Origin of the sequence: Pseudoalteromonas sp. BSi20429 (genome assembly GCF_000238895.1) — a bacterium.
Classification (GTDB): domain Bacteria; phylum Pseudomonadota; class Gammaproteobacteria; order Enterobacterales; family Alteromonadaceae; genus Pseudoalteromonas; species Pseudoalteromonas arctica.
Window position 1 is genome coordinate 1 of sequence record NZ_BADV01000069.1, and the last position, 115,343, is coordinate 115,343.

Annotated in this window: 104 protein-coding genes and 1 rRNA gene (1 of these 105 running past the window's edge); 66 read left to right on the forward strand and 39 right to left on the reverse strand. The window is 38.9% G+C overall.

The genetic code is table 11. The features are described from left to right. Positions 1-55 precede the first annotated feature (55 nt). Both rrf and glsB read left to right on the forward strand, forming a co-directional pair. A 5S ribosomal RNA gene (gene rrf / locus P20429_RS19730) occupies positions 56-170 on the forward strand. 538 nt (positions 171-708) lie between these two features. Continuing rightward, complete coding sequence (gene glsB / locus P20429_RS06725) at positions 709-1,632, forward strand: glutaminase B (RefSeq protein WP_007584683.1); 924 nt, start codon at positions 709-711, stop codon at positions 1,630-1,632. Positions 1,633-1,669: 37 nt separating this feature from the next. On the opposite strand, the gene P20429_RS06720 is transcribed toward glsB, so the two are convergent. Then, entirely contained in the window at positions 1,670-2,974 is a 1,305-nt protein-coding gene (locus P20429_RS06720) for an inosine/guanosine kinase (protein WP_010554383.1), read from the reverse strand. Positions 2,975-3,152: 178 nt separating this feature from the next. On the opposite strand from P20429_RS06720, the gene tadA reads away from it, so the two are divergent. Further along, positions 3,153-3,668 carry a tRNA adenosine(34) deaminase TadA gene (gene tadA, locus P20429_RS06715; protein WP_033026952.1) on the forward strand — a complete coding sequence of 172 codons (516 nt, stop codon included), beginning with the start codon at positions 3,153-3,155 and terminating at the stop codon, positions 3,666-3,668. Positions 3,669-3,670: 2 nt separating this feature from the next. On the opposite strand, the gene P20429_RS20725 is transcribed toward tadA, so the two are convergent. Both P20429_RS20725 and mltF read right to left on the reverse strand, forming a co-directional pair. Continuing rightward, complete coding sequence (locus P20429_RS20725; protein WP_007584688.1) at positions 3,671-3,838, reverse strand: hypothetical protein; 168 nt, start codon at positions 3,836-3,838, stop codon at positions 3,671-3,673. Positions 3,839-4,001: 163 nt separating this feature from the next. Next, positions 4,002-5,510 (reverse strand): membrane-bound lytic murein transglycosylase MltF, encoded by a 1,509-nt coding sequence (mltF, locus tag P20429_RS06710; RefSeq protein WP_007584689.1) that lies wholly within the window; start codon positions 5,508-5,510, stop codon positions 4,002-4,004. 211 nt (positions 5,511-5,721) lie between these two features. Here mltF and purL point away from each other — a divergent pair, with 211 nt between their 5' ends. The 4 genes from purL to P20429_RS06690 all read left to right on the forward strand — a co-directional run bounded on the left by purL (position 5,722) and on the right by P20429_RS06690 (position 12,736). Beyond that, positions 5,722-9,612: a phosphoribosylformylglycinamidine synthase gene (purL, locus tag P20429_RS06705; RefSeq protein WP_007584691.1), complete on the forward strand. Its 3,891-nt coding sequence runs from the start codon at positions 5,722-5,724 to the stop codon at positions 9,610-9,612. Positions 9,613-9,726: 114 nt separating this feature from the next. Continuing rightward, positions 9,727-12,195: a YdbH domain-containing protein gene (locus P20429_RS06700; protein ID WP_007584697.1), complete on the forward strand. Its 2,469-nt coding sequence runs from the start codon at positions 9,727-9,729 to the stop codon at positions 12,193-12,195. A gap of 2 nt (positions 12,196-12,197) precedes the next feature. Then, positions 12,198-12,395 carry a YnbE family lipoprotein gene (locus P20429_RS06695; RefSeq protein ID WP_007584699.1) on the forward strand — a complete coding sequence of 66 codons (198 nt, stop codon included), beginning with the start codon at positions 12,198-12,200 and terminating at the stop codon, positions 12,393-12,395. An 11-nt stretch (positions 12,396-12,406) separates the two neighbouring features. Continuing rightward, positions 12,407-12,736, forward strand: a complete 330-nt coding sequence (locus P20429_RS06690) for a YdbL family protein (RefSeq protein ID WP_007584701.1) — start codon at positions 12,407-12,409, stop codon at positions 12,734-12,736. 72 nt (positions 12,737-12,808) lie between these two features. Here P20429_RS06690 and P20429_RS06685 read toward each other — a convergent pair whose 3' ends face one another. Then, positions 12,809-13,357, reverse strand: coding sequence for a DUF1415 domain-containing protein (locus tag P20429_RS06685; protein ID WP_007584703.1), 549 nt, complete (start codon positions 13,355-13,357; stop codon positions 12,809-12,811). After that, positions 13,354-14,682 (reverse strand): lipid IV(A) 3-deoxy-D-manno-octulosonic acid transferase, encoded by a 1,329-nt coding sequence (waaA, locus tag P20429_RS06680; protein WP_007584704.1) that lies wholly within the window; start codon positions 14,680-14,682, stop codon positions 13,354-13,356. The genes P20429_RS06685 and waaA overlap by 4 nt, the downstream gene beginning before the upstream one ends. A 182-nt stretch (positions 14,683-14,864) precedes the next feature. Between waaA and P20429_RS06675 the strand changes: the two genes are divergently transcribed. Together P20429_RS06675 and hldE are read left to right on the forward strand one after the other, a co-directional pair. Continuing rightward, complete coding sequence (locus P20429_RS06675; RefSeq protein ID WP_002961065.1) at positions 14,865-15,455, forward strand: SIS domain-containing protein; 591 nt, start codon at positions 14,865-14,867, stop codon at positions 15,453-15,455. After that, entirely contained in the window at positions 15,455-16,894 is a 1,440-nt protein-coding gene (gene hldE, locus P20429_RS06670; protein ID WP_007584706.1) for a bifunctional D-glycero-beta-D-manno-heptose-7-phosphate kinase/D-glycero-beta-D-manno-heptose 1-phosphate adenylyltransferase HldE, read from the forward strand. Before P20429_RS06675 ends, hldE begins: the two co-directional genes overlap by 1 nt. Positions 16,895-16,992: 98 nt before the next feature. Here hldE and P20429_RS06665 read toward each other — a convergent pair whose 3' ends face one another. After that, positions 16,993-18,510, reverse strand: a complete 1,518-nt coding sequence (locus P20429_RS06665) for a capsule assembly Wzi family protein (RefSeq protein ID WP_007584708.1) — start codon at positions 18,508-18,510, stop codon at positions 16,993-16,995. A 211-nt stretch (positions 18,511-18,721) separates the two neighbouring features. Between P20429_RS06665 and P20429_RS06660 the strand changes: the two genes are divergently transcribed. Further along, positions 18,722-19,792 (forward strand): hypothetical protein, encoded by a 1,071-nt coding sequence (locus P20429_RS06660; RefSeq protein WP_007584710.1) that lies wholly within the window; start codon positions 18,722-18,724, stop codon positions 19,790-19,792. Next, positions 19,792-20,877, forward strand: a complete 1,086-nt coding sequence (locus tag P20429_RS06655) for a glycosyltransferase (protein ID WP_007584711.1) — start codon at positions 19,792-19,794, stop codon at positions 20,875-20,877. Before P20429_RS06660 ends, P20429_RS06655 begins: the two co-directional genes overlap by 1 nt. A 16-nt stretch (positions 20,878-20,893) precedes the next feature. Here P20429_RS06655 and P20429_RS06650 read toward each other — a convergent pair whose 3' ends face one another. Continuing rightward, positions 20,894-21,622: a 3-deoxy-D-manno-octulosonic acid kinase gene (locus P20429_RS06650; RefSeq protein ID WP_007584712.1), complete on the reverse strand. Its 729-nt coding sequence runs from the start codon at positions 21,620-21,622 to the stop codon at positions 20,894-20,896. A 122-nt stretch (positions 21,623-21,744) separates the two neighbouring features. Here P20429_RS06650 and P20429_RS06645 point away from each other — a divergent pair, with 122 nt between their 5' ends. The 6 genes from P20429_RS06645 (at position 21,745) to glpG (ending at position 27,007) form a co-directional block, all read left to right on the forward strand. Beyond that, positions 21,745-22,803 (forward strand): glycosyltransferase family 9 protein, encoded by a 1,059-nt coding sequence (locus P20429_RS06645; RefSeq protein WP_007584713.1) that lies wholly within the window; start codon positions 21,745-21,747, stop codon positions 22,801-22,803. Further along, entirely contained in the window at positions 22,803-23,366 is a 564-nt protein-coding gene (gmhB, locus tag P20429_RS06640) for a D-glycero-beta-D-manno-heptose 1,7-bisphosphate 7-phosphatase (RefSeq protein WP_007584714.1), read from the forward strand. The genes P20429_RS06645 and gmhB overlap by 1 nt, the downstream gene beginning before the upstream one ends. A 169-nt stretch (positions 23,367-23,535) precedes the next feature. Then, a complete protein-coding gene (locus tag P20429_RS06635; protein ID WP_007584715.1) occupies positions 23,536-24,729 on the forward strand; it encodes a glycine C-acetyltransferase in 1,194 nt (397 codons plus the stop codon). A 51-nt stretch (positions 24,730-24,780) separates the two neighbouring features. Then, positions 24,781-25,806 (forward strand): L-threonine 3-dehydrogenase, encoded by a 1,026-nt coding sequence (tdh, locus tag P20429_RS06630; protein ID WP_007584716.1) that lies wholly within the window; start codon positions 24,781-24,783, stop codon positions 25,804-25,806. Positions 25,807-25,874: 68 nt separating this feature from the next. Next, a complete protein-coding gene (gene glpE / locus P20429_RS06625) occupies positions 25,875-26,192 on the forward strand; it encodes a thiosulfate sulfurtransferase GlpE (RefSeq protein ID WP_007584717.1) in 318 nt (105 codons plus the stop codon). Next, positions 26,189-27,007: a rhomboid family intramembrane serine protease GlpG gene (gene glpG, locus P20429_RS06620; RefSeq protein WP_007584718.1), complete on the forward strand. Its 819-nt coding sequence runs from the start codon at positions 26,189-26,191 to the stop codon at positions 27,005-27,007. The genes glpE and glpG overlap by 4 nt, the downstream gene beginning before the upstream one ends. A gap of 3 nt (positions 27,008-27,010) precedes the next feature. Here the strand turns inward: glpG and P20429_RS06615 are convergent, their stop codons facing one another. Beyond that, positions 27,011-27,409 carry a flagellar basal body-associated protein FliL gene (locus P20429_RS06615; protein WP_007584719.1) on the reverse strand — a complete coding sequence of 133 codons (399 nt, stop codon included), beginning with the start codon at positions 27,407-27,409 and terminating at the stop codon, positions 27,011-27,013. A 154-nt stretch (positions 27,410-27,563) separates the two neighbouring features. On the opposite strand from P20429_RS06615, the gene P20429_RS06610 reads away from it, so the two are divergent. Together P20429_RS06610 and ubiA are read left to right on the forward strand one after the other, a co-directional pair. Next, on the forward strand, positions 27,564-28,103 hold the full coding sequence (locus tag P20429_RS06610; protein ID WP_007584720.1) for a chorismate lyase: 540 nt from the start codon (positions 27,564-27,566) through the stop codon (positions 28,101-28,103). Further along, entirely contained in the window at positions 28,100-28,978 is an 879-nt protein-coding gene (gene ubiA, locus P20429_RS06605; protein WP_007584721.1) for a 4-hydroxybenzoate octaprenyltransferase, read from the forward strand. Before P20429_RS06610 ends, ubiA begins: the two co-directional genes overlap by 4 nt. A 37-nt stretch (positions 28,979-29,015) precedes the next feature. Here the strand turns inward: ubiA and P20429_RS06600 are convergent, their stop codons facing one another. The 3 genes from P20429_RS06600 to P20429_RS06590 form a co-directional block, all read right to left on the reverse strand. After that, the gene (locus tag P20429_RS06600) at positions 29,016-29,636 is read right to left on the reverse strand and encodes a 2OG-Fe(II) oxygenase (protein WP_007584723.1); all 621 of its coding nucleotides are present in this window, start codon (positions 29,634-29,636) and stop codon (positions 29,016-29,018) included. Positions 29,637-29,728: 92 nt separating this feature from the next. Beyond that, positions 29,729-30,613, reverse strand: coding sequence for a LysR substrate-binding domain-containing protein (locus P20429_RS06595; RefSeq protein WP_007584725.1), 885 nt, complete (start codon positions 30,611-30,613; stop codon positions 29,729-29,731). A 377-nt stretch (positions 30,614-30,990) separates the two neighbouring features. Beyond that, positions 30,991-31,413, reverse strand: coding sequence for a DUF2721 domain-containing protein (locus P20429_RS06590; protein ID WP_007584730.1), 423 nt, complete (start codon positions 31,411-31,413; stop codon positions 30,991-30,993). A gap of 75 nt (positions 31,414-31,488) precedes the next feature. Here P20429_RS06590 and P20429_RS06585 point away from each other — a divergent pair, with 75 nt between their 5' ends. From P20429_RS06585 to tsaD, 3 genes are read left to right on the forward strand one after another with little or no spacing between them, the layout of a single operon-like run. Continuing rightward, on the forward strand, positions 31,489-31,842 hold the full coding sequence (locus tag P20429_RS06585; protein ID WP_007584731.1) for a DUF2007 domain-containing protein: 354 nt from the start codon (positions 31,489-31,491) through the stop codon (positions 31,840-31,842). Further along, complete coding sequence (locus P20429_RS06580; RefSeq protein ID WP_007584732.1) at positions 31,835-32,425, forward strand: YjaG family protein; 591 nt, start codon at positions 31,835-31,837, stop codon at positions 32,423-32,425. The genes P20429_RS06585 and P20429_RS06580 overlap by 8 nt, the downstream gene beginning before the upstream one ends. Before the next feature lie 38 nt (positions 32,426-32,463). Beyond that, positions 32,464-33,477, forward strand: coding sequence for a tRNA (adenosine(37)-N6)-threonylcarbamoyltransferase complex transferase subunit TsaD (gene tsaD, locus P20429_RS06575; RefSeq protein ID WP_007584734.1), 1,014 nt, complete (start codon positions 32,464-32,466; stop codon positions 33,475-33,477). A gap of 11 nt (positions 33,478-33,488) precedes the next feature. On the opposite strand, the gene plsY is transcribed toward tsaD, so the two are convergent. Further along, positions 33,489-34,100 carry a glycerol-3-phosphate 1-O-acyltransferase PlsY gene (plsY, locus tag P20429_RS06570; protein WP_007584736.1) on the reverse strand — a complete coding sequence of 204 codons (612 nt, stop codon included), beginning with the start codon at positions 34,098-34,100 and terminating at the stop codon, positions 33,489-33,491. Positions 34,101-34,330: 230 nt separating this feature from the next. Here plsY and folB point away from each other — a divergent pair, with 230 nt between their 5' ends. Genes folB through P20429_RS06555 form a run of 3 tightly spaced genes read left to right on the forward strand, consistent with a single transcriptional unit; the run spans position 34,331 to position 35,976 of the window. Then, positions 34,331-34,690, forward strand: a complete 360-nt coding sequence (folB, locus tag P20429_RS06565) for a dihydroneopterin aldolase (RefSeq protein ID WP_007584738.1) — start codon at positions 34,331-34,333, stop codon at positions 34,688-34,690. Continuing rightward, positions 34,691-35,179 carry a 2-amino-4-hydroxy-6-hydroxymethyldihydropteridine diphosphokinase gene (folK, locus tag P20429_RS06560; RefSeq protein ID WP_007584740.1) on the forward strand — a complete coding sequence of 163 codons (489 nt, stop codon included), beginning with the start codon at positions 34,691-34,693 and terminating at the stop codon, positions 35,177-35,179. Then, complete coding sequence (locus tag P20429_RS06555) at positions 35,176-35,976, forward strand: undecaprenyl-diphosphate phosphatase (RefSeq protein ID WP_007584742.1); 801 nt, start codon at positions 35,176-35,178, stop codon at positions 35,974-35,976. Before folK ends, P20429_RS06555 begins: the two co-directional genes overlap by 4 nt. A gap of 65 nt (positions 35,977-36,041) precedes the next feature. Here the strand turns inward: P20429_RS06555 and P20429_RS06550 are convergent, their stop codons facing one another. Next, positions 36,042-36,830, reverse strand: coding sequence for a hypothetical protein (locus P20429_RS06550; RefSeq protein ID WP_007584744.1), 789 nt, complete (start codon positions 36,828-36,830; stop codon positions 36,042-36,044). Between the two features lie 251 nt (positions 36,831-37,081). Here P20429_RS06550 and mpl point away from each other — a divergent pair, with 251 nt between their 5' ends. Genes mpl through P20429_RS06525 form a run of 5 tightly spaced genes read left to right on the forward strand, consistent with a single transcriptional unit; the run spans position 37,082 to position 41,427 of the window. Then, positions 37,082-38,437, forward strand: coding sequence for a UDP-N-acetylmuramate:L-alanyl-gamma-D-glutamyl-meso-diaminopimelate ligase (gene mpl, locus P20429_RS06545; protein WP_007584745.1), 1,356 nt, complete (start codon positions 37,082-37,084; stop codon positions 38,435-38,437). A gap of 1 nt (position 38,438) precedes the next feature. Continuing rightward, on the forward strand, positions 38,439-39,059 hold the full coding sequence (locus P20429_RS06540; protein WP_007584746.1) for a flavin prenyltransferase UbiX: 621 nt from the start codon (positions 38,439-38,441) through the stop codon (positions 39,057-39,059). Continuing rightward, positions 39,059-39,988, forward strand: coding sequence for an ABC transporter ATP-binding protein (locus tag P20429_RS06535; protein ID WP_007584747.1), 930 nt, complete (start codon positions 39,059-39,061; stop codon positions 39,986-39,988). Before P20429_RS06540 ends, P20429_RS06535 begins: the two co-directional genes overlap by 1 nt. Further along, entirely contained in the window at positions 39,989-40,756 is a 768-nt protein-coding gene (locus tag P20429_RS06530; protein ID WP_007584748.1) for an ABC transporter permease, read from the forward strand. Further along, positions 40,756-41,427, forward strand: a complete 672-nt coding sequence (locus P20429_RS06525) for a tRNA (guanosine(46)-N(7))-methyltransferase TrmB (RefSeq protein ID WP_007584750.1) — start codon at positions 40,756-40,758, stop codon at positions 41,425-41,427. Before P20429_RS06530 ends, P20429_RS06525 begins: the two co-directional genes overlap by 1 nt. 6 nt (positions 41,428-41,433) lie before the next feature. Here P20429_RS06525 and P20429_RS06520 read toward each other — a convergent pair whose 3' ends face one another. Beyond that, positions 41,434-43,317: a GGDEF domain-containing protein gene (locus P20429_RS06520; RefSeq protein ID WP_007584752.1), complete on the reverse strand. Its 1,884-nt coding sequence runs from the start codon at positions 43,315-43,317 to the stop codon at positions 41,434-41,436. 264 nt (positions 43,318-43,581) lie between these two features. Between P20429_RS06520 and panP the strand changes: the two genes are divergently transcribed. Next, entirely contained in the window at positions 43,582-45,207 is a 1,626-nt protein-coding gene (gene panP / locus P20429_RS06515) for a pyridoxal-dependent aspartate 1-decarboxylase PanP (protein WP_007584754.1), read from the forward strand. Positions 45,208-45,260: 53 nt separating this feature from the next. Here the strand turns inward: panP and serA are convergent, their stop codons facing one another. The 5 genes from serA to metK all read right to left on the reverse strand — a co-directional run bounded on the left by serA (position 45,261) and on the right by metK (position 49,697). Next, complete coding sequence (gene serA / locus P20429_RS06510) at positions 45,261-46,490, reverse strand: phosphoglycerate dehydrogenase (protein ID WP_007584756.1); 1,230 nt, start codon at positions 46,488-46,490, stop codon at positions 45,261-45,263. Positions 46,491-46,499: 9 nt separating this feature from the next. Continuing rightward, the gene (gene rpiA / locus P20429_RS06505; RefSeq protein ID WP_007584757.1) at positions 46,500-47,153 is read right to left on the reverse strand and encodes a ribose-5-phosphate isomerase RpiA; all 654 of its coding nucleotides are present in this window, start codon (positions 47,151-47,153) and stop codon (positions 46,500-46,502) included. A gap of 53 nt (positions 47,154-47,206) precedes the next feature. Then, entirely contained in the window at positions 47,207-47,803 is a 597-nt protein-coding gene (locus tag P20429_RS06500; RefSeq protein ID WP_007584759.1) for a 5-formyltetrahydrofolate cyclo-ligase, read from the reverse strand. A gap of 18 nt (positions 47,804-47,821) precedes the next feature. Beyond that, complete coding sequence (locus tag P20429_RS06495) at positions 47,822-48,370, reverse strand: hypothetical protein (protein WP_007584760.1); 549 nt, start codon at positions 48,368-48,370, stop codon at positions 47,822-47,824. A 175-nt stretch (positions 48,371-48,545) separates the two neighbouring features. Further along, positions 48,546-49,697 carry a methionine adenosyltransferase gene (gene metK, locus P20429_RS06490; RefSeq protein ID WP_007584761.1) on the reverse strand — a complete coding sequence of 384 codons (1,152 nt, stop codon included), beginning with the start codon at positions 49,695-49,697 and terminating at the stop codon, positions 48,546-48,548. Positions 49,698-50,001: 304 nt separating this feature from the next. Here metK and tkt point away from each other — a divergent pair, with 304 nt between their 5' ends. The 6 genes from tkt to P20429_RS20155 all read left to right on the forward strand — a co-directional run bounded on the left by tkt (position 50,002) and on the right by P20429_RS20155 (position 55,418). Next, the gene (gene tkt / locus P20429_RS06485; protein WP_007584762.1) at positions 50,002-51,993 is read left to right on the forward strand and encodes a transketolase; all 1,992 of its coding nucleotides are present in this window, start codon (positions 50,002-50,004) and stop codon (positions 51,991-51,993) included. 184 nt (positions 51,994-52,177) lie between these two features. Beyond that, on the forward strand, positions 52,178-52,492 hold the full coding sequence (locus P20429_RS06480; RefSeq protein WP_002958974.1) for a pyrimidine/purine nucleoside phosphorylase: 315 nt from the start codon (positions 52,178-52,180) through the stop codon (positions 52,490-52,492). 177 nt (positions 52,493-52,669) lie between these two features. After that, complete coding sequence (hpf, locus tag P20429_RS06475; RefSeq protein ID WP_007584763.1) at positions 52,670-53,026, forward strand: ribosome hibernation-promoting factor, HPF/YfiA family; 357 nt, start codon at positions 52,670-52,672, stop codon at positions 53,024-53,026. A 202-nt stretch (positions 53,027-53,228) separates the two neighbouring features. Further along, positions 53,229-54,404 (forward strand): NRAMP family divalent metal transporter, encoded by a 1,176-nt coding sequence (locus P20429_RS06470; protein WP_085999477.1) that lies wholly within the window; start codon positions 53,229-53,231, stop codon positions 54,402-54,404. Between the two features lie 64 nt (positions 54,405-54,468). Beyond that, positions 54,469-54,924 (forward strand): GNAT family N-acetyltransferase, encoded by a 456-nt coding sequence (locus tag P20429_RS06465; RefSeq protein ID WP_007584765.1) that lies wholly within the window; start codon positions 54,469-54,471, stop codon positions 54,922-54,924. Positions 54,925-54,989: 65 nt separating this feature from the next. Continuing rightward, complete coding sequence (locus P20429_RS20155; protein WP_007584766.1) at positions 54,990-55,418, forward strand: DUF4160 domain-containing protein; 429 nt, start codon at positions 54,990-54,992, stop codon at positions 55,416-55,418. 364 nt (positions 55,419-55,782) lie between these two features. Here P20429_RS20155 and P20429_RS06460 read toward each other — a convergent pair whose 3' ends face one another. Genes P20429_RS06460 through P20429_RS06445 form a run of 4 tightly spaced genes read right to left on the reverse strand, consistent with a single transcriptional unit; the run spans position 55,783 to position 58,494 of the window. Further along, entirely contained in the window at positions 55,783-56,163 is a 381-nt protein-coding gene (locus P20429_RS06460) for a hypothetical protein (protein ID WP_007584767.1), read from the reverse strand. A 1-nt stretch (position 56,164) separates the two neighbouring features. Continuing rightward, positions 56,165-57,352, reverse strand: a complete 1,188-nt coding sequence (locus P20429_RS06455; protein ID WP_007584768.1) for a VWA domain-containing protein — start codon at positions 57,350-57,352, stop codon at positions 56,165-56,167. A 1-nt stretch (position 57,353) separates the two neighbouring features. Further along, positions 57,354-58,202, reverse strand: coding sequence for a MoxR family ATPase (locus P20429_RS06450; RefSeq protein ID WP_007584770.1), 849 nt, complete (start codon positions 58,200-58,202; stop codon positions 57,354-57,356). Positions 58,203-58,254: 52 nt separating this feature from the next. Beyond that, the gene (locus P20429_RS06445; RefSeq protein ID WP_007584771.1) at positions 58,255-58,494 is read right to left on the reverse strand and encodes a DUF1653 domain-containing protein; all 240 of its coding nucleotides are present in this window, start codon (positions 58,492-58,494) and stop codon (positions 58,255-58,257) included. Between the two features lie 60 nt (positions 58,495-58,554). Here P20429_RS06445 and P20429_RS06440 point away from each other — a divergent pair, with 60 nt between their 5' ends. The 11 genes from P20429_RS06440 (at position 58,555) to rpoS (ending at position 66,141) form a co-directional block, all read left to right on the forward strand. After that, a complete protein-coding gene (locus P20429_RS06440) occupies positions 58,555-59,034 on the forward strand; it encodes a DUF2947 domain-containing protein (protein ID WP_002958965.1) in 480 nt (159 codons plus the stop codon). 75 nt (positions 59,035-59,109) lie between these two features. Beyond that, the gene (locus P20429_RS06435) at positions 59,110-59,745 is read left to right on the forward strand and encodes a hypothetical protein (protein ID WP_002958964.1); all 636 of its coding nucleotides are present in this window, start codon (positions 59,110-59,112) and stop codon (positions 59,743-59,745) included. 37 nt (positions 59,746-59,782) lie between these two features. Continuing rightward, positions 59,783-60,070 (forward strand): cell division protein FtsB, encoded by a 288-nt coding sequence (gene ftsB, locus P20429_RS06430; RefSeq protein ID WP_007584772.1) that lies wholly within the window; start codon positions 59,783-59,785, stop codon positions 60,068-60,070. Then, a complete protein-coding gene (ispD, locus tag P20429_RS06425; protein ID WP_007584773.1) occupies positions 60,060-60,761 on the forward strand; it encodes a 2-C-methyl-D-erythritol 4-phosphate cytidylyltransferase in 702 nt (233 codons plus the stop codon). The genes ftsB and ispD overlap by 11 nt, the downstream gene beginning before the upstream one ends. After that, positions 60,758-61,255, forward strand: a complete 498-nt coding sequence (ispF, locus tag P20429_RS06420) for a 2-C-methyl-D-erythritol 2,4-cyclodiphosphate synthase (protein ID WP_007584774.1) — start codon at positions 60,758-60,760, stop codon at positions 61,253-61,255. The genes ispD and ispF overlap by 4 nt, the downstream gene beginning before the upstream one ends. After that, positions 61,252-62,304 carry a tRNA pseudouridine(13) synthase TruD gene (truD, locus tag P20429_RS06415; RefSeq protein ID WP_007584776.1) on the forward strand — a complete coding sequence of 351 codons (1,053 nt, stop codon included), beginning with the start codon at positions 61,252-61,254 and terminating at the stop codon, positions 62,302-62,304. The genes ispF and truD overlap by 4 nt, the downstream gene beginning before the upstream one ends. Continuing rightward, the gene (surE, locus tag P20429_RS06410; protein ID WP_007584778.1) at positions 62,285-63,049 is read left to right on the forward strand and encodes a 5'/3'-nucleotidase SurE; all 765 of its coding nucleotides are present in this window, start codon (positions 62,285-62,287) and stop codon (positions 63,047-63,049) included. Before truD ends, surE begins: the two co-directional genes overlap by 20 nt. Then, a complete protein-coding gene (locus P20429_RS06405) occupies positions 63,039-63,677 on the forward strand; it encodes a protein-L-isoaspartate(D-aspartate) O-methyltransferase (protein ID WP_007584780.1) in 639 nt (212 codons plus the stop codon). The genes surE and P20429_RS06405 overlap by 11 nt, the downstream gene beginning before the upstream one ends. Positions 63,678-63,686: 9 nt before the next feature. Continuing rightward, on the forward strand, positions 63,687-64,265 hold the full coding sequence (locus P20429_RS06400) for a YqaA family protein (RefSeq protein WP_007584782.1): 579 nt from the start codon (positions 63,687-63,689) through the stop codon (positions 64,263-64,265). 41 nt (positions 64,266-64,306) lie between these two features. Continuing rightward, on the forward strand, positions 64,307-65,131 hold the full coding sequence (locus P20429_RS06395; RefSeq protein WP_007584784.1) for a peptidoglycan DD-metalloendopeptidase family protein: 825 nt from the start codon (positions 64,307-64,309) through the stop codon (positions 65,129-65,131). 35 nt (positions 65,132-65,166) lie between these two features. Continuing rightward, positions 65,167-66,141 carry an RNA polymerase sigma factor RpoS gene (rpoS, locus tag P20429_RS06390; RefSeq protein ID WP_007584786.1) on the forward strand — a complete coding sequence of 325 codons (975 nt, stop codon included), beginning with the start codon at positions 65,167-65,169 and terminating at the stop codon, positions 66,139-66,141. Positions 66,142-66,232: 91 nt separating this feature from the next. Here rpoS and mutS read toward each other — a convergent pair whose 3' ends face one another. Next, positions 66,233-68,818, reverse strand: a complete 2,586-nt coding sequence (gene mutS / locus P20429_RS06385; RefSeq protein WP_007584788.1) for a DNA mismatch repair protein MutS — start codon at positions 68,816-68,818, stop codon at positions 66,233-66,235. Between the two features lie 21 nt (positions 68,819-68,839). Here mutS and P20429_RS06380 point away from each other — a divergent pair, with 21 nt between their 5' ends. Both P20429_RS06380 and recA read left to right on the forward strand, forming a co-directional pair. Further along, positions 68,840-69,328: a CinA family protein gene (locus P20429_RS06380; RefSeq protein WP_007584790.1), complete on the forward strand. Its 489-nt coding sequence runs from the start codon at positions 68,840-68,842 to the stop codon at positions 69,326-69,328. Between the two features lie 68 nt (positions 69,329-69,396). Further along, complete coding sequence (gene recA / locus P20429_RS06375; protein WP_007584792.1) at positions 69,397-70,440, forward strand: recombinase RecA; 1,044 nt, start codon at positions 69,397-69,399, stop codon at positions 70,438-70,440. A 287-nt stretch (positions 70,441-70,727) separates the two neighbouring features. Here recA and P20429_RS06370 read toward each other — a convergent pair whose 3' ends face one another. Both P20429_RS06370 and P20429_RS06365 read right to left on the reverse strand, forming a co-directional pair. After that, a complete protein-coding gene (locus tag P20429_RS06370) occupies positions 70,728-72,836 on the reverse strand; it encodes a TonB-dependent siderophore receptor (RefSeq protein ID WP_007584795.1) in 2,109 nt (702 codons plus the stop codon). A gap of 268 nt (positions 72,837-73,104) precedes the next feature. Beyond that, a complete protein-coding gene (locus tag P20429_RS06365) occupies positions 73,105-74,271 on the reverse strand; it encodes a DcaP family trimeric outer membrane transporter (RefSeq protein WP_007584797.1) in 1,167 nt (388 codons plus the stop codon). Positions 74,272-74,711: 440 nt separating this feature from the next. Between P20429_RS06365 and acs the strand changes: the two genes are divergently transcribed. After that, positions 74,712-76,652: an acetate--CoA ligase gene (acs, locus tag P20429_RS06360; protein WP_007584798.1), complete on the forward strand. Its 1,941-nt coding sequence runs from the start codon at positions 74,712-74,714 to the stop codon at positions 76,650-76,652. A gap of 104 nt (positions 76,653-76,756) precedes the next feature. Further along, positions 76,757-77,407, forward strand: a complete 651-nt coding sequence (locus P20429_RS06355; RefSeq protein WP_007584799.1) for a response regulator transcription factor — start codon at positions 76,757-76,759, stop codon at positions 77,405-77,407. Between the two features lie 181 nt (positions 77,408-77,588). Here P20429_RS06355 and purU read toward each other — a convergent pair whose 3' ends face one another. Next, entirely contained in the window at positions 77,589-78,419 is an 831-nt protein-coding gene (gene purU / locus P20429_RS06350; protein ID WP_007584800.1) for a formyltetrahydrofolate deformylase, read from the reverse strand. Positions 78,420-78,632: 213 nt separating this feature from the next. Beyond that, a complete protein-coding gene (locus P20429_RS06345; protein ID WP_007584801.1) occupies positions 78,633-80,519 on the reverse strand; it encodes a hypothetical protein in 1,887 nt (628 codons plus the stop codon). A gap of 217 nt (positions 80,520-80,736) precedes the next feature. Between P20429_RS06345 and P20429_RS06340 the strand changes: the two genes are divergently transcribed. Further along, positions 80,737-81,711, forward strand: a complete 975-nt coding sequence (locus tag P20429_RS06340; protein WP_007584802.1) for a DNA topoisomerase IB — start codon at positions 80,737-80,739, stop codon at positions 81,709-81,711. 48 nt (positions 81,712-81,759) lie between these two features. Here the strand turns inward: P20429_RS06340 and pelG are convergent, their stop codons facing one another. Genes pelG through P20429_RS06305 form a run of 7 tightly spaced genes read right to left on the reverse strand, consistent with a single transcriptional unit; the run spans position 81,760 to position 93,416 of the window. Beyond that, entirely contained in the window at positions 81,760-83,124 is a 1,365-nt protein-coding gene (pelG, locus tag P20429_RS06335) for an exopolysaccharide Pel transporter PelG (RefSeq protein ID WP_007584803.1), read from the reverse strand. After that, complete coding sequence (gene pelF, locus P20429_RS06330; RefSeq protein ID WP_007584804.1) at positions 83,112-84,629, reverse strand: GT4 family glycosyltransferase PelF; 1,518 nt, start codon at positions 84,627-84,629, stop codon at positions 83,112-83,114. The genes pelG and pelF overlap by 13 nt, the downstream gene beginning before the upstream one ends. Next, on the reverse strand, positions 84,622-85,605 hold the full coding sequence (locus P20429_RS06325; protein ID WP_007584805.1) for a HEAT repeat domain-containing protein: 984 nt from the start codon (positions 85,603-85,605) through the stop codon (positions 84,622-84,624). The genes pelF and P20429_RS06325 overlap by 8 nt, the downstream gene beginning before the upstream one ends. Continuing rightward, entirely contained in the window at positions 85,602-86,900 is a 1,299-nt protein-coding gene (locus P20429_RS06320) for a PelD GGDEF domain-containing protein (protein WP_007584806.1), read from the reverse strand. The genes P20429_RS06325 and P20429_RS06320 overlap by 4 nt, the downstream gene beginning before the upstream one ends. Further along, complete coding sequence (locus tag P20429_RS06315) at positions 86,897-87,412, reverse strand: hypothetical protein (protein ID WP_007584808.1); 516 nt, start codon at positions 87,410-87,412, stop codon at positions 86,897-86,899. Before P20429_RS06315 ends, P20429_RS06320 begins: the two co-directional genes overlap by 4 nt. Positions 87,413-87,426: 14 nt before the next feature. Continuing rightward, complete coding sequence (locus P20429_RS06310; protein ID WP_007584809.1) at positions 87,427-90,708, reverse strand: tetratricopeptide repeat protein; 3,282 nt, start codon at positions 90,706-90,708, stop codon at positions 87,427-87,429. Beyond that, positions 90,708-93,416 carry an endo alpha-1,4 polygalactosaminidase gene (locus P20429_RS06305; RefSeq protein WP_007584810.1) on the reverse strand — a complete coding sequence of 903 codons (2,709 nt, stop codon included), beginning with the start codon at positions 93,414-93,416 and terminating at the stop codon, positions 90,708-90,710. Before P20429_RS06305 ends, P20429_RS06310 begins: the two co-directional genes overlap by 1 nt. Before the next feature lie 486 nt (positions 93,417-93,902). Here P20429_RS06305 and P20429_RS06300 point away from each other — a divergent pair, with 486 nt between their 5' ends. From P20429_RS06300 to P20429_RS06280, 5 genes are all read left to right on the forward strand, one after another. Beyond that, positions 93,903-95,570 (forward strand): methyl-accepting chemotaxis protein, encoded by a 1,668-nt coding sequence (locus tag P20429_RS06300; RefSeq protein WP_007584818.1) that lies wholly within the window; start codon positions 93,903-93,905, stop codon positions 95,568-95,570. 106 nt (positions 95,571-95,676) lie between these two features. Continuing rightward, on the forward strand, positions 95,677-96,210 hold the full coding sequence (locus P20429_RS06295) for a MarR family winged helix-turn-helix transcriptional regulator (protein ID WP_007584825.1): 534 nt from the start codon (positions 95,677-95,679) through the stop codon (positions 96,208-96,210). Positions 96,211-96,327: 117 nt separating this feature from the next. After that, complete coding sequence (locus P20429_RS06290) at positions 96,328-97,077, forward strand: hypothetical protein (RefSeq protein WP_007584826.1); 750 nt, start codon at positions 96,328-96,330, stop codon at positions 97,075-97,077. Positions 97,078-97,391: 314 nt separating this feature from the next. Then, a complete protein-coding gene (locus tag P20429_RS06285; RefSeq protein WP_007584828.1) occupies positions 97,392-98,744 on the forward strand; it encodes a magnesium transporter in 1,353 nt (450 codons plus the stop codon). Between the two features lie 22 nt (positions 98,745-98,766). Next, entirely contained in the window at positions 98,767-99,828 is a 1,062-nt protein-coding gene (locus P20429_RS06280) for a DUF21 domain-containing protein (RefSeq protein WP_007584829.1), read from the forward strand. A gap of 32 nt (positions 99,829-99,860) precedes the next feature. Here P20429_RS06280 and P20429_RS06275 read toward each other — a convergent pair whose 3' ends face one another. Beyond that, the gene (locus tag P20429_RS06275) at positions 99,861-100,466 is read right to left on the reverse strand and encodes a TIGR04211 family SH3 domain-containing protein (protein ID WP_007584830.1); all 606 of its coding nucleotides are present in this window, start codon (positions 100,464-100,466) and stop codon (positions 99,861-99,863) included. A gap of 294 nt (positions 100,467-100,760) precedes the next feature. Here P20429_RS06275 and P20429_RS06270 point away from each other — a divergent pair, with 294 nt between their 5' ends. The 4 genes from P20429_RS06270 (at position 100,761) to P20429_RS06255 (ending at position 105,735) form a co-directional block, all read left to right on the forward strand. Next, positions 100,761-102,284, forward strand: coding sequence for a CYTH and CHAD domain-containing protein (locus P20429_RS06270; protein ID WP_007584831.1), 1,524 nt, complete (start codon positions 100,761-100,763; stop codon positions 102,282-102,284). Beyond that, positions 102,285-102,515 (forward strand): hypothetical protein, encoded by a 231-nt coding sequence (locus P20429_RS06265; RefSeq protein WP_007584834.1) that lies wholly within the window; start codon positions 102,285-102,287, stop codon positions 102,513-102,515. A gap of 192 nt (positions 102,516-102,707) precedes the next feature. Then, positions 102,708-103,517: a phosphate/phosphite/phosphonate ABC transporter substrate-binding protein gene (locus tag P20429_RS06260; protein ID WP_007584836.1), complete on the forward strand. Its 810-nt coding sequence runs from the start codon at positions 102,708-102,710 to the stop codon at positions 103,515-103,517. A 73-nt stretch (positions 103,518-103,590) separates the two neighbouring features. After that, positions 103,591-105,735, forward strand: a complete 2,145-nt coding sequence (locus tag P20429_RS06255) for an ATP-binding protein (protein WP_007584838.1) — start codon at positions 103,591-103,593, stop codon at positions 105,733-105,735. A 39-nt stretch (positions 105,736-105,774) separates the two neighbouring features. Here the strand turns inward: P20429_RS06255 and P20429_RS06250 are convergent, their stop codons facing one another. Continuing rightward, the gene (locus tag P20429_RS06250; RefSeq protein ID WP_007584840.1) at positions 105,775-107,292 is read right to left on the reverse strand and encodes a S10 family peptidase; all 1,518 of its coding nucleotides are present in this window, start codon (positions 107,290-107,292) and stop codon (positions 105,775-105,777) included. Positions 107,293-107,657: 365 nt separating this feature from the next. Here P20429_RS06250 and P20429_RS06245 point away from each other — a divergent pair, with 365 nt between their 5' ends. The 4 genes from P20429_RS06245 (at position 107,658) to mrcB (ending at position 113,172) form a co-directional block, all read left to right on the forward strand. Further along, a complete protein-coding gene (locus P20429_RS06245; protein ID WP_007584842.1) occupies positions 107,658-108,881 on the forward strand; it encodes a diguanylate cyclase domain-containing protein in 1,224 nt (407 codons plus the stop codon). A 220-nt stretch (positions 108,882-109,101) separates the two neighbouring features. Continuing rightward, positions 109,102-109,440 (forward strand): P-II family nitrogen regulator, encoded by a 339-nt coding sequence (locus P20429_RS06240; protein ID WP_004587162.1) that lies wholly within the window; start codon positions 109,102-109,104, stop codon positions 109,438-109,440. 9 nt (positions 109,441-109,449) lie between these two features. Further along, complete coding sequence (locus tag P20429_RS06235; protein ID WP_010555509.1) at positions 109,450-110,679, forward strand: ammonium transporter; 1,230 nt, start codon at positions 109,450-109,452, stop codon at positions 110,677-110,679. 150 nt (positions 110,680-110,829) lie between these two features. After that, on the forward strand, positions 110,830-113,172 hold the full coding sequence (gene mrcB / locus P20429_RS06230; RefSeq protein ID WP_010555510.1) for a penicillin-binding protein 1B: 2,343 nt from the start codon (positions 110,830-110,832) through the stop codon (positions 113,170-113,172). Positions 113,173-113,237: 65 nt separating this feature from the next. Here the strand turns inward: mrcB and P20429_RS06225 are convergent, their stop codons facing one another. Both P20429_RS06225 and hemL read right to left on the reverse strand, forming a co-directional pair. Then, positions 113,238-115,079: a methyl-accepting chemotaxis protein gene (locus tag P20429_RS06225; protein WP_007584858.1), complete on the reverse strand. Its 1,842-nt coding sequence runs from the start codon at positions 115,077-115,079 to the stop codon at positions 113,238-113,240. A gap of 178 nt (positions 115,080-115,257) precedes the next feature. Further along, on the reverse strand, positions 115,258-115,343 hold the 3' portion of the coding sequence (hemL, locus tag P20429_RS06220) for a glutamate-1-semialdehyde 2,1-aminomutase (protein WP_007584860.1). 1,195 nt of this gene lie beyond the right edge of the window; 86 of the gene's 1,281 nt are visible here — the last part of the coding sequence; its start codon lies beyond the right edge, outside the window — the gene reads right to left on this strand; it ends in the stop codon at positions 115,258-115,260.

Here is a 115,343-nt window from a genome sequence, read left to right on the forward strand (position 1 = left end):
CAGTCGAAGGACTTTAATCTTAATAATTAAAAATAAGAAAATTGAAAAGAATTTTCTTGGTGACAATAGCGTTTTGGACCCACCTGACTCCATGCCGAACTCAGTAGTGAAACGAAACAGCGCCGATGATAGTGTAGCATTTGCTATGTGAAAGTAGGACATTACCAGGATTTAATTAAGAGAAACCCGTTACAGCAATGTAACGGGTTTTTTGCTTTTTGAAATTAGTAAAACTCAGCATACTAAGAGATGATACGATTAATAATAGTGTAGTATTTCACTGTGACTCTCTACCGCTGTGGGCACTACGACATCCTACTGCGTAGCGCACCGACTTCACATTGTAGAGCGCTCGAATTTAAGATTCGGGCTTTTTTATGTCTGCATAAAAGTGAAGTACGCGCAATTAACACCCACTCACATCAACACCTATCACGTAGATCGGGCGAGCGTAGCGACTCCCGACGCTAAAATCATAAAAACCTCCGCTCGACAATGAGTTCGTAGCATTTGCACTGTGACTCTCCACCGCAGTGGGCATCATGACATTACCAGGATTTAATTAAGAGAAACCAGATACAGTAATGTGACGTTTTTTTCTATTTAAATTTAGTAAAATCTCACCGTTAAATTCGACAACAAAACTAGGTGCACTTAATCGCGCGTGTTAAAATCCAATTTTTATGAATGACGATATAGAGGTCTAGATTGCCTACAGCTGATTACCAAAAGGTGCTTGATGAAATAGCACATGAAGTACGCCCTTTATTATCACAAGGGAAAGTAGCTGATTATATACCGGCGCTTGCCGAGGTTGATCCAGAACAATTTTCTATCGCTATTTATACAACTGATGGTGAAACTGTATGTGCGGGGGATTGTTCTCAACGCTTCACTATTCAATCAGTTTCTAAAGTTATGACACTTACTATGGCACTACAGCGTTATGGTGATGAACTTTGGCACAGAGTCGGAAAGGAACCCTCAGGTACAGCCTTTAACTCGCTTACACAGCTTGAGTTTGAAAAGGGGATTCCTCGTAACCCATTCATCAATGCAGGCGCAATTGTAACGTGTGATGCATTATACAGCCGCTTATCTGCGCCAATGCATTCTATGCTCGAAACCTTCAGGTTATTAGCTGGTAATAGAGGCATAGTAATTGATAAAAAAGTCGCTAATTCAGAGTATGAGTTCAGGCACCGAAATGCTGCTATGGCACATTTAATGAAGTCGTTTGGTAATTTTGAAAACGAAGTTGATGATGTTTTGTGGGCTTACTTTAACTTTTGTTCTATTGAGCTCAACTGTATTGAATTAGCAAAAGCTTATAATTTTTTAGCTAATAAAGGTGTTGATAATCGATCGGGCAATCGTGTTTTAAGTAGTCGTCAGAATAAACAGCTTAATTCGCTTTTATTCACGAGTGGTTTATATGATGCTGCGGGTGATTTTGGTTACAGAGTGGGCATGCCAGGTAAGTCGGGAGTGTCAGGAACTATTTTAGCTGTGTTACCAAATAAGTTTACTGTAGCTGTTTATTCTCCGGGGCTTAATTCGTTTGGTAACTCCGTTGCAGGAATAGCAGCATTAGAACTGCTATCTAAAAAGCTCGATATTTCTATTTTTTAGGAAATCGATAGGGAGCAATAATTGCTCCCACCGTTATTTATTGTTCCCAATAAACTTGTTCTAAACAATCTTCACGTTCAGGTAAACCACGAGATAAACGCGGAGAGTGCTGAACTAATACTTCATAGCTCGCTCGGTTAGCATATTTACTAATTTGCGATAGTGACGAGTAAGTAATAGCTTGTTGCTGATGTTTAGCTGAGTTTGCCACATTAAGCTTATGGTAAACATTCGCTGACAAATCATGTAGTACAGCCGCAAGTGCGCAGTCACCTGCACCATTGGTGTTTTTTATTGAATCAGGTCCACCCATAAATGGGGCCGTATGACTATATGCTCTGATAGGTTCATCACACTCATCTTTACGCATAGCTCGTGAGAATTCGTAACGGTTAAAATCAGGTATGGCGCCTGGTAGTAACGGGTATTCGGTTTCACGCTTTAAGCTTTCGTCTACGTAGCCGGCCATAAATAAGCCTTTTTCGCCAGCGGTACAAATAACTAAGTCTACCCAATCAAGTGCTTTATCAGCAGCTAGAAGAGGATCTTCAAAACCTGTAATAGCTAAACCTTCTTCTTCGTTCATAGCAAGAATATCAACATGCTTTTCAACAAAGTTTGCCCACCAAGTAGGGTCTTGTTCAATTAAGAACTTAGTACCGAGTGTAAGCACAACTGGCACACCTGCGTCATTAGCGTATTTTACCGCTTGCATAGTGGCTTCAGTCATTGTTTCGCTACCTTGAGTACGCATAAGATAGGCACTAATCACTAACGCTGATGAATTCTCAATAAGGTCTTTATCGATAGATTCAGGACGTAAGTGATTCATTAGGCCTGCACTTATTGCAAATGTACGCTCACCGGTTTCATCAATTAATGTAAAACAACGGCCTACAGGCCCATCAACTGGTTGAAGGTAGTTTAAGTCTACACGGCTTGAGGTATTACATAAAAAACGGTAAGCGTAGCTACCTATTTTTATATTTTCGCTCATTACGCCTAATAAAACTGAGCGATCATCTGCAAGTACAGAGTAGTTGTGCATAGTGTTACCAATGGTTCCACCGGCAAACTCAAAATCAACCATATTGTTTAATTTTAAACGATCGTATAAGGCGTTTGTTGTATCGCTATCAATAACTTGCGACATCCCTCTACGTAGTTGAAATTCGTCAAGGAAAGCTTGATCAACTTTTGCCTCTATATCAACAACGATCTGATCGATACCCGTAATATAACTACGTTGTAATCGCTCTGTTGCGTTAAGTTGATTGGTAAGTGGATCTTTTGCTTCCACTGGAAAATAATGTTTATGCCTGCGGCGTCCAGGAAATTTCATTTGCTACCCGTGTTGTGAGCTAAATAAAAAAAGCGTGAGATTATAGCGTAAATCAGCACTAGTGAGCCATTACAAACGGGTAAATATTGTTTTATTTTTGCAATAAAGTAATGAATGGCGCACTTTAGAGTGCTAACTAGGTATAATTACAGCATAAAAGGTTATTTAAGTAGAAATAATGAACGAACCATTTGATGATTCCTACTGGATGGAACAAGCGCTTTTGTATGCAAAGCAAGCAGAGCTGCTTGATGAAATTCCGGTTGGAGCAATTGTAGTTAAAGATAACCAGCTAGTTTCAGTTGGGTATAACCGCTCAATAACGGATAATGACCCATCTGCCCATGCCGAAATGATTGCAGTGCGAGAAGCTGGAAAAGTCCTTAACAATTACCGCTTAATTGATTGCACCCTATACGTAACGTTAGAGCCTTGTTCTATGTGTGCGGGGTTGTTAGTGCATAGCAGAATAAAGCGTTTAGTATTTGGAGCAGTCGATGCTAAAACAGGGTCTGCGGGTTCAATTATGAATTTATTACAAGAGCCTAAGTTAAATCATCAAGTTGAGGTGTGTGGTGGTGTTTTGGCACAGCAGTGCGGTGATACTATTTCGAATTTTTTTAAACGTAGAAGAGCGCAAATTAAAGCAGCTAAGAAAGCTGCTCGTGATGAACAAATAAATAAGCCTAACTAAAGTTAACTAGCGATTGGCTCTATTTCTGATTCAGCCATTTGCTGCATAGCAAACATTCGGCGACGCCAGATGATTTTTTTGTGTAGTTTTCGCAACATAACACGACGACGTGTGGCCGTTGAATAAATGACATTGCGTTTTAATCTTTGTGTGCGTCTACGTTTTAGCATGTTTTCTCCTAATGCAAGAGTGAGAAAGGCACGGGTATATCTTATAAAATAATGATATACAATTAACACACATTAGTGATCATTTGGTGACAAGTAAACAGATATTTAATTTACTTAAATTTTGCTTACTGACATGCTCAATAAACGGGTACTTATCTTAATCTTAGTTATTGTTTTCACTCGACTGTTCGGGTTCGATTATAGGTTGTTGTTTTTCTGTTTGAGCTTCATCTGCCTTACTTTTTACTTCACTTTTTTCGTTTAGCTTTAGCTCAGTATCAGTGCTCAGCTCTGTAATTGGTTCTGGCTCAGATTCTGCAGCAATAGCATCATTTTCATCTAGCCAAACAAGTGCATCGTAATAGCGACGAATATTATCAACATATTTAACAGCTACATCGCCTCGGGCATAACCGTAACGAGTTTTACGGTAATAGCGCTTTTTAATTAATAGCGGTAGGCGTTTTTTTACATCAGCCCATTTGTCAGGGCTTGCGCCTTGCTGTTCGGTAATTATACGTGCGTCGTTAACGTGCCCCCAACCTACATTGTATCCGGCCAAAGCAAGCCATGTACGGTCGGGTTGCGGGATACGGTCAGGAATACGTTTAATAAGCTTGCTTAAGTATTTAGCGCCACCACGAATGTTTTGCTCTGGTTCTAACCGGTTAGTAACACCTACTTGTTTGGCTGTACTGCGAGTTAGCATCATGATGCCGCGCACACCTGTTGGTGATTTAGCGCGAGGATTCCACATAGATTCTTGATAGCTTAGTGCCGCTAATAATCGCCAGTCAAGGCTACCTGCATATTGTTCAAACCATGGCTGGTATGCTGGTAAGGTTTCTTTAATTGCTTCGATATAAGCAAGGGTATTTACATAGTTAAACTGGCGCACGTGACCAAAGTATTTTTCTTCAAGTACATAGAGCTGGTTACTTTGCTTAACGTCACCAAAAAATGGCACCAGCAACGCATATAAAGAGTCGTCTTTAGATTTATTAAGTATCCATGCAATCGGGTCGTTATGGCTAACTGAAAAACCAATGCTTAAATTTGGGTGATAACGGCGAAACAGCGATAGCGTATGCGTATCAGCGAGTGTGTAATCTATCTCGCCATCAATAACTGCTTGAAGTAGTTCTTCTTCATCAAACTCTTCGCTTTCTATCCAAGTTAGATCTGGATTGTTCTTCTTCATTTTTTGTAGAGTAAGCGAGTGGCTACTTTTAGCTATAACAGTAAAGTTGCCATCTAAATCGTCAAACTCTCGAGGGCGAACGCGCCCTTGTTTATAAACTAACTTTTGGCTGATTGTTCTGTAAGTTGGTCCGTAACGGTATTGCTCTGCACGGGTTTTATTATAGGTAAGTCCTGATGCTATCAAATCTAAATCACCGCTTTCAAGGCGTTCAAACATGTCAGATAAGTTAAAGAAAGGGACTATTTCAAGCTCTACACCTAAATATTCAGCGAAGGCTTGAGATAACTCATATTCAAAGCCTTGCTCACCTTGAACGGCTTGATAATAATTACTAGCACTGGCAAGGGTACCCACACGTATTTTATTGTGTTCTTTTATTTGGGCGAGTTGAGTTGGCTGCTCTTGCATATCGCATGCACATAACAGCATAACTAAAGTAATGATTATTATTAGTTTTTCTTTGAACATTGAGTGCCCCTTAAGCTCGCCAGCCACCGTTATAGCAAAACTAAGCCATCGCGTCACTTTACCTTTTATTTTATTAACCAAAAGAGGCTATAAATAAAGCTAAAAAGTTAATTTTATGAAAAGCGTAATTTTGAGTTAAATCTGAATGCTAATTGGACTATAATGCGTGCCTAAAATATCGTTCAATCCCTAACCCCGGATGAAATTACCTATGTTGATCCTTCGTGGTGCACCAGCACTGTCAGAGTTCAGAGTTAATAAAATTTTAGCGCGTTGCCAACAATCGCAACTTCCAGTCACTAACGTATACGCCGAGTATGCTCACTTTGCCGATTTAACATCTCCGTTGAGTAGCTCCGAGCAAACCAAGCTTGAAAAACTATTAACTTACGGTCCAACTATTGCTGAGCATACCCCAGCTGGCAAACTTGTACTTGTTACACCTCGCCCAGGTACCATTTCACCTTGGGCATCTAAAGCAACCGATATTGCCCATAACTGTGGTTTAAAACAGGTTCACCGTGTTGAACGCGGTATTGCTTATTATGTTGAAGGTGACTTAAACGCAGAACAACTTGCACAAGTAATTGCGTTATTGCACGACCGTATGACCGAAGCCACGCATAGTGAGCTTGAAGATGCTGCACAACTGTTTCGCAGTGATGCACCGCGCCAAATGTCGTCTGTTGATATTTTAGGTGGCGGACGCGAAGCATTAGCAATAGCTAATGTTGAGCAAGGTTTTGCCCTTGCTGATGACGAAATAGATTACTTGGTAGAAAACTTTATAAAGTTAGGACGTAACCCTAACGACATCGAATTGTTTATGTTTGCACAAGCAAACTCAGAGCATTGTCGCCATAAAATATTTAATGCTGACTGGACAATTGATGGAAAAGAGCAGCCAAAATCGCTGTTTAAAATGATTAAAAATACGTTTGAGTTAAACCCTGAAAATGTATTGTCGGCGTATAAAGATAACGCGGCAGTAATGAAAGGCTCAAAAGCGGGTCGCTTCTTCCCAAATGCGCAAGGTGAATATGCGTATCATCAAGAAGATATTGAAATACTAATGAAAGTTGAAACGCATAACCACCCAACAGCTATTGCGCCATTCTCTGGTGCGGCTACAGGCTCTGGTGGTGAAATTCGCGATGAAGGCGCAACTGGTCGTGGCTCTAAGCCAAAAGCAGGTTTAGTTGGCTTTACTGTATCAAACTTACGTATTCCAGGTTACGAGCAACCATGGGAAAGCGATTTTGGTAAGCCGAGTCGCATTGTTAACGCGCTTGATATAATGACAGAGGGTCCACTAGGTGGCGCTGCATTTAATAATGAGTTTGGTCGTCCTAACTTATTAGGCTACTTTCGTACTTACGAAGAAAAAGTAACAAGCCATAATGGCGAAGAAGTACGTGGTTACCATAAACCAATTATGCTTGCCGGTGGTTTAGGTAATATTCGCTCTGATCATGTTCAAAAAGGCGATATTCCTGTTGGCGCTAAATTAATTGCGCTAGGTGGACCTGCAATGAACATTGGTTTAGGCGGTGGTGCTGCATCAAGCATGGCTTCAGGTCAATCAAACGAAGATTTAGATTTTGCTTCAGTACAACGCGAAAACCCAGAAATGGAACGTCGTTGCCAAGAAGTTATCGATAAATGTTGGCAGCTAGGTGATGAAAACCCAATTGCATTCATCCACGATGTAGGTGCTGGCGGTTTATCAAATGCGTTTCCTGAGCTTGTTAATGATGGCGGACGTGGTGGTAAGTTCCAATTACGTAGCATTCCTAACGATGAGCCAGGCATGGCACCACACGAAATTTGGTGTAATGAATCACAAGAACGTTATGTACTTGCTGTTGGCGTAGAGGACTTTGACCGCTTTGAAGCTATTTGTAAGCGTGAACGTGCCCAGTACGCTGTTATTGGTGAAGCAACAGCTGAACCTCACTTAACAGTGTCAGACAGTCATTTTGAAAATAACCCTGTTGATTTACCGCTGGACGTATTATTAGGTAAAGCACCTAAAATGCACCGCGATGTAACGTCAAAGCACGTTGTTGGTAAAGCGCTTGATACTACATTAATAAATGCAGCAGATGCAGCGCAGCGCTTAATGCGTTTACCAGCCATTGCAGAAAAAACATTCCTAATAACAATCGGCGATCGCTCAGTTACGGGTTTAGTAGCGCGCGATCAAATGGTTGGTCCTTGGCAAGTACCTGTTGCTAACTGTGCAGTAACTGCGGCAACGTATGATACTTACCACGGTGAAGCTATGTCACTTGGTGAGCGTACTCCTGCAGCATTACTTAATTACGGTGCATCTGCTCGTTTAGCTGTAGCTGAGTCGTTAACTAATATTGCCTGTGCAAACATCGGTAGCCTTGAAAACATTAAGTTATCAGCAAACTGGATGGCAGCAGCGGGTCACCCAGGTGAAGATGCTGGTTTATACGAAGCGGTTAAAGCCGTAGGCGAAGAGCTTTGTCCTGCGCTTGGTTTAACGATTCCAGTGGGTAAAGATTCTATGTCAATGAAAACGACATGGAAAGATGAAGGTGACTCACAAGAGAAGTCAGTAACATCACCGCTTTCACTGGTTATAACTGCGTTTGGTCGTGTTGACGACGTACGTAAAACAGTCACTCCACAACTGCGCACAGATAAAGGCGACACATCGCTTATATTAGTTGATTTAGGTGCGGGTAAAAACCGCATGGGTGCATCAAGCCTTGCGCAAGTTTATAAGCAATTGGGTGATTTAACACCTGATGTTGATAGCCCAGAGTTATTAAAAGGCTTTTATAACGCAATGCAAGCGCTTGTGGCCGATAGTAAATTACTTGCTTATCATGACCGCTCAGACGGTGGTTTATTTACCACGGTTGCTGAAATGGCGTTTACGGGTCATACCGGTGTAACGGTTGATTTAGCAGCTTTAACAGGTTCAGACATTGAAGCGCTTTATAACGAAGAGCTAGGTGCGGTAATCCAAGTAGCAAATGCTGATTTAGATACAGTAAATGCGGTGTTTGAACAACATGGTATAGCAGCAATTAGCCACAACATTGGCACGCTTAACAGTGACGATACGATTATATTTAACCGTGGCGAAAATACGGTACTTAATCATACGCGTACTGAGCTTCGTACTATTTGGGCTGAAACAACGTATCAAATGCAAGCACGCCGTGATAACCCTGAATGTGCTAAGCAAGAGTTTGATGCTAAATTTGATGCAAAAGATCCAGGCTTAAACGTAAAACTAAACTTTGATTTAAACGAAGATATAGCTGCACCATACATTGCAACCGGTGCTAAACCGCAAATGGCTATTTTACGTGAGCAGGGTGTTAACTCTCATTTAGAAATGGCGGCAGCGTTTAATCGCGCAGGTTTTGCAGCTGTTGATGTACACATGAGCGACATTTTAGAAGGTCGTTTAACACTAGAGCAATTTAAAGGTTTAGTGGCTTGTGGTGGTTTCTCATACGGTGACGTACTTGGTGCGGGTGAAGGTTGGGCTAAGTCTATTTTGTTTAACGACATGGCACGCGATCAGTTCCAAAACTTCTTCCACCGTGAAGATACCTTTAGCTTAGGTGTATGTAACGGTTGCCAAATGTTATCAACGTTAAAAGAGTTGATCCCTGGTACTGAACATTGGCCGCGCTTTGTAACTAATAAATCAGAGCGTTTTGAAGCACGCTTTAGTTTAGTAGAAATACAAGAAAACCCGTCTGTGTTCTTTAACGGAATGGCTGGCTCGCGAATGCCTATAGCGGTTTCTCATGGTGAAGGTCATGCTGAGTTTGCAAACGATGCAGCCACTAAAGCGGCGCTTAATAGCGGCACTGTAGCGGTTAAGTTTGTAGATAACTACGGTAACCCTACAACGCAGTACCCAGCTAACCCTAATGGATCTCCAGAAGGTATTACAGGTATTACGTCAACTGATGGTCGCGCCACTGTAATGATGCCGCATCCAGAACGTGTATTCAGAAGCGTTGCCAACTCTTGGCATCCTGATGAGTGGGTCGAGGATAGCCCGTGGATGCGTATGTTCCGTAACGCACGTAAAAACGTAGGTTAATTACATTTGCGTTTATACAAGTTAGATTCATAATCTTACTGTAAAATAAAAAAGGCTGCATTGTGCAGCCTTTTTTGATTAGTATAGTTTTAGCTAAAAGCATTTAAGGATAGTATGTTTAAGCGAGTTGGTTTAATTGTTGGGGCTGTATTGCTAAGTACCTTACTGCTTGGTTATGTATTTCGCTTGCCTTTATTACAGTGGGCTATTGCGCCTGAGCTCAAAAAAGCAGGCATTACGTTAAGTTGTCTCGATTTTTCAATTACGTCTGAACTAAATATTCATGCTGATAAAGTGTGTGTAAATTATCAAAATCAACAGTTACAACTCACTGGTATTACTGCAAATACAAAGCGTGTAGATATTGAAAATGCAGTGCTAACTGTTAATTCACTCCCTAAAAGTGATAATGCTAATCAACTTGCTAAAAATCTCGATTTAGCGCTTCCCTTAAATCGCCCATTAATCAATATTAAACAGCTTGTAGTAAAAAGTAATGAGCTCAATAAGCCACTTAGAATAAGCATATTAGAACCCGAACTAAATAAATTTAATGTCTCAGGTGATATAAACGCAAGTGCAATTTTGACTGCTAATAAAGTAAGTGGTCAGTTTGAAATTAATGACACACTTTTAAAGCAGGTTATAAACACTAAAAATACATTAATCGCAGATTTTAACTTTAATACTCAGCAAGCGTTTAGCTTTGACGGTATAAAGTTTGAGTTAAATGGCGGTATTAGCTCCCAGTTTACTCACACGTATGAGTTTTCTCATACAAATCAGCAGTGCCAGATTAACGTATTAACTACGGGCAAATTGACGACTCATTTTAATTTAAATAGCCAAGCGTTAATGTTTAATACCGATTTGCTTAATAACAAAATTAATTTAACACCAAGCTGTACTGAGTTAATACCACCGAGTGAATATGCAGGCTTTATTAGCAAACAAGTTCCTTTAAATTGGCAACTTAAACTCCCTCAATCAATTCGCTTAGAGAGTAGTGAGTTGAGGGTACCTGTAATTAATTTGGTAAGCGTGGGCGATAAGCAATTTTATATTTTAATAACAGATACAACACTAAATATTAAATCTCCACTTGAAGACTTACAGACAACTTTGTCAGCTCAAATAAATACACCTGATATAAATAATATTAGCGTTAATGCTCAGTTGGCTGGCACTGCAATTAAAGGCAATTACGTCGTTATGCTTGATGGCTTGCCTGAGTTTGCACCTGCTACAGCGAATGGGCTTAGCCTTAGTGGTCACTTTAATATAAGTGAGTTTATAGACTCAAAACCAATTGGGCTTATAAATGCTAAATTAACGCTTAATAGTGTAGATGCGTTTGATATAAGAGCAGTGCAATACCAAGGTGATTTAACAGCAAAAATGGATAAACAGTTAAACGCAGAAGTAGCGTTAACTCAGCAATTAAAAAGCGCAGAATATAAAGAATTTAAAGTCACAGATATAAGTAACACATTAACAGCAAATGCTAATTTAGGCGTAGGTGAGTTATTTGCTGATCTAACAGCAAAAACCAATATAAAGGCTGTTAATAGCCCCGACATAAAACTTAATAATATAAAAGTAGAGTCTACGGGGCTACAAAGCCGTGCACTAAAAGCCACGCATCACGCATTTATAAACGATGTTGAGTTAGTGATAAATCATCATATGTCGTCGCAATCTCATCCGTTTGAAGTCATTATTCCTGAACAAAGTGCGCTGTCGTTAAATGCGTTTATCAGTCAATTTGAGACACTTGCACAGTTAACAGAGGGCGAATTTAATGGCTATATTAGTGGCGATATAAACTTACAAAATGCACTGTTCAATATAGGGATTAGCCATACAAGTGCATTGTATAACGATTACCTTGCGAGTGATTTAAACAGTGTATTTAGCGGGGAATATAATTCAGGTAAGCTTAATGTAAAACCAACTACCTTTAATTTAAATGAATTTAGAGCCGGTGCTGTAGTTAAAGCGATTGAAGGTCAATGGCAAGTTAATAACAATACCGCGCTTATAAATGATGTAAAAGGAAGTGTGTTTGGTGGCGAGTTTTCATTAGATAGCTACACAGTAGGGAAGCCAAACCAAGTTGCCAATGTTAAGTTTGAAAATATTGATGCAAGTAAACTCGTTACACTCGACGATAAGTCGGGCATTGTATTAACGGGACGCTTGGCGGGGTCTTTACCTGTCCATTTTGATAGTGGAAAAATTGAAATAATTGACGGTAGTTTATTTAGCCAAGGAACAGGTAATTTAAAAATTACCAATAATGCCGCGTTTGATTCAGTAATGCAGCAACAGCAAGAGTTGCAACCTGTATTAGGGCTATTAACTAATTTAGATATTCAAAAACTTAATAGCAGTGTGGCATTAAAAAACGATGGCTGGTTAAAGCTTGGGGTTAATTTACAAGGCTATAATAAACAAGAGCAGCAGCAAGTTAACTTTAATTATAACCACGAAGAAAACGTATTTACACTTTTACGCGCACTGCGTTTAAGTGACGAAATTACACAAAAAGTTGAGCAACAATACTCACAAAAAGGAAACTAATAATGAGACAGTCGTTATTGATAAAAGTACTGCTCGCGCTAGGTGCTATTAGTGCACTAAGTGCCTGCACGCACCGAGTTGAGGTGTCTGCTAAAGAGCCCATTACTATTAATTTAAATGTGAAGGTCGATCACGAAATTCGCGTAAAAGTAGATAAAGAACTCGACAGTTTGTTTAGTGACGACAGTGAGTTATTTTAAGGAGCTAAAACATGAATACGAAGAAAAAATTAAATATTATTACGTTAGTTAGTGCAGTATGTATGTCGTTCTCTGCGTGGGCTATTAGCCTTGATGACGCTAAAAACCAAGGTTTTGTAGGTGAAGATAGCTCTGGTTATTTAGGGCTCGTTGTACAAAACGCAGAAGCAAAAGCAGTTGTTGATGACATAAATGCAAAGCGTAAAGCGCAGTACTTAAAGCTGGCTAAAAAGAATAACTTGTCACTTTCACAAGTAGAAGCGCTTGCTGCTGCTAAAACAATTGAAAAAACCCAAAGTGGTCATTACGTTGAAGTAAATGGTAACTGGGTTAAAAAATAAGCGTTAGTTATTGCCTTGTTTTGTAAAAAGTTTTGCACAAAGTTTTGTACAAACCAAAATAAAACCGAGCATTTAAGCGCTCGGTTTTTTACAGCCTTCGAGTAACTGCTGCCAAAAATCAATACCCTTACGCCTTGCTAGGTTTATATTATGCTCTGGAATAGATTCAGGCTCGTTATAACTATCAAGTGCTTCGCTCATACTTGCCTCACGAATTAAATGCAGAGTAGGAAAGGGGGCTCTATTTGTGTAGTTTGCGGCATCGGTTTCATCACTGTCGGCAAATACATAATCTGGGTGAAAATTAGCGATTTGATACTTACCTTCAAAGCCTTGCGCGACTAAAAGTGCATTAGCTAAATCGACCAAGTCTAAAAAGTATTCAAAATCACTAAAGCCGTTGTCAAACATGATAAGGGTTGTTTCGCGCTCTGGCTCGCGGTCAAGCTCAACACATTGCTCAAGCATATCCATTACGGCATCATCCATACTTGCTGCTGGACTTACGATGTAATGAATACAGTTATTTTCTACTTCTTTACGAGCAAACGGGCAAAAGTTATATTTAACAATAACAGATGACACCCATTCGCGGGTTTGGCTTATAGCTATGTTGGTCACGGTTTTGGCTCTAAATATTGATTAATAATGGTAAGTGTTTTTTGTATCGCACCTTGGTTTTTAGCTACGCATTGAGCGGCTTTAATACCTAAGGTTTGGCACGCTTTTGTGTTTTGGCTAAACGTTATGAGCTGCTTTGCGAGTCCATCGTTGCTATCAACCACTACAGTGCCTTTAAGTTTTATTAGCTCGGGATAAACATGATCAAAATTGTATGTGTGTGGACCTGTTATTACGCCTACTGAAAACGCAGCTGATTCCAGTGGGTTATGCCCACCTCTACGTATTAAGCTGCCACCAATAAAGCTCACATTTGCAGCGCCATATAAACACTGTAATTCACCAAGCGTATCAGCAAGGAGTACTTGTTCATTGTTGTAGTTATTTTGGCTACGACGGCTAAAACTAAGTGGGCTTTGCGTTAAAAACTCAGCCACTTTGTCAAACTGCTCTGGATGGCGCGGGGCAATTATAAGTAATGCGTTCGGTTGCTTTTTTAGTAACTGTTGGTGAGCCGCAAGTACTAATTCATGCTCTACAGGATGTGTTGAGCCTGCTACCCATACGAAGCGCTCGTCATTGATGTGTTCATTACCGTTATTTTCATTACTACTATTTTTATTAATACTATAAAGCAGTTTAAGATTGACTACTTTGGTCAGTTGCTCGTCACTTGGTGTTATATCAAATTTTATAGAGCCTGTTACATGGCTTTTTGAAGTTTCGAGACCAAGCTCTATAAAACGCTCTGCATCTGCCTTGTTATGACTCGCAAGTACTGTAATTGAGCGCATAATAATATGCGTTAATTTAGCGACCTTTTGATAGCCTTGCTGCGACTTTTCAGAGAGTCTTGCATTGATAACAAGTACCGGTATATTTTTTTTGTGACTTATCGCCATTAAATTTGGCCATAGCTCGGTTTCTAAAATACATAATGCTTGTGGCTTTATACGCTTTAAAAATCGGGCTGTCGCAAACGGAAAATCGATTGGTAAGTAGCTACACGCCACAGTATTTTTAAACTGGTTAAGTATTTGCTCTCTGCCTGTTGGAGTATTACAGGTTATAAGTATATTTAAATTTGGATGCGCTTTTTGAAGAGCTTTAATCAGCGGCGTTGCGGCAAGTACCTCACCAACAGAAGCACAATGAAAAACTATAGGTTTGGTTTTATTTGTAAATATAGACTTACTGACAAACCCAAAGCGCTCTTTAAAGTGTGCACGATAGCCTTGGTTTTTTTTACCTCGTAAAATATAGAGATAAAATACAATCAGTGGGCTAATAAAAATTAATGCTAGAGAGTAAAAAATGCGTGCCATACTGATCTTTCTTAAAGGGAGGTGGCGTTAGTTTACCGTGAAATAGCCGTTTTCTAAACATACTCACAATAAAATATGGTCTGGGTTCAGTTATAACCCGATAAAATGCACACAATTAAATAAAATTATGGAATAATGGATTTAATTTTTCCCTGCTATTTCAGTTCCTAGAGGAATTTTTCATGTCAATTATCGATTCAGTGGCAACTAGCTACGTTGAAACATTAAACCGTCATCAAGCATTATTTGAAACGATGGAAGCTTATCATCAAGAATCTATGCAACTGTTAGAAGCATGCCACAGTGCATTACAAGCTGGTGGCAAGATTGTTTGGTTTGGTAACGGCGGTAGTGCAGCCGATGCGCAGCATTTAGCAGCAGAATTTGTAGTGCGTTATAAATTAGAACGTGGTCCGCTTGCCTCAATGGCATTGACTACAGATACATCAATTTTAACAGCACACAGCAACGATTATCACTTTGATACGGTGTTTGAACGCCAAGTTCAAGCGCTATGTAAGCCAGAAGATTTAGTTATTGGTTTAACCACATCAGGTACTAGTAATAATATTAATTTAGCATTAGAAGCTGCAAATAAACTAGGCGCTTTTACAGTGGCATTAACTGGACGTGATGGCGGTAAAGTAAAAGATATTGCTAAGTTACCTATCATTATAAAAAATGACGAAACAGCACGTATTCAAGAAGCTCACATGTTTATAGGTCACTGGTTATGTGAAGCCATGGATATGGTTGTTGCGGAGCAGCAGTAATGGATTTATCGTTATTAAAAAACTTATCAGCGGCACGAATATTAGTTGTTGGCGACGTAATGCTAGACCGTTATTGGTATGGTGATACAGGTCGAATTTCGCCTGAAGCGCCAGTACCTGTTGTTAAAGTAAGTAAATTTGAAGACAAAGCGGGCGGCGCAGCTAACGTTGCAAAAAATATAGCGCGGTTAGATGCAAAAGTTGGCTTACTGGGCTTAATTGGTGAAGATGAAAGCGGGCAGATTTTAGAGACTATTCTAAAAGGTGAAAAAATAAGTTCACAATTAGTCAGTGTATGTGATTTACCGACTATTTCAAAAATGCGTGTTATTAGCCGCCACCAACAACTCGTTCGTCTTGATTTAGAAGAAACATTTACCGAGCAACACAGCCAACTTTTATTAAACCGTTTAGAGCTTGTACTTGATGAATACGATTTTATAGTGTTCTCTGATTACAGCAAAGGATCTTTAAGCTTAATTAAAGAGATGGTAAGCCTTGCTAAGGGCGCCGGAAAAACGGTTTTAATCGACCCTAAATCGCCAGATTTACATTTATATGAAGGTGCTGATTACATTACGCCTAATTTACATGAGTTTAAGTTAGCGGGTGGTCAAACCGATTCAGAAGAAGCTTTAGCTGCAAGTGCACGTGATTTAATTAGCAGAAATGGCATTAAAGCTATGTTGCTTACGCGTTCTGAGCAAGGTATGTCGCTTATTAGTGCAGATGAAAAATTTGATTTTGCAGCGCAAGAGCTTGAAGTAAGCGATGTAACCGGGGCCGGTGATACGGTTATAGCTACATTAGCTGTTATGCTTGGCGCGGGCATGGAACCTAAAGATGCTGTCGAAATTGCTAATTTAGCCGCAGGTATCGTTGTGAGTAAGTTTGGTGCAGCAACGGTCTCGCCAGAAGAGCTAAGCCGCAAGCTTGGTCAGTATTTACATACCACTGGTGAGCATTACCAAACACCATTTGATGATGTACTTCAGCATATTGAGTTTGCAAAACAAAACGGTGAAACAATAGTGTTTACTAATGGCTGCTTTGATATTTTACACGCTGGGCATGTGCGTTATTTAGCACAAGCTAAAGCGCGAGGTGACAGGCTTGTTGTTGGATTAAATAACGATGAATCAATTACGCGTTTAAAAGGGGCAGATCGTCCTATTAACCCGCTAGATGAGCGTGCAATGGTACTTAGCGCACTTTCATCTGTTGATTGGGTTATTCCATTTGGTAGCCTAGATGAAAACGATACTCCCGCTAAATTAATTGAGCAAATAAGCCCTGATATTTTAGTTAAGGGTGGCGACTACACCGTAGAGCAAATAGCGGGTGCTGAGCATGTACTTCGCCATGGCGGAAAAGTTGAAGTGCTTGAATTTTTAGATGGGTGCTCAACATCAAAAGTAATAAGTAAAATTAAACAGTAATTACTGATTTAGTTTGCTAAAAAATAAAAAAAAGGGATGAAAACACTGTTTTCATCCCTTTCTTACTTTTAATACGTTACTTTATTAAAAGTAACGTATTAAAAGTTATATTCGTACTTAGCAAACGCAGAAGTATCGTTTTCAGCACCGTCGTTGTTAGATGCAAAAGCACCTAAAGTGACGCGCCCTCCCATAGAGAGCATTCTGTAACGCAGTTCTAATTGCTTAGAGTTAAACCCTGTTTTAGTAATAGAATTCCCTAAATCTGGGTTGTTAGGGTAAAGGTCCCTGTTATCGCTGTTGTAATCAACACTGCGTAATTTTACCTGCCAATCGTTTCCATTAGATAACTGACCTAGCAGAGTTAAAACGACTGATTGTGCATCGTTATCGTAGGTTGAGCCAATTGTACGACCATGGTATCGGTAGCCTGATCTATAAGCCGACAACTTGTCATCATGCTCATAGTAACAATTTTCAACTTTTGATTCAGCTTGGCATGAAACACCAGTATCTATATATTCAACATTTACTAATATGTTCTGAGTGTATATGCGTTGTGTTGTTTGAATACCAAAAAGATATGCTCTGTCGGAAGGCTTAAATTGAGAGCTTGCGTCTTCACCTATAGTGCTAATGTAGATTGCATATGGGTGTGTTAACAAGGTATCAGACCAGCGGATATCAATACCAGCCAGTTGATTACCTATTTTTGACTCAAATTGACTGTCACAGCTGTCATTACCATCTGTGCAAGTTGTTTGGCCAGTTATAACATCAATAAAATCACCTGCAGAGCTAGGTTGTCCATCGCCAGCCCATTGTGCAGACCAGCTAAGTGCAATTTCTAACTGTTGAATAGGGCGAAAATTAACACGAGTACTCCACAGTAAAGCATCAGGTATAACACGCGTAGACTCAAGTTTAGCCATTTGTGCAGTAAAGCTCCATTGACCAATCCAGCTCAGCCATGGTGTATCGAAAGCAGTACTTTTTTCTCTGGTAACACTTAGTGCAGGTAAAGGTTTCGCATTACCTGACATAATTAAGCTGTTATCAACACCAGGTCCCCAAAATTGTTCAACAGCACCGGCTCTAAAAATCCAGTTACCTAAACGGTAAGCTAAGTAACTATTATCAAGTGAGGTATCGTTACAATCGGTTAAAGCTTGCTCGTTGGTAACTATATCGTCAGTCGTTTTTCCATCAACTAAACATTTTTTACCGTCTTTTCTATAATTTACAGCTACTTTAGCTGCAAAGTTATCGCCTAAATAAGCGTAAGCTGCAGAAAGCTCTGTTTCTTGAGTATTTGTTGCACCAAAGCTTGTTGCTATGATTGGATCTGTGGCTGCAAAAGCTGATAATTGAAGACTATGTGAGCTATTATTTTCTGATTTATATCGATGTTTAACGCGAAGTAAAGCATCTTGTAAGCTTGGAGATAATTGCTCCAGCGGCATACTTTCCACATCGCTTATAAAACTTTTCCACATAAGCGGATAGGTAGTTACAGGAGCTAAAATAACACCGGCATCAGCTAATTGTTGAATATCAGCTCTTAGACCATAATCATCGGGTTTTACCCATGGCTCAGCATTAACTGATGCGCTCATAGCGCAAAAAAGAGTAGAAAGTAGAAAAATTCTGTTTCGCAAAGTTCAGATCCTTGTGATTAAGATTGCGGCTAAGTTTATCAATCTAAGTCTGCTATTGCAGTAAATAATCAAATTTATAGAGTTAATTTAATATATTAAAATGTAACCTGTCTATCGTAATAAGTATCTGATTGATATACTGGAGCTCAAATAGAACATTGAGAATGCAATGAGCAACAAACGACTTTTATTTATTCCAGTATCATCACCAGAAGGCATTGGTGAATATATGCGCTCGTTGTTGTTGGCTCAAAGTTTAAAGGCAGAACTTGCAGATTCTCTCGATATTCACTTTATATTAAATAAGCATACAAGCTACGCAAAAGATTGTCCTTTTGAAGCCACACTACTCGAACACTCAGCGACTAAAGAGCTTGATTTTGTTTGCGACTTTATAGAGCAATTTAAACCTGATGTCGTTGTTTTTGATTGTGCAGGACGTGCAGGGCATATGAAGGCGGCTAAAAAGGTAGGCGCTAAAGTTATATTCATTTCTCAGCATGCAAAAAAACGTGCTAAAGGCTTAAAACTTAACAGAATTAATTTAATTGATATACATTGGGTTGTACAGCCTGATTATTGTATTGAGCCACTTACATGGGCTGAAAGTACGAAGTTAGACATGTTTCCCTTGGCACATCCTCGAAATGTAGGTCCTTTTGTTACATTTGCCTCTTGCGCGCAAAAACGTGATGTTTTAAATCGCTATAACTTAGTATCGGAAGGCTATTTTATTGTAAATGCTGGCTCAGGCGGACATGTATTAAATAACCTTAATTGCGCTGATGTTTACTTTAAAGCCGCGCTTAAAATTACTAAGCACACTGGTTTAAAAGCAGTTGTTGTGTTTGGTCCCAATTATAAGAAAGCCATTCCTGAAAGTGATGAGGTTACTTGTTTAGCAAGTCTGCAAAGTACTGATTTTTTGGCATTAATGAGCCAAGCTAAAATCGCATTACTTAGCGGTGGAGATACTTTACTGCAAGCAATTGCAGTTCAAACCCCCGTTGTGGCATGTGCTATCTCAAAAGATCAAAATACACGTTTGGATCATTGTGTTAATGCAGGTGTTGTCATAAAAGCAAATCTTGATATTGATGAAATCACTACGAAAATAGCTCAAGTTATTAGCGAGCCTTTCTATAATGAATTCGTTGCTAAATATAGCCAACTTGATAATACACATAGCTTCGATGTGATCACTAATAGCATAAAAAATATGCTTATAGGGGATCGCTAATGAATATAGTGATTGTAATTGATTCCCTAGTGGGTGGTGGTGCTGAAAAAGTAATGCTTACCCTTGCTGAGGAAATGGCCAAGTTAAAGCACCGAATCACTATTTTGTCTCTTGCTAACTCTATTGAATATAATATCCCTGAAGTACTTAACGTGGAGAGTTTATTCGCACATAGGGCATCAAAAGTAGATCGATTTTGGCAGCGTAAAAATAGCATTTTAACACTACAAACTTGGTTTGAAAAAAAACAAAGCGAGCTGGGCAATATTGATTTAGTGCTTTCTAATCTTGATAGAAGTAATAACTTGCTCGCGCGTAGTAATATCAAAAATGTTCATTTTGTTATTCACAACTCAGTTAATGCAGAACTTGCACGTCAAAAAAAGTTAGGTCCATTTTCATACTTATATCTTAAAAAAAGTAAGCAAAATTTAAATGGTAAATCACTTATTTGCGTATCAAAGGGTGTTGAAAAAGAAATAATACAAGGGGATTTAATTAACCCAAGTGCAATTGCGACTATTTACAACCCGTTCGATTTTGAAAAAATAAGACAGCAAGCAAATGAGCAAAATAACAATATCCCAAATGAGCCCTACTTAATTCATGTAGGAAGACTCGCCAAACAAAAACGCCACGATATATTATTTGCAGCATTTGCAAAGCTTGATAAAAAATACAAGTTAGTACTTTTATGTAATAAACCGGCTAAAGCGCTAAAGCTTGCACAGGAATACGGCATAGAAAAACAGTTAGTAGTGCCAGGATTTCAACAAAACCCGTACAACTGGATTAAGCATGCCAAAGCTTTAGTGTTGAGTTCTGATTTTGAAGGACTTCCAACGGTATTAATTGAGGCTTTAGCGGTGGGTACTCCGGTAGTTAGTACTAATTGTACATTTGGACCAAGCGAGATATTAACAGGCGAGCTAAGTAAATATTTAGTACCCGTTCAGCAAAGTGAGGCATTAGCCAATGCCGTTAAGCAGGTGCTAGCAGATAAGCCAAATGTAGAAAACGCAGATATTCTAAAACAAGTACAGGCAGAGCAGGTTGCTCTGCAGTATTTAGCATTGGCTAACTAAGTTAACTTATATTAGGTTAACTTATATTAGCGAGTGCTTTGAGGTAGTTGCTATGCAGAGTTTGCCAGTCAGTCGCTTGCCAATTAAATGACTCGTTTCGACCTTGTTCTTTTAAAAATGAGCGCTCAAGTCGTTCCATATTACTTTGTTGCCACTGCACATTAGGCATTTTTATTTCACCTCTATCAAAGTCGATAATGTACACATCACCAGTATCATCAAACAAAATGTTATTAATGTTTAAATCGGCGTGATACACACCTTTTGAATGAAATAGCGCGATTGTTTTAGCTATGCGCTCCAACTCATCTTCGGTCAATGGGCGTTCAATTAATACATCGAGTACACTTTTAGCGCCTTTAACAGCCTCGGTAATAATATCACCACGATAAATTAATCCGCTGCGGGTTACTTTAGCTGCAATAGGGGTTGGTACGTTTAAACCAAGCTCTATAAGTTTACTCATTAAGCTAAACTCTTTATACACACGGGTTTGTTCAAGTCCTGGGTATAAATATTGATCGCTTAGCAATTTACCTACTAAGCCACCGCGCCAATAATGCCTAAGTACGGCTGTTAATTCGTCTTGCTTAAAAAACCACGCAGTTGCTCGACCTTTTTTAGCGCCCACAATTTTATTTTGTTGTTGCCAATAATTTGCATCAAACCAATCGAGGGTAATTTGGCTCGTGTATTTAGGGTGGCTTAATACAGTGTGATTGCCTTGCACGTGTTGTTTAAACATAGCTCTGCGTAATTGCTAAATAATGTGCCTATATTAGCGCGTTTTAAAGCTGAGGATAAGTGCTTGCAATAGCGTGATTATAATTTAAGATCGGCTTTTGTATTTAATACCTAAGGGAATGTGTGACTCAAGCTCCTAACTATTCATCTATTTGTATATTAAGACTCTCAGCCATTGGTGACGTATGTCATGGTGTGAGTGCTGTACAAGCCATTCAAAAAGCACACCCAAATGCAAAAATCACCTGGGTTATTGGTAAAATAGAAGCGATGTTACTTGCCGACTTACCGGGTGTTGAGCTGGTGGTATTTGATAAAAAACAAGGTAAAGCAGCACTTAAAAGCTTAAAGCAACGCTTTAAAGATCAACAGTTTGATGTACTACTTAATATGCAAGTTGCATTAAGGGCTGGGTTTGTAGCGCGTTGTATTCCTGCAAAAGTAAAAATAGGGTTTGATTGGGCGCGTTCAAAAGAATTGCACAGCTTGTTTATTAATAAACGAATAGCCCCAGAAGCTCAGGCGCATGTGCTTGAAGGCTTTAAAGGTTTTGCAAAAGCCATTGGTGTAGCTGATTATAAACCGAGTTGGGACATGCCATATACAGAGCAAGACCAAGCGGTTGCTGATGAACTACTAACACCAGAGTACCTAACTAATAAACTGTTAGTAATATCGCCAGCAGCAAGTAAAGCACAGCGCAATTGGCTCGCTGATTGTTATGCAGCATTGGCTGATTATGCAAATGAGCAAGGCTTTAAGGTGGTATTGACGGGGGGGCCAACAGAACTTGAAATTAACCTAGCAAATAGTATTGTTGAGTATAGTAAAACACCTATTTTAAATTTAGTGGGTAAAACGAAACTCAAAGAGTTGTTGTGCGTGTTAAAGCGTGGCAGCTTAGTGCTTGCGCCCGATACGGGTCCTGCACATATGGCGGTAACGGTTGGTACGCCGGTTATTGGTTTATACGCACATTCAAACCCAGCACGCACAGGTCCTTACTTATACCAAGACTACGTGGTAGAGGTTTATCATCAAAATTTGCTTAAGCAAACTGGTAAAACAGCTGAGCAAGTGCCGTGGGGTACGCGCGTAAAAGGCGATGATTTAATGAGCCAAATTACAGTTGATAACGTAAAAGCGATGTTTGATCATGTTGTACAAAAAGAGTCTTTGTAATGAATGCACAAAAAAAAAATAAAGCACTTTTTTTAGACCGAGATGGCGTAGTAAATGTTGACCATGGTTATGTGTATCAAAGCGATAAATTTGAATTTATTGAAGGTGTTTTTAGTACTTGTAAAGCATTTTATGATGCGGGCTATAAAATCATAATCGTCACTAATCAATCTGGAATTGGCCGAGGTTATTACACCGAAACTGATTTTTTAGCACTAACGCAATGGATGAAAGCTCAATTTAGCGATCACAGTATTGAAGTTGCCGATGTGTACTTTTGCCCTCATCACCCTAAAAAAGCGCACCCTGAATATTTGAAAGAGTGCAGTTGCAGAAAGCCTGCGCCAGGGATGTTATTGCAAGGCATACAAGAGCATAACATCGACCCTGCTTGCAGTATAATGGTGGGCGATAAACTCAGTGATATGCAGGCTGCGAAAAAAGCAGGGATCACTACCCGCGTTTTAGTGCGTTCAGGTCAAAGCTTTGATGAAAGTGCCAAGCAAGAGGCTGATTTAATTATCGATTCTATAAACAGTTTACCTGCACTTTTAAAGACATAAATAGACTAAACAGAGTAGCCTGTAAACTGGCAGAAATTCCTTCCAGTTTAGGGCGTTTGCGACGAACTGCAAACCGTGCATTTTCCCCATTAAACTTTTACAATACCCCCCATAATAAACAGTTGCTTAAATGTGGTTGTTTACCCGTTCAAATAAATGGAGAACACAGATGAGAGCATCTGCTTTTTTTAGCCAGCTACAACAGCAAATTGAAGACGTAAAAACCGAAGGTTTGTATAAAAGCGAACGTATTATTAAATCTCAGCAGCAAGCTCAAATCGAAGTTGCATCAGGTAAAGTAATCAACTTTTGTGCTAATAACTACTTAGGTTTAGCTAATAGCCCAGAGCTAATTGAAGCTGCGCAAAACGGTTTAAATAATCATGGTTTTGGTGTTGCGTCTGTTCGTTTTATTTGTGGTACGCAAGATATTCATAAAACACTAGAGAAAAAAATCAGTGAGTTTTTGGAAACTGAAGACACCATTCTATATTCTTCGTGTTTTGATGCAAACACCGGTTTGTTTGAAACTATTTTAGGCGCAGAAGACGCTATTATTTCTGATTCATTAAACCATGCATCAATTATTGATGGTGTACGTTTGTGTAAAGCCAAGCGTTTTCGTTATGCAAATAACGATATGGCTGATCTTGAAAAGCAACTTATTGCAGCAGATGAAGCCGGCGTTAAAACGAAACTAATAGCTACTGATGGCGTGTTTTCTATGGACGGCGTTATTTGTAATTTAGAAGCTGTGTGCGACCTAGCTGATAAATACGATGCACTTGTAATGGTTGATGACTCTCATGCTGTTGGCTTTGTTGGCGAAAACGGTAAAGGTACACCTGAGTACTGTAATGTATTAGACCGTGTAGATATTATTACCGGCACATTAGGCAAAGCGCTAGGCGGCGCTTCAGGTGGTTATACTTCAGGTAAAAAAGAAATTGTTGAATGGTTACGTCAGCGTTCACGCCCATACTTATTCTCAAACTCATTAGCACCTTCAATTGTTACTGCATCAATTAAAGTACTTGAAATGCTAGAAAATGGCGGCGAGCTTCGCGCTAAACTTTGGTCAAATGCTAAATATTTCCGTGAGCAAATGGAAGCTGCTGGTTTTACGTGTGCAGGTAAAGATCATGCAATCATCCCAGTAATGCTAGGAGATGCAAAAGTAGCCTCGTTAATGGCTGATAAGTTACTTGTTGAAGGTATTTACGTAACCGGTTTTTCATTCCCAGTAGTACCAAAAGGGCAAGCGCGTATTCGTACACAAATTTCAGCGGCGCATAGCATTGAGCAACTTGATATTGCTATTGATGCATTTACCCGTATTGGTAAAGAAATGGGCGTTATTTAATTTTATTTTAAACCGAAGCCTTGCTTCGGTTTTTTTAGTTGAGTGTGAATTATGAAAGCATTATCTAAATTAAAAGCAGAACCGGGCATTTGGATGACAGATGCGCCAAAGCCAGAAGTAGGTCATAACGACTTACTGATTAAAATTCGTAAAACAGCTATTTGTGGTACCGACGTACATATTTACAAATGGGATGAATGGGCAAGCAAAACTATTCCTACTCCAATGGTTGTTGGTCACGAATATGTTGGCGAAGTTGTTGATATGGGCCAGGAAGTTCGTGGCTTTAAAGTAGGTGACCGCGTATCGGGTGAAGGTCATATTACGTGTGGGCACTGTCGAAATTGTCGTGCTGGGCGTGTACATTTATGCCGTAATACAACAGGTGTAGGTGTAAATCGTGAAGGTGCATTTGCAGAGTATTTAGTTATTCCTGCGTTTAATGCATTTAAAATTCCAGATAATATTTCTGACGAGCTAGCTTCAATTTTTGACCCGTTTGGCAATGCAGTTCATACCGCATTATCGTTCGACTTAGTTGGCGAAGATGTACTTATTACAGGTGCTGGCCCAATTGGTATTATGGCTGCGGCTGTAGCAAAACACGTTGGTGCTCGCCACGTCGTTATTACCGACGTAAATGAATACCGCCTAGATTTAGCCCGCAAAATGGGTGCATCACGTGCTGTAAACGTGGCAAGCGAAAAGCTTGAAGATGTAATAAAAGACTTAGGTATGACAGAGGGCTTTGATATTGGTCTTGAGATGTCAGGTGTGCCAAGCGCTTTTAATTCAATGCTTAATAACATGAACCACGGCGGTAAAATTGCCATGCTAGGTATTCCACCATCTGATATGGCAGTTGATTGGAACCAAGTTATTTTTAAAGGTTTAGTGATTAAAGGTATTTACGGTCGCGAAATGTTCGAAACGTGGTACAAAATGGCAAGCTTGATTCAATCTGGTCTTGATTTGAACCCAATTATTACACATCAGTATTCTGTGGATGACTTCCAAGCTGGCTTTGATATGATGATTTCAGGTCAGTCAGGTAAAGTAATTTTAAACTGGGATTAGTTCCTAACTAAATTACAAGAAGGGCGGCTTTAGCCGCCTTTTTTATACTATTAATTAAAGAGACTTCAATGGCATTTAAACACATTTCTATAGCGCAAACGTTAGAGCTTTTAGATAAAGAAGACGTTGTAATTGCAGATATTCGCGATCCAAATTCGTATCAAGCTGGTCGTATTCCAGGCTCAGAAGCACTTTCTAACGGTAATATTGCACAATTTATGATGGAAAAAGAATTCGATCAGCCAATTATTATTGTGTGTTACCACGGTATGAGCTCTCAGGGCGCAGCTAGTTATTTAGTTGAGCAAGGCTTTGAAGATGTTTACAGCATGGATGGCGGTTTTACTGCTTGGGAAGCGTCTTATAGCGAGAAAGTAGAGCGATGATAGAGCTTGGCAGTTTAAATAACCCACGCGCCGCACAAGGCTTTATAGATTATTTAAAAAGCCAGGGCCTAGATGCAAAGATACACTCGGCAGATGGCAGTAATGTCATTATTAGCGTGACTGAGGAGGACTTTCATCAAGTTCAGCCTTTATGGGTTGAGTTTACACAAAACCCTAATCATGAAAAATACCAGCAAGCATCTTGGGATGTAGGCAGCACACAATCGCCGCTTAAATATCAAGGGCAATCACTTAATCTTATGGCGCGGTTTAAAGCGCTTAGCTGGCTTAACCAAACTGTTAGCATATTGAGTATTGTTATTTATGTCGCTTTTTTATTGGGTGGATTTGATGAAATTTATACAGCTCTGCAATTTAATCCATCACAACCGCTTAGTTGGTTAACACCTGCGCTTGTGCATTTTAGCGCGATGCATATTGTGTTTAATTTAATTTGGTGGATGTCGCTTGGCGACAATATCGAAAAGCAATGCGGAAAACTCAGCTTAATAGGTTTGTTTTTAGTGACTGCACTTATTAGTAATTGGGCGCAATACCTAATGGTTGGTCCCAACTTTGGCGGTTTGAGTGGCGTAGTATATGGGTTACTTGGTTTTTGTTGGATTCATAGCTTTTTAAATCCGAACAAGCCTGCGCTGGTTAGTACGGCTATTGTTGGTTTTATGTTGATTTGGTTAGTGCTTGGGTTTGCAGATGTATTGTTTGTAGGTATGGCTAATTGGGCGCACTTAGGTGGATTAGTTAGCGGTATGGCTTTTGCCTACACCGCCAAAGTATTTAACGCAAAACGTTAAATACTAATGATATAAATATTTAGTGAACAAGACTTCACGGATGATCTCTTGTCCTGTTTCTTCTTTTAAGAGGCTTTTTAGTTTTTCGGCGCACTTTGCGCGTATTTCTTCACGGCCAGTAAGGGATTTTATTTTTTCTTCAGGCTCTTTAGATAAAATCTCTACTAGGGCATCACGTAGTAATGGCGTGTGGTGCTCTACTACTGCAATATCTGAAGTGTCATTAAGCATTAAATCAATAGTTACACGCACATAGCCCATTTTTTTACTTGATGCGCCAATGTAGTTGGTGATTATATCGGGCTCAAAACCAAAATAACCAACTGTAGATTCAGCACGAGCTGTAAAGCTTATGACACTTACAAAGAACGTAAAAAGACCTGCGTATACTATTTTTTTCATATTTAAAGCGTTTCTTAAAACTTGTTACAAATAGTTTATACTTAATAGTGGGTAATAAACAGCGCCAAGCTATTATTTATGGTTATAAAACATCACTTTTTCAAAAGCTTTGGCAATGGTATCATCTCGTTGTTTTTTATTTTGTTGAGCTATTGTGATTACTTATCCTCTGTCTATATCTGCTAATTGGCAGTCCACTTCATATGTAAGTGACTTATCTCCTCTAGAGCAAGAATGGCTTTTTGAACCTAATTCTTTAACTGCTAAATTAAAAAGTAAATCACAAATTTTTAGTGTAAGAGTATTAAGCGAGCAGTTATTTACTTTAAGTCTAGAGCAAAAGTTATTACTAAACTGTAGCGCTAAAACAGCTATTAATAGAGAAGTACTCTTATTGTGCGATAACAAACCTGTGGTATACGCACAAAGCTGGCTTCCTAAAAATGATTCGAGCAATCCTTTGCACAATATGGGTGAACGACCTCTTGGTGATGTGATTTTTCAAGACCCAGCACTAAAACGAACGGATATAGAAATTGCTTATTTTGATGCCAAGCACCCCGTTCAGCTATTAGTTGCAAAATTAAACCTACCCGAAAAAAACTTACTAGGGCGTCGAAGTGTATTTTCACTCAAAGAATATAAATTTTTAGTGTGTGAAGTGTTTTTACCAGGAGCATATTTATACTCATGAAATTAGCCGCTTTAAAGCCAAAACATATTTCTTACTATATACAGCTAATGCGTATAGATAAGCCCATTGGTACCTTGTTATTACTTTGGCCAACATACTGGGCTTTATGGCTTGCTAATAGTGGGATGCCGAGCTTACTTAACTTTATTATATTTACGCTGGGCGTTGTTGTTATGCGAAGTGCAGGGTGTGTAATTAATGATTTTGCAGATAGGAAAATAGACGGCTCTGTAAAACGCACAGCTCAGCGGCCGCTAGCTTCAGGGCGGGTTAGTAGTGGTGAGGCACTTAGCCTATTTTTACTACTCATAGTTATTGCGTTTATTTTAGTATTAATGCTTAGCGTTAATACTATTTTGCTTTCTTTTGGTGCTTTGGCTTTAGCCTTTTGCTACCCTTTTATGAAACGCTATACACAATTACCACAAGTTGTTTTAGGGGCTGCATTTGGTTGGTCTATTCCAATGGCCTATATGGCTTCAATAAATGCATTACCGCAGCAGGCATGGTTATTATTTATAGCCAACATTTGCTGGACAGTCGCTTATGACACTATGTATGCGATGGTTGATAGAGATGACGATTTAAAAATAGGGGTAAAATCAACCGCTATTTTATTTGGTAAATTCGACCGCCACATAATCTTTTTACTTAATGCTGTATTTATAGCGCTGGTTGCGTTTATTGGTATAAGTAATCATTTAAGTGTCGCGTTTGGCGTTGGTTTGAGTGTAGCCGCTGGTTTATTGGCATATCAACAAACGCTTATTCATAAACGTGAAAGAGATGCCTGCTTTAAAGCATTTTTAAATAATCATTATGTGGGCTTGGCTATCTTTATAGGGTTATTACTTTCATACCCAATAGCATTTTAAAGCCTTAATAAAGGCTGTTAAAATTCTCTATTTAGAGCTATCGGGGTGGATCAATAATGCCGCTAATAGAGGCATTTTTTCTAAACCATCCAGCAATAGAATAGCGTTCGTCAACTGCAGGAAGCACTTCATGAGCAAAACGTTCGCTTTCAAACATAACCAATGTGCCAGCAGTTGGTTTAATGGTTATTTCTACTTCTTTACTTTTAGGTTTATATATAACAAGTTCGCCACCTTGCTCTGGCGTATTTAAATAAAGCACCGTTGTAAATACACGATTAGATCGACCTTTAAATGCATCTAAGTGTTTTTTGTAAAAATCACCCTGTGTATATTTTGCATAATGGCATTCGTAATCAAATAGCCCCATAAAAAAGCTACGATTTAACGTGGTTTTTATACTTTGCATTATTGCTTGATACGTAAGCTGTGCTTGAGAGCTGCCGTCAAACCAATAGGTTTTGTCAGTGCGAATAGTTTTATCTATTTGTAAGTTATTTAATCGACCAATACCGGCAAGGCTAAAGTGGGGGTTTATACGGTGACAATCTGCAACTAAATCGTTAACTAAATCGGCAATAAGCGCGTTATGAATTACGGTGTATCCTTGGCGTTCTATATCATCTAAATAGACATCAGGACCAAAAAGTGTGTTCATTCACATCAGCTGTTTAAAAAAGGTGCGACAGTGTAGCCGAAAAGCGATTTAAAGCTACTGTTTATTGTGCCGCACTTTTTCAAAAAGAAGGGTTAGTTAAATGCAGCTCCCGCCTTTTTTATAAGCGACAACAAGTGTTCTACATGTTCGGTAATAGACGTTTGTTGGCTTGTTTGTACAACGAGTTGTTCGTGATTTAAATCTTTATTTGTTTTTAGTTGCACGAGTTCAGAGTTCTCTGCGATTGTGTTTGCATGCTCAATGCTTGCAATAGCAAAGTGATCTGATTTAACTACACCAGCCATTACTTGCTCAATGCTACCCACTTTAATACTTGATGATTTATTTAAAGAATCAATTGCTTCATTAAGCATAGTTTGCACTTGTTTAGATTGAGAGAAGCAGCCAAACATAGGGTAGCTATCAAGATTTTGCTTACTTATATCGTTTTTATGTGCAAGAGGGTGATTTTTTGAAACAAATAATACAAGCTGATCAGGTAAGTGAATGTCACTGCCAATACTATTAATAGCTTGAGAGTATACACTTATGTCTATTTCACCTTGTTGGAGTCTGCGTGTTAGCTCTTGTTGATCTTGTAACTGCATTTCAATTTTTATATGAGGATATTGAGCTAAAAACTGTCCACAAGAAATAGGTACTATGCTGCTTGCCTTATTGGTATAGCCAATAACAAGTTTTTCATTAGCATTACCGTTTACTGATTGAAAAATCCGTTTTTTCGTTAGCTCAAGTTCCGATAGAGTCGTTTTAGCATATTCAAGGAAAAGTTCGCCTTCAGGCGTTAATTTAACAGAACGAGTTGAGCGTTTTACTAACTCATATCCCATTTCATTTTCAAGTGTTTGAATGCTGCGCGTTAGCGCTGAAGTACTAATTTGGGTTTGTTCAGCTGCTTGTCTAAAGTGACGTAATACACCAAGTGCTACAAATTGCTCTAATTGTTCAAATCTCACTTTATAGTCCCTTTTTATAAGTAAGTCGCAGATACCACGGATATCAAATATATTAATTTTTATTCTAAAGTTTAGTAAAATTCTATATTGAAATACGGTTGCAAGTTCATACGTGTTTCCAGCAGGATACCCCCCTTTTAGTATTAATTAAAGAGGAAAGCGACCAAATAGTATTACTTTTTTAATTGATAACTAGTTGTTTATTGTGTTTTGTCTATATTTTTGCAATTAACTATCTAGGCAAAGTTATTTTAACTCAGTGGGTTAGTTAGGAGATTGGAATTTAATTGTTCTAATTAATAAAAAAGTACGCCCCAAAATAGGGCGCACATATAACATGATTATGACAAATAATAGGGTGTTTTATCTATAAGAGTTTATTTTACAAAATTTCTATTTATTCGGCTGCTTAATGGTTTATTTTCAATGCTTTGTAGTTCTATTTCAATCGCATCACAGGAAATATGTATTTCGAATAAAGACGTTAATAACGATAAACTTAAGCAAGCTAAGCTAATGCCAAATAAAATAATCCCTGTGGTATTAAATTCAATAAATAAAGCAAACATCGAAAATGTACACAGTAAAAAAGAGGCTACGCCGTATACCTGCATTGTTCTTATTAAGTTTATTCGTTTACGTAAGTTAGTGATTTGAGCGACTACAACAGGTCGGATAGATTCGCCTTCACGCGCATTTAACTCTCTAATTAATTGCGCTAAAACTAAAAATCGGTTTGTATAGGCTAATAATAGCAGCGATATGGCCGGAAAAAGTAAGCCCGGGGTTGTAAGTGTCATGTTTATTCCTTAAAAGTGCAGCATGCTAATAATTTAGCGCAGGATATTGATAACACAAAATAAATGAGGTGAATATTGCAAAATATTAATAATAAAAATTCAACTGATAGCTCTTTTCAATGGGTTACAATTTATAAAGCCGAAAATACCCTTGAAGCTAATATTATTAAAGGTTTAATACAAACCAGTGGCATTGAATGCAAAATAAAAGGTGAGATGCTCCAAGGCGCATTGGGAGAAATTCCATTTGATCAAGCACAAGTTAGTGTGCAGGTTTATGCGATAAAAGAGCGCCATGCGCGCCAAATATTGTTAAACTATCAACAAGTAAAACAATCCGCTCCAGATTGGGTATGCCCTAACTGTAATGAGCATAATGGATCAACATTTGATTTTTGTTGGTCGTGTGAGACGTTAAAGAATGACTAAAGCAAATAATTTTCAGCGTATTAGAGAGCTTAACTATTTACAAAAAGCTGTTTTAGCAAGTGCTTTAATAGAGCGAATGCTGCCAAATTACGGTTTATTTAGCGAAGCAACGGGGTTTGGTGATGAAACCTTACTTCGTAATTCGCTTAATGTTTGTTGGGAAAAAATATTACTGCCTAAAAGTAAAATAGATCTCGAAAAACAAGTTGAAAAAATAGAACCGAATGTTCCTGAACTTGCTGATTTTGATATGTTTGGTACTTACCCTGCTATTGATGCTGCAACGTCTTTACTTAGCTTAATGCATGGTTTAATGGCGCAAGATGAGCAAGAGTTCATTAGTGTCAGTAAAATATCTCAAGCAACAGTGGCCCGCTTTATTGAATATCAAATGACGGTTGAAGGTGAGGTTGCAGATAACACGGCCGTTAGAGAGCATCCATTAATGCAATACGAAATTGAAGTATTAGGTGAGCTAATTGATTTTGTAGAAAATATGGGGCGTATTACCTCTGATAGCGTGAAGGCACTTAAAAAGTTTGCCCTAGAAGATGGCCAAACAAATATTGGCCTTACGTTATAAAAACAGCGAAGTGAAATTTTAAAGGCAGGAGAAGTACAGTGCGAATTTTAGGCATTGAATCGTCATGCGATGAAACAGGTATTGCAATATACGATGACGAAAAAGGCTTGTTAGCTCATCAACTATACAGCCAGGTAAAAGTACACGCTGATTATGGCGGTGTAGTACCGGAACTTGCATCGCGCGATCATGTTCGTAAAACGCTACCACTTATAGACGCAGCTTTTGCACAAGCGGGTTGCGGCCCAGAAGATTTAGACGGTATTGCTTATACTGCAGGCCCAGGTTTAGTTGGAGCATTATTGGTAGGTACTTCTATTGGTCGTTCATTAGCATACGGTTGGGATATTCCAGCTGTTGCTGTTCATCATATGGAAGGGCATTTACTTGCTCCGATGCTTGAAGAAAATATTCCTGAGTTTCCGTTTATTGCATTGCTTGTATCGGGCGGTCATACCATGATGGTTAAAGTAGCGGGTATTGGACAATACGAAGTACTAGGTGAGTCAGTTGATGATGCCGCAGGCGAAGCCTTTGATAAAACGGCTAAGTTACTTGGTCTTGACTACCCTGGAGGTCCGCGCTTAGCTAAAATGGCCGAACAAGGCGTTGCGAAGCGCTTTATTTTTCCTCGCCCGATGACCGACAAACCAGGTCTTGATTTTAGTTTTAGTGGTTTAAAAACTGCAGCATCAATCACTATTCGTGAAAATGACGACGACGATCAAACTAAAGCTGATATAGCGCATGCATTTCAAACAGCGGTTATTGATACGCTGGTTATTAAGTGCAAGCGAGCGCTTAAACAAACAGGTATTAAGCGTTTAGTAATCGCCGGTGGCGTAAGTGCAAATACACAGCTTCGACTGCAGCTTGAACGCGTAATGAAAGGTATGAAAGGCGAAGTTTTTTATCCGCGTACTGAATTTTGTACCGACAACGGTGCAATGATTGCTTATGCAGGAATGCAACGTTTAAAAGCAGGGCAATTTGCCACGCTTGATATGAAAACAAAACCTCGTTGGCCTATAGATAGCCTTGAGCCGATTTAATGACTCATATTTTAGATATTTTTGTTTTCATCGGTGGGTGCTTTTTTAGCACCCACTTTTGGTTCTTCCCCGCTAAATAATCGAATAATATTAGTACGGTGACGAAATATAATTAACAGCGTGATAAAAGTAACGGGAAGAGTATAAAGTGGTTTTATTAGCCATGTATATAAGGGCGCTAAAGATACAGCTACAAGCGCTGCCAGTGATGAATAGCGTGTTATTGCTACTATAACTAACCAAGTGCACACAAGTAAACCAGCCAATGATAAGCCAATAGGTAATAATGAGCCAAATGCCGTTGCTACTGCTTTACCACCTTTGAAGCTAAAAAATAGTGGGTACATATGGCCTAAGCAAGCTGCTACTGCGACTAAACCAAGCTCTAAAGGTTCAACTTCTAAAAAATAAGCCCCCCATACCGGAATAGTGCCTTTTAAAATATCAAACACTAAAACCAAGCAAGCCGGAAATGCTCCGCCTAATCTATAAACATTTGTAGCTCCTGGGTTGTTAGAACCACTATTACGAGGGTCAGGGAGTTTGAACAACCGCGACACTAGAATAGCCGACGAAATCGACCCAAGTAAATAAGCTAAAACAAACATTAAAGTGGCTAACACACGCTTCCTTATTTTTTAATTGCTATACCAATTGATAGTACTTTTAAGCTATTATTGGCAGCAAAATTTATCGTGAAAATTATTAACAGGCTATTTAATAGCTAGTTTGGTTATTTTGCTATTGTAGAAGTTATTTTCACATATTTAAACACTGGCTAAACCATATACAGTATTAATTTTATTGATGCCTTGTATAGTTGCTTAGTCGTTTGTTGTTATTTGGAGTATCAATGGATAAGGTTTTTATATCTCAATTGCACGTCGACACTATTATTGGAGTGTACGACTTTGAAAAAGAAAGTAAACAGAGCCTTTATTTTGATATTGAAATGCTTAGTGATATTAAGCCTGCAGCCGAAAATGACGATATTAATTTAGCACTGGATTACTCAAAAGTAAGCGAACGCGTTATTAAGCACTGCACTGCAAAACCTGTTGAGTTGCTAGAGACTTTGGTTGAGCAGTTGGCTGAGATTATTTTAAGCGAGTTTAATACGCCACAAGTTACTATAAGAGTAAGTAAACCTGCAGCAGTAGCACAAGCACAAACTGTGGGTGTTGAAATTACACGTGTTAAGGCAACTGACTAAATGGCTCAAATTTATATCAGCCTAGGGTCAAATATAAATAAAGCGCATTATATACAATGTGCATTAATTGCACTTAAGCAGCACTTTGAGCACATTGTGCACTCGTCTGTTTTTGAAAGTGAAGCAGTTGGGTTTGCTGGCAATAATTTTTATAATTCAGTAGTTGGCGCTACAACTGATATGTCGCTTGCTGATGTATGCGCTTTATTAAAACAAATAGAGCGTGATAATGGGCGTACAGCGAACGATAAAAAATTTAGTCCACGAACGCTCGATTTAGATTTACTGTTTTATGATGATGTAACTTGCGATTCCCCAGCGCAATTACCACGTGATGAAATAACTAAAAATGCATTTGTATTACAACCTCTGAGTGAGGTTGCCCCAGATTTTTATCATCCTGTAGCTAAGCAAACGATTGCGCAGTTATGGAATGAATATAATAACCCTCAACAAAAGCTATGGAAGGTGGAGTTTTCTAACCTATGAGTATTATCGAAATAATTATTTTAGCCCTCATACAGGGATTTACTGAGTTTTTACCAATATCGAGTTCTGCGCATTTAATTCTCCCATCGCAAATTTTAGGCTGGGAAGATCAAGGGCTTGCGTTTGACGTAGCAGTACATGTTGGTACTTTAATAGCCGTTGTTATTTATTTTCGTAAAGAAGTAGTAGATATACTAAGCGCATGGTTTAAATCTTTTGGTAAGCAAGGCACTACCGATGACAGTAAATTAGGCTGGTGGATTATACTAGGTACAGTGCCTGCCGCTATTTTAGGTTTACTTTTAAAAGACTTTATTGAGTTATATTTGCGAAGCGCTTGGGTAATTGCTACTACCACCATTGTATTTGGTTTATTGCTTTGGTACGCGGATGCAAAAGGGAAACAAATTAAAACTATTTATCAGCTCAATTGGAAAACGGCACTTATCATTGGTTTCGCACAAGCTGTTGCAATGATCCCGGGTACTTCTCGATCAGGTATCACGATGACAGCTGGTTTAATGTTGGGTATGAATAAGCAAAGCGCAGCGCGTTTTTCGTTTTTACTAGCGATTCCGATTATTTCTATGATGGGGCTTTATTATATTGCAGAGCTTGCACTGGGTGACCATGTAGTTGATTGGAATACATTATTGCTTGGTGTGGTGCTATCGTTCTTATCGGCTTATGCATGTATATTTATGTTTTTAAAAGTAATAGAGCGAATGGGTATGTTGCCATTTGTAATATATCGTTTATTACTCGGTGTCGGTTTGATTGTATTTTTAACGCTATAAACAAACTTAATTAGTAAAACCAAAAAAAAGCACCTTTAGGTGCTTTTTTTAGTTTTAAACTCAGCTTATAAATTTAATAAATAAGCTTCAATAAAACGGCGTTGGTTAGCGGCTTTTGGCGCTGTTTTAAATATAAGTGTATTACCATTTTTACGTAGTTTTAGCTCATTAGTAAATTTACATTCGATAGCATTGAACTGAGCTATGTCGTTTTTAAAACTTTGGTCTTTTTCGCACATGTATGCCATTTCGTTTGCAACTTGTGCACAAAATGAACCCACTGGATATTCTTTTAGGTTTTCATCATCAATGCTTTCCCAATCAACATTGGTATTTATTTTTAATCCGCATTGCTTATCTATTTCGCTATTAGCGGCAGCTATATTTTTTTGTTGATACCCTAAATGCTTTTCACGATTAAACTTCGCTAGTTTAGCTTGAGTACCTTTATTTAACTGTTGATCGTATTGCGCTTTTAAATCTTCAACAATGGCAGGGTTTGATTCTTCTTTTTTTGATAAGTAAATTCCATCACGAGTGTCTGGAATATAAAGATTGTAAGAGCAACAGCGGTAGCCTTCCTCAACACTTACTAAACTTCTTTGTGTACCATCGTAAGTATATTTGTAAGCTTTATTACTACCATGAGGTTTTAAATCGGTTAAAAATACAATGCCATCAATATCATGGTTTATGCCTGTTACTTTTACTAAAGCTTGTTTTTTATCTGTTGTTGGGGCAATAACAACATTAACGCCTTCGCCCGAACTTAGTTCTATTGGGTACTTAGCAAATTCCAAAGCAAAGCTTTTTTGACTAAGTAAAATACAGGCTATAAAGAATAGTTTTTTCATATTAAGTCCTTTTTAAGTTTTAAAGTTATACAGCAAGCTGGTTTATAACATTGATAATAATTGATTAAAAGCAATACAGGGTAGGTGAACGTGCCTATTTTTTGATTTTTAGCGTTTAAAAAACTAATTAACGTGTTTTTGGCACGAGTGAATTGTGCAGACGTACATAGTAACTAAGCACGAATTTTGGCATTATAGCGCCATTAAACTTTGCATAGCTGTAAAGTGAGCATACGATTTAAGGAAAGTATATGCATATACATATTTTGGGCATTTGTGGCACGTTTATGGGTGGTATTGCAGCCATTGCTAAATCATTAGGTCATAAAGTAACGGGTTCTGATCAAAACGTTTACCCACCAATGAGTACGCAACTTGAAGAGCTTGGTATTGAACTGACTCAAGGCTACGACGTATCTCAATTAGAGCCAAAACCAGATATGGTAGTTGTCGGTAATGCAATGAGCCGTGGTAACCCGTGTGTTGAATATGTGCTTGATAAAGGTCTGCCTTACACCTCAGGCCCTGAATGGCTTAAACATAATTTATTACAAAACTCGTGGGTACTTGCTGTAGCGGGTACGCATGGTAAAACAACCACAGCAAGTATGCTTGCGTGGGTTTTAGAGTATGCAGGTTTAAAACCAGGGTTTTTAATTGGCGGCATAGTCCAAAATTTTGGTGTATCGGCCAAAGTGGGTGAAACGCCATTTTTTGTTATTGAAGCGGATGAATACGACACAGCTTTTTTTGATAAGCGCAGTAAGTTTGTCCATTACCTTCCACGTACACTTATCTTAAATAATCTTGAATTCGATCACGCTGATATTTTCGACGATTTAAACGCAATAAAAAAACAATTTCATCACTTAATGCGTACATTACCTCAAAGCGGCAAGGTAATTTGGCCCAAGCAAGACGTAGCGCTTAATGACGTAATAGCACAAGGGCTTTGGAGCGAAAGCGAAACGCTAGGCGATGATTGGAGCTATGAATTAATAAAAGCCGATGGTAGTGAGTTTAATGTACTTTTAAATAACGAAAAGCAGGGCACTGTTTGCTGGCAAGCAATAGGCGAGCATAACGTTAAAAATGCAATTATGACTATCGCAGCAGCGCGCCATGTGGGTATAGCTGTTGATCATAGTATTGATGCCTTAGGAGAATTTATTAGCCCTAAAAGGCGTATGGAGCTAAAGGCTGATATAAATAATATTAAGGTGTATGACGATTTTGCGCATCACCCAACAGCAATTAAAACTACGCTTGCAGGACTGCGCGCAAAAGTAGGCGATGAAAAAATTATCGCTATTTTAGAGCCGCGCTCAAACACTATGAAAATGGGCGTGCACCAATATACATTATTAGATTCACTGCGTGATGCTGACGACGTACTACTTTTTGAACCAGAGAATCTAAATTGGTCGCTAAAAGAGCAAGCAGATAAAGCAGGCATGCAGTGCTTTAGCAGCACGCAAACAATTATTGATACGGTGCTTGAAAATATTGAGCCTAATCAGCATATTTTAATTATGAGCAATGGCGGTTTTAATGGCCTTCATCAACACCTTGTTGATGGTTTAGCTGATAAATACAGCGGAGAATAGTGTGCAATTTAAAGATAGAATTACGCTCGCTTTTAGCGGTGCATCAGGTGCGCCTTATGGTTTAAGGTTACTTGAAGTATTGCTTGAGCAGCAATTTCAAGTTTACGTACTTATCTCAAGTGCAGCGCGAGTGGTGCTTGATACAGAATCAAATATTAAGCTCTCTGGTAATGAAGACAAAGCCACTGAGCAGTTAAGTACGCTGTTTAATGCTAAATCTGGGCAGTTAAAAGTATACGGTAAAGATAACTGGTTTAGCCCTGTGGCTTCGGGCTCTGCGGCGCCTAAAAAAATGGTGGTATGCCCGTGTAGTGCTGGGTCGGTTTCTGCAATTGCAGTAGGGGCGTCAGATAACTTATTAGAGCGCGCCGCTGATGTGGTAATTAAAGAACGCGGACAGTTAATTTTAGTGCCGCGCGAAACACCGTTTAACGAAATTCATTTAGAAAACATGCTTAAGTTATCTCGTTTAGGTGTGACCATAATGCCAGCAGCGCCTGGCTTTTATCATAAGCCACAGAGTATTGAAGACTTAGTTGATTTTATGGTGGCGAGAATTTTAGATCATTTAAATATTGAACATAACCTAACAAAACGTTGGGGTTATGGTGAGGGTAAGTAATGAATAAGCAAAATATTGCTTTAAATATAGAAGGCCTTACCAAGGTTTATAAAAATGGTGTTGAGGCTATTAAAGGCGTTGATTTACAAGTTAAAGAGGGCGACTTTTTCGCTTTACTTGGTCCAAACGGAGCAGGAAAATCAACCACTATTGGTGTTATTTCGTCACTTGTTAATAAAACAAAAGGCAAGGTAGAAGTATTCGGTTGTAATATTGATACTGATTTAGAAGCTGCAAAAGCGCATTTAGGCTTAGTGCCGCAAGAGTTTAACTTTAGTCAGTTTGAAACACTTAGCCAAATACTTGTTAACCAAGCCGGTTATTATGGTGTGCCACGTGGCGAAGCCCATAAACGTGCTGATAAGTACTTAGCGCAGCTTGGCTTACTTGAGAAAAAAGACAAACAAGCACGTACGCTTTCAGGCGGTATGAAACGCCGATTAATGATTGCGCGTGCCCTTATGCACGAACCTAAGTTGCTTATACTTGATGAGCCAACAGCGGGGGTAGATATAGAACTTCGTCGTTCAATGTGGGATTTTTTACGCCAAATAAATGAGCAAGGCGTTACTATTATTTTAACTACGCACTACCTTGAAGAAGCAGAGTTACTGTGTAAAAACATCGCCATAATCGATAATGGCCGAATTGTTGAAAACACGACCATTAAAGCACTGCTTGCAAAGCTTGATAAAGAAACCTTTATTTTAGATTTAAAAATGCCAGCAAACCCTGTAACGCTTGAAGGTTATAAATTTACCATGACGGACGATCACACTGTTGAAGTAGAAGTCGCTAAATCTCAAGGATTAAATGCGGTTTTTAGTGCATTAACAACTCAAGGTAATACTGTATTGAGTATGCGAAATAAAGCAAACAGATTAGAAGAGTTATTTGTTGGATTACTAGAGCAAGGGCGGGGCGAATAAATGTTTAAATATGGCGTAGCCTTAAAGAGTTTGTGGATCAAAGAGTGCATTCGTTTTTTACGTATTTGGGTGCAAACTTTAGTACCGCCAGCAATTACGATGAGCTTATATTTTGTTATTTTTGGTAACTTAATTGGTTCACGCATTGGCGACATGGGCGGCTTTAGTTATATGGAGTTTATTGTACCTGGCCTTATAATGATGTCGGTCATTACTAATTCCTATTCCAACGTAGCCTCTAGTTTTTACTCAACAAAGTTTCAAAAAAGCATTGAAGAGCTTTTAGTTGCACCTGTACCTAACTACATCATTGTTCTAGGTTATATGGGTGGCGGTATGACGCGCGGTATTATGGTGGGCTTTATAGTTACCTGTGTATCGTTATTATTTGTTGATATTCAAATTCATAATATTTTTGTAATTATGGCGACGGTTATTTTAACCTCAGCTGTGTTTGCTTTAGGTGGCTTAATTAATGCGATTTACGCAAACAGCTTTGACGATATAAGCATTATCCCCACCTTCATACTAACGCCACTAACTTACTTAGGCGGTGTATTTTATTCAATTACGTTGCTGCCTGAATTTTGGCAGAATGTATCACAAATCAACCCTATAATTTATATGGTTAACGCATTTCGTTATGGCTTTTTAGGTGTGTCGGATGTTGATTTGAGCGTGGCTCTTGGGGTTATTTTAGTATTTATAACAGCGTTATTTACATTAGCGCTTACATTGATCAAAAAAGGTGTGGGGCTAAGACATTAATGAGTGATGCAAATTCACGTAGTATTGTATCTAATCAAGCGGGTATTCATGAAAAGCTTGATGAAATAGTAAATAAGCACTTAGATGCTGAATTTAAAAAGCCAATTGCAGCACACACCCAAGCCGCATTTGACGAGGTTAATGCTAAAGTACAAGCCTTTAGTGGCCCGCTTATTTTAGACTCGTGTTGTGGCGTAGGTGAAAGCTCAGCTAACTTAGCTAAGCGCCACCCTGATGCACTTATAATTGGTATTGATAAATCGTCGCACCGATTAGATAAGCACGATGTTGAATATAAGCAAACAGATAGTGGTCAGTACATCTTAGTGCAAGCAGACTTAAATGACTTTTGGCGTTTAGCGGTTGCTGCTAATTGGCAACCTACGCACCATTATTTGTTGTATCCAAACCCGTGGCCTAAATCTAAGCATATTCGTAGACGCTGGCATGGCGCGGCTATTTTTCCATTTATCGTTAAGTTAGGTGGAAAATTAGAAGTGCGCAGCAATTGGGATATTTACGTTAAGGAGTTTGCTCGGGCGCTCGAATTAACAGGCAACCCTTGCGATGTAACGCTTTATGAGTCAGACGATGCAATTACGCCTTTTGAGCGTAAATACTGGGCCAGTGGCCAGCAAAGCCACCGACTCGTTATTAACTTACCTCGCTAAAGTAAGTTAAAGTGCTAATTCTTCTTCTATAACCGTACTAACATGTGACACTGGGTGGGCAAAGTAGTTGCCTTGCATTAGTGTCACATTCGCCTTTTTAAGTGCGGTTACTATGGTTGCATTTTCTACCGACTCTGCCATTAATTGCAAACCAAGTTGATTAGCAAAGCTGGCTATATGTTCAATAAATAAATAGATATCTTTGTCATTCACTATTTGCTTTATTAGTGCGCCATCTAGCTTAATACCATCTACTTCCAGCTTAAGTACGTTTGATATATTTGAATAACCACTACCAAAGTCATCAATAATAACCTTAACGCCTTTCGTTTTAACCATTCCAATAAATGCTTTCACCTCAGAAAAGTTGGCAATAGCTTGGGTTTCTAAAAGCTCTAGTGTGATATTACCAGGATGCGGGTAGCGCTTAAGTTCGTCCGCAATAAACTCACTTAAATTAGGGTCGAGCATATCTTGTGCTGTTATATTTAAACTCCAGCAAATATCGGTTTTTCTAAAGCGACTAACACATTGTGAAAATATAGTACGGGTAAGTATTCCGTCCATTCTTGATCGAGTAACAACATTTAAAAATGCATCAGGTTTTAACACTTCCCCTTGCGCCGTTACCATTCGAGCTAAACATTCGTATTGAACTACCTTGTTGGTATTTGTATCAATAATGGGTTGAAAGTAAGGCACTATACGGTTGTTATCAAACGCTTCACGCACCTCTTTAGCCATTTCAACATTGTATTGATATTGCGTTTTTACATCGTGTAGCGCTTTTGAGTAGTTAACTACGCTATGCCTGCCTTGTTTAGCTTGCAGCGCCGCTATATGAGCGTTTTCAAGTAGTAGTGATTTATTGCCACTGGCAATACCTGCACATAGGGTTATGTAAATAAAAGGGTCAGTTAACACTGGGGTATTAAAGTTATATGTTTTTACGAGATCGGTAAATTCGTCATTACTCATTTCTTTAGGCGCGAGTAATACTATTTTGTTGGTTGCCAGTCTGTATATATGGCAATGCGCAGAGCTTCTGAGTTTAAAGTGAATAAGTAAGTTTTTCATTACTTTATCACCCACTTCAGTGCCGTAGAAACTGTTTATATCTTCTATTTCATTAACCCAAATAACGGCTAACTGCATGTGATGAGCATTACTTTTTTTAATAAAGTACTCAAGAGCAATATGATTTGAAAAACCAGTACTTGAGTCAGTTGCTAAAGAGCGCTTTAGTAAATAAATATATATGGCGGCAACAAGTATCGCGATAAAAAAGAAGAAGCTAGCCATTGCAGCAGCTTTCGATACACTTTCTTTAAGTTTCTCATTTAAATTGTAAATAGTTATATCGGCACCCGTTAGATAGGTATTGCCGTTAATAGGGTCAACGTAAGGAATAAAAATAGTTTTAAAGTGGCCCCACTGATCGCTCGATATTTCAAATACAGGCTCGGTTGAGTAAAAAGCACTTATATTTGCATCGGTAGCTTCAGGGTAGAGATCTAAAAATTGAGTTACCTTGCCATTATTCTGATCGTCTTGCGTGTAGCTTGATGAGCTAAAAAGCACCTTACCGTCTTTTAAAATCATTGAATAGACATAAGCAATATCAAGTGCTTGAGCAAACTCAGAGAGTTGTTTACTTTTATCTTGATAGTAAGAAAAACTTATGTTGTCGCCTTGATTAACCGCACTTAAGTAATTTTCACCTAGAATATGTTTAACGCTGGTGGCGGCATTAAGTAAGCGATTATCAACCGACTGCATTATTTCAGCACGCGTGGTTTGGTAAGTGTAGTAAACATAGGTAAGCAAGCTTATTAAAAATAAGCTAAAGCCTGCCACTATCCAACTAACTTTGACTCTTCCTTCTGGCATATGTGTCCCTTTTTTGTTATCAAATTTATTATACCCAAAATAAGTAAATGCCCAATAAATAATTAGGTTTGGTAGAGTTTTAATTAAATTATCATTTTTTTGTCATCGCTTTGATTGCTTTTATAGGTTTAAACGAGACATTTTAGTTATATTGCAGTAAAGTTAGCGCAATTTTTAAAGAAACACGATTGCTCTAAATGTCCTAATAAGTAGGCGTTTTTGATGGGTAAGCGCGTGTTTTAGCTACACACACTAGGTATTGAGATGGATCAAAAGCGTTGTGCCGTCGCCTCTAAAGAAAGCCTTAAGCGTATATTTACTGTACCTGAAGCGCCAGACTCAACTTTAAGCAAAATCGAGCTTGAAATTTCGAGTAATTTAGCAGGTTTTCTAAACGAAAATATAGCGGCAATTGAAAAACCATTACATGAAATCGAAAAAGATTTTCAGTCGGCAGTGATCCCAGAGGATCCAACGTTTGTATCTGCTTATGCCCAAGACATAATGGAGCAACTTGTTGCGCATTCTGTGCATACAGCTGCGCCTAGCTTTATTGGTCACATGACCTCTGCCTTGCCGCATTTTTTATTACCACTGTCAAAATTGATGGTAGGGCTAAATCAAAATCTAGTAAAAATAGAAACGTCTAAAGCGTTTACGCCTCTTGAACGTCAAGTGCTTGGAATGATGCACCATTTAGCTTATGGGCAAGAAGATTCATTTTATTCTAAATGGATGCACAGTGCTAAAACCTCATTAGGTGCATTTTGCTCTGGTGGAACGGTCGCTAATATTACTGCGCTTTGGATTGCTCGAAACCGCTTATTAAAACCCGATGGCGATTTTAGAGGTATCGGCGCACAAGGCCTAATTGCCGGTATGCTGCATTACGGCTATAAAGGTTTAGCAGTATTAATATCAGAACGCGGACATTACTCATTAGGTAAATCGGTTGATTTACTCGGTATTGGCCGCGATAACTTAATTGGTATTAAAACCTGCGAAAATAATAAAGTAGATGTAGGAGCTATGCGCGAAAAAGCACGTGAGCTTGAATCGCAAGGCATTAAAGTAATGGCGATTATTGGGGTAGCGGGTACAACCGAAACCGGTAATATTGACCCACTTGATGAAATGGCCGACTTAGCACAAGACATTAACTGCCATTTTCATGTAGATGCTGCATGGGGAGGAGCAACCCTTTTATCGAACACGCATCGCCCTTTACTAAAAGGGATTGAGCGAGCAGATTCAATTACCATCGATGCACATAAACAAATGTATGTACCAATGGGAGCGGGTTTGGTTTTATTTAAAGATCCCGCTGCAACTGATGCAATAGAGCATCACGCTGAGTACATATTACGTAAAGGTTCAAAAGACTTAGGTAGCCACACGCTTGAAGGCAGCCGACCTGGTATGGCAATGTTAGTACATGCTTGCTTACGTGTTATTGGTCGTAAAGGTTACGAAATGCTGATTGATCGAAGCATCAAAAAAGCACATTACTTTGCTGATTTAATTAAAGCTGATGAAGACTTTGAGCTTATTTCAGAACCTGAATTGTGCTTATTAACGTATCGTTATGTACCTAAGCAAATTAAACAAGCAATAGCCGATGCAGATGCTGCAACTCGGTTAGATATTTTTGCTTCACTGAACCGTTTTACTGCCAGTATGCAAAAACGTCAGCGAGAGTCTGGTCGCTCATTTGTATCACGTACTCGTTTAACGCCTTCTAGATACGACAATCAACCAACGGTTGTATTTAGAGTGGTACTTGCAAACCCGCTTACCTCAGGCGCTATTTTAAAAGAGATATTAGCTGAGCAAAAAGAGTTGGCTGCAACAGATCCGGTATTCAAAAAATACTTAAGAAAGTATATGTAATCTAAATACAAAAAAGGGTCCATAAGGACCCTTCTTAATGTCAAAAGTACTTATTAATGTAAAATACGTGCTCTAATTGTACCCTCAACAGCGCTTAGTTCTTTAAGTGCTACTTCAGATTGATCTGTATCTACATCAATAACTACATAACCAATAGATGCGTCTGTTTGTAGGTATTGCGCAGCAATGTTAATACCGTGCTGTGCAAACGCTTGGTTAATTTGCGTTAGTACACCAGGGCGGTTGTGGTGTACGTGTAATAAACGGCTACGATTAGCAAGCTCTGGCAGCGATACCTCAGGGAAGTTAACCGCTGTAATAGTTGAGCCGTTATCTGAATATTTAGCCAATTTACCAGCTACTTCAATACCAATGTTTTCTTGTGCTTCTTGTGTTGAGCCACCAATATGAGGTGTTAAAATAACATTGTCGAATTGGCGCAGTGGCGATACAAATTCTTCATCGTTAGATTTTGGCTCAGTAGGGAACACATCGATTGCTGCACCACTTAGTTTTTTCTCTGTTAGTGCTTCTGCAAGTGCATCAATATCAACAACAGTTCCGCGTGAAGCGTTGATCAAAATAGATCCCTGCTTCATAACAGCAAGTTCTGCACTACCAATAAGATTTTTAGTTTGCGGTGTTTCTGGTACGTGTAAACTAATAATATCAGAGCGTTGTAACAGCTGAGTTAGGTTGTGAACTTGCTTTGCATTACCCAGTGATAACTTATCTTCGATATCGTAAAACTCCACGTTCATACCGATATTTTCAGCCATAATACCTAGCTGAGTACCAATGTGACCGTAGCCAATAATACCTAATGTTTTACCACGTGCTTCAAACGAACCATTTGCTGTTTTTAACCAGCCACCACGATGAGCCGCTGCATTACGCTCTGGAATACCGCGTAATAAAAGTAGGATTTCACCAAGTACAAGTTCAGCAACTGAACGAGTATTAGAAAATGGTGCGTTAAATACAGCAATACCGCGTTCGCGTGCTGCATCTAAATCAACTTGGTTTGTACCAATACAAAAACACCCAACAGCAACTAGCTTGTCAGCTGAGTCTAATACGGCTTGGTTAATATGAGTACGAGAACGAAGTCCTACAAAGTGAACATCTTTAATGCGCTCTTTTAATTCGTCCTCAGGTAAGGATGTTTTAACGTAGTCGATATTGCTGTAACCGTTACGTTTTAGCGTTTCAACAGCGCTTTGGTGAACACCTTCAAGCAAGAGAATTTTAATTTTGTCTTTTGCTAACGATACCTTACTCATAACCTCATCCTATTTAATTTGTGGCCCATTTTTAGTACCGATAATCACTTTATCAGCACCACGCATTGCAAATAGGCCGTTGGTAACTACGCCAACAATTGAATTTATTTGTGCTTCAAGTTGTTTAGCATTGGTAATTTTTAAGTTAAATACATCTAATATAACGTTACCGTTATCGGTAACTACGCCTTGGCGATAAACAGGGTCACCACCAAGCTTTAATAATTCTCGTGCAACGTAGCTGCGAGCCATTGGAATAACTTCTACCGGAAGCGGGAAGTCGCCTAATGTTTTTACTAATTTGGTGTCATCTACAATGCACACAAATTGTTTAGCTACAGCGGCTACTATTTTTTCGCGAGTAAGGGCTGCACCGCCACCTTTAATCATTTCGTTTTGGGCGTTTATTTCGTCAGCGCCGTCAACGTATACATCTAAAGCAGCAACGTTATTAAGCTCAAATACTTCAATACCTAACGCTTGTAAGCGCGCGGTTGAGGCTTCTGAGCTTGATACAGCGCCTACAATAGTGTCCTTTACTGAGCCAAGGGCATCAATAAAGTGATTAACAGTAGAGCCTGTACCCACACCTACAATAGTGTTTTCTTTTACAAACTCGAGTGCTGCCCAAGCAGCTGCTTTTTTTAATTCGTCTTGTGTCATTGCTTTGTGCTCATGTATGTCAGAAATATGCGGTTAGTAATCAAATTTAATTGTTACCAACAGTATGTTTTATCTGGGGTGATAATGGTTTTAAGTGGTACATCCCACGATTCTATTGGTAATGTTTCAACTTTTTGGCATTCATGTGCAAGGCCAATTAGTTGTGGTTTTTGCCAATTTTGTTCGTGTAAACGTGCCAATGTCCGGTCGTAAAACCCACCTCCCATTCCTAGGCGATTACCTTGTTTATCAAATGCAACTAATGGCATAAGGAGGTAATCAAGCACTGGTAATGGGCATATTTGAGAGCAGTTCAGCTTAGGCTCCAAGATACCATAGCGATTTGCTCTCATGGGTGAGTTTTTCTCATAGCGCTGAAATAGTAAATTAGCGCCATTGAATGGGTGTATTATAGGTAGGTAAACGGTATGGTTTAAACTCCATAATTCTTTAATTAACAATGAAGTGTCTAGCTCCCCATCATTACTTAAGTAAATGGCAATATGCTTTGAATTCGTTTTTTTTTCGCTTTTTAAATGTTGAATAAAATTCATTTTTAGCGATTGCGCAGCAATTATTTGCTGATTATTTGACAAGTTTTTACGGGTGTTACGAATTTCCGCTCTTATTTTTGCGCGTTTATTGCTCATTAAATTAATTAGCCATTCTTAAAAAGAGAATAAATCGGGAAAAATTAAAAAAACAGCCAGTACGACTAGCAAAATGGTGGCAGTTGCAATCAATGAATATAAAAGTAAGTTACTGCGTTTTTTAGGAGGCGCTAAATCATCATCTAGCATTAGATCGTCACCTTGCCATTCGTCAATACTTTCGTCTGGTGCTTTTAACTGAGCTTCAGGAAGGCGTTGCTCTAACTCGTCTAACTTTTCTTCAAGGCGAATCAAGCTACTAGTGATGTAATCGAGTGCATCAAAAATACGTTCGTCACGTTGGTTGTTATTTGCAGCTGCGGGGGAGCCATTTTGAATTGCATTTGAAACAGCTTGCAGCTTACTTTTAATACCTAAGCTTGCTAGTAACTTAGCCTGTTTTAACGCTTTGTCTTTATCGCTTGGTGCAAACAGTGGCTTACCTTTAAAAAAAAGAGCTACTTTTTCATCTGACGTTTTTAATTTTGCAGCCAAATTTGTACATGCTGTTTTTATGTCAACGTTATCGGCAAGTCCTGCAAATATAACGCGAAAGTTATCGGCCATTTAACTGTCCCTAAAGCTTTTATAATGAAATGAGTATATACCTAAAGTACAAAAGAATTCGAGGTCGATTTAATAGTTATTTTGTAGACGCTCTACAAACAATATAGCGAATAAGTTTTAGATGCAAAAACGGCCCTTAAAAGGGCCGTTTTTAATTTACTACAACAATTTTGGCTTAAAGGCCAGCAGCTGCGCGAAGTGCGTCTGCTTTATCTGTACGTTCCCAAGGGAATTCGTCACGACCAAAGTGGCCATAAGCCGCTGTAGGAAGGTAGATAGGGCGCTCTAAATCAAGCATTTGAATTAAGCCGTAAGGGCGCAGGTCAAAATGTTCACGAATAAGCTCGATTAAACGGCTTTCTTCTAGCTTGCTTGTACCAAACGTTTCAACGCTGATAGAAGTAGGCTCTGCAACACCAATTGCGTAAGAAACTTGTAGCTCACACTTGTCAGCAAGACCAGCAGCAACAATGTTTTTAGCAACGTAACGTGCAGCGTATGCTGCTGAACGGTCAACTTTTGATGGATCTTTACCAGAGAATGCACCACCACCGTGACGAGCCATACCACCGTATGTATCTACAATGATTTTACGACCAGTTAAACCACAATCGCCCATTGGTCCGCCAATAACAAAGCGACCTGTTGGGTTAATGAAAAACTTAGTTGCACTTGTAATAAGTTCTGCAGGAAGTACCGGCTTGATGATTGTTTCCATCACAGCTTCTACTAAATCTTTTTGCGAAATGTCTTCGCTGTGCTGAGTAGAAAGTACAACAGCATCAATACCTACTGGCTTACCGTTTTCGTATGCAAAAGTAACTTGAGATTTTGCATCTGGACGTAACCAATTAAGCTCGCCGCTTTTGCGTACTTGCGCTTGGCGCTGTACTAAACGGTGTGAGTAAGTAATTGGAGCAGGCATTAGTACTTCTGTTTCGTTACATGCGTAACCAAACATTAAGCCTTGGTCGCCAGCGCCTTGCTCTTCTGGGCTAGTACGGTCAACACCTTGGTTAATGTCAGGAGACTGTTTACCAATAGTGTTTAAAATTGCACATGAATCGGCATCAAAGCCCATGTCTGAATTTGTGTAGCCAATGTCACGAATTGTTTTACGTGTAATTTCTTCGATATCAACCCATGCGCTAGTAGTGATTTCACCACCAACCATAACCATACCTGTTTTTACGTAAGTTTCGCATGCAACACGGGCATGAGAGTCTTGCTCTAGGATAGCATCAAGTACCGCATCAGAGATTTGATCGGCGATTTTATCCGGATGACCTTCAGAAACTGATTCAGAAGTAAATAAATGTTTTGCCATTGTAATTCTGCTCACAAATATTGCGCTTCACAAACGTCGGTATTAGCGCTAAAAAATTAAGGGGCGTATTTTATCGAAAACAAAACACCTTGCATAGTGTTTTTACGCCTAGACGTCTAAATAAAATTACTAATAACTTTTTGGTCTTAAAAAATATTCATAATGCCTCACTTTTATAGGGTTTTTAATTGCACACAGCCCCCACAATAAGTAAGAATGGTCGGTATAAACGAACCCAAGTTACTTGGGTGCATAAACAAACACATAAATACCCGCGCAAATACACATAAAGGTAGGAGAATTCATGCCATCTCGCAAAGAACTTGCAAATGCTATTCGCGTCTTGTCAATGGACGCAGTACAAAAGGCCAAATCTGGTCACCCTGGAGCCCCTATGGGCATGGCTGATATCGCAGAAGTATTATGGCGCGATTATCTAAAACATAACCCAACGAATCCAGAGTGGGCTGACCGTGACAGATTTATTCTTTCAAACGGCCACGGTTCAATGCTTATCTATTCTCTATTGCACCTAAGTGGTTACGACTTACCACTGGACGAAATTAAAAACTTCCGTCAAATGCATTCTAAAACACCAGGTCACCCTGAATATGGCTATGCACCAGGAATCGAAACTACTACGGGTCCATTAGGTCAAGGGATCACAAATGCCGTAGGTATGGCAATTGCTGAAAAAGCACTTGCTGCACAGTTTAACCGTGAAGGTCACGATATTGTTGATCACTTTACCTATGCATTTATGGGCGATGGCTGCCTTATGGAAGGTATTTCTCATGAAGCAGGTTCACTTGCAGGCACATTAGGTCTGGGTAAACTTGTTGCATTTTGGGATGACAACGGCATCTCAATCGATGGCGAAGTAGAAGGTTGGTTTACAGATGATACACCAGCTCGCTTTAAAGCATACGGTTGGCATGTAATTAGTGGTGTTGATGGCCACGACAGCGATGCTGTAAGTGCTGCAATTGCAGAAGCAAAAAGCGTTACCGATAAACCTTCACTAATTTGTTGTAAAACAATTATTGGTTACGGCTCACCTAATAAATCTGGTAGCCACGATTGTCACGGTGCACCACTAGGTGATGACGAAATTAAAGCGTCTCGCGAATTCTTAGGTTGGACTGGCGATGCGTTCGAAATTCCTGATGATATTTACGCACAGTGGGATGGCAAAGAAAAAGGTCAACAGCTTGAATCAAGCTGGGACGAAAAATTTGCAGCATACGCAAAAGCATACCCAGAGCTTGCAACTGAATACAAACGTCGTATTAATAACGAACTGCCTGGCGATTGGGCTGCAAAATCACAAGCGTACATTGAGCAATTACAAGCAAACCCTGCAAACCCAGCGTCTCGTAAAGCATCACAAAATGCATTAAATGCGTTTGGTCCGTTATTACCAGAATTTATGGGTGGCTCAGCCGATTTAGCTGGCTCAAACTTAACAATTTGGGATGGCTCTAAAGGTTTAACACGCGATGATGCAAGCGGTAACTACATTTACTACGGTGTACGTGAGTTTGGTATGTCGGCAATTATGAATGGTATTGCCCTTCATAAAGGCTTTATTCCTTACGGTGCTACGTTCTTAATGTTTGTTGAATATGCAAAAAATGCTGTACGTATGGCTGCATTAATGAAGCAACCAAGCATTTTTGTATACACGCACGATTCAATTGGTTTAGGTGAAGATGGTCCAACTCACCAACCAGTAGAGCAAATTGCAAGCATGCGTTTAACGCCTAACTTATACAACTGGCGTCCATGTGACCAAGTTGAGTCGGCAATTGCATGGCAACAAGCTATTGAGCGTAAAGACGGTCCTACATCGTTAATCTTTACTCGCCAAGGTCTTGAGCAACAAGCGCGTGACGCACAGCAATTAAGCGATGTTAAAAAGGGTGGTTACATCCTTAGCTGTGACGGCAATCCAGAGATTATCTTTATTGCGACGGGTTCTGAAGTGCAACTAGCACAAGATTCAGCAAGCGAACTACGCAGCCAAGGTAAAAAGGTACGTGTTGTATCTATGCCATGTACTGATGCCTTTGAAGATCAAAGCGCAGCATACAAAGAAAGCGTATTACCGGCATCTGTTTCACGCCGCGTAGCAGTAGAAGCAGGTATTGCTGACTACTGGTACAAGTACGTAGGTCTAAACGGCGCAGTAGTAGGTATGACTACCTTTGGTGAGTCAGCACCTGCAGGCGAGCTGTTTGAGCACTTTGGTTTTACAGTGGCAAACATTGTAAGCAAAGCAAACGAGCTTTTTTAATCGCTTTGATTAAATAAAGTAAGTAATTGAAAAACCCGCACATATTGCGGGTTTTTTTGTGCCCTTACATGAAGCAACTTCACCTTGATCAATGCAGCTTTCCTTGCAAGAAAGTAAGCTATCAGGCAAGGTAGTGCGATAAAATTTATAAATAAAAATCTTAAATTAATAGCAGGAGCTAAAAATGCCAAAGTTCGATAACGTGAGTGTAGTAAAAAAAGCCAATGTATATTTTGACGGAAAAGTGTCGAGCCGTACCGTTATTTTAGGTGATGGCGAAGCGAAAACGTTAGGCTTTATGCAACCAGGTGAGTTTGTTTTTGATACAAATCAAAAAGAGTGCATGGAGCTTTTAGCTGGCCAATGGGATATTTTATTACCAGGTGCAAGTGAGTGGAAAACATTTAACGCGGGTGAATCGTTTAATGTTGATGCAAATGTAAGCTTTAAAGTAAAAGTATCTGATTTTGCTGACTACTGTTGTTCGTACACAGATTAACCAGTACAGCTAGACGTCTGAAAGCCCATGCACTATGGGCTTTGCATAAACTTTGCGCAACGCATGATTTAAATCACCAAAAACCGCAAATAAACCTCAAATATCTCTCTTTTTTCCTTGTGTTAATCTAAATAGCCCCCAATACTATTTATGAGGTAACAAATAAAAGGATACCCTATGAAAATTAATCTTTCTGGTCACCATGTTGAAGTTACTGACTCTATTAGAGAGCACATCAACGAAAAATTTTCAAAAATCGAGAGCCATTTCCCATCGCTTATTGCACTCGAAATTATTTTGTCTAAAGAACATCATAAAATCCAAGCTGAAATTAGCACTAATTACGAAGGCACGCGCATATCGGTAAAAGGGGAAAACGAAGTTATGTACCCTGCCATTGCAAGTGCAGCTAAAAAACTCGATGCAGCACTAAAACATCGAAAAGGGCAGATAAAAGCAAACTTACACGAAAAGCCTGTTAGCACTACACCTGAAATCGCACACGAGATCATCCAAGAGATGGATCTTAAATAAAATTTAGTCACAAAGTATTGTAAAAAAGAGCCGTATGGCTCTTTTTTATTGCCTGTAATTTAGGTAAGTTATGCGTTCTTGCAGTTTATTAATTAAAAAAATTAATAAAAAGAACACACAACACACATATTTTGAGAAATTAATGCACACAACAAAAGCAGTATGGAAGTCTCGACTAGGTGCGCTTGGGCCTGGAATACTCATGGCAACAGCCGCTATTGGCGGATCTCACCTAGTTGCCTCTACGCAAGCTGGGGCAATATTTGGCTGGCAATTATTTTGGCTTATCCTCGTTGTTAATGTTTTAAAGTACCCGTTTTTTCGCTTTGGTATGGAATACACACTCGCTACTAAAAATAGCCTAGTGGAGGGCTATAAAAGCAAAGGCCCGTTTTACTTCTACAGTTTTATTGGCTTAAACATTGTAGCCGCCATTGTTAATACCGCCGGCGTATTGCTGCTTACTGCAAGCTTACTGCATTACGCCTTACCTATTGTTATTGAAGTAACCTTGCTTTGTTGGATGCTGTTGGGGGTATGTTTAGTTATATTGCTACTTGGACACTTTAAAGCGCTTGATAACGTTGCCAAAGGCATTATGGGGCTGCTTACGCTCGCTACTTTGATTGCCCTTGCCATTGCATTTAGTAACGGCCCAATGGCACCTGCTGATTATGTGGGACCTTCACCGTATGAACTTGCTATGCTTAGCTTTATGGTGGCTTTAATGGGCTGGATGCCAGCCCCTATCGAAATATCTGCATTAAGTTCTTTATGGCTAAAAGAAAAACAAGCCCAGCAAACAGTAACTAAAAGCCAAGGCCTGTTCGATTTTAACGTAGGTTACTGGCTTACAGCTGGCTTAGCACTGGTGTTTTTTAGCTTAGGTGTATTAGTGCAGTACGGGCAAACCAGCAGTATAGAACTCGGCGGTGTCGCGTTTGCCAAGCAGCTTATTGATATGTATGCATTAACAATAGGCGAGTGGGCAAGGCCACTTGTATCAGCAATCGCTTTTTTATGTATGTTTGGCACTACACTCACCGTGCTAGATGGCTACGCTCGCACGCTTAACGAATCCCATAAGCTACTTGGCTTTAAGCAATCAAAACACAGCCTAAATATTTGGTTAATACTACAAGCACTTGCCGGTATGGCGGTTATTTTATTTTTTAAATCAGCCCTTGGTCCAATGCTTACGTTTGCTATGACACTTTCATTTGTTACAACGCCTGTATTTGCATGGCTCAACTTTAGCCTTGTGCGATCAGAGCCTGCTATTAAGCATAGCGTGTTACTACGTAGTTTAACGTGGTTAGGTTTAGTGTACTTAGTTGGGTTTGCTGTCGCATTTGTAGTGTGGAAACTAGCATTCTAAATATAGCCACTTACTTTAGGGTTTTAATTAAAGCCCTAAAGCTTAAAATTTAAATGAGGTATAAATGGATATTAGAACAGGCGAGCTTTCAAACCCACACGTTATAAAGCTACTACAAGCACACCATAACGATATGCTAAAACACTCACCCGTTGAGAGCGTACATGCACTTGATGTGAGTAAACTCACTCAGCCCGATATAACTTTTTATAGCTTATGGATTGATAATAATTTAGCGGGTGTTGGCGCTTTAAAAGCACTAAATACAACGCATGGCGAAATTAAATCAATGCGCACATCAAGCCATTATTTACGCCAAGGCATAGCCGCTAAGTTACTCACGCATATTATTGAGCAAGCGACCTTGCGAGGTTATAAAAAGTTAAGTTTAGAGACCGGCACTGCTGAAGCATTTTTACCCGCACAAAAGCTTTACGCTCAATTTGGTTTTAAAGAGTGCGAACCATTTGGTGATTATGAGTTAGATCCTTACAGCTTGTTTATGAGTAAAGCGCTTTGAATTAATAAGAAATATAATTAGTCTTCGTTTAGAACCTTAAATTAAATTTTAACACAGGAATATTTATGTCATTTAAAGGAACTAAGTGGTTCTATGAGGATTCGCCTGAACAGTTTGAGTCGTTAGATGAGCTAACCGAGCACCTTCATTCTTTGTTGTCTTCACAGACTCTAGTTAGTGATGATATAGATCCTGATGGACCTGTTTTAACTGAAATAAAGCAATTAGTTAAAAGGGTTGATGGTCTTAAAATAGAGATTTATTCTAACGAACACCCTCCACCACATTTTCACGTTATTACCTCAGACTCGAAAGCTTCTTTTAGGCTTGATAATTGTGAATTAATTGAGGGTAGCTTAACAAGCAAACAAAAAAGAAAAGTTGAATATTGGTTTAATGAAATGAACGCAAAGAAAGCATTGATTTCAGTTTGGAACAATACAAGGCCTGCAAACTGTACAGTAGGGAAGTATTATGAAATTGGTAACGAATAAGTATATCGACGTTTTATAGGTATGTAGGCGTTACTTAATTTAAATAAATAGAAATTAATAATGAACCCATTAAAAAGACCGAAAGCTAATTTTAAAAGGAAAGTTGCAAAAGCAACAGGTATTCCAACATCAAGAACAGGTCGAGCACGTAAAGTTGATAGAATGAAGGGTTATATATTAATTGGAATAATAGTTCTTTTAATGTACGTATTTAATAATTGACGCAGTTTTTTATCGATTTATCTATCAGCTACTTCATAAATAATTGGTAGTAAAGCCAATGCTCAACGAGTTATGAGTTTAGCCAATCTAGCCTAATTGTTACTCATTTGAGTAAACAATAATTTCATCAGAATTTGGTAATTTATAAAATCCAACATTTTTTTGATTGCTTACCCATGAAATCAATAGCATATTTCATCTCTGCAATTGTTCTTACTGTAGAAAATTTATCTTTAAAACATGCTGAGAATTCGTATGTGAAAGATGTTGACTGATCATAACCTCCCAGCTCTAAAAGGTTATATTCAGTAAAAGGATCTGGTCCTAAAATTTGATGAGAGGTAATAAAAGGTACCCTAGAGTCTTGTGATTTCCAATCATTCAAGCATTTAGCTTCAACATTGCTTGCTAATAAATAAATGCTTTTATCCTTTTTAGAGTCACTTATAAAGATAGTAATAAAAACCATATTTATTATAAGTGATGCAAACAAAACTAATTTTAATATATTCCTATTACTCATTTTAACTCAGCTCTTTTATCGCTCTACTTATCCCATCTAAACTCAGCGCGTACATGCGGTTGTTCATTAGCTCTTTTATAAAGCCAATCGATTGATAGTACGGCCAGTGTTCAACCGGTTGTGGGTTGAGCCAGGCGACTTTATCAAAGTGGTTTGTGACACGTTGTAACCATGCACTGCCGGGCTCTTCATTGTAGTGCTCTACTGAGCCGCCAGGGTAGGCTATTTCGTAAGGGCCCATAGTGGCATCGCCAACAAATATTACTTTATAGTCGCTGGTGAACTTGTTTATGAGCGTCATGGTATCTATTACGTTTGAATGGCGGCGCGCGTTGTCTTGCCAAACGTGTTCGTATAAACAGTTATGAAAGTAGTAAAACTCTAGGTGTTTAAACTCGCTGTGGACGGCGCTAAATAGCTCTTCGCAGGTATGAATGTAGTCATCCATTGAGCCGCCAATATCAAATAGCATCAATACTTTTACTGCATTGTGGCGTTCGGGTGCCATTTTTACATCAAGCATGCCGCCTTGTTTTGCAGTAGCGCGAATAGTCTCGTTTAAATCCAGTGTGTCGCTTGCGCCAGTGCGGGCAAACTTACGTAACTTTTTAAGGGCGAGTTTAATTGTGCGCGAACTAATTTCTCTGTCGGTGTCGAGGTTTTTGTATTCTCGTTTATCCCACACTTTTACTGCTTGGCGGTTACGGTTGCCGTCTTGCCCTATACGCACACCTTCTGGGTTATAGCCGTATGCACCAAAAGGTGATGTACCGCCAGTACCCACCCATTTATTGCCACCAGCGTGGCGTTTTTGTTGCTCTTCTAAACGCTCTTTTAGGGTTTTCATAAGCTCGTCGAGTCCGCCCATAGCTTTAAGTTGGGCTTTTTCTTCCTCGCTTAGGTTTTTTTCGAATTCTTTACGTAGCCAGTCTTCAGGTAAGTTGTGCTGTTGCTTTAAGCTCTCGAGCAAATCGAGGTCAGCAATACCACTAAAATAGTCGCTAAAGGCTTTGTCAAATCGGTCAAAGTGCGTTTCGTCTTTTACCATTATGGTGCGTGCTAAATGGTAAAAGGCGTCTACGTCGGCAAATATAACGCCTTTTTTTAAGGCGTTAATTAAATCGAGTAACTCGCGCAGGCTTACCGGTAAGCGGTATTTACGTAGCGTGAAAAAAAACTGCACCAGCATATTAGCGACGACTCATAAACGCGAGTTTTTCGATTAGGCTTATGTCTTGCTCGTTTTTAAGTAAGGCGCCAAACATTGGCATTAATCCGCCTTTTTGCGCTTTGTCGTGCAGCGTTTTTGCGTCTATATCTTCTGCCATTAAAAGCTTTAACCAATCGAGCAATTCGCTGGTGGAGGGCTTCTTTTTGAGGCCGTTGGCTTCACGTAAGTTAAAAAATACTTCTAGCGCTTGGCGAACTAAATCTTGTTTAACATGCGGGTAGTGCACATCAACAATTTGCTGCATTTCATCGCTGCTTGGAAAATCAATATAATGAAAAAAGCAGCGGCGTAAAAATGCATCTGGCAATTCTTTTTCATTGTTTGAAGTGATGATCACAATAGGGCGCTCTTTTGCGATAATGCGCTCGTTAGTTTCGTAAACATGAAACTCCATTTTATCAAGCTCAAGTAGTAAGTCGTTTGGGAACTCTATGTCGGCTTTGTCTATTTCATCAATCAAAAGCACTGGGCGTTTACCGTTAAGCTCTGCATATGTAAATGCCTGCCAAAGCTTACCTTTAACGATGTAGTTACTAATGTTGTGTACGCGCTCGTCACCTAATTGGCTGTCGCGCAGGCGCGAAACCGCGTCGTACTCGTATAAACCTTGCTGCGCTTTAGTAGTCGATTTTATATGCCACTGAATAAGCGTGGTATCTAAGCTTTTAGCCAACTCCTCAGCCAGCATGGTTTTACCTGTGCCTGGTTCGCCTTTAATTAAAAGTGGTTTTTCGAGCATAATGGCAGCATTTACAGCTTGTTTAAGCGCGCTACTCGCTATGTAATTGTCAGTTGAATTAAATTGCACAGTGTACCCTTGTCTGGTCTGAGCAGTAAGTTATTTTGTTATAATGCCATAGTTAAACGGCAGGTCCAAGGTAGGCAAAACGCTGTATGACCTCACCTTCTTTTTCAACAGTCTCTAAAAACATACCAAGTGGGCGCGCCCACATACCAAATTCACCATAGAGTGCTTGATAAATCACAAGCTGCTCCTCGGTTTCGCTATGGGTGGCAACATGAACAACTTTGTATTGCGGCCCTTTGTAGTGTTGGTATATGCCTGGTTTGAGTGAAAGTGGTTTTATTGCTGTAGTCATGTTTTGATCTCTTGTATAATTTGGCTTTGCACTTTTAATGTTAACTAATTTGCCAATACTATGAACTATATTTCTTTAGATGATTACAAAAAGGCGTGGGTTTTTCGCCACAAAGATTTACCTGTATCTGATGAAGACGCAGCAAAAATAAAGCCTATGAGCGACGAGCGCGCAGCCGTACTTTGGACAACCATGGTAAGCCGTGAGTTTGATCACCCTGATTTTTTTGAAGACACCGATTGGTGTGGTCAAGAAAAAAGCTTTAGCCAAGAAGTAGATTGGCAAGATGCGTGGGAAAATGGCGATGCGTTACCACCAGAAGCAATCTTAACGTTTTTAGATTGGGAAGCTAACACCACGGTTTATTTTTGTATGGCACGCGATAATATTATCGAAACGACGTTTGATGTATTTAAACGCAATTGGCAAAACTTTATGTTTTTAGCTGATGGCAGTTTATTGATTGGTAAAAAGCGTAATACGGTTGTGCAATTTTTAGAATCAGGTAAAGCAAAATTAGGTGAAAAGCCAAGCGCTTAAAATAGTGCGCTGCGCTTAAAAAATATTCAATACTGTGTTATAAAACATTTACCTGAATATTTTTGAGTACAGCTTTTGGTCGCTAAAAATCAGTCACTTGGTGCTCAACAGCAAGTTGAAATTTGGCAAACTGATGCACAAAAAGTGTTGTATGCACAATTGTGCAATGCGTTTTATCAGCGTGAGGTTCAGCGATTAGTTGCAGAGCCTAATGCCGATAAACTGCGCCGCCAGTTAAAAAGCCTACCTTATTATATTGAGCGAGCTGCAACGTTAGTTGCCAATGGTGACACGCCTTTTACGCTGGACGCGCAAAATGGTACGTGGCTTGAAAAGCAAAAACCGACCCCACCCGATGTGAATGTTCAAGCTAATGAACTTTTTTATCAAACGTATGCCAAAGTGGGGCTTATAGTGCCCGTTATATTACATGGCTACGATCAGGTGCGTCTTAGAATAGACAGTATCGATCAGTTAGGCGAAAATAAGCTGCATTGTAACGAGCTTGGTTGGTTTGATTTTTTAGGAAATGGGCTAGAGCAGCAAAATGCTCAGTTAATAAAGCCAAGTAAAGTGAGTTTAACCGCTGCATGTTGCGGGCATCAGTGGCAATTTTCGAAGCGTTGTATGCCACGGGTTTTATCACTACGCGAAATGCTTTTAGCGGGTAGTATTAATTGGCGCAATTTAAAGCGCCCCTTAGCGTATTAAAGTTAAGGTATTTGGAATTTAAAATAAGGAGTGTTAAATGCGTATTTTTCAAGTTGGCTTACTGTGCTTAGCACTGTTTGTACAATACAGATTATGGTTTGGTCATAATGGTTTACAAGACTACACACGGCTAAAAGGTGCTGTAGCGTCGCATCAAGAAACCAACGAAAAGCTCATTAAACGTAATAAAGTACTTAAAGCAGATATTGAAGACTTAAAGCTTGGCCAAGAAGGCATTGAAGAGCGTGCACGCAACGAATTGGGAATGATTAAACCGGACGAAACATTTATTCGTGTTTTACCGGGCAAACAATATGACAAATAAACAGACTATTGCAGCAATTGTACCTGCTGCGGGCGTTGGCAGTAGAATGCAGCACAATGCGCCTAAGCAATATATACAATTAGCCGGTAAAACCATTTTAGAACACACCTTAGCTAAACTTTCTCAATTATCTCAATTACGCACTATTGTTGTTGCCCTTAGCGACAGCGACCCCTATTTTGACGAACTCCCACTGCTTGATAAGCGCATTGTTCGCGCCAGTGGCGGTAAAGAGCGTGCAGATTCAGTACTCAATAGCTTACTTTTTTTAGCGCCTAACCCGCCTACATGGGTGCTGGTGCACGACGCTGCACGCCCGTTAGTTAATATTAGTGATATAGAACGTTTAATTGATGAATGTATACGCGCTGATGAAGGCGGTATTTTAGCTAGCAAAGTAAAAGACACCATAAAACGTGGCCACACTCATGCCCTACAAACTGTGCCACGAGACGATTTATGGCAAGCACTTACCCCACAATTTTTTAAATATGACGAGCTTAAAAATGCATTGCAAAACGCATTAGCAAACGGGGCTACTATTACCGATGAAGCCAGTGCAATTGAGTGGGCGGGTAAACCGGTAAAGCTTGTTGCAGGTCGCAGCGATAATATTAAAATAACCACGCCAGAGGATTTAGATTTGGCTGGATTTTTACTACACAAACAACAAAACGAGAGTGCATTATGATACGAATTGGCCATGGTTTTGACGTACATAAATTTGGCGGCGAAGGCCCGTTAACTATTTGTGGTGAAAAAATTGATTACCCACAAGGCTTTTTAGCGCACTCAGATGGCGATGTTGCTATTCATGCATTATGCGATGCTATTTTAGGCTCGCTTGCAATGGGTGATATTGGTAAGCACTTTCCAGATACGGCTAGCGAGTATGAAAATATCGACAGCCGTATTTTACTTCGCCATGTGGTGAGCTTAGCTAAAGAGCAAGGTTATGTAATTGGCAATGGCGATGTGACTATTGTTGCACAGGCGCCAAAAATGCTGCCACATATTCAAGCTATGCGCGCTAATTTAGCCAGCGATTTAAATTGTGACCTTTGCCAAATTAACGTTAAAGCCACTACAACCGAAAAGCTAGGCTTTGAAGGGCGCAGGGAAGGTATTTCGAGCCATGCAGTGGTTATTATGAGTAAAGAGTCTATGAGTACAAAAAACGCATGAGCGATTTAAATTATTTATACGGTGCACCGCTTTCTAAAGCTGATTTTAAAACCACTGCTGAAGACTTTATGGTTGATGAAGACCTAGGTATAGAATTTACCGGCAGTGGCGAGCACGTGTGTTTGCAGGTGGTTAAAAAAGGCGAAAATACGCAATACGTTGCAAAGCTAATTGCACAGCGTGCGGGTGTTTCACCGCGAGACGTAAGTTACGCCGGCATGAAAGATCGTCACGGTGTGTGTTCACAGTGGTTTAGTGTAAAAGTACCGATTAAAAAGCCTATCGATTTTAGCGATTTAAATAGCGAGAGTATTTTTATTGTGTCGCAACAGCGCCACGACCGTAAATTACGTACGGGCTGCCACAAAGGTAATAGATTTACTATTACGCTCCGTAACGTAACCAAGCCGCTTGATATTTTATGCCGTATTAACGCAGTACGCGCAGGCGTGCCTAATTACTTTGGTGAACAACGCTTTGGGCATGGCGGTCATAACTTAGTAATGGCTGAAAAAATGTTTGCCGGGGAGCGCATTCGCGATAAAAAACTGCGCGGTATTATTATTTCAGCAGCGCGTTCTCATGTGTTTAATCAAATAGTAAATTTACGTGTTAAAGAGCATGGTTTAGCTAAAACAATGCACCGTGAAGTATTTATGCTCAGCGGCAGTAATGCATTTTTTGAAGATGCAATTAACGACGAAAACATAGAGCGATTAGCCACTGGCGATATTATGATGTCGGCACCTATGGTGGGTAAAAGCGAAAAAGGTTTAACCGAACAAGAAAAAATATGGCTTGAACCTTTCAAAACATGGTGCGATGGCTTGGGTGAGCTAGGCCTTAAAAATGAGCGCAGGATGCTGCGTTTAATTCCGCAAAACTTAACGGTTGAGACCATAGATGAAACCAGTTTAAAACTGAGTTTTGGTTTGCCAAAAGGGTGTTTTGCAACTGCATTATTACGTGAGCTGGTGGATTATAAAGATGCTAGCCCTCGAGAGCGTAAAGAAAAGGATAATGACATAAATGAAGATACTGTTAAGTAACGATGATGGCGTAAATGCTAAAGGCATTGCGGTTTTATATCAGGCGCTTATACAAATTGCAGATGTAACCCTTGTTGCACCTGATCGCAACTGTAGTGGCGCGAGTAATTCTTTAACACTAATGAACCCGCTACGAGCGACTACACTCGAGAATGGTTTTATGTCGGTTAATGGCACACCTACTGATTGTGTACATTTAGGTGTAAATCAGTTAGCTGATGAAAAACCAGACCTTGTTGTTGCTGGTATTAACCATGGTGCCAATTTAGGTGATGATACGCTTTATTCCGGTACTGTTGCCGCTGCAACTGAAGGTCGCCATTTAGGCTTACCTGCAATTGCAGTATCGCTTTGCTCACATAAGGGCGAGCATTTTGAAACAGCCGCTGCTGTTACCGTAAATATTATTAAAGGTTTGGCTTCGCATCCGCTTCCAAAAGATCAAATAATAAATATAAATGTGCCAGATATTCCATTAAGTGAATTAAAAGGGGTGCAAGTAACACGTTTAGGTGCTCGCCATAAAGCAGAAACCATGACCAAACAAACCGATCCTTGGGGTCGAGATATTTATTGGTATGGATCGCTTGGCATAGAAAGCGATGCAGGTGAGGGTACCGACTTTTACGCAATCAATAACGGTTATGCCTCTGTTACGCCATTGAGTGTTGATATGACAGCCAAAGACAGCCTAAAAGCAGTAGGAGACTGGTTAGCCGATTTGGAGATTAATCGTGCTCGCTAATTATACCCGCAGTGCAAAAGCGCTATCTGACTTACTAAAGCGCGAAGGCGTTGAAGATACACAAGTACTGAGTGCTATTGCTGATATTCCGCGACATATATTCGTAGACGATGTGCTAAAACACAAAGCTTATGAAAATACGGCGCTACCTATTGGGCAAGGGCAAACTATTTCCCAGCCTTATATAGTAGCGCGCATGACAGAGCTACTTCGCTTAGCTGGTGTGCGCAATAAAGTGCTGGAAATTGGTACTGGCTCTGGATATCAAACTGCAATATTAGCCAAAACGTTTACAAAGGTTTATTCGGTAGAGCGTATTAAAACGCTTCAGTGGCAGGCAAAGCGTCGATTGCAGCAACTCGATTTATATAATGTAACCATGAAGCATGGTGATGGTTGGCAAGGCTGGCAATCACAAGCACCTTTTGATGGTATTATAGTGACTGCTGCGGCCTCTAAAGTTCCGCAAGACTTGCTTGCTCAGTTAGCCGATGGAGGCGTGTTATTAGCGCCCATTGGTGAGAGCGATCAAAAATTAGTAATGGTTATCCGCGAAGGCGATAATTATAAAGAGCATGTTATTGCTCCCGTTAGATTTGTGCCGTTAGTACCTGGCGATATTGAATAGGAATTCATTTTGAAGTTGTTTACCAAGTTATACGATATGGCCCTAGTGTGGGCAAAGCACCGCCATGCGGAACGTTATTTAGCTGCAATGAGCTTTGCAGAGTCAGTTTTTTTTCCGATACCGCCCGATGTAATGCTTGCACCTATGTCGCTTGCGCAACCCAAAAAAGCATGGCGTTTTGCAAGCTTTGCCACAATAGCATCGGTTGTTGGTGGAGTAGTTGGTTACTTGCTTGGGTTTTGGCTATTTGAACCCGTTGTTGAGCCATTGATTGCACAAATGCACTGGCAAGAAAAGTTTGATATCGCATTAAATTGGTTTAAAGATTACGGTGTTTGGGTTGTGTTTTTAGCTGGTTTTTCGCCTATACCATATAAAGTATTTACCATTGGCGCAGGTGTTTTACAAATGGCATTTTTGCCATTTTTACTCGCATCAGCGATTGGACGTGGTGCGCGATTCTTTTTAGTTTCAGCCTTAATGAAGTGGGGCGGGGCTAAAATGGAAGCAAAATTACGTCAATATATTGAAATACTTGGTTGGGGATTAGTGGTATTAATTGCGCTAGCGTACTTTTTATTGCGTTAAGCGTTAAAAATATCAATTATCTAATTTGGGAGAAAAATACAATGAATAAACAGTTTTTACTGTATGTGACTATATTTATTGGTGTTTTTCTTTCTGGTTGCTCTTCTCGCCATGTTCCTGCGCCTGTTAGCAGTCTAAATAATAATGTTAACGATTTAGGTCATACTATTAACATTAATGGAAGCAACTATAAAGTACAAAGAGGAGATACCCTTTACTCTATCGCCTTTAGTGCAGGGCAAGATGTTAGATTACTTGCAAAAAACAATTCAATTCCATCACCTTACACAATTTTCCCTGGGCAAAACATCTCCTTAATCCCCAAGCCCGAAAAAACAAAAAGGGATGAAAAATATACGAATTTGAGTAAAAAGTCTATAAAAAACACACAAAAAAATAACATAATATTAAAGAAAGAGCTTGATCCTCCAAAACAACGAGAGTATGTTCAGAAACAAGCCAGTAACAAAGTTAGTAATGCTAAACGTTTGTCGAGCAGTAAAGTTAATTGGTTTTGGCCTGCAAAGGGCAAAATTACCAAACGCTTTTCTAATAAGGAAAACGGTTATAAAGGTTTACAGATTACTAATCGTAAAGGGGCTTCAGTCTTAGCTGCGGCACAAGGAACAGTGGTATACGCGGGTAACGCTCTACGAGGTTATGGTAGTTTAATCATATTGAAACATAATGATGATTACCTAAGTGCTTATGCACATAACTCGAAATTACTTGTTAAAGAAAAGCAGAAGGTTAAGGCAGGACAAAAAATAGCAGAAATTGGTAATTCAGAATCTCCGGTCACCGCGCTTCGTTTTGAAATTCGCTACCGAGGGCAAGCTGTCAATCCTGCTAAATACCTACCCTAATTTTCAGGTATTGATAATTGCTCGGGAGAAGGCTTATGGCTAGCGCAGCAAAACTTGACAAACACACTACGACTGACGAAAAATTCGATGACATCGCTGCTGATGAAAGCACAACTTTACTAGATAAAGTAGAAGACGATGAAATCTTTGCAAAAGAAGAAGTAACTAAAAACCTTGATGCAACCCAACTTTATTTAGGCGAAATTGGTTTTTCTCCTTTGCTTAGCGCAGAAGAAGAAGTGTTTTTTTCTCGCAAATCACTTCGAGGTTGTGAAGCCTCACGCAAACGTATGATTGAAAGTAACTTACGTTTAGTTGTTAAAATAGCACGCCGTTACAATAACCGTGGCCTTGCTCTACTCGATTTAATTGAAGAAGGTAACTTAGGCTTAATTCGCGCTGTTGAAAAATTTGACCCTGAACGTGGCTTTAGATTTTCTACTTACGCTACATGGTGGATACGTCAAACAATTGAACGTGCCATTATGAATCAAACTCGCACCATCCGCCTACCAATACATGTTGTTAAAGAGCTTAATGTTTACTTACGTACAGCGCGTGAATTAACTCAAAAACTTGACCATGAACCAACAGCTGACGAAATTGCAGCTTGCCTAGACAGACCCGTTGAAGACGTAACTAAAATGCTACGTTTAAACGAGAGAATAGCATCGGTTGATATGCCGATTGGTGGTGAAAACGACAGTGTACTGCTTGATATCATTCCAGATGAAAAAAGTGCAGGCCCTGAAGGCGAAGTACAAAATAATGATATTAATAAACACATTGTAGATTGGTTAGGTGAATTAAACCCTAAACAACGCGAAGTGTTAGCACGTCGATTTGGATTACTTGGCTACGAGCCATCTACACTTGAAGATGTAGGTCGTGAAATAGGCTTAACACGTGAGCGTGTAAGACAAATTCAGGTAGAGGCATTACGTCGTTTAAAAGACATTTTGCAACAAGAAGGTTTAAGTACAGATAGCTTGTTTAATCAGTTTTCGTAACTGGTTAAATAGTTTAAGAGACTATGTGTGTTAAAAAGCCGAAGAATTTATTCTTCGGCTTTTTTTATGCTTGTAAATTAGATGATATAAATTACAACAATGCTTTTAGTTTATATAATAAATCGTGCGCTTGGCGTGGCGATAAATTATCAGGGTCGATAGCGCTTAATTGTTCTTCTACTTCTGAAGGTGTATTTTGAGCAACTTCATTATTAAAAGTAAAGGCTTGTTGCTCAGTATTTGGTGCAGTAACGCTTTGATGATTTTCAAGTAACTTAAGTTTTTGCTTTGCTTGTGCAATAACAGCTTTTGGCACACCCGCAAGAGCAGCTACTTGTAAGCCAAAGCTCTTACTTGCTGCGCCATCAAGTACTGTATGCATAAAGGCGATTGTATCGTTATGCTCTATTGCATCAAGGTGCACGTTTACCAGACCTGTTGTTTGTTCAGCAAGTTCTGTTAACTCAAAGTAGTGCGTTGCAAACAATGTTTTAGCTGATATTTTTGACGCTAAATGATCGGCTGTTGCATACGCAAGCGAAAGCCCATCGTAGGTACTTGTACCACGACCAATTTCATCCATTAATACCAAAGACTGCGCCGTGGCATTATTTAAAATAGTCGCTGTTTCGGTCATTTCTACCATGAAGGTTGAGCGACCTGATGCTAAATCATCGCTAGCACCAATACGTGTAAATATGCGATCAATATTACCTATTTTAGCGCTGTCTGCAGGTACATAACTGCCAATGTGAGCCATTAGTACAATAAGTGCTGTTTGGCGCATATAGGTTGATTTACCGCCCATGTTTGGACCCGTAATAATCAACATTTTACGTTGGCTGTTTAATTCAACAGGGTTAGCAATAAACGGTTCTTTCATTACTTGTTCAACAACGGGGTGACGACCTTGCTTAATGCTTATATTGTCGTTATCGCACAGTTCTGGTTTTGCATAATTGAGTGCAAATGCACGTTCGGCCAAGTTATTTAATACGTCTAAATCGGCCAGTGCTGCTGCCATCATTTGCAGCTGTTCAATATGTGGAGCGATAAATCTGAACAGCTCTTCGTATAGTTGCTTTTCAAGCGCTAAGGCTTTTGATTGGCTACCAAGTACTTTATCTTCGTGCTCTTTAAGCTCAGGAATAATATAGCGTTCGTTATTTTTGAGCGTTTGGCGACGGATGTAGTCGGCAGGCACTAAGTGGGCATTGGCGCGGCTTACTTCAATAAAAAAGCCATGTACGCGGTTATAACCAATTTTAAGCGTACTAATACCCGTGCGTTCGCGTTCACGTAACTCTAGTTGATCAAGTACATCGGTTGCACCTTTACTTAAGTTACGCCACTCATCTAGTTCGCTATTGTAACCAGGGGCAATAACGCCACCGTCACGAATAAGTACCGGTGGGTTTTCTATCACTGCACGTTCTAATAACTCTTGTAAATCAGGGAGCTCAGGCGAGTGCTTGATAATACCCGCTATACGAGGATCGTTAGCATCACCTAACAAAGTATGTAGTGGCGCAAGTGCTTGTAATGCGCTGCGAAGGCGAGTTAAATCGCGCGGGCGAGCTGTGCATAAAGCTAGGCGTGCAATAACACGCTCTACATCACCAATCTCTTTTAATGATTCGTGTAATTCGCCGCACAGTTGTACATCTAAAATAGCGCTAATTGCATTTAAGCGAGAATTTAGCTCGTCTTTATTACGTACAGGTGTATGAATACGGCGCTTAAGTAAACGAGAGCCCATAGGTGTTGCTGTTTTATCAAGTACCTGGGCAAGTGTATTTTCAAACCCACCTGATAAATTAACGGTAAGTTCTAAGTTTTTACGAGTAGCGGCATCTAAAATAACAGCGTGTTCGTTGTGCTCAAGTGTAATTGCACGAATATGTGGCAGTGCAATACGTTGTGTATCTTTTACGTATTGCATTAAACAACCGGCAGCAACAAGCGCGCTGTGGGCTTTATCAACACCAAAACCAACTAAATCTTTAGTACCAAACTGATCGCATAATAAGTGCTCGGCCGTATCTAAGTCGAACTCCCACTCTGGGCGGCGGCGGGCACCTTTTATATGCTCAATTAAATGAAAGTTTTCAAAGCTTTCGCTATACAGAAGTTCTGCCGGAGCTAAGCGCTGAATAGTTGAGCTAAAGGCTTCGTCGGTGTTAACCTCTACAACGTTAAAGCGACCAGAGTTAATATCAAGGTACGCGATACCGTACAGACCTTTTTTACTTTGCCAAACGCTGGTAAGGAGGTTGTCTTGTCGTTCTTGTAAAAGCGCTTCGTCAGAAATTGTACCAGGTGTAACTATACGAACAACTTTACGATCGACAGGACCTTTACTAGTTGCAGGGTCACCCACTTGTTCGCAGATAGCCACTGATTCACCCATTTGGACTAAGCGTGCTAGGTAGTTTTCTACTGCATGATAAGGCACGCCCGCCATAGGGATAGGATCGCCACCGGCTTTACCGCGATGTGTTTGCGAAATATCGAGTAATTGAGCGGCGCGTTTAGCGTCATCAAAAAAGAGTTCGTAAAAATCGCCCATACGATAAAACAATAAAATATCGCGATGCTCTGATTTTATTTTTAGATACTGCTGCATCATAGGGGTTTGTTGTTTTATAGTGTGTGGTGCATAAAGATCAAACGACATGTATTTACCCAAAGGCTGAATATGGAATTACATCAAGAGATTAAAACACTTGCTGCGCAATTAGGCGCTATTTTAACGGATAAATGCTTATGGATCACTAGTGCTGAGTCATGTACTGGTGGCGGAGTGAGTTATGCCCTTACAGATACGCCCGGAAGCTCGACTTATATTGACCGTGCATTTGTGACTTACAGCAACCAAGCAAAGCAAGATTTGCTAAATGTAAGTGCAAGCACACTAGCAAAGTACGGTGCTGTGAGCGAGCAGACAGTACGTGAAATGGCACTAGGTGCAATTAAGGCAACAAACGCTAATATATCTATAGCTGTATCGGGTATTGCAGGACCTGGCGGGGCAACAGAAGGTAAACCTGTGGGACTTGTGTGGTTTGGCATACAAATTAATGACAAAGTACTGACCTTTAAACAAGTATTCTCTGGCGATAGGGCTCAAGTTAGACTGCAAGCTATTGTATTTGCATTGAAAAGTGTAATAGATGAGATAAAATAAAAAAATTAGCTTGATACTGTGATTTCATACAGTATACTTGATTCCATTAGCTGGATTTGGAGAATAAAATGAACGATAACAAACAAAAAGCGTTGGACGCTGCACTATCACAAATTGAACGTCAATTTGGTAAAGGCTCAATTATGAAATTGGGTGATAACAAAGCGTTAAACATTGAATCTGTATCTACAGGCTCACTAGGTATTGATATTGCTTTAGGCATAGGTGGTTTACCTATGGGACGTATTGTTGAAGTATACGGACCTGAGTCATCTGGTAAAACAACGCTTACTTTACAAGTTATCGCTGAAGCGCAAAAAGAAGGCAAAACATGTGCCTTTATTGATGCTGAGCATGCTCTAGATCCAGTTTATGCACAAAAGCTTGGTGTTAACATTGATGAGCTTTTTGTATCGCAACCAGATACCGGTGAGCAAGCATTAGAAATTTGTGACATGTTAGTGCGCTCAAGCGCAGTAGACGTTGTTATTATTGACTCGGTTGCTGCACTTACACCAAAAGCTGAAATTGAAGGCGACATGGGCGACTCGCACATGGGCTTACAAGCACGTTTAATGTCACAAGCATTACGTAAGCTTACTGGTAACATTAAACGCTCTAACACGTTATGTATTTTCATTAACCAAATCCGTATGAAAATTGGTGTTATGTTTGGTAACCCAGAAACAACAACAGGTGGTAATGCACTTAAGTTTTACGCATCTGTTCGTATTGATATTCGTCGTATTGGTTCTGTTAAAGAAGGCGATGAAGTTGTTGGTAACGAAACACGCGTTAAAATTGTTAAAAACAAAGTTGCGCCGCCGTTTAAACAAGCTGAATTTATCATCATGTATGGTGAAGGTATTTCTAAGCAAGGCGAGTTAATTGACTTAGGTGTTAAGCACAAAATTGTTGAAAAAGCAGGTGCTTGGTATAGCTACTGTGGCAACAAAGTTGGCCAAGGTAAATCTAACTCAATTAAGTTTTTGAAAGAAAACCCAGAAATTGCAGATGAGATTGAAGGCAAGTTACGCGAAATGCTTTTACTAAAAGCAACTATTGAACCAGAAGATGGTGAAGATAAGTTAGGCGATGACGCTGACCTTTAACAGCCTAAAATGAGTTTTTAAGCTTGATTTGACCCGAGCATTAAAAAGCGCTAATCAGTAATGATTAGCGCTTTTTTGTTGTTAAAAACTTAAAGTAGATAAAATAAAAACGACACATTAAAAATGTGTCGTTTTTTAATTTAATCTATAAAAAACATACGGTTACATCACTCATGAGTAGGCACTGCACTAGTGATTACTATACTAAATGAAGAGCAGAACGATCATACGCTATACATTTTAATCAGGAGAAGAGTTAAAGAATGCGACCTAATTAAAATAGAATTTTAAAAGCGATAAGTTAAGCTAACTTTTCCGCTAATAGGAGAGCCATAAAAACCAACATTGGCTAAGCTAGTAATATGTTTTTCATCTGTGATGTTATCAATGTTAGCTTGAATTGATAAGTCTTCGCTAGCATCCCATCGAGCAAATACGTTCATAAGTAAATAAGAATCCTGCTTAACATTACTGGCTATATTTTCTGTTTTTGATTGCCATTTACCGGCTAAACCAAATTTAAATTCAGGTAGTTGAGGCAGCGTATAATCTAATGAAAAATTAACAACATTTTCAGGTTCCCATTCATGAGAACTATCGCCTGCGTCATCATTTATATCTAAGTATGTATATGCAAATACAGCATTTAGATCATCAGTTATGTGTCCGGTTAATTCTAATTCAAAGCCTTGGGTATCTTGATCAGCTCCTTTATAGTAAGTAAATCCAGATGCGTTTAGCCCTGCATAAGTTGCAATATTATCTTGTTTTGCACTAAATACGGCAAAGGTTGCAAGTAGTTGATCATCAAACCATTGAGTTTTCACTCCAACTTCGTAATTAACACCTTTACTTGGATCTAAAAAGTTACCATCGTAATCGTACTGCTCTTGTGGCTGATAAATATCGGAATAGCTTACATATACATTAACATCATCATTAATTGCATACGTTGTTGCAAGGTAAGGGCTTACCTCACTTTCATCATTATCTATATCAACGCCTTGGCTAAAGCCTGTGCGCTCATAATCGATAGCGTTAAAGCCCGCAATAACAAATAAGTCACTTGTTAGGTTTAATTTAGTAGAACCAAAAAAACGCTTTAAAGTAACATCAATATCAGCATACTTAGTTCGTTCACCCCAAATAGGTTCAGCAATCGCATCTAATGCGTATGGAAAAGCAGGCGCTAAACCATAAGCTTCAGTTGTTGCTGCATCGTAAGAGTTAGTAAAAGAGTAAGATGTACTTTGTGAAATACTACCACCAAGCATTAACTCATGCTCTTGACCAAACAAGCTGTACTCACCTTTAGCTGTTATATCAAATAAATCAGCTGAGAATTCTGTATCATATCGTCCAGGAATACTGACTAAACCTAAATTAGTTTCACTATCAAACATTCCATAAGCGTCATAAAGGTAAAGTAATTTACTTTGATCTTCTGAGTCTTGGTAATTATAAGTTGTTTTAATTTCCCAGTTATTATCGAATACATAAGTATATTCAATAAAAGCTGTGGTATTAAGAGTATCCCATTTAGTCCACTCTTGGGTTGTACTTGTACTTACATCCCACTGCGCTTGTGTGCCATCGGCATATGAAAGTGGTAATCCTCCCCACATGGTTCCATCTGTATTCGCATCTTGATGTGAAGCACCAAATGAAAGTGTTGAATTACCAGTAAGTTGTCCATCAACTACAGCAGAGAAGTAAGTACGATCGTTTTCTAAACCATCAAGGTATGAATCAGAGCTTTCTGCAGCCCCAACAACACGTGCAGCCCAGCTACCAGAATCTGTTAATAAAAATGAATAATCAGCTTGTAAGCGCTTTAAACCATAAGTACCTACAGAAATACCTACTTCACCTTCATTCTCATTTGTTGGGCGTTTTCGAACATAATTAATAGTACCAGCTGCATTACCAACGCCTGTTAATTGCCCATTAGCACCACGAATAACTTCTATTTTTTCATAACCGTAGCTTTCCATAGCACCAGTAACAAGGCCCCAGTTATTAGGTAGACCAACACCATCAACTTGAGTGCTTTTAATATCAAAACCACGAGACGTGTATCGTGTGCGGTTAGTTTCACCTTGTTCTACAGTAATACCCGTAGCCATTTTCAATGCGTCATTAATACTATTTGCTGCAAAGTTTTGAAGTTGCTCTGCGCCAATTACACTAATAGATTGTGGTGTTTCGTTAAGCTCCATAGTTAAACCGGTAGCACCTTGGCTAACTCGATCTTGGCGTACACCTACTATTAATATTTCTTCCATTTGTTCATTGTTATTTTCAACTGTATTCTTAGTTGGTGTTTCTTGCGCTTGAGCTGAAAAACCCATAGCTAAAACTAATGAAGAAAGTGCAAAAGTGCGATTGAGTTTCATGTTTTCCCTTAATTAATATTTAATATTATTTGAGTTTATTTAAATAATTGGGACATTCTACTATTTAGAATTAACAAACTCAAACAAAAACTATTATCATTTGCAAACTCGTTTACTCTGTTTTAGGGAAAATTACTTAGTCTGTAAATAATATTATGATTAGGATAAGCGATATGACTTATAAAAATATGGTTGTTTTTTTGACTTAAATTGAATTATAAAAAAAGCGGCCTAGGCCGCTTTTTTAAAGTAGTTAGCTTTTTAGTTATTAAAAAGAGTATTTAACAGAGAATTGTAAACGATCTAAATCGCCATCTACGCCACTTTCAGTTTCACGCTCAGCATGTTTTAGCTCAGCTCCAAATGTTAGGCGTTTAACAGGGGAATATAAAATGTTAGCGCTATAGCTTTGGCTTGATTCAGTCGGATCACCAGAAATAGCTAATAAATCAGTGTTGTTATCAGCAGAGAAGAAAGAGTATAAGAACGTTGAACGCCATTGGCTTGTCCACTTGTGCTGGTAAGCAACAAAACCAGAAGTCGAATCAATGGCATCTAGTTCATCGCCATTAAGTACTGCGCCGTGAGCAACGTTTAAGCCTACGTAACGGCCTAAGCCTTTACCTTGAGTAAGCATAAATTTAAGGTTGTCTTCACCAAGGTTTATTTTACCCGACGCACTAATACCAAAAGATGTTTCATCTGCATCAACACTGCCTACTTTATAAGTTAGTTGGCGAGCAAGCGCTGCAACAACAATGTTACCCCAATCAGCTTTGTGTGTGTAACGAGCTGTAAAGTCAGGCAAGGATGCATCATCAGTTACTACCATACCGCTAGTAGTAGAAATTGTACTTTCTGGGTTTTCTAATGAGAAAGACCATGCGCCAGTGGTATATTTAATTTGCGATTGGCGAACAAATATAGTGCCTTCAGCTGGGCCTACAAAATCAAGCGTTTCAGCAAGGGCACCCACGTTTTGAAAATTAGACCATGTTTGACCAAATAACCAACCGTCGTATGTCACAAACGCATGGCGAATACGTGGAGCATAAGAGTTTGATACACGTTCATTGCCGCCAGCAGCTGAGGCTAAAAAATCAATCTCAATTTTAGTGTTAACGGTCTTACCGTTATCCATAACAGTGGCTGTGCCAAAGTTAAAGCGTGACTCGCGAGCATGCATATCAAACACAGCATCTGAGCTGTTATCGTCGCCAATTGTTAGCGTACTTGGTACGTAAAAGTCACGACCTACGTTTGAACCTGCAGGCGCACCCGCTGAATAATCACTCCACATAGAGTCGAGTTTAATGTATCCACCGTAAGTAAATTCGGTATCACCAATTTTTGCAGCAGTTGCCGCGTATGCAGTACTTGATAGTGCACATAGTACAGCGCTTGCTGCCAATGTTTTTAATGGGGTAAATTTCATTGTGGTGTCCTTTATAGGCTACTTGTTATTTATTACTTTTTTTTCATAGATATTTGTATTACTTGCTACGAGTATTACTTACGAATAAAAAGGGTTGTTAATTTGGCTTTCAATTCACTTTCTATTTTCATTCGTTAAATAAAGCATTTTAGTAAGTACAACAAAATATCTTTATTAGAGTACGAGAACACTGTTGAATATGTGCAATATTTACTCAATTACCTATTGGTCTATAAGACTAAGGTTTGAGAGCAGATTAGTTTGTATTTACTTACATTTAACGCGTTGTATTATTTATGTAAAAAAATTGAAAGCAGAAGGATTATAAACTACAAATGAGGAAATTGAAGGGGTGTACAACTAAGGTCTAATACTTAATGTAGCACTGCTGAGTAATCCTTGGTAAAAGCTTAAGGCAAGTAATTTAAATGGAGACTAAGATGTCACAAAGTATCTATCCAGTTCCTGCGCATATTAAAGATGCGACTCTTGTAGATAAAAATAAATATAATACGCTTTACAAGCAATCTATTGATGACCCAGAAAGTTTTTGGCGTGAGCATGGCAAACGTCTTGATTGGTCTACCCCTTATACAAAAGTTAAAAACACATCATTCGACAAAGGCCATATAAATATTAAATGGTATGAGGATGGCTACCTTAATGCTTCGTACAATTGTATCGATCGTCACTTAAAAACCAAAGCAGACAAAACTGCGCTTATTTGGGAAGGTGACAGCCCATCTCAAAGTGAGAATATTACTTATCAACAATTGCATGATGAAGTAGCCAAGTTTGCCAATGGTTTAAAAAAGCTAGGTGTTCAAAAAGGTGATCGTGTAGCGATTTATATGCCTATGACGCCTCAAGCTGTTTATGCAATGCAGGCTTGTGCACGTATTGGTGCTATTCATTCGGTTGTATTTGGTGGCTTTTCACCTTCTGCGATTGCAGATCGTATTCGAGATTCGGGTGCCAAAATTGTTATTACTTCAGATGAAGGGCGCAGAGCAGGTAATTGTGTTCCATTAAAAGCAAATGTAGATGAAGCGGTAGCGCAAGAATCTGTAACCTCAATTGAGCATGTTATTGTGCACCAATTAACCGGCGGTGAAGTTGATTGGAATGAGCACGATATATGGTGGCATGACCTAGTTGCTGATTTACCAGCAAAGTGTGAACCAGAGCCAATGAACGCTGAAGATCCATTGTTTATTTTATATACATCAGGTTCAACAGGTCAGCCGAAGGGGGTTGTACATACTACTGGTGGCTACTTAGTTTACTCATCAATGACACATGAATACGTATTTGATTTAAAAGAAGACGATGTGTATTGGTGTAGTGCCGATGTAGGTTGGATCACAGGTCACAGTTACATTGCATACGGGCCATTAGTAAACGGTTGTACGCAAGTATTATTTGAAGGTGTACCAACTTATCCAACTGCAGGACGTATGGGCGAAATTGTTGATAAACACGGTGTAACTATTTTATATACTGCGCCTACAGCAATTCGTGCGCTAATGGCGAAAGGTGATGAGCCAACAGCTTCGTCAAATCGCGATAGTTTACGTATTTTAGGCTCGGTTGGTGAGCCAATAAATCCAGAAGCATGGACGTGGTATTACGAGAGTATTGGTAAATCTAATTGTCCGATTGTTGATACGTGGTGGCAAACAGAAACCGGTGGCATAATGATTACGCCTTTACCGGGTGCAACTGATACAAAGCCTGGCTCTGCAACCCATCCATTTTTTGGTATTGCGCCAGCATTATTTGATGCTGAGGGGAATAACCTTGAAGGTGCTGTGGACGGTAATTTAGTTATTTTAGATAGCTGGCCATCACAAGCGCGAACTGTTTACAACGACCATGAACGTTTTGAACAAACTTATTTTAGCGCCTACCCAGGTGTTTACTTTACAGGTGATGGTTGTCGTCGTGATGAAGACGGTTATTACTGGATCACAGGACGTGTGGACGATGTACTTAACGTATCAGGCCATCGCTTAGGTACTGCCGAAATTGAAAGTGCGTTAGTTGCGCACGAAGCAGTAGCAGAAGCAGCAGTAGTGGGTTACCCGCATGATATTAAAGGCCAAGGTATTTATGTTTATATTACGCCTAACGAAGGTGTAACAGTAAGCGATGAATTAACCAAAGAGGTACGTAACTGGGTTCGTAAAGAGCTTAGCCCAATAGCATCACCAGATATGATTCAATGGTCTCCAGGTTTACCTAAAACGCGCTCAGGCAAGATTATGCGTCGTATTTTACGTAAAATCGCTGCAAATGAGCACCAACAACTCGGTGATACGTCAACGCTTGCAGATCCATCTGTAGTCGATGAACTAATCGAGAACAGATTAAATCGTTAAATGTGCGTTAAAAACTTGATTACAAGTTGATTCTAAACGTAGTATATCGGCTGTCAGTAAGGGTTTTATACCTAACTGGCAGCCGAATTTATTAGGAGTGAACCATGAGTCAGTTTTTAATAGCGGACGACCATCCGTTATTTCGTGAAGCACTAAAGGGCGCATTGAGCGCAAAATTTGAAGGTTTAGAGGTTTTTGAATCATCCGATTTTGACAGCACACTGCAAGTGTTAAGCGAGCAAGAGGATCTTGATATATTACTGCTAGACCTTCACATGCCAGGTAATGGTGATTTATATGGTCTTATTCGTATTAGAGAAGAATACCCAAGCTTACCTATTGCCGTTGTTTCGGGTAGTGAAGACGCTAATATTGTTTCTAAAGTAATGGGTTACGGCGCTATGGGTTTTATTCCTAAATCGTCATCGTCTGATGATATTGCCAGTGCAATTAACCAAATACTTGAAGGCGATACATGGCTACCAAAAGAGCTAAAAAACAAAGTAGCTGAAATTGAAGGTGAAGATAGAGAAATAGCAGCGCAAGTTGCCTCATTAACACCTCAACAATACCGAGTGCTACAATATCTGCACGAAGGTTTACTTAATAAGCAAATTGCTTATGAACTGCACATATCAGAAGCGACAGTAAAAGCACACATTACAGCCATATTTAGAAAACTCGGCGTGTACAATCGTACCCAAGCCGTTTTAATTGCCGCTAAATTAAAACTCGAGCCAATAGAGCAGGCATAATTTACATTTAAAAAGTCACTTGCTTATTTATGAGCAAAAAAATGCCAGCAACAATGCTGGCATATTTTTATGTGTAGAATAATCAATCAGAATTCAGGTTAATAACAAAATGCATACCTTGTTATCAACACTGTTTTATTACCTCAAAATAAACTACTTAATTAAGCGAATTGGTACAATGCTAAGAAAACACTACAGTTTTATTACCATTAATAAATAGCTTATGCTCTGATGCAAGTTGGAGTGCTTTACAAAACACTGTTTTCTCTACATCTTTACCCATTTTAGCCATCATTTCGGCGGTATTAGCATGTGTAACGCTTGTTACATCCTGCAAAATAATAGGGCCTTCATCAAGCTCATTATTCACAAAGTGAGCGGTAGCACCAATAATTTTTACGCCGCGCTCAAATGCTTGATGATAAGGTTTAGCACCTATAAATGCAGGTAAAAATGAATGATGAATATTAATTATTTTGCCTTCAAAGCGACCCACAAATTCAGGACTTAAAATACGCATGTATTTGGCAAGGCCAATAATGTCAGGGTTGTAGCTGGCAATTAAATCACCTACTTTTTGATCGTGCTCGCTACGAGTTAGTCCTTCGTGCGATACAACATGAAACGGCACATCAAACCCTTTTGCTAAAGGCTCTAAATCAGCGTAGTTAGCAATAACAGCTAATACTTCAATATTAAGAGTTTGTTCAAATTGCTTTAGCAACATACCACCTAAACAATGGGCTTCTTTAGTTGCAAGTAAAACTACTTTAGTTTTTGCACCGCAATGTAGGGCAAGTTTAGCGCCTTGTGGCAACAGTGCGCGCAGTTGATCTAAAAAGTCGCTTTGTGGCTCGCCTGTAAGCTCTGTGCGCATAAAAAATCGCTGTGCGTCTTTATCTACAAACTCGTTGTTACGCGTAATATTTAAATTATTTTTATGACAAAGCCCTGTGATTTTAGCTATTAAGCCTACGTCGTCAGCACATTGGGTGGTTAGTATATAGCTCATTGTCCTCATTCTTACCCTGTGATTAATACTTCATTATTTGTGTTTTGGCACATAAAGCAAGGGCTTTGTGGACTAATCCAATATTAATCATGTTGTTGAGTATAAAAGAGGTAGTAAAGTTAAAAGGTATTGAATAGAGGTTAATAAAGGATAAAAAAATGCCACCTAATTTACAAGGTGGCATTAATACTAATAATCCAGAGTTTAAGTTAATTAACCCTTTGGCTCGGGAGATAAGTTTTCTTCTTGTCTTAAATACCCGGCAGCTTCTTCGTCATCTTTAGCTATCGCTTGCTGAGTAGGTATAGCACGCGTTTGCTGATTTAATTGATGTATTTGTGACGCATTACCTAAATCACGCTCACTGGTGATTGAGGCGATAGATTCACGGTCTTTCAAGAACGCGATAACGTCTTTTTTGATTGCTTGTAATTGTCCTTCGTCTTTATGCATTTCCATAATATGGCGAGGATGTTCAAGATTTTTCATACCTGTTGCTGCAAACGTAGTAGAAATAACACGAGAAACAATAATCCAAGGCGTTATGCTACTGCGTACTAAAGTATTTTCTGAGCGAGTACTATCGTGAATACCAGTACCAGTTGATATTTTAGACTCAGTAAATGTGCCTTCGCATTTAAAGTACACTAGTAGTGATTCAAATTGCATTTCAGCGAAAAATAGATGAGCTGTATTTGTAAGCAATTGCGCAAATGCTTTAATAAGTATACCTATTAGCAATAAGTGAAAGCTTGTCATTAATAGCTCACTAAATTGAATAACATGTTGGTTATTAAATGCTTGTTTAAAGCTACTAATATTTGCAGCGTCAACGTAATGATAAATATTAATAAACGAATACGCTAAAAACACAGTAAACGCTAAGGCTATAATATAAAGCAAGTTACCACTTACTAAAGCAAGTAACCTTGCTAGCGTAAAGTTTTTACCTAAGTCTATTGAGTGCAGTTTAGGTTGAATCTCTTGGATCATTTCACCTTTAAAACCGCCTTTACCTTCAATTTGTTCTTGAAGCTTAGGATCTAATTCGCGATAAACTCTGTTAGGTACTTCTTTATAACGACGGTTAGCCATTACTAGATTGTCTAGGTTTATAAAAATTTCGTCTGGATGAACAGACTCTTGCCAGTTTTCACGTAGTTCTGATACTTCAGCAGAAGGGGTAACTGCATTTAAACGCGCTTTAATCATAATAAAAGCAATTGCGCAGCTCAGAGTGGCTAATACAATAATCGCAATTAAGTACATGCCAGCATGAAGACTAGGTAGTTGCTCAATCCAGCCATCTATTTCTTGTTTGCTAATGTGTTGTTCTTTCATCAGCCATGACATAGAAAGGCCAATAGCGATTGGTAAAATAAAAGATAAAGAAATAATTTTAGCGAGTGCTCCGGTACCAAGTGCTTCAATATTTTTTTCAGCGTTTCTAGAAATAGGTTTACCCGTAGAGCGCCACGAAAAAAGAACGTAGAACATTAATATGGCACTATAAACAGGAAATGCTAATTCGCCTGCTTCACCGGTAAAACCCGATAAAGATACAAATGCCACAAGGCCATAAGCAATAAGTGCAACAAGGGTACTTACCCATGAGCCAAATAAGCGCTGAGCAACATTACGAATAGGATAAGGTAGGAATAATAACTTAGGGATTAAGCTGTGAAGTAAACGTGATAAAAAACCATTAGGCTCTTTAAACGTACTGTTTTTACGACCAACCAGCATTTCTTCGAGTGATTGCGCTGTGTAGGCTACTTCTTTTTCTTCTTCTTTGGCGGTTGATGCTTGTGATTTACTGTAGTTATAAGCAAGTGAAGTAGGGTGGTTTCTGCCTACAAAATACTTAAGAGTTGCATAAATACCACTTGAAAGTGAGCGAATGCCGAATGCTAAAATAAGCATGCCAAACACCATTAAAATCCATCCAGCGGTTGTATCTTCTTTTACTGAGCCCGCAGCAATAACAAGTAAACTAATACCCGCTATAGACTCGATGAGTCCTCTTACAGCTGTTACTTTACCTTCAAGTTTGAAGGGGTTTTTTAGTCCAAGATCAATCGATCCATAATCAAAAGCCATTGAATGCTCCTTTTAAACAGCATGCCCAATTAAGGGAGAATATAAGCGTAGTTATAATAACCATTATATATATCGTATTTTTGTTTTTGCTCAATTTTTGATTATATATCAATAAAGTCGTTCAGTTTAAGGTTATTTTAAAGTGGTACATTCTATGCTTTGAAATATAAGCTTAAGCGAGTTAACAATATCTCTTTTAAATGCTTGAGGAGGAATGATGGAATTGATTTACGTTGATGATAGTTTGCCCGGAATTACCCGAAAGCAAAAAAACAAACATTGGCAGTATTTTGACCCAATAGGAAAAATAATTAAAGAGAAGGCCGTTATTGAGCGCTTAAATTCACTCGCGTTCCCACCCGCTTACAAAAGTGTATGGTTTTGCCCTGAAGAAAATGGGCATATTTTAGCAACAGGTTACGACAGTAAAGGACGAAAGCAGTACCGATATCATCCATTATTTACACAACAACAAGATGCTAAAAAGTATCAAGCTTGTAGTGTGTTTGGACATAAGCTGCCGTTACTTAGGGCTCAATTAATGGAAGCATTGCAAGGTGATGAGCTCGATTATGAACGTACTTTAGCAGCCATTGTTAGATTAATGGATTTAGGTGCTTTACGGGTGGGGAATGAACGTAATGTAAAACAAAATAAAAGTTTTGGTGCGACAACCCTAAGATCAAGGCATGCAAAATTAACAGGTAAAAATATTAGATTAAAATACCGTGCAAAGTCAGGTAAAGAAAGGGAAGTAAATATATCGGATAAAGCATTGAGTAGTGTTATTAAGGAGCTTCAGGATTTACCCGGGCAACACTTGTTTCAATATATAGAAGAGGGGGAGCGCTCTAACGTTACTTCGACTGAAATCAATCAGTATATTCAAAATATAATGGGTGAAGAATTTAGCGCAAAACACTTTAGAACATGGCGAGCAAGTGTGATTGCTTTTAAAGAAGTGTATGAAGCAAAAGGCGCTATTACATTAAAAACAATGCTTGATGAAGTGTCTTCAAAGCTTGGGAATACGCCAACAATAGCGCGTAATTCTTATATTCACCCTGATGTTATTGAGCTTTGTAAGAAAAATGAATCAGAACAAACTCATTGGCGCGACAATTTTAAATTACCCCGTAAAACAAAGTATCTTAGTCGGTTTGAGCGCGGTTTATTAGAGTTTTTAACGTAACGATAAAGGCTGTAGCTTACAGCCTTTATGCTAAGTTTTTATATTATGCTATTGCAGCATAAACGTTTCGTATTCTAAATCTTCAAATTGTTTTGAAAGCCAAAACAATCCTACTACCGAGGTAATAATGGTCGCTAATGCAAAGCCATAGCCATAAAACTGCGGTCCAAAAGCAATTGATAACAAAGTTAAAACAACATTGATTACCAAAAATAACCCCGCTAAAAATAGCACTGTTGAGCGTTTATCTAAATAAAACAAAATATTTAAAATAGATAAAAATATAACTTGTACGCCTACACCAACTACATCAATAAATAAAAGCGTTTTATAGTTTGGATCAATGCCAATAAAGGTAAGTATCTGCTCACCCCATAATAATAAGCAGGCAACGGTAATACCCTGAATTTTAAATATATCGTATAAACCGGCACGCGCAGTTTGGATCATACTGTCTTTTAATATGTAGATCTCTTCAAGAGATGAGCCACCACGAATAGCGGTGTAAAAACGGTCGTACTCTTCTACAAAGTCGGTTTCCATTTTTACTAAAAATACCGCCATACCGGGGATAATAGACAAATAAGCCAAAAATATAGGTAAGTCATAAATTGGGCTGGCTCTTAATGTGCCAATAATTTGAATTGATGTGCTTGGAGAATACCAAAAAATGATTTTATCAGCCCATACACCAATGTTATAAAACAGACCACAAAAGAATAGGCTGTAATACACTTTTTTATTGCTTAAAAAGTCAAAGCTTATAAGTTTTTCACCAGGATAACGGCGAATAATCATAAACAAAAAGCTAAAAAAGAGCAGAGCTTCGCCAGCAAAAAACGCAAAAAATAAGCCGTCTAACTGCCAATCTCTTAATAAATATGCAAGCAATACCATAAAGGCGTAACCACTTAGCATGGTAATTAAAATTAACCGGTATTCTTTCATACCTGATAGAAAAATAGCGCCAAGCCACTGATTACATAAGCTTACAAAGGCACCTAAAATTATAATCTTAGTAACAACGGGTATAGGGAGCATAGGCCATACAGCTAAGCCCACCAATAACGCAGCTATTGTTGTTACAAGTTGCGCACCAAGTAAATTAGGGAGTACTTTTGCCTCTTCTTTTTGAAAAAACAAATCGGCAATAAACCGAGTTAGTAATAACTGCAAGCCACCCGTTAAAATAAGTGAGGCAGCCATCATGTAGGTAACAAGCGTTAAAAATTGAATAATAAGTACTTTAGGTAATACAATTCCTAAACTTAAAATACCAATTAGCATTAACGCTACAATAGAGAGCAGCCAGGGGCCTGAGCCTATTAAACCTGCGTAGCCGTATGCTTCGAAAACTGAGAGCAGGGTATTTTTTTTGAGAATTTTTCGTATCTCAAAACCTATTCCGGCCATGCTATTGTATCCTTATAAAGTTTATCGTAGCGGGCAAACATGTGGCTCTCGTCATAAAATTTTTGTACGCGGTCTAAACCACTTTTTTGATACTCAAGCCAAGCTTGCTCATTTGTTAGCATGTTTGATATTTGTTGTGCTGTTTCGCTAGGTGAAGCAATTGAGACAACTTCACCGGCTTTACCTAATGCTTTATCTTCATCGGTTCCGCCTTCGATTATTTCGCGGCACGAGCCAACATCACTAGCAAGTACAGGCACACCGGCTGCCATTGCTTCTAAAAGTACTAAAGGCTGCGCTTCGGAAATTGAGGTTAAAGCAACAACTCCGAGCTTAGGCAAAATTTTGGTAATATCTTGCATACCTAAAAACTTAACACTGTTTTGTAAATCAAGGCTGCCTACAAGTAGTTCACACTCTTTGTAATACTGCGGATCTTCTTCATAAGGGCCGATGATCCAGCCTTCGACCTCTGGTAATATCGATTGCGCTTCTTTAATCGCACGTATAAAGGTTTTAATATCTTTTATAGGCACTACACGTCCAATTAACCCAACAACCGGTGGTATCTGTTTTGGACGCTGATCAAGCGCTTCAATAAAGCGTACTGTTTTAATGCCATTAGGTACAACAAATGCTTTTTCAGGCGCTGCACCATCTTTTATTTGGCGCTGTCTGTTACCGTCGTATAGCGAAATGATCTTATCTGCTTCTTGGTATGTTGTTCGGCCTATTTGCTCAAAAAAGCTGATCCACATTCGGCGAATAAAGCCCATCTCGGTATTTAAGTTTTTACCTAGGCTTTGTTCAGACTCTTTGATCCAACTGGCTTGAATAAGATCTATTTTTCTCTCTTTGGTGTAAATACCATGCTCGGTCAACAAAAAGGGAGTATCGCTTATTACACTGGCACCAGATCCTAAAATACCAGCATACCCGGTAGATATTGAGTGAATAAGTTTAACTTTTGGAAGTCCACGTGCAATTTCGGCTATTTTAAATAGCGGTTTATATAAATTGCGGTATGACCAAAAAAAGTCAATAAAGGAGGATTCATCACAAAAAGTTGAATAGTAATTAGTGAGCACTTGCCATGATGATTCACTATATAAAAAGTCGGCTTCGTTAATACCGTCTTTTTTAGCCAAAGTTTCAAATGCAAATTTTAACAATTCAGTCGGGATAGGCTCGTTACAATCTCTAAAATAATTTTGTAGTTGTTGCCAGAAATCAAAGAGCTCTTTTTTATATTTAACCCCATGCTTGGCTTTTATTTCAGAAGTATCATTTTCCACTAAATAATGAACATGCAGCTTGGTAACATTTTTAGGTAAAGTATATTGAATCTCGCCATAATGCTCTGGTGCTCCACCTATAAAAACAAGCTCAAAGTTATAATGAGGTAACCCTTCAATTATTTGATGAACCCAACTTGATACACCACCACGTACGTAAGGGTAGGTACCTTCCAAAAGCAGTAAAATGTCTGCATTTTTATTACTCATGCCAATACTCCTGCAAATGACGTAATTCACTGCCTTTAGGTTGTTCTGGGAGTTCTTTTAAATAGCGTTTACAGTCGTCAAACTTGTTCATACAAAAGGCAACTTCGGCTTTATAAGGGAGAACATGACGCCTTGCCATACCAAACTCAGTTGCTTTAAGTAAATACTCATGGGCTATTTCGTATTTGTCTAAGGCTAAAGATATACGGCCTAAAAATATAAAGGTTGCAGGTGTTTTTACGTGCTCAATACTTTGCTCTGCAAGTGCTTCTGCTTTTTCTAAAACGTATTTACGCAGTGCACCTTGGGCTAAACCTAAATAGCTTAGTTCCCAATACAGTTCGGCTAGCTGTTTTTGTAAATGGCTCAATTTAGGCTGCTTAGTCGTAACGGCTATTTCTTGCTGATACAAACTGATTTTTTCGTTGAGTTTGGTTTCTTTACCATCAAGGGTTGAGTAGGCGAGTAGTCGAATATCATCTTCTAAATCTTTAAGTGCTAGCTTTAAAATAGGAATAGCTTGTGAGTCACTCATGTGACGAGCTGCCATTACAGCACTTAAACGTTTATTGGGTTCACTCGCGTGCTTCAAAATTGCTTTAAGTCCGCCAATAGAATAGGTCGGGTTTGCTGATATTGCTCTGGCTTCAAAAGGAAGCTCAGGTATTTTATGCTCTTCTATTTCTATCTCGTCGTTTTTGAGAGGTTTACAAAGAGCAAACGTAAGCGCTACTACAACACCTATAATTCCAAGTACTGGTAATGTAAACAATAATAAAAACATGAGTAGCAAAGAGCTATAAGGAGTCGTTTTGTATTTTTTAGGTATAAAAACATAACTAACAATAGCAAAAAGGATGCTAGCAATAGCATGCAATAATATAGCTAAAAACCAATTAGGTGTTTCCAGTACTTCTATTAGTGCAAAGTACTGGCAAATACACCCTAAAATAGCCGCTACAATAATTATAATCATGAAAGTGAAACCAATCTCTTTATATCATCTGAGCTTATTGGTAGTGCAAGTTGTTGCTCAATAACAATATCAAGCTCAGCTAAAGTGTTACCCGTACGCTCTTTACACCAGGTGTTCATTCGGGCAATAAAGCCTGCTTTTTCAAGTTCATCAGCTAATGGCATTAATAGCAGTAATACCTGATTTTGATTATCATACAAATAAATGTCTAAACCACGGCGTGCTTCACTTAAATAACTCATAAGTTGAGTCGATTTATCAGTAATATTATTGGCTTTTATTTTTAGCAGCTGCGATGGAATGTTGTATCGTTTTGCTTCTTTATTCGCGCGTTTAACTTGGCGAATAAAGTATGGAGACTCTTCATACGTCATTACTGGGTTTGTTATTTCATGGCGCAGTAGGTCGCCAATATGCCCAGCCATAACAGCAAGTAGTGTAAGAGTGGTATTTTTAAGCGCAAAAAATTGTACTCTTTCAACTAAAATAGCGCCATAAATTGTATTATTTACGTCGATAAGTGGGATTGCCATATGGTATTTACTTATACCTAACGCAGTTTTTGCGTCTTTTACTGATACTAATTCTTTTTCTTCAATCATCGCTAATATAAGAGGATCATTTTCAGCTATTTGACCCATTTGGCCAATAGAGGCAAGTGGTGGCTCTAAAACAGTGTCGTTTTCAACTTTATATAAACCCGCTCTTTCTAATAAACCATATTCAACGAATAGGTCGATTATTTTTTGCGCTGCGCTATCAAGCCTTCTTTCTTTTAATAGCCCGATAGAGGTTCTTACTGCTTGTAGCGATTCACGCAAACTTAACGTATGGCCAGCAAGCATTTGCTCTATTCTATCGTGAGATGAATTAATTAAGTGATACTGACGAGTAAATGTTTCAAGGCGATCGGTTACGTACTCAAGCTGAATACTTTGTTGTTGATTAGTACGTTCCCACACATCCCTAAATTCGCCAGTGATCATAATTACAATAATGTAGCCAATCATGGCGTTAATATTGAAGTCGCTTTGTGGTGATAAAATATTTGCTTGTAGTAAAAAAAGTTGACCAACAAGCAAACATAAAATACTAATAAAGCCTTTTGAAAAGCCATAACGTAGAGAAACTAAAAGTGGGCCAAGTACAGGCCACGAAAACCCTCCCTCAGTCCAAAATGGGTCCTCTGCGTTAAATAATACAGGCAGCCCTAAAGCAAGCGCGGTAAATATAAATACCTCAGCCCATATTTGTAGCTCAGGAACGTCTCTTGGTCTAAGGAAATGTGTTTTCACTCACTAACCTCTATATAAGAAATTAAATCGGCAATCACATCTTGTGCTGTTGCTGCAATGCTATCGCGGCCCCAACCACTTTTAGCAATAGTACCCGTCCAAATCGGCGTTGTTTGTCCATTTTCAGTGAGTGATAATGTAAGTGCAACAACGGGTTCGCCGTCAAGCCCAGCTTTGTAGCGCCACTCTTCAATGCTGCCTGTGAGTACATAGTCAGCTTGTTGAGTGCTTAACCACTGCATAGCATTGTCTAAACGGTATTGATCGTCCAGTGGTGGAAGCTCTTTGGTGTTTACGCGAGGTGCGCGTATAAGAGTTGGTAATTTATTTTGTTGCCAAATACTGGCTAAAATATCTTCAGCACGCTCACCTGCAAGCGGTGTTTGAGCATGATTAACAAGTGGCATTAATGCCACAATTTTTGAAGGGCTAAGCTCTACATCATCAGCAACTCTGCTGGTGGTACATGCTGATAATAGTAATACCAAACACGGTATAATTAAACGGAACATACTCTCTCCTAACATTAAAAATGTACGTAATAACCTAATTGTAATTGTGTATCTGAGTTACCCACTTTATTACTACTTTGGTAACCCAGCTGTAATTTAAATAAATCATCGCCCAGTACAGACCAACCTGCGCCACTTGAAACTGATACATCTACTGTATCGTTAAGTGTTTGATAGCCAGTACTTATATCAAATAACCACGAAGGGCTTGCACCTAAATAAGGAGGTTCTAAAGAACCAGTTGAAGCAAATGAGGTCCCTAGTGCAAAACGTCTAAATGGTTGAAGGTCAACTCTTAGCGGTCTTGATTCTGTATTTATTAATGCATTTACACGTTCAAAGTCTTGCCACTGTGCACTAAAATAAGCGTTCCAAATTGGGCGGTCTTTTAAAATGCTGTATTGGTAACGTGCATTATATTCTTGGCCATTTATTAGTGAGCTGCCATCGCTTCTTCGAGAAAAAGACATCGCTGCTGCTGATAGCTGTACGTTTTGTCTACCATCAATATTGTAGTTAACATAGGCCGTGGCTTTATCTAGCTGAGCATAGCTAAGTAGCGCTTCTGATTGGCGGTTTTCAACATTATATTCAAGCTTTAAACCTACCTGTGTACGCGAATCCCATTGATAACGAGAGTCCAAGCTAAAACCTTGACGGCTAACTAAGCTGCCTTGGTGAGAATCTATTTTTGCATCAAAATACCAACGACCAAATGTCATCTTATCTTCTATCGCAAACAGTAATCCGTTGTTATCAAGATTTTGCTGATTACTTAAACTTAATTTCCATTGCCCATTAGCATAAGGAAAATAAACGTTTACATCGTACTGGCTACTGTTTAAACCAGCCTCTGGCGATAGGTTTATTTCAAGCGCTCTAAAATAGGATGCGCGTGCATTTCTGAGTAAACTCAATTGCGATTCATTTGCCTCGCCAGTGAGTTCTTCGTACCAACGTTGCATGGTGGCATAGGGTTGTTTTAAATAGAGTAGGGCGTTTAGCTCATCTAATTTGCTTAGTGAACCTTCAGCTATAAGCTGTTTCGCTTTATTAAATTCGCCGTTGGTCATATAAAGTTGTAGTTTTTGCCATGGCTCTAATTTTTGTGCAGCCCTGCGCGCTAACCACCAGTTTGTTTGGGGCTCACCAATAGTGTCGGGGGCAAGTTCTTCCATTGTGTTTAATTGCATTAAATGAGGAACAGCCATCGCGCCCGCCCAGCGGAACATTAAGCCTCTGTATGCATATTTATCTTTAGGTAAGTGTTGCAGTAAATAGTGATTAAGTTCAGCAGCATTTGCATAGTAGCCAAGTTGTTTCATTACATCGGCTAAGTTAACCAGTGTTGTTAAGTCACTTGGATCTGCAATGGCTAATTTACGCAAATAAAAGTAAGCACTGTTATATGATTTATCATAAATAGATAAGCTTGCTAATAGCTGGGTCCACGCATAGGAAGGATCGCTTTGAGAATAGCGAGCTAAAATGCGGCTAATCATCACAGTGTCGTGCATTTGCAGCGCTAACCAACCTTGTGCAAGCACAACATCAGAGTCATATTCACTTAATTTAGCGGCGCGGTTTAAAGTTGTATAAGCTGAATTTAAATCACTTTGGTTTTGATACCAATTAGAAAGAATTAACCAAGCAGGGTAGAGGGCTTTATTGTAGCGCTGCTTATCAAGTTCAGCATGAATACGTGCAACTGATTTAGCATCATTTACTTGTGTACTTAATAATGCAATTTGAATCAATTGACGGTCAGTTTGCGACTCGCTTTTCCATAAATAATCAAGAAGCTCCTGAGGCCGACCTTCAAAGCGTAATTGTTGGTAGTGCAGCATGTCGCCTACGCTTAAAGGGCTTATTTTTTGTAACTGCTCTAATGCATATAGCTCATGAGCTTTGTCTTGGACTCGCATTGCCATGTCTACATTGGCGCTCCAAAACTCATCATCAGAACTTTGTTGTTTACTTTTTAGCACTTGCAGAGCTGTAGCAAAGTCATCTTCTAGCCAAAATGCGCGGGCAATCCAAAGTAAATCTTCTTCATTTTTAGGCCCTTTATATGTAGGCCACAAGACCCTTAAGGCTTTTAAATTACCAGTATCTTGAAGCACTTTTGCTTTCCAGTATTGTGATAATACACTTTTACCATTTATTTGCTCAAAGCGTTCAATATTGTTTAACTCTTGCTTTGTGTTACCAATAAATTCGTTAGCTTGCATCCAATTAGCAAAACCATTGCCTTTCAGACTTCTGTTTTGCGCCTTGTATTCGTATATATCATTAGCATCTTGGTATAAATATAAAGCGGTGGCATCGTTAATACTGTCGGTAAGCATCGCAGGAGTTACTGCTTTGTTAGACATTAGCCATTTAAATTCTCGAAGAGCTTCTTTAGGCTTGTTTTGCCAGCGCTTTATCTTCCAATTTAATAAATGTAGCTCTTTGTCATCTGGGCTCTGTAGTAATAACTGTGCGAGTAATTGTTCTGCCCCTTTTGCATTTCCATTTGCTAAACGCAGGTGCATTGCTTTTGTTAAGTAGTCGGTGTTATTTGGCTCAGCTTTTAATAAGCTTTCAATGGCTTGAGCTGCATCTTCTGTGTTGCCAGCTAGTTTAGCTAAATAAAGGGTGCGTTTAACATCGGCTTTGTCACCATAGGTTTTCCACCATGCATAAGCTTGAATCGGGTTATTTGCGCCCAGTGCAGTTTCAATCGCTTTAGCTGCAATGTCAGCATTTATATTTATTTTATAAATTGCGAGTGCTTTGTCAGGTTCCCCTGCGCTTAACCAGTAATCGGCTGCAAGGAGTGGCTGTTTATTTTTTTGATAGTACTGAGCAACTTTTGCGTTTAACCCAACTGCTTTTGCAATAGTTAGTATTTGTTCGTTCCAATTTTTATGAGCACCTATTTTTAAAGATAGTTCTTCAAAGCGGTCGTCAATATTAGCCCCGCTTGCTAGCCATAGTGAGTAAAGCAGCTTTATTTCAAGCGTCGCTTTGCGCTCACCTCTAGGTAGTTTTTCAAGCTCGTTAGTGGCTTGTGAATACTCACTAAGCCCTATATGCAGCTCAACTAATTTTGCGCGTAGCTTTTCGTTGTCGGGCTCTGTGTTGAGCGCTGCATTAAGGTACGATTTTTCAAAGGTATAATCTTGTGAAAGTTCATCATCTTCAAAAAATAAGGTGTGAGGAAATAATGCATAAAGTGCAAAACAACTTACAGCTAATATTGCTAATATTGTTTTTACAGAAATTAACTGAGGGCGCTTTTTAGCATTCATTATCGAGCGACTCCATTGCAGTTAAGATAACCATAAAATTGACCCTTTGGCAGATTAAAGTGTGTCACATTAGCGCGTGTTACACCTTTAAAGTGCTCACCCAAATTAGATACAAATTCGCAAGAGCGTGCATTCATTAAATCAAGTGAAGCGGGTACCCACGCTTTAAAACTAACAGGCCCGTTAACTTGCCAGTTATTAATAACAACATTTGCAGACGCTAAATAAGGTTTTTTACTATTTTGGCTGTGATCAAAGCTAAGGCGAGCTATGTTATTTATAACGTGTATGTAGTCACCTTTTTCAGTTACACCCGATACACCTTCACTTTGAGCTATGTTTGGCACATCAAAATCGGTAGGTATCCGTAGAGTACGAATGTACTTTGAGCTAAATAACCATTCATTATTATTGTTTTTTGCAAGTGCAGAAAAGTAAAAATCTTTTGCTACTTTTGCATAATGGCTTAAATGCACCGGTGTATTTGGTCTTGCTAAAACATAATCTATGTTGTGTTTAAGAGCGTCTAAACCCGCAAGAACTTCGCCTGAGTAAAAGTGATAGTAAATAGTGTAAGGTTTTAACCTATATGGTTTTTCTGTTATTTCGAAAGTTTCGGTTAAACGTCTAAAGCCGTAATAAGGGCCATGCCATAGGTTTGTGTAAACATTTTCATTTAATATGGGGGCATAAATTTGATACAGCAAATCACGCTCAGGTCGGCCAATAGGTGATATATGTGTAAGACTAGGATTATCGGCATTTACATCAGTGTTGCCACCGTTGACATTTAACACACCTGCATCACGAGCAAGTTCAAGTGCTTTAGGACCAGGAGTTGCATCGCCTGACCATAACATCATCACTGTTTTTTTATTTTTAGGTGTGAGCTTTTCATCAATGTACTTTATTGAATCTGTAATTTCTTTTTTAAGGCTGATAGTGTTGTAGCCAGGTACATCTAGATGAAAACCGTAATCGGTGTCGTCTTCATCTATTTTTTTTCGCCCAGACAGTGCTGTCCAAAAATAGGGGTGACTATAAGTATGCGAAGCAACTTCTACGTAAGGTAGGTTAAAAATACTACGTGCAATGCCTTCAAGTTTGGCACTTTGTTTAGAGTGAATACCGCCTTCTTCAATGTCAGCTTGGATCACAGATGACGTTAAAGGCAGTTTATAGCGTTTAATTATTTCATCTCGAATTACTTCTGCTGAATAAGGCTTACCTTCGTAATGGGCAACACTTGTAAATCCATCTCCATCGATATGTAGCGTTAGCATTCGCCTGCCACTTTCGGTGGTTGTATCTGGCACTAATATAGGCGGTAGTCCCATAGCCTGAGTTAGTAGTGTACGCGGATCAATAACCCATTTGCTGCCTTCCATCGGAAATGTATCAATTAGCCAAGGAGCAACTACTACTGCACCATATTTAGTTTTAGCAGCTTGTACAACTATTGTGTCATCCGATGATTTTATTGTAATTAAAGGAGTCGCATCAGTTGCTAATTTGAGTAAGTATGGTTTAACAATAGGGGGAGGTGTTGTGGATTCTCCTTTGAGCCAAGGTGCAAAGCTATCTTGTTTATATGGACCTTCAGGCAGTGTGTTTAACGACTCAATACCTAAGCTTAATAATAATTTAGTTGATTGTGGTAACTCGCCTAAAATAAGCTCTGGCACCACACCTAAATTAGCTTCAAGCCAATTGGTAAGTGTTGGAGTGTAAAATGCGTCGCTTGAGGTCCACGAAATAATACCAGCATGTAAGCTAGGGTCAACCAAAGGTAAATCGCGCTTTGCCATATCTATGTAATCAGGTATATACCCCAAATACTCAATCATGGTCGCAAGCTTTAAATGTACGGTAGTGTAAATGAGTGGCTTTACGTTACTGTTGTACGGAATTAGGATGCGCCTTGGTACTGGCGATATGGTTGATGTACCCCATGTTTGTAAGTGCCCATCTGTTACCCAAGGAGTAAAGCCAGCTTGTTTTATTTTTTGTGCCATAGCAAGGCGGTTGTCAGGCTGTGTATAATCAATAACTTGTACTTTAAAACCTAAGTTCTGTGCTGTTTTTAATTGTGCGCTTAGCCAAGCTTGATCGTTCTCTGTGGTTAATTTATAGCTATTATCGGTTGGGTTATAGTGGCTAAATAAGCCCTCAGCAACTAAGTCGTTGGCTAAATTAGCGAGTTTAGGCAATAACTCAAAGCCCCGGTTAAGAATAAGGTGCTTATCAAAAGTCTCAGATAGTGAGCTTATTATGGTGACTAACCCAGCTTGTTGATCGGGTTTACTGTGTGTAGCATCTAATAGCTGATAGCTATCAAGGGTATCTAAAAATAAGCCGCTAAAGCCACGTGCTTTTAATGCCGCAGCGCTATTTGCAATATATTGTTGCCAATGTGCTGATGTTAAATCCGCAATGTGGCTATTCCAGTTGGGGTTTATGCTAAGTGATGACTCACTTTGATTAAACGACTCACCAACACTTAAATAAGCATAAACAGCAATATTACGCTGTTTAAACCAATTAAGTTCGTGCTCAGTCACAAGATCAGGCTGGACTACAACGCGAGAATAAAAGGTCATTTCGGCTAATGGCATCGGCGCTGAGTAGTAAAAAGCGATACTATTATTTACAGGTGCTGAGAATGCATGAGCAGACACTAAAAGTGCAAGGTATAAAATATATTTCATTAATAATTCATTTTTATTAGATTATAACTGTGACTCAAAGTGATGCGTTCCGATTTTTCTAGTTGTTTGGTATTAGTGATATAGGGTTATTATATGTTAATGGAAGTTTAATATCTATATGTTCATTATTTATATGAACCTAAAATCAATACTAACATGAGTCCTGCGTTAACTCATTACATAGCTGGTGATTAATCGTCTTAGTACGCTATAAAATTAAGTTTAGATCAATGCAGCAGCTAGAACTTTAAATCTCTAATGAAAGAGTGGCAAATTATATATTAATTAATACGAAGGTCTCAGTGTTTTTAGTGTCCAAATACCTTCCTTGTGACTATAATATCAGCTAATTGAGCATGGTATGAGTTTACTCCCACCAATTTTTTTATTTACTATGCTTTTAAACCCAATAAAACAATGTAAACAGCCGTAATTTAATTTTTGGCTATTGTCGCTATATATGCATTTATATACCCCGGAGAAATAATGAGTAATTTAAGCTTGAAAAACAAACTGTTGTTATTAGCTATATTGCCCTTAATGCTACTTTTGATTAGCTTGATGCTGAGTTCTTATTATTTAGAGAATAAAAATCAGCAACAAAATTTTGAAGCATTTCAAACTAAGTTAATAAGTGACAAGCAAACGTTACTAAGTACCGAAATTGAAATTGCTGGAAAAATTGTTCGCTATCAATTAGCAAATGGCTCTGAGCAAGATGCTAAAAACGCTTTAAGAGACTTAACATTTGGCCAAGGTGGTTACTTTTTTATATACGATACAAATGGCGTTAGTGTTTTTCATGCATTACTAGGTGATGCTATTGAAGGGCAGAACAAAATAGGGATGACTGACCCTAACGGTAAAAAAATAATAGTGGGTTTATTAGATCAAGCTAGAAAAGGCGGCGGCGCTTTTAACTACCATTTTCAAAAACCAAATACCACAGGCTTAGTTGAAAAGATGGGCTATGCAGCAATGATACCAGGCACAAACTGGATGATTGGTACTGGCGCATATATGGATGATATAGACGCAGAGCTACTTAAATACCAAACAGCAATGCAAGAACACATGAATGATAAAGTAATGACTTTATTGTTAATTGCTTTATTTTGGGTTGTTTTAACTATTATATGTGCGTTAGTTGCCGCAAATACAATGGTAAAACCAATACAGCGCATGGCGCAAAGCCTTGACGACATTGCAAAAGGTGAGGGCGATTTAACTAAGCGCCTAGAGATTGATACTAACGATGAAATAGGCCAACTTGGCGAAGCATTTAATATGTTTGTAAGTAAGCTACATGGCATTATTGCTAACGTGGTTGATGTAACACACGATGTAAAAACAGCTTCTGGTGATATAAATACACAAACACGATTAATTGAAGACAAGTTACTTAATCACAATCATGAAACAGACCTTGTTGCGACGGCTATTACTGAAATGTCGGCTACTTCTCATGAGGTGGCTCAAAATACAAACCAAGTGGCAGAGTCAACCCAAGCGGCAACGCAAGAAGTTGCTAAAGCGCAAGAGTGTGTTGATATTTCACTCAGTGAAGTGTCAAACTTAATGGGAGAAATTAACCTAGCTGCTGAACAGGTTGATTCACTCAGTGATCAATCTAAAAAGATTAATAGCGTACTAAGTGTAATTGGTGGAATTGCTGAGCAAACAAACTTACTTGCACTCAATGCTGCAATAGAAGCTGCGCGAGCAGGTGAGCAAGGCAGAGGGTTTGCAGTTGTTGCTGATGAAGTAAGAAGCCTAGCAAGTCGTACTCAAGTTAGCACACTAGAGATTAGTGAAATGTTGAGTGAGCTACATAATTTAGTATCAGATGCAGTTGCTGCAATGCAAGCAAGCCAAAGTAGTTGTAATCGCTCTGTTGAATCCTCTCGTGCTATTTCAGAAAGTTTAGGCGCGGTAACAAGCTCAGTTAGATCAATTAACGACATGAGTACGCAAATCGCGACAGCAGCGCTGGAGCAAAGTAGCGTTACAGAAGAAATAAACCGTAATGTGTTTGCCATTCAAGAAATAGTTAATGAGCTAACTATTTCAAGTAAAACGACCTCTTCGGTCGGTCAGCATTTGGCTGCGCGTGGTGAAAACTTAGGCCAGCTTGTTGGTCAGTTTAAAATTTAACAAAGCTTGAAGCTCTACACTAAAAGCCGCTAATAGCGGCTTTATTTTTGTGAGCGATTTTTTGTAAAAATTATTGAATTTTTTGTATGCGTTAAGGTCTATCAGCATGCAAATATACTTATACAGTGAAATAACCATGCAAAACATGCCATCAATTAAACGTTGTACTCGAGAAGAGTTAGCGCCAGAGCAAGACTTGGGGCGTTTAGTCTCTTTTTTACGTTCGAGATTAGCCATTCATGTTGATGCCAAGTTACTCCCTATGGACCTAACTTCAGCGCAATATATTGTGGTTGTACTACTTGCGAGAGAGTCGGTTAATACGCTTGCAGGACTCTGCGAGTATATGGTTTATGATCGTGGCGCTATGAGCCGCTTACTAAACCGACTTGAAGAAAAAGGACTCATTATTAAAACGCAATGTGAGCTTGATAAGCGCTCAACTATTTTGTGTTTAAGTGAAAAAGGTAAAGCTCTTTGTCCTGAAATTATGCCTGTAGTAAACGAAGTCTATGCTCAAGCATTAAATGGTTTTTCAGAGCCAGAAAAAAATCAAATAATAGACTTATTATTTAAAGCTATAAATAATCTAGATACATTACCCGAAATTCCCCCCACAAATAGATTATCAATAAAATAGCGATACTGTTTCAACAGAAAGTTAGCGTGCTAATTAGTTGATCTGATTGTGCGTAGAATCTAACTTTGATAATATAGTTGCCTAGGCAATTAAAGTTATCATCTTGTTAGGTTTGTTATGATTGAAAATAATTTGTTAGTGCAATTACAGCAGCAATATCCAGAACATACTTTTATGCAACATCACTTAAGTGTTGTCCATAAGGGACGTTTTGCTAACGCGATTGTGTATCGATATAAAGATAATGAATTTGATTTAATTGTTAAAGATTTTAGCCAAAGCCCGTTATTTATCCGCAAAACATTTGCGCGACTATCTGTAAATCAAGAATATAAAGGATTGAGCCGTTTAGCTGAGCTTGATGCAGTCGCTAACCGCTTTTGTAGGTTATCGCCGATAGCCGTAGCTTATAACTATATTGAAGGCACGCCACTGCGCGCTTTAATTCATGAAGATAAAACGCTACCAGTAAGCTTTTTTAGCGAGCTTGAGCGTCAAGTAGCAAAAATGCATCGTAAAGGCATCGTGCATTTAGACTTGCGTAATATGGGTAACATTTTATGTGGCGCAGACGGTAAACCTTATTTTATTGATTTTCAGTCCACTATTAGCTTTTCACGTTTTCCGCGCTGGTTGCAACGCTTTATGCGAGGGTCTGACATGTCAGGTGTATATAAAGCATGGAATAAATTGGGTGAGCAACCTCTACCACAAAAAAAGCAGGACTATTTAGAGCGCTTTAATCACGTGCGTAAACGCTGGATTTTTAAAGGTTACCCAATACAGCGTGGCTATGCGTGGGGCGCTGCACTTATTACTCAATTTGTAGATTCAGACTTAGTACGAAATATTACTGATAGACTTTAATTTAAAGCACAAACCGTAATTTAAAAACACCTAATTCATTGTGTGATTTTGCCCATATTAGCCTAGCTAATATGGGATTTTTTTTATTATAAGTAATCCCTTTGGTTTGCTTACTTGTTGTTTAATCCCTCAAAAACAATTCCTTTTACTGTTTTTTTAATTTTTTAAAATAAATATTAGTACTGCATTTAGTTTGCCCATACAATGCGCAAAAATAGCTTGCGCATGCTTAATAAGTTCACGTTTTTTCTGCAATTTTTTATTGTTCAAGTAGACTATAAATAATGTGCGCTTTTAAATTTTAAGGTTTTAAGATGATTGAGTATCCGGTAGACCAACTTCCACAGCTCATAAATGATTTATTGCAATGCGATACAACAGAACGCAAAAATAAATTATTAGCAGATGCGCAGTTAACGCTTTCAACAGAGCACCTGTCATTACTTTTTGAGGCGATACCAAAAGAACAACGACTTGAAATTTGGCAGTTGCTTGACGAAGACACGCAACACGAAATTTTTGTTAATTTAAGTGAAGATAGTTGCTTGTGGTTGCTGCAAACACTAGAAGACACTGAGGCTTTTAAACTTCTTGATGAAGTTAATGTAGAAGAGCTACTGGAACTTGAAGAAGTTATACCAGAGCGATTTGTTGAGTATGCAAAAAAGCAACTCGATGAAGCGCAAACCAAACAATATGATTTAGCGCAGCAATACCCGCCAGAACAACTTGGTCACTGGTTAGGTTTTGACTTTTTAAAAGTATCAGAGAAGCTAACTGCCGGTGGCGCTAAAAAATTGCTACATAAAGGTTTACCGCAATACAGTGAGGTTATTTATTTGGTAAGCCGTAAGGGCAGCTTAATAGGTGAGGTTGCGGTAAATGATTTAATAAAAGCCAGCGACACCGATAACTTAATGACATTGGCAAATCATGACTTTTCATCGCTCCATGCTGATGATGATTTATATGAAGCGGCAGAAGTGGTGATCCACAGTGAAAAAATGGCATTGCCAGTGGTTAATGCTGATAACAAATTACTTGGGCGATTAACCATTGCCTCTGCTTATGAATTACGACAAGAAATTGCTGATGAAGCAGCCGCTAAAGCCGGTGGTTTACGTGAAGACGAAGACCTGTTCGCAAGTGTGCGAAAAAGTGCTAAAAACCGTGGTATATGGTTAGGTATTAACTTAGCTACTGCCTTTTTAGCGTCTTGGTTCATCGGTTTATTTGGCGCAACTATAGAACAGGTTGTAGCACTCGCTGTATTAATGCCAGTGGTTGCTTCTATGGGCGGGATTGCAGGTAGTCAAACATTAACCGTTATTGTGCGTGGTTTAGCGCTCGGACAGGTTACAGATTCAAACCGCAATGCGTTACTTAAAAAAGAGCTACGTGTTGGCGCTGTAAATGGCTTGGTATGGGCGTTTGTAATAGGCCTACTTACCTTTTTATGGTTTAACGATTTAATGCTTAGTATTACGATTACGGTAGCCATATTATTGAATTTAGTCGCTGCGTCACTAGCGGGTGTTGTTATTCCGTCTATTTTAGACAAAATGAAAATTGATCCTGCGTTATCTGGCTCGGTAATTTTAACTACCGTTACCGATATTGTTGGGTTTGTTACCTTTTTAGGTTTAGGCAGTTTATTGCTTTTATAGGCATTTTTAACAGGAAAATACAATGACCTTTGAAGTCATGATTTGGTGTGCAATTGCTTTGTGTATTTCACAATCGGCAATATTTTCGGGCTTAAACTTAGCGTTTTTTTCACTAAGTAGGCTTCAGCTCGAAATGGAAAGTGCAAAAGGGAACGAGGCGGCCATAAAAGTGATGGCCCTTCGAAACGACTCTAACTTTTTATTATCGACTATTTTGTGGGGCAACGTAGGTATTAACGTACTACTTACACTACTTTCTGATTCGGTATTAATGGGCGCAAGTTCGTTTTTATTCTCAACTATCGCAATTACTATTATTGGTGAAATAACACCGCAGGCTTATTTTTCGCGTAATGCGCTAAAAATGGCGAGCCTACTTTCGCCGTTAATTAAGTTTTATCAGATTCTGTTTTATGTAGTTGCTAAGCCAACGGCTTTAATTCTCGATGCATGGTTAGGTAAAGAGGGGATTACGTACTTTGCTGAAAGTGAGCTCAGAGGTATTATTCGCAAACACATAGAAGCAGAAGAGGCTGATGTTCAGCACGTTGAGGGAATTGGCGCACTTAACTTTTTTAGCTTAGATGAAATAAGCGTAACCAAAGAGGGTGAGGTAATTGATCCAGACTCTATTATTGCTTTGCCTACTAAGCTTGATTTGCCTATTTTCCCAGACCTTACATTAACGACTGATAATGAGTTTTTACGAAAACTACATAAGTCAGGTTATAACTGGGTGATCATTACCAATGAAGACGGTTGGCCTTTATTAGTGGTAGATGCTGACGGCTTTTTACGTTCAGCCTTGTTTGAACCAGAGACGTTCGACCCTTATCATTATTGTCACAGACCTATTATTGTTGCTGATGAAGCGATGCGCCTGAGTGAAGTTATTTTAAAAATACGGGCTAGTCATTCTTTAGATAAATCGTTTGATGGGGCCATTGATCACGACGTGGTGTTAGTGTGGAGTGATGTGAAGCGCATTATTACCGGTGCTGATATATTTGGTCGGTTACTCAAAGGTATGAGTGCACCAAAACTCGAACTGCATGAAAATACAGAAAATAAAAAGCCGCTATAAAGCGGCTTTTTTGTATTCAATAGAAAGGAGGGTTATGCCCAACCTTCGTAGCGCTTACGACGCGACAACACTATCGTTAATATAATACCTAAAAACAGGCCTAAAAACGCAATAGCACCACCGTAAGTAAGTAGCTGACGCTTCTCTTTTGAGCTAGCAGCTTCCTTTTGGGTGCGCTCTTGCTCTAGCGTTGTTTTAAGCTTAGTAATTTGGGCCGATAACTGCAGGTTTTGATCAGTTAAAGTTTGGTTTTGCTCTTGTAGCTGCGGAAGTTCTATTTGAGCTTGGCGCAGGTTTTCTTGCATAGTACTCATTTCGCTACTTAGTGTTTTGTACTGTTGGTGTAAGCCTGCCGTTTTGGTAACAAACTTAGTTTCTATCCAACCTTCGCGGTCTTTATCATCTTTAATTTTTATAAAGCCGTTTTCTTCAGCAGATAACAAGGTTAACTTTGTTCCAGCATCTACAGAGCCGAGTAGTCGATAATTCTTACTCGCACCAGAGCGCATAAAAGTATATAAATTATCGATAATATAAGCGGTGTTTGCATTAGTTGAATTTGCAGGTTTTGCTTCTTCTGCATAACTCATAAATGTGGTGGCTGTTAAAAGTAGCCCTAATAAACAATGTTTTAGCATTTATCTACCTTGTTGATCTAACTGCGTCCGTTATGAACGTGATTTTCATTTCACATAAGTAGTTAGATAGTATGGATTAAATAGCTCAATAGCAAGACTGATATTGTAACCCAGTAGCAGTTACCTAGCCCACTAGGTTACAAACCTCGCCCCGCGATTAAATTGCCTCTAGATAGAACGAATTTTAATCCACAAAGGTCAACAGGCACTAAAATAAGGCTAAAAAATTTGCATTGTTAGTGTGCTTTGTTTATTTTGAGCACTTATTTATTTTAAAGGTAATCCGCAAACCGAATGGATACTGAGATAGAACTGAAATTTTTGGTATCAGATGCCGTTATTCCACTGATCCCCTCGTTAATTACTCAATTTGCAAAAACGGTGAAGAATAAACCGTCACGCAGCTTACAAAATGCATACTACGACACGCCAAGCCGAGAGCTTAGAGCGCTTGACATAGGCTTTAGAACTCGCTGTTCTGACAGCGAATGCGAGCAAACTATAAAGCTTGCAGGTGAAGTTGTAGGTGGTTTACACCAACGTCCAGAGTACAATTTACCAATTGAATCAAGTCGCCCTAATTTAATGGCGTTTGATGCTGATATTTGGCCTCATGGCATGCAAATAAGCGCAATCTCAAAAAATTTGTATCCAATATTTAGTACTAACTTTATTCGTCGTACTTGGTTAATTGAAACCGAAAGTGGTGCTAAAATTGAAGTTGTACTCGATAAAGGTGAAATTGCGGCTTCGGGTAAAATTGAAATTATTAGCGAGCTTGAAATTGAGCTTGTTGAGGGCAGTCGTAATGAGTTGTTTGCGTTTGCAGATGTACTGGTTAGCCAGAACTGTATCCGTTTAGGATTATACTCTAAGGCCGCGCGTGGTTATCGCCTTGCAGATGAAAAACCTTTAACACCAAGCAAATCTATTGGTTTTGTTCAATTACCAAAGTCGACTACCCAAGAGCGTGCTTTAGTTGAAGCCATGAACTTTGGCATTCGCTTTGTGCAAAAGCATGAGCAATGCTATTTCGATAAGCCAAGTTTAAAAACGCTTAAACGCGTAACTGACGGCATTAGCCTAATACGCCATACTTTTTGGCTGTACGACGATATAGTATCCAAAGAAAGTACAGAACATTTACGTACAGAGCTTAAATGGTTATTAAGCGAATTAGCGTGGGTAGAAAACGCGATTCAATTAAAAACGTACACGTCTAAACGCCATGCTTTTTATAAAAAAATTAATGCTGCTCCAGCACTTACTCAAGTCATTGGTGATTTAAAAGAGTTACAGCCAAGCATTGACGATATAAATGCACTGTTTCATAGCGCGCGTTATAATCGTTTATTACTGTCGTTAACTACGTGGTTAATTGATAAACAGTGGCGTAAAGATTGGGGGCAAATAGAGCTTCAAGCGGCTGAGCAAAACGTGTCGTCCATTGCGAGTAGGCTTTTTAATAAAGACTGGAAAAATCTGCACGAATTACTCCCTAAAGAACAAACACTCGATGTCGCTTCGTATTTAAACCTGCGCACTCAACTTGAAAATAGTTTACTGAGCGGTAACTGCCTAGGGTCGTTATTTGATAAAGAAGAACGCCTAGAGTTTAGATTGCCTTGGCTTGATATTTCTCATGGTATTTATGAGTTAAGTACGCTTGAGTATTTAAAGCAGTTATGTGCTGGGCAAGAAGACGAACAGCTTGCTAAAATCCAGTCATGGCTTGAACAAAAGTCTGAATATTTGGTGAGTGCGATGGAGCAAAGTCGCCTTGCTTCATTTGACATAGAACCTTACTGGCAAAAATAAATGATGCGCTTTTGTAATGAAATTCAGTTACAAAAGTGCTTATTCGTTATTCTTTTATTAGTTAGTTTTAACACTTACGCTGAGCCAACATGGCATTTGTATAAAAACAAAAATGGCGTAAGTGTGTATTATCAAAGCCACAGTGATAATATTTTTGAAGTAAAAGCGCAGATGAGCAAAATACCAACCAGCTTTGCCTCATGGATCAATCCCTACTTGGCTAAGCAATAAAGCCGGCCTAAAAAGTACTTACAACATCTTTATTAATTTACATCATATGCTCACACATAAAAATACACTCCAAAACGACCTGTAATCAAAGTAGGTCAGTGCTAAATATCGAATATATAATAATTTTATGGTGTGTTGAGTAGTCTTTAACTACGCTTAAGCAATAATGACACGCTATTATTTGGAGAATTGATGAAGTATTTAGTGGCTATATTATGTTTGATGCACAGCTCACTCTTATTGGCTCAAGAATATACCTTTGGTGTAGTGCCGCAATATGAGCCGCAAAAGCTAAATGCTATTTGGCAACCTTTGTTAAAGCAAGTAAGTAAGCAAACAGGGGTATCAATAAAGCTAATTACAGTTGAGTCTATTCCGGTATTTGAAAAATCCTTTGCTAATGGCGACTACGACTTTGCATACATGAATCCATGGCACAGTGTTGTAGCATATGAAAAGCAGGGATATTTGCCACTAATAAAAGATGCAGGGCGAAAGCTGCAAGGTATTTTGCTCGTAAACAAAGACAGTAATATTGATAATTTAAGCCAACTAGAGGGCGCCGAAATAGCATTCCCTGCACCTAATGCATTAGGTGCGTCATTATTAATGAGAGCCGACTTAGCGTTGTTGTATGGGCTAACAATAAAGCCTGTATATGTACAAACCCACCCTTCGGTATATTTAAATGTAGCACTGCATTCAACAATGGCGGGCGGTGGTGTAATGGGCACATTTAAACAACAACCAGAAAGCTTGCAAAATAAGCTTAAAATTCTCTATAAAACGCGTGAAATTAGTCGCCACCCAATTGTAGCCCATCCAAGGGTTGATCTTGCAATACAGTTAAAAGTGCAACAAGCTATTTTAGATATTGGGCAAAGCCCAGAGCATAAACATTTACTTGCAGGTATCCCAATTATTAAACCTAGTATTGCAACTTTAGCAGAGTATCAGCAGTTAACTCAGTGGGGCTTGCGCTCATTTTATGTTGAAAATTAGAGGGTTTCGTAGTCTGAGGGCGCAAAGCTTTATTGTTATATTGCTTTGTGGCTTGCTTATGGCCTGTCTTTTTATGTTTCACGCCTTACCTGAGCAAGCGCGTTGGGTAAACGATGGGCTTTCAAAGGCTGCTCAGCGTTCTTTAGCGCAGTTATCGACTTCTATAACGACTCCGTTGTTAACTAGGCAGTATGCAGAGCTGTATGAAGAAATAGACAGCCAACTCCAAACTCGCCCTAATTGGAAAAGTATTAAAATTGTTGATGTGGATTCAAATAACCAATTATACCCGCTTGAAAACTGGGTTGGAGCAAATGAAAACGGTGACATGTTGTTATCTCAGCAGGTGGTGTTTTTAGATAAACCGCTGGCTAATATTAGCTTGGTTGTTAATTTTACGAATGAAATAAACGAATCTTCAAAACTTCATTACACCCTAATATATATACAATTTATTATTTTAGTTATCGTTTTTATAGGTTTAGCTTGGCTGGTGGATTACAGGGTTACGTCGCCTTTAAGGACTTTAAAACAGGGGTTTTCACGTTTAGCCAAAGGTGACTTTGATTGCCATATAGATAAACAACAACAAAATGAAGTAGGCAGCGTAATAAGTGCATTTAATAACATGGTTGATGAGGTTGCTAATAACCATCAAAAATTAAATGTATTACGAATTCAGGCAGAGTCAGCAAGTAAAGCAAAGTCAGATTTTATGGCCAGTATGAGCCACGAATTAAGAACCCCATTAAATGCAATTTTAGGCTTAGCCCAGCTGTATGGATATGATGAGAGTGCTAATAAAGTACAAAAAGAAAACGCGAAAAGCATTTATCAAGCTGGAGAACATTTACTATTACTTATAGACGATGTACTTGATTTAACGGCTATTGAGTCGGGTAATATGCAGTTTAGTTTTTCTTATGTGCCTATTAAAAGCATATTAGAGGAGTCAGTAGAGCTCGTCACTGAGCTTATTAAAGGGCAATCAATAACACTGCATACCCAAGGTTTCGAGTCCTTAGAAGGGTTGAGTATTTACATTGATCAGCGCCGCTTTAAACAAGTGATGCTTAACTTGCTTTCAAATGCGATTAAATACAACAAACCAAATGGCAGCATTAATATAAATTGCCGGGTGTTAAGTAATAAACAATGCGAAATAGATGTAACAGACACCGGATGTGGATTTGCTCCAGATGATATTTCTCGCTTATTTAAACCTTTTGACCGTTTAGGAGCTGAAACCAGTAAAGTGAACGGTACGGGTATTGGTTTAGTGATAACTAAGCAGCTGGTAGAGCGTATGCAGGGTTCTTTAAGCGCGCAAAGTGAGCAGCACAAAGGTTCTTGTTTTACACTAAACTTTAACAGCTTTGAGCAAACTGACTTGCCAGCACAAGTGCAAGTACCTCAAATAATACAGCAAAGCTTAGATACAGTAACTCTTCCTACGCTTGAGGTTTTAGTGGCAGAGGATCAGGTTACAAATCAGCAAGTATTAAAACAGCAATTAACCATGCTTGGAGTGTGTTCTACTTTTGTAAGTAATGGGGAGCAAGCCTGGGAAACTCTGCAAAATAAACACTTCGATATTTTACTAACCGACATTCAAATGCCTTTACTCGATGGGTTAGGGTTAGCCAAAAAAATACGCGAAAACACTCATTTTGATAAACTTATTATAATTGCAATTACGGCCAACATTACCAAAAACAATATAGATAATTGTTATGATTGTGGAATGAACGGCTTTTTAACCAAGCCCATTGAGCTTGTTAAATTAAAGTCGTTATTGATGGAGCACTCTCAAACAGTGGTCAACACGCGATCAGAAAAATCTGATGGTGAAAATATAGCTTCAGATAGTTTTGATCAACTAGATATCACGTTATTAAAAGCAATGCTTGGTGATGATCCTACTGTGCACTGCATGGTGTTTAATGCGTTTTTACAAACGGCAGGGGAGCAAATTAAATTAGCTAATGCGTATGCTAAGAGTAAAAATTATGTTGATTTGGCTTTTCAGGCCCATGCATTAAAATCGTCTTCAAAGTCTGTGGGGGCTATTGAGTTGGCAAATATATGCCAGCAGATAGAAACACAGGCAGAGAGTGAAATAGTTAAAGGTGAATATATACAGCAGCTTGAAGTATGCTTTAACGATGTAGTAACGCAACTTAAAAGCTATTGTTTACGATATGAAAAACGCATATAAAAAATGGCTCATAAAGAGCCATTTTATGTTTAAAATATTTTAGTATTTAGCCGCTTCCCCTTTCTTAGGTAAAGCGTCCTGTATAAAGTCACGTAAATCGTTATTAGAGCTTTCTAAGTCAGCGTGGCGAAGGTACATCATATGCCCACTTCTGTAGCCTTTAAAGCTCAAACGGTCTTTCATTTTACCGCTTGGGTCTAATTGCCATAACGTATATTTAGCGTCAAAGTAATTGGTTGCACCATCAAAGTATCCTGATTGAATCATCACGTTTAAGTAAGGGTTTTGCGCCATTGCCAAACGTAGATTTTCGCCCGTATTATTACCGGTTCTATCCCATGGGTGAACATTACCAAATAAATTATATTTTACATCTGTTTTATAGTTTAGCTCTTCACGTAAGTAGTGATTAATTGCAGGAGTGAAAGAGTGTAACCAAGAGGTAAGTTCAGCCCAGTAGTCTGGGGATTCACCCGCGCCTCGTTTATCTATTCCTAAATAACGAGAATCTAAGCGACCCACAGTTTGACCACGTTCACGTAGTAGCTCTTTCCAGAAAAATCGAGTTGGAATATCCAAGTTATTTTGTTCAACAAACTTTTCTGATAAGCCAGCGTAGTGTGCCATTTTTGTAATTATTCGACGTTTTTCTTCAGCATTAATAAAGCCACCCTTAGCAAGCGCTGGGATTAACTCGTTTACAGTAAATTCTTCAACTTCAGGTAATAACTCATCTAGATCTTTAGCTTGTAAATCGGCTTTAAGTGCTTTGTGATACCAAGCAGTCGCTGCAAAGTAAGGTAGGCGGTTAGCGGCTTTAATCGGACCGTCGCGCTTAATACCAATATCAGTAGGTGATACGAGAACAACACCGTTTATGTACATCCATTGACTATTTTGAAGCTCATGAGCAAGACCCGATACACGTGTTGTACCGTAGCTTTCACCAATTAAAAATTTAGGCGATCGCCAGCGCTCAGCTCTATTTACAAAAGTATTTAACCACTCAGCAAGGTATTTAATATCGGCATTAACACCAAAAAATAGCTCTTTTTGTTTTGCTTTAGAAGGAAGTTCGCCTTTTTCGTTTTCAAGTACGCGAGAGTAGCCAGTATTTACAGGGTTTACGTAAACAATATCGGCAATATCAAGTACAGAATATGGGTTGTCTTTTACGCCATAAGGTTGAATTGGATAGCCTTCGTCATCAATCTTTAATACGCGAGGACCAGTATAAGCAAGGTGCATCCATACAGAAGCCGAACCTGGCCCGCCATTAAATGAAATAAGTAATGGGCGATTTGTCCTGTCGTCAACTTTGTCGCGTGTGTAGTAAGTGTATTGCAATGTCGCAACCGCGTCGCCTTTATCATCCCATACAGGTTGTGTGCCTGTGGCAACGGTGTAACTAAAGCGTTGACCGTTGATTTTAGCTTTATGTTGAGTAACAACTTTGCTGTCTACATCAATACGACGTTGGTTATCGGCAAGCGTGCTTGTACTGATTATTAATGCAATAACGGTTATCGGTAAACTGATAATACGACTAAGCTTCATTAGGTGTCCTTATTATTGTTGATACACCATTAAAGACATTAATGGGTTAAATAACAAAAGTATTGAGACTAGTGGCCGATAATACTAGTTAAGTAAGGTATTAATGCGCTTAGAGACGCGTGCTAACCACTTTTATAGTTATTTGGGATTTGGTTTCTTTATTTAGTTAATCACAGAATTCAGGTATATTGCGGGCCTACTTGTATTGATTTTATATACAAGCTATCACCAAAAAAATCTAATGGATTACGCTTTCAAGCACATAAGTGCACTCTACACCGGATGTTTATGACTAATGCTATTGCAGTAATAGCGTTGTATTTGTCGTTTTGTTACAAAATTAATTAAAGGTAAAGAGAAGCTTTATGCAAAGAGTATTAGTGGTTGAAGACAGTAAAGTAGTGCAGCAGGTGCTTCGCCACTTAACTGCACAATACCTTGATGTAGCAATTGATTTTGCTTGGTCTTTAGCAGAATGCGCTACGTTCGTAGAAAAATACGACTATACGCTTGCGTTAGTTGATTTAACTTTGCCAGATGCTCCGCACGGTGAAGTTGCAAAATATACTTTATCTAAAAAAATTCCTACGGTTGTTTTAACCTCAAAAATAGATGAGTACAAGCGCCAACAAATGCTTGAATTGGGCGTAGTTGATTATGTTATTAAAGATAATCGCGATTCTTACCATTATGCCGTTAAGCTCGTTGCGCAATTACTCAGAAATCAAGGCTGTAAAGCACTAATAGCAGATGACTCATTACTAAGTCGCTCGTTAATGAAGCAAATGCTAGAAAAGCAATTGTTTGATGTAACAGATGCCCACGATGGACAACAAGCACTCGAAATATTAAAAGCTAACCCTGATATAAAGCTACTTATGACCGACTACGCTATGCCCTCTATGGATGGCTTTGAACTTGTCAAAGCGGTACGTAATTTTAGAGGCCGAGACGACTTAGCAATTATTGGCTTGTCGGGCGCGGGGAAGCATGGCCTATCAGCACGATTTATTAAATATGGCGCCAATGACTTTTTAACAAAGCCATTTATGAATGAAGAATTTCATTGTCGAGTACTTCAAACAATGGAGCAACTGTCGTTAATTTCAGATATTAAAGAAAGCGCACATAGGGATCACTTAACAGGGCTTCATAACCGACGCTACTTTTATCAATATGCAGAAAAGCTCCTTAAAAGTAAAAACCAGAAAAATACTTTGGCATTGCTTGATATCGATTTTTTCAAAAACATTAACGATACATTAGGCCATGAAGGCGGCGATCAGGCTTTAAAGCAGGTTGGTTCATTAATACGATCTACGTTTTCAAAGTTTACGGTTGCACGGGTTGGCGGGGAAGAGTTTGCCATAATATTACCTGAAATAGAGCTAGAACGCGGTCGTGAATACTTTGAAGCATTTAGGAAAAAGATGGCTAGTTACGATTTTTCTATTAGCGATAAATCAATTAAAATTACCACGAGTATAGGCTTGGCTGACTTTCAAGACACTAGCTTAACGCAGGCAATGCGTGTTGCTGACAAAGCATTATACGAAGCTAAAAACCAAGGCAGAAACTGCGTGGTATAACCCTTCTTAAACAAAGCTAGATACGTGATAAATATATAGAGATATAGCACGCACCAATGTAGCTGACTTGTTAAATTAACGCACCTAATTGGTGCGTTTTTTTTGATCTTGAGTTTGTGTTTTTTACTAAGTGGCTGTTTTTAATTGATATAAAATAGTGGCACAAAGGTTGGATTGTTTAACCCAATAGGATAACAATAAAGAGTCCGAGGGGGCCGCTATGAAAATGATTAGTGCAATCATAAAACCATTTAAATTAGACGACGTGCGTGAAGCACTCGCTGATTTAGGAATTGAGGGGATGACAGTAGTTGATGTTAAAGGTTTTGGACGTCAACGAGGTCATACTGAGTTATATCGTGGTGCAGAATACCAAGTAGATTTTATTCCTAAGATCAAACTTGAAATTGCAACTCGTACTGAAAATTGTCAACGCGTTGTTGAAGCAATCACTAAAATTGCATCAACAGGTAAAATTGGTGACGGTAAAATTTTCGTGTACGACTTGGATCAAATTGTTCGTATCCGTACTGGCGAACTTGACGAAGAAGCAATTTAAGGGGGTCTCATGGAAAATACAATAATAGAACTAAAGTTTTCACTCGATACCTTCTATTTTTTAATATCAGGTATATTAGTAATGTGGATGGCAGCAGGTTTTGCCATGTTAGAGGCGGGCTTAGTTCGCTCTAAAAACACAGCTGAAATTTTAACTAAAAATGTCGCGCTATATTCAATTGCATGTACGATGTTTTTATTAGTTGGCTACAACATTATGTATGTAGACAATGCCGAAGGTGGTTTTATTCCTTCAATAGGCGCTTTAATTGGTACACAAGCTGCCGATGCTGACCATTCTTTAGAATCTGACTTTTTCTTCCAAGTAGTATTTGTTGCAACCGCTATGTCGATTGTATCGGGTGCTGTTGCTGAGCGTATGAAACTGTGGGCTTTCCTAGGTTTTGCTGTAGTACTAACTGGTTTTATTTACCCTATTGAAGGTTACTGGACATGGGGTGGTGGTTTCTTATCTGAAATGGGCTTTGTTGATTTTGCAGGTTCTGCAATTGTGCATGGCGCAGGTGCAGCAGCTGCACTAGCTGGTGTATTAATCCTAGGTGCTCGTAAAGGTAAATATGGTAAGAACGGTGAAATATACCCAATTCCAGGTTCAAACTTACCACTTGCTACACTAGGTACATTTATTTTATGGATGGGTTGGTTTGGCTTTAACGGTGGTTCTCAATTACTACTTTCGGATAAAGAAAACGCAACTGCAGTAGGCCAAATATTACTTAACACCAATGCAGCAGCTGCAATGGGTGCTATTGCAGCACTGTTTGTATGTAAAGTACTTTGGGGTAAATCAGATTTAACAATGGTCTTAAATGGTGCATTAGCTGGCTTAGTTGTTATAACAGCAGACCCTCTATCTCCATCACCATTAATGGCATGTCTACTTGGTCTACTTGGTGGTGCACTTGTTATATTTAGTATCATAGCACTTGATAAAGTTAAGATTGACGATCCAGTGGGTGCTATCTCTGTTCATGGTACGTGTGGCGCATTAGGTATTATGTTAGTACCGCTAACCAATGGTGACGCAAGCTTTGTTAATCAGTTAACGGGTCTAGTATGTATTCTTGCCTTTGTATTTGTAGCATCATTTATTGTTTGGACTGTGCTTAACAAAACAATGGGTATACGAGTAACCGAAGAAGAAGAACTAAACGGTATGGATCAACACGATTGTGGTATTGAAGCCTACCCAGAGTTTGTTTCTGTTCGAAATAGCTAATAGTTTATTTAAATAATAGTGTGTTTACACAAAGCCCTACTTCGGTAGGGCTTTTTTTGTTTCAGGGGGGGTTAACTTTTCGGATGTTAGGATATATCCAATATGCTAAGCTCACACTCGTGAATAACCCTTGGAATAAATTACACTTAAATGGCCGACAATAAAAAAACACCTACCAGTAAACCTGCAGTTAAACGTGCAAGTAAATCGTCAAGCAAGACAAAAAAAAGCACCTCAAAGGGCAGTAAAAAAACAGTGGAAACCACTGTTAAACGCTCTTTTATGAGAAAAACATGGTCAGTGTTTTGGAAACTAAGCTTGGCTGTTTTTATTGCAATGGCAATGTATTTCATTTATTTAGATTCAAAAACAACGCGTATATTTGAAGGTAATAAATGGCAACTTCCAGCGCAAGTGTATGCTCGTTCTATGGAGTTTTATCCGGGGCAATTTTTATCAAGTCAGGAAGTAGTGTTTGAGCTAGAGCGTTTAAATTATTCATCGGTTAATAGATTAAGCCGCACAGGGCAGTTTGTTAAAACAGCAGATAGCATCAAGATTTATCGTCGTGATTTTGAATTTTATGATGGCCTTGAAGAATCACATATTATTGAACTTCGCTTTGCAGGGCAAAAAGTTGCGACCATTAAAGATAAGTTTGGTAGGCGTTTAAATTCAGCTCGTCTAGAGCCTGTGCAAATAGCGCGTATTGGTAATGACTCTAAACAAGATAGAGAATTTGTACCACTAGATAAGTTTCCAGCAATGCTAAAAGATACGCTATTGGTGGTTGAAGACCGTGATTTTTACGAACATCATGGTGTATCAGTGTTTTCTATTTTACGCGCGCTTTATTCTAATATTAAAGCGGGGCGCACCGTTCAAGGTGGTAGTACGCTTACTCAGCAGTTAGCTAAAAATATTTACCTAACACGTGAGCGCTCTTTAGTACGAAAAATAAATGAGGCCTTTATTGCCCTTATTTTAGATTATCGTTATTCAAAAGATCAGATATTAGAAGCTTACTTAAATGAAGTATACCTAGGGCAGTCATACAACCAAGGTGTGCACGGTATGGGGCTTGCTGCTGACTTTTACTTTTCAAAGCCGGTAGATGAGCTTGAGTACGATCAAATTGCTTTGCTGGTGGCAATGGTTAAAGGTCCATCTTATTACAATCCACGTCGCTATAAAGAGCGCACAATGGAGCGCCGAGACTTAGTGCTTCGCCTTATGGTTGAAAACAAGCTACTTAGCACAAAAGAGTACCGTGCATCGCTTAATCGCCCAATTGATATTGCGCCAATGAAAGCGAGTTTACAAAAATCATATCCAGGCTATTTAGAGTTAGTAAACAGAGAACTAAATGAATTATTGCCAGATCAGCAAACACTTGATGCAGGCGTAAGAGTATTTACTTATTTTGACTTACAAAAGCAAACAGCAATGGAAGAGTCTATTGAAAAGAGCTTACCGTACCTGGAAAATCGTCCTAGAACCGAAAAACTAGAAGCAGCCATGATCTCTGTTAATGTAGAAAAGGGCGGTGTATCTGCACTTGTTGCAGGGCGCGATGTTCGTTATTCAGGGTTTAACCGTGTTTTAGATACAAAGCGTAATATTGGCTCGCTGGTAAAACCGGCTGTGTATTTAAGCGCATTGCAATTACCACATTATAATTTAGCTACTTTGCTTGATGACTCGCCAGTACAGGTTACAAATGAGCAGGGAAAAGTGTGGCAACCAGAAAATTTTGATCATAAATACCGTGGAGCAATCCCTCTTTATAAAGCATTTAGTAACAGTATTAATATTCCAGCGGTTAATTTAGGCCTCGATGTAGGTGTTGATAAAGTCGCGAAAACACTAAAAGGATTAGGCGCTAAAGGGGCGATAAACGAATACCCATCGTTGCTTTTAGGGGCTGTTGAAATGTCGAGTTTTGAAGTTGCTCAGCTTTATACGACAATTGCTGCAGATGGCGAATATAAAAAGCTCACTGCAATTTCGGCATTAACTGACTCGGTTGGTAAAGTACTTTATAAGCATAAAGTAAATGCAGAGCCTCGTTTTGATAAATCTGCAATGTATATGACTAAATACGCGATGAAACGCGTAACGAAAGACGGCACTGCTAAACGCTTAAATTTACACTTCCCATCAATCCAACTTGCAGGCAAAACTGGCACTAGTAACGATTTACGTGATAGTTGGTTTGCAGGCTTTGATCAAAATACAGTGACGGTAGCTTGGCTTGGTCGAGACGACAACAAAAGCACGGGTTTAACGGGCAGCGTAGGTGCATTAGAAGCATATATTCGCTACTTAAAGCCACTTAATCCACAAGCAATAGCCGATACGCGTCCGCCATCAATACGCTGGGCATTTGTAAATGAGCAAACGGGTAAGCAGGCACCACCAGGATGTGGCAAGGTGATTCAGCTACCACTTAGAGCGAGTGAGTTTGAGCCAAGACCACAATGTATTCGTTAATCTAAGACTACTTTAAACAACGAAGCCGCTTATTTAGCGGCTTTTTTGTGAGTTGTAGTTAACGCTTAAGATTTAAAAAACTGCATTGATTTGGTTAAATCATTAGATAAGCGACTTAGCTGCTGTGCATCTTGCAGCGTTGATTGAGCTGATGTTAGCGTTTGATCTGCTAAATTACTCACCTCTTGCGAATCATTCAATGCTTGTGTTGTCGCATTTGACTGCTGTTTAACACGCTCTGCAATAACTTCACCTTGATGTTTAATGTCGCCCATACTTTGCTCTGCGCTTTGCAATACTTCATTGGTTTGATTGGCTGCTTTTACCGATTGCTCCATTTTTTCAACACTTGAACGCATTTTTTGCTGAGTGTCGTCAGATGCTTGTTGTAAGGAGCTAATAATTTGGTGAATTTCTTGTGTTTGTGTTTGTGTACGCTGAGCAAGAGTTCTTACTTCATCAGCTACAACGGCAAAGCCTCGACCATGCTCGCCAGCTCGTGCAGCTTCAATAGCGGCATTTAGTGCAAGCAAGTTTGTCTGATCGGCTATCTCACTAATACCTTTACTTACTTTGCTAATTTCTTGGCTATCTTGTGCTAGCTTATCGAGCGCTTGTTGGCTCTCTGCAAATTCAATTTGTAGATCTTGCATATATTTAGCAAGCTCCATTGTATTGTCTGAACCTTGCTTTACATGCGCAGCAGCATCTTGCGCAGTAAGCGTTGCTTGATGCGCTGACTCTTCAACAGCAAGTGCGTTTTGAGCCATTTCGCTGAGTGCATTATAAATGGCATTTACTCGGATTTGCTGTTTTGAAACATCATTGCTTGTTTGGCTACTCGCGTGTGATAGCGATTTAGTTGCGCCGCATAGCTCTTCTGTACTTGCTTTAACATCAAATAATAAATGTGAAAATGCATTAAGTAATGCATTGTAGCGCGATGCAATAATTCCCATTTCATCATTAGTACTCGAATCGATAGTGGCATTTAAGTCGCCATTCGCGGCTCTGTTAGCGGCATCAGCAAAGCGATTAATAGTATCAACAACTGCAAAATAAAAACCAATCATTAAATAAAATGCAAATAACAAACTAATCAATGAAGCGGCTAAAACAAGATTTCGAGTCCACTGTTGAGTTTGCAGTTTTGCTTCAATAAGGCTCTCAAGCGTTGGAATACTCTTACTAACAAGTTGATTAATACTGCTGTGAACATTGTTTGTTAGTTTAGTAAATTCTGATTGAGTTAATAAAATATCGTCTGGCTCAAGTAGTTTTTCATCTATCGCTTTTTTAAATGCGCCAACAGCACTGTGTAAATTATCTAACGAGGGCATGAGCGCTTTATTTACTGATTTATCTGCATTGGTGGCTACATTGAGTATTTTATCGAGTTGTTTTTCGTATAAAGGAAGTGACTTACTAAAATTTGAAAGTGCTATAAACGTATCTGGCGTAAAACGATTACTTGCCAAAACAGTGTTTGCGCTTTGCGCTGTCGAGTTTATTTGCATTATAAGTGCAGGAATTGGCGTGACTAAAGAGCGGTTTACATAAGCACTAGCTAACTGGCTATCTAATGCTAAGTTAGACTGAATAGAAACAAGTTCAAGTACATCATTTGCTTGATCGTCTTTTATATCAAAACCGAGTGAGCGAGCTATTTTTATATTTTGATTTGCTTCCCCCTGCATTTGATTTGAGAGTATTGACCTGTAGCCTTTTAAACCTTGTTGCTGCATTTTTGAAACAGCGATACTTTCACTTAATAATGAGACTAAAAAAAACAAACTAAGTGCAAGAGGAACGAGTAAAATTCCAAACATTAAGCTTATTTTTGTTTTGTATTTTAAATTTGCCATTAGCTGGATAGCGGGAAAAGAAAATTGGCGTAATCCTGACATAAGGCTCTCTTGTATTTTTGTAATTAGGGTAAAGGTGAATAGACCTTGTTATGCTTAATTATCATTCATTTATAGTACTTTACAAATAAAAAAAGCCCTTTCGGGCTTTTTTCAATCTTTAGTCTTAATTACACACTGTAAAAACAAGTGCTTATAAAATATAAAAAGTAATTTTAACTTAAAGTTTAGCAAACGAGCGTTCTGCTGCCGCTATTGTTTCTTTTACTTCTTGCTCAGTATGAGCAGCACATACAAAACCAGCTT

Excerpts from the sequence above, each read along its gene's own strand:
- P20429_RS06635 (WP_007584715.1), top strand. The coding sequence starts at position 23,536 with ATGAGAGCATCTGCTTTTTTTAGCCAGCTACAACAGCAAATTGAAGAC.
- P20429_RS06235 (WP_010555509.1), top strand. The coding sequence starts at position 109,450 with ATGGAAAATACAATAATAGAACTAAAGTTTTCACTCGATACCTTCTAT.
- P20429_RS06285 (WP_007584828.1), top strand. The coding sequence starts at position 97,392 with ATGATTGAGTATCCGGTAGACCAACTTCCACAGCTCATAAATGATTTA.
- tadA (WP_033026952.1), top strand. The coding sequence starts at position 3,153 with ATGAACGAACCATTTGATGATTCCTACTGGATGGAACAAGCGCTTTTG.
- P20429_RS06240 (WP_004587162.1), top strand. The coding sequence starts at position 109,102 with ATGAAAATGATTAGTGCAATCATAAAACCATTTAAATTAGACGACGTG.
- panP (WP_007584754.1), top strand. The coding sequence starts at position 43,582 with ATGGATCAAAAGCGTTGTGCCGTCGCCTCTAAAGAAAGCCTTAAGCGT.
- P20429_RS06340 (WP_007584802.1), top strand. The coding sequence starts at position 80,737 with ATGGAATTGATTTACGTTGATGATAGTTTGCCCGGAATTACCCGAAAG.
- ubiA (WP_007584721.1), top strand. The coding sequence starts at position 28,100 with ATGAAATTAGCCGCTTTAAAGCCAAAACATATTTCTTACTATATACAG.
- P20429_RS06250 (WP_007584840.1), bottom strand. The coding sequence starts at position 107,292 with ATGAAGCTTAGTCGTATTATCAGTTTACCGATAACCGTTATTGCATTA.
- acs (WP_007584798.1), top strand. The coding sequence starts at position 74,712 with ATGTCACAAAGTATCTATCCAGTTCCTGCGCATATTAAAGATGCGACT.
- rpiA (WP_007584757.1), bottom strand. The coding sequence starts at position 47,153 with ATGACACAAGACGAATTAAAAAAAGCAGCTGCTTGGGCAGCACTCGAG.
- P20429_RS06260 (WP_007584836.1), top strand. The coding sequence starts at position 102,708 with ATGAAGTATTTAGTGGCTATATTATGTTTGATGCACAGCTCACTCTTA.
- gmhB (WP_007584714.1), top strand. The coding sequence starts at position 22,803 with ATGAATGCACAAAAAAAAAATAAAGCACTTTTTTTAGACCGAGATGGC.
- P20429_RS06600 (WP_007584723.1), bottom strand. The coding sequence starts at position 29,636 with ATGAACACACTTTTTGGTCCTGATGTCTATTTAGATGATATAGAACGC.
- rpoS (WP_007584786.1), top strand. The coding sequence starts at position 65,167 with ATGGCTAGCGCAGCAAAACTTGACAAACACACTACGACTGACGAAAAA.
- P20429_RS20155 (WP_007584766.1), top strand. The coding sequence starts at position 54,990 with ATGTCATTTAAAGGAACTAAGTGGTTCTATGAGGATTCGCCTGAACAG.
- P20429_RS06470 (WP_085999477.1), top strand. The coding sequence starts at position 53,229 with ATGGCAACAGCCGCTATTGGCGGATCTCACCTAGTTGCCTCTACGCAA.
- hpf (WP_007584763.1), top strand. The coding sequence starts at position 52,670 with ATGAAAATTAATCTTTCTGGTCACCATGTTGAAGTTACTGACTCTATT.
- mpl (WP_007584745.1), top strand. The coding sequence starts at position 37,082 with ATGCATATACATATTTTGGGCATTTGTGGCACGTTTATGGGTGGTATT.
- glpG (WP_007584718.1), top strand. The coding sequence starts at position 26,189 with ATGATAGAGCTTGGCAGTTTAAATAACCCACGCGCCGCACAAGGCTTT.
- P20429_RS06720 (WP_010554383.1), bottom strand. The coding sequence starts at position 2,974 with ATGAAATTTCCTGGACGCCGCAGGCATAAACATTATTTTCCAGTGGAA.
- folK (WP_007584740.1), top strand. The coding sequence starts at position 34,691 with ATGGCTCAAATTTATATCAGCCTAGGGTCAAATATAAATAAAGCGCAT.
- P20429_RS06495 (WP_007584760.1), bottom strand. The coding sequence starts at position 48,370 with ATGGCCGATAACTTTCGCGTTATATTTGCAGGACTTGCCGATAACGTT.
- P20429_RS06380 (WP_007584790.1), top strand. The coding sequence starts at position 68,840 with ATGGAATTACATCAAGAGATTAAAACACTTGCTGCGCAATTAGGCGCT.
- P20429_RS06555 (WP_007584742.1), top strand. The coding sequence starts at position 35,176 with ATGAGTATTATCGAAATAATTATTTTAGCCCTCATACAGGGATTTACT.
- P20429_RS06460 (WP_007584767.1), bottom strand. The coding sequence starts at position 56,163 with ATGAGTAATAGGAATATATTAAAATTAGTTTTGTTTGCATCACTTATA.
- P20429_RS06465 (WP_007584765.1), top strand. The coding sequence starts at position 54,469 with ATGGATATTAGAACAGGCGAGCTTTCAAACCCACACGTTATAAAGCTA.
- P20429_RS06530 (WP_007584748.1), top strand. The coding sequence starts at position 39,989 with ATGTTTAAATATGGCGTAGCCTTAAAGAGTTTGTGGATCAAAGAGTGC.
- mltF (WP_007584689.1), bottom strand. The coding sequence starts at position 5,510 with ATGTTCAAAGAAAAACTAATAATAATCATTACTTTAGTTATGCTGTTA.
- P20429_RS20725 (WP_007584688.1), bottom strand. The coding sequence starts at position 3,838 with ATGCTAAAACGTAGACGCACACAAAGATTAAAACGCAATGTCATTTAT.
- P20429_RS06225 (WP_007584858.1), bottom strand. The coding sequence starts at position 115,079 with ATGTCAGGATTACGCCAATTTTCTTTTCCCGCTATCCAGCTAATGGCA.
- P20429_RS06265 (WP_007584834.1), top strand. The coding sequence starts at position 102,285 with ATGATGCGCTTTTGTAATGAAATTCAGTTACAAAAGTGCTTATTCGTT.
- tkt (WP_007584762.1), top strand. The coding sequence starts at position 50,002 with ATGCCATCTCGCAAAGAACTTGCAAATGCTATTCGCGTCTTGTCAATG.
- P20429_RS06550 (WP_007584744.1), bottom strand. The coding sequence starts at position 36,830 with ATGAAAAAACTATTCTTTATAGCCTGTATTTTACTTAGTCAAAAAAGC.
- P20429_RS06310 (WP_007584809.1), bottom strand. The coding sequence starts at position 90,708 with ATGAATGCTAAAAAGCGCCCTCAGTTAATTTCTGTAAAAACAATATTA.
- P20429_RS06690 (WP_007584701.1), top strand. The coding sequence starts at position 12,407 with ATGAATACGAAGAAAAAATTAAATATTATTACGTTAGTTAGTGCAGTA.
- purU (WP_007584800.1), bottom strand. The coding sequence starts at position 78,419 with ATGAGCTATATACTAACCACCCAATGTGCTGACGACGTAGGCTTAATA.
- pelF (WP_007584804.1), bottom strand. The coding sequence starts at position 84,629 with ATGAGTAATAAAAATGCAGACATTTTACTGCTTTTGGAAGGTACCTAC.
- recA (WP_007584792.1), top strand. The coding sequence starts at position 69,397 with ATGAACGATAACAAACAAAAAGCGTTGGACGCTGCACTATCACAAATT.
- waaA (WP_007584704.1), bottom strand. The coding sequence starts at position 14,682 with ATGGCACGCATTTTTTACTCTCTAGCATTAATTTTTATTAGCCCACTG.
- P20429_RS06245 (WP_007584842.1), top strand. The coding sequence starts at position 107,658 with ATGCAAAGAGTATTAGTGGTTGAAGACAGTAAAGTAGTGCAGCAGGTG.
- P20429_RS06345 (WP_007584801.1), bottom strand. The coding sequence starts at position 80,519 with ATGGCTTTTGATTATGGATCGATTGATCTTGGACTAAAAAACCCCTTC.
- P20429_RS06365 (WP_007584797.1), bottom strand. The coding sequence starts at position 74,271 with ATGAAATTTACCCCATTAAAAACATTGGCAGCAAGCGCTGTACTATGT.
- P20429_RS06280 (WP_007584829.1), top strand. The coding sequence starts at position 98,767 with ATGACCTTTGAAGTCATGATTTGGTGTGCAATTGCTTTGTGTATTTCA.
- P20429_RS06445 (WP_007584771.1), bottom strand. The coding sequence starts at position 58,494 with ATGACTACAGCAATAAAACCACTTTCACTCAAACCAGGCATATACCAA.
- serA (WP_007584756.1), bottom strand. The coding sequence starts at position 46,490 with ATGAGTAAGGTATCGTTAGCAAAAGACAAAATTAAAATTCTCTTGCTT.
- P20429_RS06315 (WP_007584808.1), bottom strand. The coding sequence starts at position 87,412 with ATGTTCCGTTTAATTATACCGTGTTTGGTATTACTATTATCAGCATGT.
- P20429_RS06290 (WP_007584826.1), top strand. The coding sequence starts at position 96,328 with ATGATTGAAAATAATTTGTTAGTGCAATTACAGCAGCAATATCCAGAA.
- ispD (WP_007584773.1), top strand. The coding sequence starts at position 60,060 with ATGACAAATAAACAGACTATTGCAGCAATTGTACCTGCTGCGGGCGTT.
- P20429_RS06700 (WP_007584697.1), top strand. The coding sequence starts at position 9,727 with ATGTTTAAGCGAGTTGGTTTAATTGTTGGGGCTGTATTGCTAAGTACC.
- P20429_RS06455 (WP_007584768.1), bottom strand. The coding sequence starts at position 57,352 with ATGCTGGTGCAGTTTTTTTTCACGCTACGTAAATACCGCTTACCGGTA.
- P20429_RS06295 (WP_007584825.1), top strand. The coding sequence starts at position 95,677 with ATGCAAATATACTTATACAGTGAAATAACCATGCAAAACATGCCATCA.
- P20429_RS06300 (WP_007584818.1), top strand. The coding sequence starts at position 93,903 with ATGAGTAATTTAAGCTTGAAAAACAAACTGTTGTTATTAGCTATATTG.
- P20429_RS06590 (WP_007584730.1), bottom strand. The coding sequence starts at position 31,413 with ATGACACTTACAACCCCGGGCTTACTTTTTCCGGCCATATCGCTGCTA.
- P20429_RS06665 (WP_007584708.1), bottom strand. The coding sequence starts at position 18,510 with ATGAGCGCATCAGTTAATGCTGAGCCATGGGTAAAACCCGATGATTAT.
- P20429_RS06370 (WP_007584795.1), bottom strand. The coding sequence starts at position 72,836 with ATGAAACTCAATCGCACTTTTGCACTTTCTTCATTAGTTTTAGCTATG.
- P20429_RS06695 (WP_007584699.1), top strand. The coding sequence starts at position 12,198 with ATGAGACAGTCGTTATTGATAAAAGTACTGCTCGCGCTAGGTGCTATT.
- P20429_RS06580 (WP_007584732.1), top strand. The coding sequence starts at position 31,835 with ATGACTAAAGCAAATAATTTTCAGCGTATTAGAGAGCTTAACTATTTA.
- P20429_RS06615 (WP_007584719.1), bottom strand. The coding sequence starts at position 27,409 with ATGAAAAAAATAGTATACGCAGGTCTTTTTACGTTCTTTGTAAGTGTC.
- P20429_RS06305 (WP_007584810.1), bottom strand. The coding sequence starts at position 93,416 with ATGAAATATATTTTATACCTTGCACTTTTAGTGTCTGCTCATGCATTC.
- P20429_RS06520 (WP_007584752.1), bottom strand. The coding sequence starts at position 43,317 with ATGCCAGAAGGAAGAGTCAAAGTTAGTTGGATAGTGGCAGGCTTTAGC.
- mutS (WP_007584788.1), bottom strand. The coding sequence starts at position 68,818 with ATGTCGTTTGATCTTTATGCACCACACACTATAAAACAACAAACCCCT.
- ftsB (WP_007584772.1), top strand. The coding sequence starts at position 59,783 with ATGCGTATTTTTCAAGTTGGCTTACTGTGCTTAGCACTGTTTGTACAA.
- P20429_RS06275 (WP_007584830.1), bottom strand. The coding sequence starts at position 100,466 with ATGCTAAAACATTGTTTATTAGGGCTACTTTTAACAGCCACCACATTT.
- P20429_RS06440 (WP_002958965.1), top strand. The coding sequence starts at position 58,555 with ATGAACTATATTTCTTTAGATGATTACAAAAAGGCGTGGGTTTTTCGC.
- P20429_RS06395 (WP_007584784.1), top strand. The coding sequence starts at position 64,307 with ATGAATAAACAGTTTTTACTGTATGTGACTATATTTATTGGTGTTTTT.
- tdh (WP_007584716.1), top strand. The coding sequence starts at position 24,781 with ATGAAAGCATTATCTAAATTAAAAGCAGAACCGGGCATTTGGATGACA.
- ispF (WP_007584774.1), top strand. The coding sequence starts at position 60,758 with ATGATACGAATTGGCCATGGTTTTGACGTACATAAATTTGGCGGCGAA.
- P20429_RS06355 (WP_007584799.1), top strand. The coding sequence starts at position 76,757 with ATGAGTCAGTTTTTAATAGCGGACGACCATCCGTTATTTCGTGAAGCA.
- metK (WP_007584761.1), bottom strand. The coding sequence starts at position 49,697 with ATGGCAAAACATTTATTTACTTCTGAATCAGTTTCTGAAGGTCATCCG.
- P20429_RS06480 (WP_002958974.1), top strand. The coding sequence starts at position 52,178 with ATGCCAAAGTTCGATAACGTGAGTGTAGTAAAAAAAGCCAATGTATAT.
- folB (WP_007584738.1), top strand. The coding sequence starts at position 34,331 with ATGGATAAGGTTTTTATATCTCAATTGCACGTCGACACTATTATTGGA.
- hldE (WP_007584706.1), top strand. The coding sequence starts at position 15,455 with ATGGATTTATCGTTATTAAAAAACTTATCAGCGGCACGAATATTAGTT.
- glpE (WP_007584717.1), top strand. The coding sequence starts at position 25,875 with ATGGCATTTAAACACATTTCTATAGCGCAAACGTTAGAGCTTTTAGAT.
- P20429_RS06325 (WP_007584805.1), bottom strand. The coding sequence starts at position 85,605 with ATGATTATAATTATTGTAGCGGCTATTTTAGGGTGTATTTGCCAGTAC.
- mrcB (WP_010555510.1), top strand. The coding sequence starts at position 110,830 with ATGGCCGACAATAAAAAAACACCTACCAGTAAACCTGCAGTTAAACGT.
- P20429_RS06525 (WP_007584750.1), top strand. The coding sequence starts at position 40,756 with ATGAGTGATGCAAATTCACGTAGTATTGTATCTAATCAAGCGGGTATT.
- P20429_RS06270 (WP_007584831.1), top strand. The coding sequence starts at position 100,761 with ATGGATACTGAGATAGAACTGAAATTTTTGGTATCAGATGCCGTTATT.
- P20429_RS06255 (WP_007584838.1), top strand. The coding sequence starts at position 103,591 with ATGTTTCACGCCTTACCTGAGCAAGCGCGTTGGGTAAACGATGGGCTT.
- surE (WP_007584778.1), top strand. The coding sequence starts at position 62,285 with ATGAAGATACTGTTAAGTAACGATGATGGCGTAAATGCTAAAGGCATT.
- P20429_RS06655 (WP_007584711.1), top strand. The coding sequence starts at position 19,792 with ATGAATATAGTGATTGTAATTGATTCCCTAGTGGGTGGTGGTGCTGAA.
- truD (WP_007584776.1), top strand. The coding sequence starts at position 61,252 with ATGAGCGATTTAAATTATTTATACGGTGCACCGCTTTCTAAAGCTGAT.
- purL (WP_007584691.1), top strand. The coding sequence starts at position 5,722 with ATGTTGATCCTTCGTGGTGCACCAGCACTGTCAGAGTTCAGAGTTAAT.
- P20429_RS06650 (WP_007584712.1), bottom strand. The coding sequence starts at position 21,622 with ATGTTTAAACAACACGTGCAAGGCAATCACACTGTATTAAGCCACCCT.
- P20429_RS06535 (WP_007584747.1), top strand. The coding sequence starts at position 39,059 with ATGAATAAGCAAAATATTGCTTTAAATATAGAAGGCCTTACCAAGGTT.
- pelG (WP_007584803.1), bottom strand. The coding sequence starts at position 83,124 with ATGGCCGGAATAGGTTTTGAGATACGAAAAATTCTCAAAAAAAATACC.
- P20429_RS06500 (WP_007584759.1), bottom strand. The coding sequence starts at position 47,803 with ATGAGCAATAAACGCGCAAAAATAAGAGCGGAAATTCGTAACACCCGT.
- P20429_RS06660 (WP_007584710.1), top strand. The coding sequence starts at position 18,722 with ATGAGCAACAAACGACTTTTATTTATTCCAGTATCATCACCAGAAGGC.
- P20429_RS06675 (WP_002961065.1), top strand. The coding sequence starts at position 14,865 with ATGTCAATTATCGATTCAGTGGCAACTAGCTACGTTGAAACATTAAAC.